The organism is Coraliomargarita algicola (assembly GCF_033878955.1).
In the GTDB taxonomy this organism is placed as follows: Bacteria; Verrucomicrobiota; Verrucomicrobiia; order Opitutales; family Coraliomargaritaceae; genus Thalassobacterium; species Thalassobacterium algicola.
In genome coordinates, this window is record NZ_CP138858.1 from 4,484,147 (window position 1) to 4,599,489 (window position 115,343).

108 protein-coding genes, 3 tRNA genes and 1 pseudogene (1 of these 112 cut by a window edge) are annotated in these 115,343 nt (G+C 53.1%); 62 read left to right on the forward strand and 50 right to left on the reverse strand.

The window, feature by feature from the left end; all coding sequences use genetic code 11:
* Positions 1–89: 89 nt before the first annotated feature.
* Positions 90–494, reverse strand: coding sequence for a hypothetical protein (locus tag SH580_RS18455; RefSeq protein ID WP_319832293.1), 405 nt, complete (start codon positions 492–494; stop codon positions 90–92).
* Positions 491–775 (reverse strand): hypothetical protein, encoded by a 285-nt coding sequence (locus tag SH580_RS18460; RefSeq protein WP_319832294.1) that lies wholly within the window; start codon positions 773–775, stop codon positions 491–493. The genes SH580_RS18455 and SH580_RS18460 overlap by 4 nt, the downstream gene beginning before the upstream one ends.
* 547 nt (positions 776–1,322) lie before the next feature.
* Here SH580_RS18460 and SH580_RS22085 point away from each other — a divergent pair.
* Complete coding sequence (locus SH580_RS22085; protein WP_345786204.1) at positions 1,323–1,589, forward strand: GIY-YIG nuclease family protein; 267 nt, start codon at positions 1,323–1,325, stop codon at positions 1,587–1,589.
* Positions 1,567–1,692 carry a hypothetical protein gene (locus SH580_RS18465; RefSeq protein ID WP_319832295.1) on the forward strand — a complete coding sequence of 42 codons (126 nt, stop codon included), beginning with the start codon at positions 1,567–1,569 and terminating at the stop codon, positions 1,690–1,692. Before SH580_RS22085 ends, SH580_RS18465 begins: the two co-directional genes overlap by 23 nt.
* A gap of 63 nt (positions 1,693–1,755) precedes the next feature.
* Here the strand turns inward: SH580_RS18465 and SH580_RS18470 are convergent, their stop codons facing one another.
* Entirely contained in the window at positions 1,756–1,926 is a 171-nt protein-coding gene (locus SH580_RS18470; protein WP_319832296.1) for a hypothetical protein, read from the reverse strand.
* Between SH580_RS18470 and SH580_RS18475 the strand changes: the two genes are divergently transcribed.
* Positions 1,921–2,073 (forward strand): hypothetical protein, encoded by a 153-nt coding sequence (locus SH580_RS18475; protein WP_319832297.1) that lies wholly within the window; start codon positions 1,921–1,923, stop codon positions 2,071–2,073. The genes SH580_RS18470 and SH580_RS18475 overlap by 6 nt on opposite strands.
* A 235-nt stretch (positions 2,074–2,308) precedes the next feature.
* Here the strand turns inward: SH580_RS18475 and ilvC are convergent, their stop codons facing one another.
* The 3 genes from ilvC to SH580_RS18490 form a co-directional block, all read right to left on the reverse strand.
* Positions 2,309–3,337, reverse strand: a complete 1,029-nt coding sequence (gene ilvC / locus SH580_RS18480) for a ketol-acid reductoisomerase (RefSeq protein ID WP_308984750.1) — start codon at positions 3,335–3,337, stop codon at positions 2,309–2,311.
* A 198-nt stretch (positions 3,338–3,535) separates the two neighbouring features.
* On the reverse strand, positions 3,536–4,009 hold the full coding sequence (ilvN, locus tag SH580_RS18485; RefSeq protein WP_319832298.1) for an acetolactate synthase small subunit: 474 nt from the start codon (positions 4,007–4,009) through the stop codon (positions 3,536–3,538).
* Positions 4,010–4,062: 53 nt separating this feature from the next.
* Positions 4,063–4,139, reverse strand: a tRNA-Val gene (locus SH580_RS18490).
* A gap of 234 nt (positions 4,140–4,373) precedes the next feature.
* Between SH580_RS18490 and SH580_RS18495 the strand changes: the two genes are divergently transcribed.
* From SH580_RS18495 to SH580_RS18515, 5 genes are all read left to right on the forward strand, one after another.
* Entirely contained in the window at positions 4,374–4,547 is a 174-nt protein-coding gene (locus tag SH580_RS18495) for a hypothetical protein (protein WP_319832299.1), read from the forward strand.
* Positions 4,548–4,946: a DUF1318 domain-containing protein gene (locus SH580_RS18500; RefSeq protein ID WP_319832300.1), complete on the forward strand. Its 399-nt coding sequence runs from the start codon at positions 4,548–4,550 to the stop codon at positions 4,944–4,946.
* A 61-nt stretch (positions 4,947–5,007) separates the two neighbouring features.
* Positions 5,008–8,031, forward strand: a complete 3,024-nt coding sequence (locus SH580_RS18505) for an ATP-binding protein (RefSeq protein WP_319832301.1) — start codon at positions 5,008–5,010, stop codon at positions 8,029–8,031.
* A gap of 23 nt (positions 8,032–8,054) precedes the next feature.
* The gene (locus SH580_RS18510; RefSeq protein WP_319832302.1) at positions 8,055–8,759 is read left to right on the forward strand and encodes a 1-acyl-sn-glycerol-3-phosphate acyltransferase; all 705 of its coding nucleotides are present in this window, start codon (positions 8,055–8,057) and stop codon (positions 8,757–8,759) included.
* Positions 8,680–9,924: a bifunctional lysophospholipid acyltransferase family protein/GNAT family N-acetyltransferase gene (locus SH580_RS18515; protein ID WP_319832303.1), complete on the forward strand. Its 1,245-nt coding sequence runs from the start codon at positions 8,680–8,682 to the stop codon at positions 9,922–9,924. The genes SH580_RS18510 and SH580_RS18515 overlap by 80 nt, the downstream gene beginning before the upstream one ends.
* Positions 9,925–9,928: 4 nt before the next feature.
* Here SH580_RS18515 and SH580_RS18520 read toward each other — a convergent pair whose 3' ends face one another.
* From SH580_RS18520 to SH580_RS18565, 10 genes are all read right to left on the reverse strand, one after another.
* A complete protein-coding gene (locus SH580_RS18520; RefSeq protein ID WP_319832304.1) occupies positions 9,929–12,544 on the reverse strand; it encodes a DUF5703 domain-containing protein in 2,616 nt (871 codons plus the stop codon).
* Positions 12,545–12,588: 44 nt separating this feature from the next.
* On the reverse strand, positions 12,589–14,106 hold the full coding sequence (locus SH580_RS18525; protein ID WP_319832305.1) for an efflux RND transporter permease subunit: 1,518 nt from the start codon (positions 14,104–14,106) through the stop codon (positions 12,589–12,591).
* A complete protein-coding gene (locus SH580_RS18530; protein ID WP_319832306.1) occupies positions 14,073–15,773 on the reverse strand; it encodes an efflux RND transporter permease subunit in 1,701 nt (566 codons plus the stop codon). The genes SH580_RS18525 and SH580_RS18530 overlap by 34 nt, the downstream gene beginning before the upstream one ends.
* Positions 15,774–16,001 (reverse strand): hypothetical protein, encoded by a 228-nt coding sequence (locus tag SH580_RS18535; protein ID WP_319832307.1) that lies wholly within the window; start codon positions 15,999–16,001, stop codon positions 15,774–15,776.
* Positions 16,001–17,128: an efflux RND transporter periplasmic adaptor subunit gene (locus SH580_RS18540; RefSeq protein WP_319832308.1), complete on the reverse strand. Its 1,128-nt coding sequence runs from the start codon at positions 17,126–17,128 to the stop codon at positions 16,001–16,003. The genes SH580_RS18535 and SH580_RS18540 overlap by 1 nt, the downstream gene beginning before the upstream one ends.
* On the reverse strand, positions 17,125–18,696 hold the full coding sequence (locus tag SH580_RS18545; RefSeq protein WP_319832309.1) for an efflux transporter outer membrane subunit: 1,572 nt from the start codon (positions 18,694–18,696) through the stop codon (positions 17,125–17,127). Before SH580_RS18545 ends, SH580_RS18540 begins: the two co-directional genes overlap by 4 nt.
* Positions 18,693–19,349: a TetR/AcrR family transcriptional regulator gene (locus tag SH580_RS18550; RefSeq protein WP_319832310.1), complete on the reverse strand. Its 657-nt coding sequence runs from the start codon at positions 19,347–19,349 to the stop codon at positions 18,693–18,695. The genes SH580_RS18545 and SH580_RS18550 overlap by 4 nt, the downstream gene beginning before the upstream one ends.
* Positions 19,350–19,488: 139 nt before the next feature.
* Positions 19,489–19,998, reverse strand: coding sequence for a DUF4143 domain-containing protein (locus tag SH580_RS18555; protein ID WP_319832311.1), 510 nt, complete (start codon positions 19,996–19,998; stop codon positions 19,489–19,491).
* A 310-nt stretch (positions 19,999–20,308) separates the two neighbouring features.
* A complete protein-coding gene (locus SH580_RS18560) occupies positions 20,309–20,815 on the reverse strand; it encodes a DUF4411 family protein (RefSeq protein WP_308952426.1) in 507 nt (168 codons plus the stop codon).
* A 2-nt stretch (positions 20,816–20,817) separates the two neighbouring features.
* Positions 20,818–21,984 carry an ImmA/IrrE family metallo-endopeptidase gene (locus tag SH580_RS18565; RefSeq protein ID WP_319832312.1) on the reverse strand — a complete coding sequence of 389 codons (1,167 nt, stop codon included), beginning with the start codon at positions 21,982–21,984 and terminating at the stop codon, positions 20,818–20,820.
* Positions 21,985–22,115: 131 nt separating this feature from the next.
* On the opposite strand from SH580_RS18565, the gene SH580_RS18570 reads away from it, so the two are divergent.
* From SH580_RS18570 to SH580_RS18580, 3 genes are all read left to right on the forward strand, one after another.
* Entirely contained in the window at positions 22,116–23,042 is a 927-nt protein-coding gene (locus SH580_RS18570) for a Gfo/Idh/MocA family oxidoreductase (protein ID WP_308986347.1), read from the forward strand.
* 132 nt (positions 23,043–23,174) lie between these two features.
* Positions 23,175–24,359, forward strand: coding sequence for a lipid-A-disaccharide synthase (gene lpxB / locus SH580_RS18575; protein ID WP_319832313.1), 1,185 nt, complete (start codon positions 23,175–23,177; stop codon positions 24,357–24,359).
* A gap of 226 nt (positions 24,360–24,585) precedes the next feature.
* Positions 24,586–25,083: a hypothetical protein gene (locus SH580_RS18580; protein ID WP_319832314.1), complete on the forward strand. Its 498-nt coding sequence runs from the start codon at positions 24,586–24,588 to the stop codon at positions 25,081–25,083.
* Between the two features lie 111 nt (positions 25,084–25,194).
* On the opposite strand, the gene SH580_RS18585 is transcribed toward SH580_RS18580, so the two are convergent.
* The 4 genes from SH580_RS18585 to SH580_RS18600 form a co-directional block, all read right to left on the reverse strand.
* Positions 25,195–25,752, reverse strand: coding sequence for a lipocalin family protein (locus SH580_RS18585; protein WP_308952421.1), 558 nt, complete (start codon positions 25,750–25,752; stop codon positions 25,195–25,197).
* Positions 25,753–25,774: 22 nt separating this feature from the next.
* Positions 25,775–26,035 carry a 2Fe-2S iron-sulfur cluster-binding protein gene (locus SH580_RS18590; protein WP_308952420.1) on the reverse strand — a complete coding sequence of 87 codons (261 nt, stop codon included), beginning with the start codon at positions 26,033–26,035 and terminating at the stop codon, positions 25,775–25,777.
* A gap of 85 nt (positions 26,036–26,120) precedes the next feature.
* The gene (locus SH580_RS18595) at positions 26,121–27,104 is read right to left on the reverse strand and encodes a 3'-5' exoribonuclease YhaM family protein (RefSeq protein ID WP_319832315.1); all 984 of its coding nucleotides are present in this window, start codon (positions 27,102–27,104) and stop codon (positions 26,121–26,123) included.
* A 57-nt stretch (positions 27,105–27,161) separates the two neighbouring features.
* Positions 27,162–27,998 (reverse strand): tetratricopeptide repeat protein, encoded by an 837-nt coding sequence (locus SH580_RS18600; protein ID WP_319832316.1) that lies wholly within the window; start codon positions 27,996–27,998, stop codon positions 27,162–27,164.
* 223 nt (positions 27,999–28,221) lie between these two features.
* On the opposite strand from SH580_RS18600, the gene SH580_RS18605 reads away from it, so the two are divergent.
* From SH580_RS18605 to SH580_RS18625, 5 genes are all read left to right on the forward strand, one after another.
* Positions 28,222–29,298 (forward strand): IS4 family transposase, encoded by a 1,077-nt coding sequence (locus SH580_RS18605; protein WP_319832317.1) that lies wholly within the window; start codon positions 28,222–28,224, stop codon positions 29,296–29,298.
* A gap of 439 nt (positions 29,299–29,737) precedes the next feature.
* A complete protein-coding gene (locus SH580_RS18610) occupies positions 29,738–30,406 on the forward strand; it encodes a metal-dependent transcriptional regulator (protein WP_319832318.1) in 669 nt (222 codons plus the stop codon).
* 77 nt (positions 30,407–30,483) lie between these two features.
* Entirely contained in the window at positions 30,484–30,999 is a 516-nt protein-coding gene (locus tag SH580_RS18615) for a response regulator (protein WP_319832319.1), read from the forward strand.
* A 111-nt stretch (positions 31,000–31,110) separates the two neighbouring features.
* Positions 31,111–31,974, forward strand: a complete 864-nt coding sequence (locus SH580_RS18620; RefSeq protein WP_319832320.1) for a mechanosensitive ion channel family protein — start codon at positions 31,111–31,113, stop codon at positions 31,972–31,974.
* 122 nt (positions 31,975–32,096) lie between these two features.
* On the forward strand, positions 32,097–33,233 hold the full coding sequence (locus SH580_RS18625; RefSeq protein ID WP_319832321.1) for an N-acetylmuramoyl-L-alanine amidase: 1,137 nt from the start codon (positions 32,097–32,099) through the stop codon (positions 33,231–33,233).
* A gap of 80 nt (positions 33,234–33,313) precedes the next feature.
* Here SH580_RS18625 and SH580_RS18630 read toward each other — a convergent pair whose 3' ends face one another.
* The 3 genes from SH580_RS18630 to SH580_RS18640 all read right to left on the reverse strand — a co-directional run bounded on the left by SH580_RS18630 (position 33,314) and on the right by SH580_RS18640 (position 37,195).
* A complete protein-coding gene (locus SH580_RS18630; RefSeq protein WP_319832322.1) occupies positions 33,314–34,297 on the reverse strand; it encodes a malate dehydrogenase in 984 nt (327 codons plus the stop codon).
* Positions 34,298–34,410: 113 nt separating this feature from the next.
* On the reverse strand, positions 34,411–35,463 hold the full coding sequence (locus SH580_RS18635; RefSeq protein ID WP_308952479.1) for a 3-deoxy-7-phosphoheptulonate synthase: 1,053 nt from the start codon (positions 35,461–35,463) through the stop codon (positions 34,411–34,413).
* A gap of 115 nt (positions 35,464–35,578) precedes the next feature.
* Positions 35,579–37,195, reverse strand: coding sequence for an aspartate:alanine exchanger family transporter (locus tag SH580_RS18640; protein ID WP_308952478.1), 1,617 nt, complete (start codon positions 37,193–37,195; stop codon positions 35,579–35,581).
* Between the two features lie 285 nt (positions 37,196–37,480).
* Here SH580_RS18640 and SH580_RS18645 point away from each other — a divergent pair, with 285 nt between their 5' ends.
* The 3 genes from SH580_RS18645 (at position 37,481) to SH580_RS18655 (ending at position 39,315) form a co-directional block, all read left to right on the forward strand.
* Complete coding sequence (locus tag SH580_RS18645) at positions 37,481–37,645, forward strand: hypothetical protein (protein WP_319832323.1); 165 nt, start codon at positions 37,481–37,483, stop codon at positions 37,643–37,645.
* Positions 37,630–37,758 carry a type II toxin-antitoxin system RelE/ParE family toxin gene (locus tag SH580_RS18650; RefSeq protein WP_319832324.1) on the forward strand — a complete coding sequence of 43 codons (129 nt, stop codon included), beginning with the start codon at positions 37,630–37,632 and terminating at the stop codon, positions 37,756–37,758. The genes SH580_RS18645 and SH580_RS18650 overlap by 16 nt, the downstream gene beginning before the upstream one ends.
* A gap of 177 nt (positions 37,759–37,935) precedes the next feature.
* Positions 37,936–39,315, forward strand: a complete 1,380-nt coding sequence (locus tag SH580_RS18655; RefSeq protein ID WP_319832325.1) for an IS4 family transposase — start codon at positions 37,936–37,938, stop codon at positions 39,313–39,315.
* A 193-nt stretch (positions 39,316–39,508) separates the two neighbouring features.
* Here SH580_RS18655 and ligA read toward each other — a convergent pair whose 3' ends face one another.
* Complete coding sequence (ligA, locus tag SH580_RS18660; protein WP_319832326.1) at positions 39,509–41,506, reverse strand: NAD-dependent DNA ligase LigA; 1,998 nt, start codon at positions 41,504–41,506, stop codon at positions 39,509–39,511.
* Positions 41,507–41,705: 199 nt separating this feature from the next.
* Between ligA and SH580_RS18665 the strand changes: the two genes are divergently transcribed.
* From SH580_RS18665 to SH580_RS18675, 3 genes are all read left to right on the forward strand, one after another.
* Positions 41,706–42,404, forward strand: coding sequence for a sulfite exporter TauE/SafE family protein (locus SH580_RS18665; RefSeq protein ID WP_308952444.1), 699 nt, complete (start codon positions 41,706–41,708; stop codon positions 42,402–42,404).
* Between the two features lie 80 nt (positions 42,405–42,484).
* A complete protein-coding gene (locus tag SH580_RS18670; RefSeq protein WP_319832327.1) occupies positions 42,485–43,936 on the forward strand; it encodes a Do family serine endopeptidase in 1,452 nt (483 codons plus the stop codon).
* A gap of 110 nt (positions 43,937–44,046) precedes the next feature.
* Complete coding sequence (locus SH580_RS18675) at positions 44,047–45,378, forward strand: homoserine dehydrogenase (RefSeq protein ID WP_319832328.1); 1,332 nt, start codon at positions 44,047–44,049, stop codon at positions 45,376–45,378.
* Between the two features lie 114 nt (positions 45,379–45,492).
* On the opposite strand, the gene SH580_RS18680 is transcribed toward SH580_RS18675, so the two are convergent.
* The 7 genes from SH580_RS18680 to SH580_RS18710 all read right to left on the reverse strand — a co-directional run bounded on the left by SH580_RS18680 (position 45,493) and on the right by SH580_RS18710 (position 54,834).
* Complete coding sequence (locus SH580_RS18680) at positions 45,493–46,875, reverse strand: hypothetical protein (RefSeq protein WP_319832329.1); 1,383 nt, start codon at positions 46,873–46,875, stop codon at positions 45,493–45,495.
* Between the two features lie 9 nt (positions 46,876–46,884).
* The gene (locus SH580_RS18685) at positions 46,885–47,316 is read right to left on the reverse strand and encodes an ExbD/TolR family protein (RefSeq protein ID WP_319832330.1); all 432 of its coding nucleotides are present in this window, start codon (positions 47,314–47,316) and stop codon (positions 46,885–46,887) included.
* 2 nt (positions 47,317–47,318) lie between these two features.
* Positions 47,319–47,723, reverse strand: a complete 405-nt coding sequence (locus SH580_RS18690) for an ExbD/TolR family protein (RefSeq protein ID WP_319832331.1) — start codon at positions 47,721–47,723, stop codon at positions 47,319–47,321.
* Between the two features lie 32 nt (positions 47,724–47,755).
* Positions 47,756–48,550, reverse strand: coding sequence for a MotA/TolQ/ExbB proton channel family protein (locus tag SH580_RS18695; RefSeq protein WP_319832332.1), 795 nt, complete (start codon positions 48,548–48,550; stop codon positions 47,756–47,758).
* Positions 48,551–48,607: 57 nt separating this feature from the next.
* A complete protein-coding gene (locus SH580_RS18700) occupies positions 48,608–49,705 on the reverse strand; it encodes a tetratricopeptide repeat protein (protein WP_319832333.1) in 1,098 nt (365 codons plus the stop codon).
* Between the two features lie 29 nt (positions 49,706–49,734).
* A complete protein-coding gene (locus SH580_RS18705) occupies positions 49,735–52,758 on the reverse strand; it encodes a tetratricopeptide repeat protein (protein WP_319835023.1) in 3,024 nt (1,007 codons plus the stop codon).
* 144 nt (positions 52,759–52,902) lie between these two features.
* Positions 52,903–54,834, reverse strand: a complete 1,932-nt coding sequence (locus SH580_RS18710; RefSeq protein WP_319832334.1) for an ABC-F family ATP-binding cassette domain-containing protein — start codon at positions 54,832–54,834, stop codon at positions 52,903–52,905.
* Positions 54,835–54,898: 64 nt separating this feature from the next.
* On the opposite strand from SH580_RS18710, the gene SH580_RS18715 reads away from it, so the two are divergent.
* The 18 genes from SH580_RS18715 to SH580_RS18800 all read left to right on the forward strand — a co-directional run bounded on the left by SH580_RS18715 (position 54,899) and on the right by SH580_RS18800 (position 76,202).
* Positions 54,899–55,456: a YIP1 family protein gene (locus tag SH580_RS18715; protein WP_319832335.1), complete on the forward strand. Its 558-nt coding sequence runs from the start codon at positions 54,899–54,901 to the stop codon at positions 55,454–55,456.
* A gap of 12 nt (positions 55,457–55,468) precedes the next feature.
* Positions 55,469–57,127 carry a DNA repair protein RecN gene (recN, locus tag SH580_RS18720; protein ID WP_319832336.1) on the forward strand — a complete coding sequence of 553 codons (1,659 nt, stop codon included), beginning with the start codon at positions 55,469–55,471 and terminating at the stop codon, positions 57,125–57,127.
* A gap of 68 nt (positions 57,128–57,195) precedes the next feature.
* Entirely contained in the window at positions 57,196–59,031 is a 1,836-nt protein-coding gene (locus SH580_RS18725) for an RHS repeat protein (protein ID WP_319832337.1), read from the forward strand.
* Positions 59,032–59,643, forward strand: coding sequence for a hypothetical protein (locus tag SH580_RS18730; protein ID WP_319832338.1), 612 nt, complete (start codon positions 59,032–59,034; stop codon positions 59,641–59,643).
* Between the two features lie 189 nt (positions 59,644–59,832).
* A complete protein-coding gene (locus SH580_RS18735) occupies positions 59,833–62,817 on the forward strand; it encodes an RHS repeat-associated core domain-containing protein (protein WP_319832339.1) in 2,985 nt (994 codons plus the stop codon).
* Positions 62,818–63,185: 368 nt separating this feature from the next.
* Complete coding sequence (locus SH580_RS18740; protein ID WP_319832340.1) at positions 63,186–63,620, forward strand: hypothetical protein; 435 nt, start codon at positions 63,186–63,188, stop codon at positions 63,618–63,620.
* Between the two features lie 15 nt (positions 63,621–63,635).
* Entirely contained in the window at positions 63,636–64,613 is a 978-nt protein-coding gene (locus SH580_RS18745; RefSeq protein WP_319832341.1) for a transposase, read from the forward strand.
* Positions 64,614–64,825: 212 nt separating this feature from the next.
* Positions 64,826–64,984: a hypothetical protein gene (locus SH580_RS18750; protein ID WP_319832342.1), complete on the forward strand. Its 159-nt coding sequence runs from the start codon at positions 64,826–64,828 to the stop codon at positions 64,982–64,984.
* A gap of 270 nt (positions 64,985–65,254) precedes the next feature.
* Entirely contained in the window at positions 65,255–65,797 is a 543-nt protein-coding gene (locus SH580_RS18755; protein WP_319832343.1) for a DMP19 family protein, read from the forward strand.
* A 257-nt stretch (positions 65,798–66,054) separates the two neighbouring features.
* Complete coding sequence (locus SH580_RS18760; protein ID WP_319832344.1) at positions 66,055–66,186, forward strand: hypothetical protein; 132 nt, start codon at positions 66,055–66,057, stop codon at positions 66,184–66,186.
* 52 nt (positions 66,187–66,238) lie between these two features.
* Positions 66,239–67,489, forward strand: coding sequence for a DUF6786 family protein (locus SH580_RS18765; protein WP_319832345.1), 1,251 nt, complete (start codon positions 66,239–66,241; stop codon positions 67,487–67,489).
* Between the two features lie 199 nt (positions 67,490–67,688).
* Entirely contained in the window at positions 67,689–68,462 is a 774-nt protein-coding gene (locus tag SH580_RS18770) for a hypothetical protein (RefSeq protein WP_319832346.1), read from the forward strand.
* Between the two features lie 145 nt (positions 68,463–68,607).
* Positions 68,608–69,273 carry a polysaccharide deacetylase family protein gene (locus tag SH580_RS18775; RefSeq protein WP_319832347.1) on the forward strand — a complete coding sequence of 222 codons (666 nt, stop codon included), beginning with the start codon at positions 68,608–68,610 and terminating at the stop codon, positions 69,271–69,273.
* Positions 69,274–69,394: 121 nt separating this feature from the next.
* Positions 69,395–72,025, forward strand: coding sequence for a GH116 family glycosyl-hydrolase (locus SH580_RS18780; RefSeq protein ID WP_319832348.1), 2,631 nt, complete (start codon positions 69,395–69,397; stop codon positions 72,023–72,025).
* A gap of 101 nt (positions 72,026–72,126) precedes the next feature.
* Positions 72,127–73,566: a sulfatase family protein gene (locus SH580_RS18785; protein ID WP_319832349.1), complete on the forward strand. Its 1,440-nt coding sequence runs from the start codon at positions 72,127–72,129 to the stop codon at positions 73,564–73,566.
* Between the two features lie 8 nt (positions 73,567–73,574).
* Entirely contained in the window at positions 73,575–74,990 is a 1,416-nt protein-coding gene (locus SH580_RS18790; protein WP_319832350.1) for a sulfatase family protein, read from the forward strand.
* 287 nt (positions 74,991–75,277) lie between these two features.
* Positions 75,278–76,057: a sulfatase-like hydrolase/transferase gene (locus SH580_RS18795; RefSeq protein WP_319832351.1), complete on the forward strand. Its 780-nt coding sequence runs from the start codon at positions 75,278–75,280 to the stop codon at positions 76,055–76,057.
* A complete protein-coding gene (locus SH580_RS18800) occupies positions 76,041–76,202 on the forward strand; it encodes a hypothetical protein (RefSeq protein WP_319832352.1) in 162 nt (53 codons plus the stop codon). The genes SH580_RS18795 and SH580_RS18800 overlap by 17 nt, the downstream gene beginning before the upstream one ends.
* A gap of 176 nt (positions 76,203–76,378) precedes the next feature.
* Here the strand turns inward: SH580_RS18800 and SH580_RS18805 are convergent, their stop codons facing one another.
* From SH580_RS18805 to SH580_RS18815, 3 genes are all read right to left on the reverse strand, one after another.
* A complete protein-coding gene (locus SH580_RS18805; RefSeq protein WP_319832353.1) occupies positions 76,379–77,041 on the reverse strand; it encodes a response regulator in 663 nt (220 codons plus the stop codon).
* 328 nt (positions 77,042–77,369) lie between these two features.
* Positions 77,370–78,440, reverse strand: a complete 1,071-nt coding sequence (locus tag SH580_RS18810) for a sensor histidine kinase (RefSeq protein WP_319832354.1) — start codon at positions 78,438–78,440, stop codon at positions 77,370–77,372.
* Positions 78,355–79,350 (reverse strand): hypothetical protein, encoded by a 996-nt coding sequence (locus tag SH580_RS18815; protein ID WP_319832355.1) that lies wholly within the window; start codon positions 79,348–79,350, stop codon positions 78,355–78,357. Before SH580_RS18815 ends, SH580_RS18810 begins: the two co-directional genes overlap by 86 nt.
* 271 nt (positions 79,351–79,621) lie before the next feature.
* Between SH580_RS18815 and SH580_RS18820 the strand changes: the two genes are divergently transcribed.
* The 8 genes from SH580_RS18820 to SH580_RS18855 all read left to right on the forward strand — a co-directional run bounded on the left by SH580_RS18820 (position 79,622) and on the right by SH580_RS18855 (position 90,100).
* On the forward strand, positions 79,622–80,350 hold the full coding sequence (locus SH580_RS18820; protein ID WP_319832356.1) for a PEP-CTERM sorting domain-containing protein: 729 nt from the start codon (positions 79,622–79,624) through the stop codon (positions 80,348–80,350).
* Between the two features lie 117 nt (positions 80,351–80,467).
* Complete coding sequence (locus tag SH580_RS18825) at positions 80,468–82,261, forward strand: sulfatase-like hydrolase/transferase (protein ID WP_319832357.1); 1,794 nt, start codon at positions 80,468–80,470, stop codon at positions 82,259–82,261.
* A gap of 31 nt (positions 82,262–82,292) precedes the next feature.
* A complete protein-coding gene (locus tag SH580_RS18830; protein ID WP_345786205.1) occupies positions 82,293–84,461 on the forward strand; it encodes a sulfatase-like hydrolase/transferase in 2,169 nt (722 codons plus the stop codon).
* A gap of 1 nt (position 84,462) precedes the next feature.
* A complete protein-coding gene (locus SH580_RS18835; RefSeq protein ID WP_319832358.1) occupies positions 84,463–87,108 on the forward strand; it encodes a GH116 family glycosyl hydrolase in 2,646 nt (881 codons plus the stop codon).
* Positions 87,109–87,196: 88 nt separating this feature from the next.
* Positions 87,197–87,961 (forward strand): hypothetical protein, encoded by a 765-nt coding sequence (locus SH580_RS18840; RefSeq protein ID WP_319832359.1) that lies wholly within the window; start codon positions 87,197–87,199, stop codon positions 87,959–87,961.
* Positions 87,962–88,341: 380 nt separating this feature from the next.
* A complete protein-coding gene (locus SH580_RS18845) occupies positions 88,342–88,716 on the forward strand; it encodes a hypothetical protein (RefSeq protein WP_319832360.1) in 375 nt (124 codons plus the stop codon).
* A gap of 77 nt (positions 88,717–88,793) precedes the next feature.
* A complete protein-coding gene (locus SH580_RS18850) occupies positions 88,794–89,099 on the forward strand; it encodes a PEP-CTERM sorting domain-containing protein (RefSeq protein WP_319832361.1) in 306 nt (101 codons plus the stop codon).
* Positions 89,100–89,413: 314 nt separating this feature from the next.
* Complete coding sequence (locus SH580_RS18855) at positions 89,414–90,100, forward strand: PEP-CTERM sorting domain-containing protein (protein ID WP_319832362.1); 687 nt, start codon at positions 89,414–89,416, stop codon at positions 90,098–90,100.
* A gap of 90 nt (positions 90,101–90,190) precedes the next feature.
* On the opposite strand, the gene SH580_RS18860 is transcribed toward SH580_RS18855, so the two are convergent.
* Genes SH580_RS18860 through SH580_RS18880 form a run of 5 tightly spaced genes read right to left on the reverse strand, consistent with a single transcriptional unit; the run spans position 90,191 to position 94,148 of the window.
* Positions 90,191–91,009: a hypothetical protein gene (locus tag SH580_RS18860; protein WP_319832363.1), complete on the reverse strand. Its 819-nt coding sequence runs from the start codon at positions 91,007–91,009 to the stop codon at positions 90,191–90,193.
* Between the two features lie 12 nt (positions 91,010–91,021).
* A complete protein-coding gene (locus tag SH580_RS18865; RefSeq protein ID WP_319832364.1) occupies positions 91,022–91,177 on the reverse strand; it encodes a hypothetical protein in 156 nt (51 codons plus the stop codon).
* A complete protein-coding gene (locus SH580_RS18870) occupies positions 91,177–92,046 on the reverse strand; it encodes a C39 family peptidase (protein ID WP_319832365.1) in 870 nt (289 codons plus the stop codon). The genes SH580_RS18865 and SH580_RS18870 overlap by 1 nt, the downstream gene beginning before the upstream one ends.
* A gap of 19 nt (positions 92,047–92,065) precedes the next feature.
* Positions 92,066–92,965: a tetratricopeptide repeat protein gene (locus tag SH580_RS18875; RefSeq protein WP_319832366.1), complete on the reverse strand. Its 900-nt coding sequence runs from the start codon at positions 92,963–92,965 to the stop codon at positions 92,066–92,068.
* A 1-nt stretch (position 92,966) separates the two neighbouring features.
* A complete protein-coding gene (locus tag SH580_RS18880; RefSeq protein ID WP_319832367.1) occupies positions 92,967–94,148 on the reverse strand; it encodes a glycosyltransferase family 4 protein in 1,182 nt (393 codons plus the stop codon).
* 28 nt (positions 94,149–94,176) lie between these two features.
* On the opposite strand from SH580_RS18880, the gene SH580_RS18885 reads away from it, so the two are divergent.
* From SH580_RS18885 to ispF, 5 genes are all read left to right on the forward strand, one after another.
* Positions 94,177–94,899: an MBL fold metallo-hydrolase gene (locus SH580_RS18885; RefSeq protein WP_319832368.1), complete on the forward strand. Its 723-nt coding sequence runs from the start codon at positions 94,177–94,179 to the stop codon at positions 94,897–94,899.
* A complete protein-coding gene (gene ribD / locus SH580_RS18890; protein WP_319832369.1) occupies positions 94,899–96,017 on the forward strand; it encodes a bifunctional diaminohydroxyphosphoribosylaminopyrimidine deaminase/5-amino-6-(5-phosphoribosylamino)uracil reductase RibD in 1,119 nt (372 codons plus the stop codon). Before SH580_RS18885 ends, ribD begins: the two co-directional genes overlap by 1 nt.
* Complete coding sequence (rdgB, locus tag SH580_RS18895; RefSeq protein ID WP_319832370.1) at positions 96,014–96,604, forward strand: RdgB/HAM1 family non-canonical purine NTP pyrophosphatase; 591 nt, start codon at positions 96,014–96,016, stop codon at positions 96,602–96,604. The genes ribD and rdgB overlap by 4 nt, the downstream gene beginning before the upstream one ends.
* A 123-nt stretch (positions 96,605–96,727) precedes the next feature.
* Positions 96,728–97,132, forward strand: coding sequence for a nucleoside-diphosphate kinase (gene ndk, locus SH580_RS18900; RefSeq protein ID WP_319832371.1), 405 nt, complete (start codon positions 96,728–96,730; stop codon positions 97,130–97,132).
* A 3-nt stretch (positions 97,133–97,135) separates the two neighbouring features.
* Positions 97,136–97,630 carry a 2-C-methyl-D-erythritol 2,4-cyclodiphosphate synthase gene (gene ispF, locus SH580_RS18905; protein ID WP_319832372.1) on the forward strand — a complete coding sequence of 165 codons (495 nt, stop codon included), beginning with the start codon at positions 97,136–97,138 and terminating at the stop codon, positions 97,628–97,630.
* A 26-nt stretch (positions 97,631–97,656) separates the two neighbouring features.
* On the opposite strand, the gene SH580_RS18910 is transcribed toward ispF, so the two are convergent.
* Entirely contained in the window at positions 97,657–98,826 is a 1,170-nt protein-coding gene (locus SH580_RS18910; RefSeq protein ID WP_319832373.1) for a Fic family protein, read from the reverse strand.
* Between the two features lie 135 nt (positions 98,827–98,961).
* On the opposite strand from SH580_RS18910, the gene SH580_RS18915 reads away from it, so the two are divergent.
* Entirely contained in the window at positions 98,962–99,939 is a 978-nt protein-coding gene (locus SH580_RS18915; RefSeq protein ID WP_319832374.1) for a formylglycine-generating enzyme family protein, read from the forward strand.
* Positions 99,940–99,942: 3 nt separating this feature from the next.
* Here SH580_RS18915 and SH580_RS18920 read toward each other — a convergent pair whose 3' ends face one another.
* Positions 99,943–100,680, reverse strand: a complete 738-nt coding sequence (locus SH580_RS18920; protein WP_308950697.1) for a 3-methyl-2-oxobutanoate hydroxymethyltransferase — start codon at positions 100,678–100,680, stop codon at positions 99,943–99,945.
* 179 nt (positions 100,681–100,859) lie between these two features.
* On the opposite strand from SH580_RS18920, the gene purH reads away from it, so the two are divergent.
* From purH to putP, 3 genes are all read left to right on the forward strand, one after another.
* Positions 100,860–102,410 (forward strand): bifunctional phosphoribosylaminoimidazolecarboxamide formyltransferase/IMP cyclohydrolase, encoded by a 1,551-nt coding sequence (gene purH, locus SH580_RS18925; RefSeq protein ID WP_319832375.1) that lies wholly within the window; start codon positions 100,860–100,862, stop codon positions 102,408–102,410.
* A 365-nt stretch (positions 102,411–102,775) separates the two neighbouring features.
* The gene (locus tag SH580_RS18930; protein ID WP_319832376.1) at positions 102,776–103,420 is read left to right on the forward strand and encodes a class I SAM-dependent methyltransferase; all 645 of its coding nucleotides are present in this window, start codon (positions 102,776–102,778) and stop codon (positions 103,418–103,420) included.
* A gap of 70 nt (positions 103,421–103,490) precedes the next feature.
* Positions 103,491–104,978 (forward strand): sodium/proline symporter PutP, encoded by a 1,488-nt coding sequence (gene putP, locus SH580_RS18935; protein WP_319832377.1) that lies wholly within the window; start codon positions 103,491–103,493, stop codon positions 104,976–104,978.
* Between the two features lie 225 nt (positions 104,979–105,203).
* On the opposite strand, the gene SH580_RS18940 is transcribed toward putP, so the two are convergent.
* From SH580_RS18940 to SH580_RS18950, 3 genes are all read right to left on the reverse strand, one after another.
* Positions 105,204–105,279, reverse strand: a tRNA-Ala gene (locus tag SH580_RS18940).
* A gap of 64 nt (positions 105,280–105,343) precedes the next feature.
* Positions 105,344–106,183, reverse strand: coding sequence for an RluA family pseudouridine synthase (locus SH580_RS18945; protein WP_319832378.1), 840 nt, complete (start codon positions 106,181–106,183; stop codon positions 105,344–105,346).
* A 136-nt stretch (positions 106,184–106,319) separates the two neighbouring features.
* Positions 106,320–107,144 carry an SDR family NAD(P)-dependent oxidoreductase gene (locus SH580_RS18950; RefSeq protein ID WP_319832379.1) on the reverse strand — a complete coding sequence of 275 codons (825 nt, stop codon included), beginning with the start codon at positions 107,142–107,144 and terminating at the stop codon, positions 106,320–106,322.
* 109 nt (positions 107,145–107,253) lie between these two features.
* Here SH580_RS18950 and hpf point away from each other — a divergent pair, with 109 nt between their 5' ends.
* From hpf to SH580_RS18965, 3 genes are all read left to right on the forward strand, one after another.
* A complete protein-coding gene (gene hpf / locus SH580_RS18955; RefSeq protein WP_319832380.1) occupies positions 107,254–107,619 on the forward strand; it encodes a ribosome hibernation-promoting factor, HPF/YfiA family in 366 nt (121 codons plus the stop codon).
* A 208-nt stretch (positions 107,620–107,827) separates the two neighbouring features.
* Positions 107,828–108,187, forward strand: coding sequence for a hypothetical protein (locus SH580_RS18960; RefSeq protein WP_319832381.1), 360 nt, complete (start codon positions 107,828–107,830; stop codon positions 108,185–108,187).
* Between the two features lie 84 nt (positions 108,188–108,271).
* Positions 108,272–108,348: transfer RNA gene (locus SH580_RS18965), tRNA-Arg, on the forward strand.
* Positions 108,349–108,677: 329 nt separating this feature from the next.
* Here SH580_RS18965 and SH580_RS18970 read toward each other — a convergent pair.
* The gene (locus SH580_RS18970; RefSeq protein ID WP_319832382.1) at positions 108,678–109,382 is read right to left on the reverse strand and encodes a zinc ribbon domain-containing protein; all 705 of its coding nucleotides are present in this window, start codon (positions 109,380–109,382) and stop codon (positions 108,678–108,680) included.
* Between the two features lie 61 nt (positions 109,383–109,443).
* Here SH580_RS18970 and SH580_RS18975 point away from each other — a divergent pair, with 61 nt between their 5' ends.
* Both SH580_RS18975 and SH580_RS18980 read left to right on the forward strand, forming a co-directional pair.
* Positions 109,444–109,800 carry a tetratricopeptide repeat protein gene (locus SH580_RS18975; RefSeq protein WP_319832383.1) on the forward strand — a complete coding sequence of 119 codons (357 nt, stop codon included), beginning with the start codon at positions 109,444–109,446 and terminating at the stop codon, positions 109,798–109,800.
* Positions 109,801–109,845: 45 nt separating this feature from the next.
* Positions 109,846–110,829: an acetyl-CoA carboxylase carboxyltransferase subunit alpha gene (locus tag SH580_RS18980; RefSeq protein ID WP_319832384.1), complete on the forward strand. Its 984-nt coding sequence runs from the start codon at positions 109,846–109,848 to the stop codon at positions 110,827–110,829.
* On the opposite strand, the gene SH580_RS18985 is transcribed toward SH580_RS18980, so the two are convergent.
* The 5 genes and pseudogenes from SH580_RS18985 to ilvD form a co-directional block, all read right to left on the reverse strand.
* Complete coding sequence (locus tag SH580_RS18985; RefSeq protein ID WP_319832385.1) at positions 110,826–111,953, reverse strand: hypothetical protein; 1,128 nt, start codon at positions 111,951–111,953, stop codon at positions 110,826–110,828. The two genes, SH580_RS18980 and SH580_RS18985, sit on opposite strands and share 4 nt — an antisense overlap.
* Positions 111,954–112,067: 114 nt before the next feature.
* Positions 112,068–112,214 carry a hypothetical protein gene (locus tag SH580_RS18990; RefSeq protein ID WP_319832386.1) on the reverse strand — a complete coding sequence of 49 codons (147 nt, stop codon included), beginning with the start codon at positions 112,212–112,214 and terminating at the stop codon, positions 112,068–112,070.
* Between the two features lie 81 nt (positions 112,215–112,295).
* Positions 112,296–113,141, reverse strand: coding sequence for a hypothetical protein (locus SH580_RS18995; protein ID WP_319832387.1), 846 nt, complete (start codon positions 113,139–113,141; stop codon positions 112,296–112,298).
* 27 nt (positions 113,142–113,168) lie between these two features.
* Positions 113,169–114,754, reverse strand: a pseudogene (locus tag SH580_RS19000) (glucose-6-phosphate isomerase).
* 39 nt (positions 114,755–114,793) lie between these two features.
* Positions 114,794–115,343, reverse strand: partial view of a dihydroxy-acid dehydratase gene (ilvD, locus tag SH580_RS19010; protein ID WP_319832389.1) — the end only. 1,166 nt of this gene lie beyond the right edge of the window; only the last 550 of its 1,716 coding nucleotides appear in the window; its start codon lies beyond the right edge, outside the window; its stop codon occupies positions 114,794–114,796.

Genomic DNA, 115,343 nt, shown 5'->3' on the forward strand with positions numbered 1-115,343 from the left:
GCTGCATTTTTGTTTTTTTCTCTGCCTAACGATGAGGCTATGCATGAGTGTAGCGCGGAGCGCGAAACTCATTGTCATATGCCGATTGGTTATGATTTCTTCTGTTCATATCTTTTTTCGATCAGCTCCATATGTTCAACCACATCTTCTGCTGTTGAATTCTGAACCTTTCTTTGATGATGCCCAAAAAATAATGCCAAACATCCGCATACTAATGCACTAACAACGATAAGCCATGATAAGACAATGGGCATCGGTGTCTCTCCGTTTGGAAGCGCTGGAAGGTTAAGTGTTAGAGCTGCAACCAGGGCAGAACCTGAGATACCTAAAAGCACTGAACCTGCAGTATGAAATAAGTTCGCATTGTCGCAGATGCTGTTGATCTTCCCTTTCAAGTGTTCCCATTCTTCGATCAATATAGGATAGGCTCGTTTTTTCAAAGGGCGGACTAGTTCATAGTCCTGCGACATTTTAAAGGTAGGGTCGTCGCTCATACCTCTTCCTCCTTTAGAACTTCTTCTTTTTCCTTTTCAAATAACCCAGCAGAGATTGGATTAACTAATATAGTGTTTCCACAATTCCTGCAGGTCACGGGTGATACCGGGAATACCGCTATACCTTCTATTACTGATGATGAGCCTTCTTCAATGTGTTCTCTTAATTCAAAGATCTTGCTGGTGACGCTCCAGCTCGAAGAATCGCATTGTGAACATTTACGCTTCCCCCATTTTTCTTCGAGGTGAGCTATTACTTTTTTGGAGTCAATGTCAGACATAAATTAGTATTTTTTCATAACAGTGTTATATCATTCACTCAGTGAATGATAACTCGGGTTGGTGTTTTGTTTGATTGTGAGGTGTTTTTCGATGGAACCGTTTGATTTGTATGACTGAGGCTTTAGTTCTGTCGGGGGATTGCGGTTGACTGAATAGTCAGTAGGTAAGTCAAAATTATGTGTAATATCAAGATTTTGTTTCCGGCGATTCGTGCACTCAGCGGTGGTTTTTGAATCTGAGTGAATGATAACACTTTTTGATAAATCCCACAGTAACTGTTTATTCGGATGTATAAGTATCTGATTTATAGCATCTAGTGGATTTATTGTCGAATTTGTGGATAGTTATCAACTCCGGCGATTCGTGCACTCAATTAGTTTTTGCTTGCCATTAAGTGAATATTTGAGCACCAATAGGTTTGTTGTGAAAACCATACATTTTCCCCGTTGGGCTGAGGTATTGGCCGCGTAAAAAGGCTTCGCCTCACCACGTAAAGAGCAGAGCTCACGTGGCAGGCGGCGGTTATTCTTTTAGGGATGATCAGTTATGTTCTATGTTTACGTGCTGCAGTCTCAACTCGATCAGGGGCTTTATATCGGTTACACTGGTAATTTGCGTCGCCGTCTATTTGAGCATAATACTGGTGAAGCCAGAGCGACTTCTTTTCGAAGACCTTGGAAGCTCATTTATTATGTGGCGTATTTGATTGAGGAGGACGCAATGAGACGAGAACGCTTTTTGAAGAGTGGAGCGGGCAGGCGTCATATTGATAAACAACTGCGTCGCTATTTTGAGCGACACCCTCGAGCTTGAACCGCGTGAGGCGCAGCCTTTTACGCGGGAGACGACGCAGATTTACACGCATGTGATGCAGAAGCCTGGAGTCGGGGTGCGCAGTCCACTGGACAGTTTGTGAGTGTCAGCAGTTCAAGCGCCATCAGACGGCAATCTTGTAGCTGCTGTCTTCTAGGATTATGGTTTACTCTGCGATCAAGTGCTGGATGCCGGCTTCGCAGACTTGGGCGGTTTTCTGGGTGACGCGGGTGAAGCCTAAGTGTTTGGCGATCTCTTTGCAGAAGTCTTCTGCGGGGAAGTTTATGTATTTCTCTAGGGTGTCGAGTGCGCTGCTGAGGGTTGTGATTTCTTGCAAGCAATCATGCGACTGCGGGGCGCTGGTGAGGATGGCTTACTCGTGTTTGAAGCTGCGGATGTTTTCAAAGAAGCGGGGGCGGTGGTGGAGTCCCATTTGGCGGCGTCGGCTATGCGGGCGAGACGGATTGGTTTTAAGGGGAACTAGACTTTGAGCGATATGAAGAGACCGCCTTTTGCGAGGGTTGGCTGATCGCGTGTGGCGGTGGCGGGATGGGCACTTGGTCTAGAAGCTTACACGATGCAATGTTTCACATGGAGGCTAAACCACTGCAGATTCTAAGCTCCGTGTCTTTGTGCCTGCGTGTGGCTTAATTCGCAAAAAAAAAAAGCGGTCGTCGGAATTAACCGACGACCGCTTTGAAATTCAAATATGAAATTGCTTAGTTGTAAGAAGCTTGTGTGCCCTTGATGTTGCGCTTCTTGACCCAAGGCATTAGCGCGCGGAGGCGTTGACCCGTCTTCTCGATTTGGTGGTTTTGGCCGTCTTCGATGAACTGCTTGTACTTTGGCAGACCATCCTTGTATTCCTTGACCCAGTTCTTGGTGAACTTGCCAGTTTGGATGTCCTTGAGGATCGCCTTCATGGCCTTCTTGGACTGTGCGTTGATCACGCGAGGGCCTGAGATGTAGTCACCCCATTCAGCTGTTTCGGAGATGGAGAAACGCATGCCAGAGATACCGGACTCAACCATAAGGTCGACGATCAGCTTCAACTCGTGCAAGCACTCGAAGTAAGCCATTTCGGGTTGGTAGCCAGCTTCAACCAATGTTTCGAAGCCAGCCATAACGAGGGCCGATGCACCGCCGCAAAGAACGGCTTGCTCGCCGAAGAGGTCAGTTTCACACTCTTCCTTGAAAGATGTTTCGATCACGCCGGCACGTGTGCCGCCGACGCCTTTGGCCCATGCCAGTGCGACTTTTTTGGCATCCTTAGAGGAGCCCTTGTTGACCGCGATCAATGCAGGAACGCCCTTACCTTCAACATATTGGCTGCGAACCACGTGGCCAGGACCCTTAGGAGCCACCATGATGACGTCGATGCCCTTAGGTGCTTCGATCAATCCGAAGTGGATTGCAAGACCGTGGGTGAATGCGAGTGTCTTGCCTTCTGTCAGGTTGGGAAGAATGTCGTTTTCGTAAACTTCAGCCTGCTTCATGTCGGGCACGGCGATCATGATGACGTCTGCACGTTGAACAGCTTCAGCAGTTTCAAAAACTTCGAAGCCTTGCTTGCGGGCAACGGCAGCAGATTTGCTCTTTTTGTAGAGACCAATGATCACATTCAGACCGCTGTCCTTGAGGTTTTGGGCGTGTGCGTGGCCCTGAGAACCGTAGCCAATGATGGCGAGGGTTTTCTTTTTGATAACTCTTAGGTCGGCGTCTTTATCTGTATAGACTTTTGCAGGCATATTTATCGTTGTTTGTGGAAGTGAATGACTCCCTGGTTAATGAAAAGCTGTAATGTTTTAAACTTGGATCGGAAGGAAAGTACGCTTGGGTCACACGGTAGCAATCACGAAGGGCGAGTGGGCGGATAATATTACGAAGTCAGCGAGTGAAGTTTCGAAATCGGCAGCCATCGGCATTCAGAGGGTCCAGGCGGTCGTTTAGCCGCGTTTGAGGGCTAGGTTGCCTGTGCGTGCCATCTCGACGATCCCATAGGGTTCGATTAGGTTGAGGAAGGCTGTGACCTTGCTGGCATTGCCAGTCATTTCGATATTCACGCTTTCCGCGGAGACGTCGATGATCTTGGCACGAAAGATGTCGCATACTTGTACGACCTCGGCGCGTTGGTTGGCGGTTGCGCTGACTTTGAGCATGACGAGTTCGCGCTCAGTGGCTTGTCCATCCGAAAACTCAGTGACCTCCAGTACGTTGATCAACTTGTTTACTTGTTTGATCGCTTGATCGAGTGCTTCGCTATCACCAATAATTGTCGCTGTAATGCGCGAAAGCTTGTTGTCGATCATTGGGCCCACATTCAGTGTCTCGATATTGAATCCGCGACCGCTGAACATTCCAGCGATGCGAGCGAGAACTCCAAATTTATTTTCGACAAGAATTGAGATGATGTGACGCATAATAGAAGAACGGGGATTAATTGCTTAATCCCCGATTCGACGTTATAAAAAAATGGTAGACGGTGAGGGATTCGAACCCACGACCCCCTCGGTGTAAACGAGGTGCTCTAACCAGCTGAGCTAACCGTCCTCTAGATTTGAGAAAGCGAACAAAGTGCGGCTGAAGATCTTTGAATCAAGCCTATTTTTCACATTTTTGAATTTTTCTCTAGAATTCGATTGGAAGAAGAGTTGCCAATGGGTCATTGGCAGGGTCAAATGCTGACTTGTGAATACTTTATCCTGCCTTCGAAATCAACCACGGCTCAGTGCGTCTACAGTGTCAGTTTCTCTATTGTTGGGAGCTTGCTGTTGGGGGAGTCTGATGTCTGCTGGTTGTGTCTCCGTTAAGACGGAACATCGGATCGAACCGATCCAAATTACAATGGATGTCAATGTGCGCTTGGAACGTGAATTGGAGAAATCATTTGCGGAGCTGGATGCCCGCTCTCGCGAGATCGCTGCCAAGCATAATGATAATGAGAAAGGATCTGAATAGATGAAGAACCATATACTATTAATGAGGTGCCTGTTGATTGCATTGGCCGGCTTACTTTATTCGCAGTTGCCGCTGTCTGCGGATACTTTGAATCCGAATGAGGATGCTTTATTGGAAACGATGGGGGCACGTTTGCCTGAGTTGATGGAGCTGAAATTGAAGGGTTTAGTGGGCGAGACGAATATGGGCCTGCTTGAGGCCAGAGGTACGATTGAGCGTGAGCAAAGGCGCTTGTTGTCGGATGAGAATCGCGATCGTCTTGCCTATTATAAATTAATCTCAGTTCGATTGGGAATACCGGTGGCAGCTGTGCAACGAAAGCGTGCAGAACAAATTCGGGAGAATTCACCCAAGGGAGTTTGGCTTGAATCAAAGTCGGGAGAGTGGCATCGCGAATAATTTTTCTTGCTGATCGTCCTGCTGATTGCCCGATTTGTCCTGTAAGCTTCCGAACTCTTGCATGAAGAATACTGCCCTGCGTTTTACTTTAAAGTTTTTGTTTTCATTGCTTGCAGTGGCTTTTGCTGCGCAGATTACCGTGACGCTGACAGACGCGCGTTTCGGTGACTATATTCGGCAGATCGCGCCAGTATATGGTGTGTCCATTGCGATCATCTTGTTGGGGGGCTATCGCTATCTAGCTGCTATTTTTCTTGGCTGTTTGTTGCCTGCGCTTTTCGAAGATCAACACTATTTGCTTATATTGAGCATTCCTTTCGCCGTCACATTGACGGCGGCCTTGGCGTATCGTTCTCTGATTTATTTGAAGGTTGATTTGAGAATGGAGCGGATTCGGGATGCTCTCTTTGTCATTTTTGTTGGGCTTGTATTGAGGACATTGCTGGGGGCCTTGGTGCAGACTTTGTTTTTTAGTCGGCAGTGGAATTTGCTGTTTTTTAATCAGTTTCTAGAATTGCTCTTCACTAATTGGCTCTCGGCTGCAGTCGGGGCAATTATCGTGACCCCGTTTATTTTAACCTGGGCGCGTCCGGCAGGTTTTCGATTGGTGGGGCGCCAAGGTGTTGAAGTGTGTCTCTGGTTTTTGACCTTGTTGCTCTTTGGGCATATTACTTTTCAGAATTGGGCCCCGACGGATACGCTGTTCTACCCCATGGAACTGGCGATTTTCCCGATTATGGCGTGGTCGGCGATTCGGTTTGGCTTACGGGGGGCATCTGCTGGGGTGCTGGCATTGGCCTTGTTGGCCGGCTGGGAGATCGTTCGGGTGTTATCTGGCCTTGGCTCGGGGATGACGCAAAGTCCCGCGAATGTGTGGATCTTTGTCGGCATCGTTTCCGTGACCTCGATTTGTCTCGCCTCGGTCATGACGGAGCTGCGGATACGGGAGTCACAAATTTTAGAGAATGAAACGCGTTTGAGTGCTTTTACGGAAGCCCTTCCCGATATCGCTTTTGTTTTAACCAGGACTGGGGAGATTCGTGATATTTTTGCCGGGAGCGCTCGCATCGAAGCGAATCACCGTATCGTATCTGCGGAGCGAGCTGTTGGGCGGAACATTGCGGATATCTTTGAGGCCGATGTGTGTCGTGGCTTTTTGGATACGATTGAGAGAACTATTCGAAGTAACGAGATCCGGAAGCATGAATATTCGTTGATGTCGGCTGATGTCGGGGAGCATGTTTTCGAGGCGCGGGTGACTCCGATGAGACGTTCTGTCGGGGGCGCTTCAAGTGTGGTCTGGGTGGCTTATGATATCAGTGAGCGTAAACTCGCGGAAATGGCGATTCAGAGTCGGGATAAAATTTTACGTGCGACTGCGCGTGCGAATAATAATTTGTTGACGACTCAGGATGTGAGTCAAGCGGTGGGCGCGGCGATGCGTGAAGTCGGGCAGGCTTTGAATGTGGAGCGCGGGTTTATTTTTGAGGTTACGGATCGCACACATGAAGCGTTTCAGAATTTTTGTATCAAGCATGAGTGGCGCTTAAACGATCGCTTGCCCAGTTTCTGGGGAGATCCACTCTATCAGGATTCTCCCTTAGAGGAGTTTTGCCCGGATTGGTATCAGCTACTCGCCAGTGGGCGGCATATCGAAATCGATGGTCTGCAGAAGGATCGTCGTTCGATGGATATCCTGCGATACTTTAATAGTCGATCCATGTTGGTGGTGCCGATGTGGATGGAAGGCAAGCTGTATGGATTTTTCGGAGTGGATCATTGTAGTCGTACGCATGAGTGGAGCGATGGCGAGATTTATGCCGTCAGAGTGCTTTCGACCAGTTTGTCCGGCTTGATTCTTATTCGAGAGCAGGAGAGGCTACTGCGTGCTGCCAAGGAAACGGCCGATGCCGCCAGTTCGGCAAAAGGCGAGTTTCTTGCCATCATGAGTCATGAGATTCGCACCCCGATGAATGCGATTATTGGCTATACGGATTTGCTGGCACAGACGGATCTGTCTGAGATCCAGAGTGAGCATGCGGCCATCATTAAGCGTAGTGGGCGTGCCTTATTAGATCTCATCAATAACATACTGGACTATTCCAAAATTGAGTCACGTTCATTGGAGTTGGAAGTTCGGGAATTTGATTTGGAGCAGGTGATTTGCGAGTCACTGGAGAGCATCTTAGTTGCGGCTAAGGAGAAGGGAATCAAAGTTGATTATGACATGGATGATGATCTCCAGGAAGCGTACATCGGCGATGCTCATCGAGTCCGGCAGGTGCTCTTGAATCTCGCAAATAATGCCGTGAAGTTTACGGCCGAGGGAGAGATTTTGATTCGTGTTGAGTTGGAAGCAAACGAGGCTGATTTAGCCTATGATCGTTTGCATTTTATTGTCAGTGATACTGGCTGTGGGATCGCTGAAGATAAATTTGAGCGACTTTTCCGGGCCTTTAGTCAGGTGGATTCGTCGACCACAAGAGTCTTTGGTGGGAGTGGACTGGGCTTGATTATTTCGAAGCGATTGATTGAACGCATGGATGGAGAGATCTGGGTGAAAAGCCAAGTCGGGGAGGGCAGCCAGTTTCATTTTAGAATTCACTTACTACGCACGGATCATGAAGTGCGCACGCACGCTCCCTTCGCTTCGCAAGCCGCAAGCGATGATAGTCTGGAAGTTAGTTTTGCGGCGACGTATCCTCTGCGAATTTTACTTTGTGAAGACGACAAAGACAATCGTTGGGTGATTCGTGAGTTACTGGAAATGTTAGGTTATCGTCCCAATATTGTGGAATCTGGGGAGGACGCTTTGGAGCAACTGAAACATCGTGCGTATGATGCTGTGTTGATGGATGTGCGTTTGCCTGGCTTGAGTGGGATTGAATTGACGCAGGCAATTCGTAGTGGCGCAGAGAAGATCGAAAAGGCGGATCAGGACATCATCGCTGTCACGGCTTACGCGATGAATGAAGATCGTGAAAAATGCCTGAATGCCGGTATGAACGATTATATTCGCAAACCGGTGGAAATTATTGAACTCAAAGATGCGCTTAGGCGTGCCTGTCAGAGTTCCAGAGCATAAACTGCGGAACCTAGGATTTTTTAATGTCAAAAATAGAGCCCAAATTGATTGATTTGCAACGGGTGCTTTCCGGTTCGAATTGTCCGCAGTTGCTGATTCAAGCAATCGCGCCGTTTGTTGAACGTGCGCTGGGGATTGACGGAGTGAATCGCATCTATGCCGATGTGCACGCGCAGTTGGATGATACTGAAAATGACGAAGCGTTTTTCATGAAAACCTTACGTGTGATGGGCGTGCATTTTGAAGTTGATAGTCAGGATTTTGAACGAATCCCGAAAGAGGGCCCATTGATCGTGATTGCTAACCATCCCTTTGGCGGGATTGATGGCGTGGTGTTGGGGGCGCTGATTAAAGGCGTGCGGCAGGACGCTAAGTTGATGGGGAACTATTTACTGGCGGAGATGGAGGGCATTCGAGGCAGTATCATTCGAGTCGATCCCTTTGGGAGTGAGGCTTCGGCACGGGCAAATCTAAGTGGGATGCGTGATGCCATCCGCTTGTTGCGCAGTGGGGGCTGCCTCGGTGCGTTTCCAGCGGGAGAAGTTTCTAGTTTGCGTTTAAAGAGTGGTGCGGTGGTGGACCCTGCGTGGACTGGGCACATTGTGAACCTTGCGCTGAAAACCCGAGCGAAAATACTCCCCGTCTATTTTGAAGGCCGTAATAGGTACCGTTTTTCAGGCGGCTGGCTTGCTGCATCCGCGCTTGCGAACCGCTCTGTTAGCGCGTGAGTTTGCGCGTGCCAGAGGGCGGGAGTTGCGGCTTAAAGTTGGTGAGCTGATCGATCCTAAACGTTTGGAGACGTTTGAGAATAAAGAGGCGGCCACGGAGTTTTTACGTTTGAAAACGTATACGCTCAAAGATTTGAAAAAAAAGCAAAGTCGCATGCGACTACGTTTGCCTTTCCGATCCGCCTCTGCCGAGCAGGCGATTCAGCCCTTGGCTCCTGCGCAGTTGCCACATCGTTTGGAGCAAGAGGTCGAAGCCTTGCCCGCGGAGCTGCGTCTAGTCGAGCACGGTGATTTTGCGGTTTATTATGCGGACTCAGATCAGATTCCGACTGTGTTGAAAGAGATTGGACGATTACGTGAAGAAACTTTCAGAGCGGTGCAGGAGGGCACAGGGCGAGCCACCGATCTCGATGAATTTGATACCTATTACCTGCATTTGTTTATGTGGAACCGTGTTGAACGTGAGATCGTAGGCGCGTACCGCATTGGCTTGGCAGACGAGATTGTGCGAGAATTTGGCAAGCAGGGCTTGTATACTTCGACGCTCTTTCGCTATCGGTCCCAGTTTTTGCAAAGGCTGGGGCCGGCGGTTGAATTAGGACGTTCCTTTATCTGTATCAAATACCAGAAGCGCCATGCGTCGCTCGCGCTTATCTGGCGAGGTATCGGCGAGTTTATCGTCAGGCATCCACAATACCGCACTTTATTTGGGCCTGTGAGTATCACCGATGCCTACAATAGTATTTCGAAAGATTTAATGGTGCACTTCTTTCGTGAGCATAATTTCGACGATGAAATGTCGCAGTTTGTGAAGCCGCGCAAGTCGCCAAAGTCGTTTAAAATGTTGAAGGGCGTATCTTTAAAGCACATCGGTGAATCAATTCGATCGGTCGATTCGGTTTCTGCAATTGTCTCGGGCTTTGAGGCGGATCAGAAGGGTGTGCCGATTTTATTGCGTCATTATTTGAAACTCAATGGTGTCTTGCTCAGTTTTAATGTGGACCCGGCCTTTAGTGATGTGATCGACGGACTGATACTGGTGGATCTGTGTAAGACTGACCCGAAAGTTTTGCAGCGGTATTTGGGCAAGGAGGGCTACGCAACTTTTACTGATTTTCATGCAAAGGAGGGCTCGGCAGAGGTGCCTGTGAGCGCGCCGGGCTGATCCCTTACTGCAATTCGCAGATCACAATATCACGGCGGCGAGATTCGGGGACCACATGCTCGAGTATTACTTCTCCGTTGGTGATATGACCTTGCACGACGGTGTTGCCCGGGGCTTGGAATTTAAATTTACAGTTCCAGTCCTTGGGCCACGCGGGGCAGAGGTAGATGCTGTTTCCTTTCCAGTTCCAAAGCATGTATTGCAGCGTGGATTCTACGATGCCTCCCGACTCCATATTCGGGACGTAGTCAGGCTCCGCACTGTATTGAAACGGCGGAAAGCGGAAGTATACCTTTGTCTGGCCGTTGCGCCCTTCGTTCACCCGGCTCAACACGCCCTGTTTGGCGCGCTCGGCGAGGCCGAGAATTGCTGCGCAATAGTCGGCGTAGTGCCAACCTTCGCTGCCGTTGTCGTCGAGGTGAAGCGTATTGAGCGCGAGTTGATAATCTTGTTCCGATGTGCCTGCTTCCCGGAACATGTAGGCCCGGTAAGGCCAAATCGCATACAGTGTGGCCCGATCGGCACCTTGGGTCTTTGTAGACTCGTTGTCATAGGGATCTGCGTAGGGGAGTAGCCCCTGTTCGTTATTGCGTCGCACACCTGTTGGCATCGAGGGCGCATCGTTGAGCACGCGCTTCCACAATTCAACGGCTTCCTCCTTAACGCCTGGTAGACCGGACAGCGCAATCAGTCGTGGCAGTTGTGTATGCATGAGTGCGACACCTGCAATCGGATTGATCGGCACGTAGCCGTCGTCATAGAATCGTACGTAAACTTCAGACTGCAGGCAGGGCCATAGCACTATTTTGCCGTGGTCGTCGCGGGGATAAAATTGCTCAAAGAAGCGGAATAGACCTTCGGCATACGGCACGAGTGAGTTTGCTAGAAAAAACTCGTCCTTTGTTAGCTCGTAGTAGTCGATCATGTATGGTAAATATTCGTCGGCTACGTCAGTAGTGTAGCGATAAGCGGCGCCTCGTTCGAGCCCCACGGCCTCTGGAACAATGCGGGTGCGCCATTCTTCGCCACGTTGAATAAAGTGTTCTTTACGGGTGGCCTCCCACGATGCGATGCCTGCGATGGTAAAGCAGTTCTCTAGGCTGGTGTATTTTTTCGTTGTTTGTTTCCACGCTTGAGAGGTGATTGCGGGCCACTGATACCAAGCACGCGCCTGGTCGTAGTCGCCGGTTAACAACATTGGATTGTAAGTGTGGCGTGTGTTCTGCGACCGATCCGAGGCGCCCCAGTAGCGGAAGTCTGCCGTCATTCTGAGGGAAGGGTCTTTGGGATAGACGCCAACACCAACCGGATGGTATGCCTCTGGCAATTCCACGTCTTGAAAATCAACGTTGAAGATCCCTCCGTTAAAAGGGATGCGCCAAGTCTCTTCCAGTGTGCCAGTCTGGCAGGCATAGAGAAAGCGTTGATGGAGGTAAAAGCTGGTAATCCTCCAGGCTTCTTCACCCTCGGTGATGAGGAGCTGGCTCCTGTCCCAATAGCCGTGCCACCAATCGAGATGTGCCTTCCAGGCGGTTTCGATCTCTAGCGCTTTGTTTGTCTCGGCCTGCGCTTGGATGAGTGGAAGCCATTTGTCTGGTGTCGCCTTCTTTTCCTGCGAGTATCGCAGCACGTTGATATCTGCCCGGCTACGAGTCACCGGCTGCGAGCGCAAGGTTGTGGCATCGACAGAGGTCAATCCGTCGCCTTCGACCAAGGCACCAAAAGTGACTGTTGTGTAACGTGGGATGGACTCTGCACCAGGAAGGTTCTGCTGGATCAGGTCTCCTTCGGATTCGCCGCGGTATGAGGTGGTCGTTCGCGGATCGTGGTAGCACCAGATGAGTTGATTTGGATGATCCGGAAGAACGATGTCGGCATGGTGTTCGCCTTTGACCTCATGTGTTCTCCATGAGTCGTTCTTGACGGTCATGACGACTTCCCGAGTCGCGAATAATTCAGTATGAATGACTGCGCGATTCTTATCGACCCACACTTTGACTTGGTTCTCTCCGTCCCCGATGTAGATGGCAGCTTCGCTCAGGACCAGCGTTTGTTTGTAGGTGCCCGCGCCAGCGGCCTGCTTGAAAATGGATGGCTCCAAGCTGATGCGTACTTGTCCGATTTTTCTTAGACTGAAACAGCTGTTCGGCCCCTCGCCGTCGCCAGTCTGTGCAAAAGCGTCTAACTTGCCAATGAGGAGACCCACGTCGCCGTTCGGATACGTCCAGACATTTAGGGAGAGATCGCCATTGCCTAGCGGCATGGAGTCGCGGGCATTGACGCCAAGCGTATCGAAGGTGAAATTATATCGATCGACCTCATTGGCCAAATCAATCGGCGAGGTCGGGTCGTTGATTAGCACCTGAGTCTCGACCGAGGTTTCTGAGCCATGTTCGTCGACCGCGACTGCGCGGATGGTATGTCTTCCCCGCCTCGCGGTCGTCCATGCGAAGTGATAAGGCGCTCTGGTACTTGCGATCAAAGATGAGCCGTCATAATAGCGCACGGTTGTGATTGAGCCTTTGTTGGGGGACGGCTGAACGTCCACTTGCAAGGGAATGCAGGCGCCAATATTGTAAGAAGCTTTGAGGGGTAGAAATGATAGGGGTGAATGGGGCATTCGCATTTATATAGTTAAATTATTTTCTGTTCCTGTTTAAGTGATTACTTACTGGGGGAGGTCTCTGCGGGGATAAACTTTTCGCGAAGGTCTTCTAAGATCGAGTAAAATGCGGGGACTAAGAGCAGGGTGATGAAGGTGGCAAAGAGCACGCCGAAGCTGAGGGAGATGGCCATGGGAATGAGGAATTGCGCTTGTAGGCTGGTCTCAAATAGCACTGGCAAGAGGCCGGCGAAGGTGGTGAGTGAAGTGAGGATGATTGGGCGGAAGCGTAAGGCGCCGGCTTCTTCGATGGCTTTGCGCAGAGGCATGCCTTGGGCACGTTCTTGATTGATGAAATCGACCAGCACCAGGCTGTCATTGACCACCACACCGGCAAGTGCGACGAAGCCGAGTACGGACAGGATGCTCATGGGCTGTCCCATGATGATGTGGCCGCCGATGGCTCCGATCAGGCCGAAGGGGATGACGATCATCACGATGACCGGCTGAATATACGATTTGAGTGGGATCGCGAGTAGGGCGTAGATGATGAAGAGCGCGATTAGCGTCATTTGTTGTAGGCTGGCAAAGATGTCGGCTTGTTCGCGGGCTTCTCCCTCGAAGGTCCAGGACACGCCGGGATAGTCTTTCATCAGGCTGCTGAGAAAGCCGTCCAGCTCTTGCTTCCCTTTGAGGTCGGCCTTGATGAGGCCGAGGTCGGCGATGTTTTTGTCGGCGTCGGCGGTGATGTTGATCACGCGTCGGCGGTCGACGCGGGTGATGGAAGAAAAGCCGTCGGTGATTTTGAAATCGGCGACTTCATCGAAGGGGACCTCGTGCCCGTCGAAGGTGCGGATGCGTAGGTCTTCGAGGTTCTCGACGGACTGTCGTTCGTCGAGTGGATAGCGCACCATGACCTTGATGTCGTCACGACCGCGTTGAATGCGTTGGGCTTCGACGCCGTAGAAGGCGGCGCGCACTTGGCGACCTAGATCGGATTGGCGCAGCCCGAGGGGTTCGGCGCTGGGGTGGATGTCGAGTTTGATTTCTCGTTTGCCGCTGCTGTAGTTGTCTTTGATGTCGAAGAGCCCTTCGTAGGTGGCGAGTTTCGCTTTGATCGCTTCGGAGACGGCTTGCAGGCTGTCGAAATCGCGGCCGGAGAGTTGTATGTCGATCGGCATGCCGGCCGCACCGGCTGCATTGGCATTGAAGGAGAGCTCTTTCACGCCGGCTACCGGGCCGATCATATCGCGCCAGCGATTCGCGAGATTGGGCGCGGAGAGTGATTCGATATTGCCGCCGCCGGGCAAGTCTTCGCGTTTGACCAGTTCCACTGCAATCTCGGCGATGTGGGTGCCGGTGCCGCTGCCACTGGCATTTATGGGGTCTCCATTGCCTTCAAAGGGTTGCCCACCGATGGTGATGACGACGTTGTCAAAGGGCTCGCCGTGGCCTTCTTCTTTGACCTCTTCGATCAACTGATTGAGCCCGTCATTCATTTGTTCAATCGCGCGGGTGGTGAGTTCGACTGGGGTGCCTTCGGGCATTACGAGTTTGGCGACGATGTAGTCCGAGGGCACGGGGGAAAGAAGACAAAGGGCAGGTGCTTGCCCGCCAGCATGCCGAACATGATCATAAGTGTGCCGACAAAGGCGGCCACCGTGGCGTAGCGAAACTGTATCGCGCGTTTCATTACCGGTCGATAGCGATGCTCGATGAAGCGTTCCAAGCCGTCGGCTACTTTGCGCTGTTGTCGTTGTAGCCAGTTAATTTCTCCACGACTGCCGCCGCCTACGTTGCACAGCGTGAGGTGGTAGGGGAGCACTAGTTTTGACTCGATTAAGGACCAGATCAAAGTCGCGATCACCACCACTGGGATCGGGTAAAAGAATTTACCTAGAAAACCCGGGATGGTGAGGATGGGCAGAAAAGCCACGATGGTGGTGAGCACCGCAAAGGTGACCGGAATCGAAACGCGCTTGGTGCCGGCGACAGAGGCTTCCACACCGGGGCCGCCGTGTTTTTGAAATTGAGTAAACACACTCTCGCCCACGATGATCGCGTCGTCCACCACGATGCCGAGCACCAGTATGAAGCCGAAGAGCGAGGCCAGATTGATACTGATGCCCAACATCGGCAGGAAGAGCATCGAACCGAGAAAGGAAATCGGGATGCCCAGCATCACGAAGAAAGCGAGTGAGGGACGTAGGAAGAGCGTCAGGATCAGCAGCACCAAGAGCAGGCCGTAGAGGCCGTTCTCGATTAGCATCTGCAGGCGTCCTTTGAGGTAGTAGGTGAAGTCGCGAAAGGCTTCGACTTGAATGCCGGCTGGCAGGTCGGCATCGATCGTTTGGGCGAAACTTTGCACGCGTCCGGATACATCCAGTGCGCTCTCGTCGCCCACGGCATAGATGCGCAGTAGCACCGCGCGTTGACCATTGAATTCAGTGATGAGGGGATCGTCCACGAAGCCGTCCTCCACGCTGGCGAGGTCGCGCACGCGCACGACACTGCCATCGGCGCGAGTGATGACAGGCATATCTTCGAAGCCCGCGCCGGTGTAGGCTTTGCCTGTGGTGCGTAAGAGAATTTCGCCCCCGCGGGATTTGATCGAGCCGCCGGGGATGTCGACGGATGTATTGCGGATGGCTTGCACCACGTCGTCGAAAGTGAGGCCGTATTGGCGTAGTGCGATTTCAGATACGTTGATTGAAATCTCAAATTCAGCGACGCCTTTGATGTCTACTTGTGTGATGCGCTCGCGGACGTTGAGCTCATCGCGAATATACTCGGCCAGTTCTTTGAGCGTTTTGACATCCGCATCGCCATAAACTGCGAGTGAGATCACTTCATTGCGAAGGAGCAGTTCTTCCACCTGCGGTTCTTCCGCTTCTTCCGGGAAGTTATCGATGGCATCGACGCGCACTTTGATTTTGTCGCTGACTTCGGTGGCGTCGTAGCCGCGTTCGACTTCGACCAATACCGAGCCATAGCCTTCGCCGGCGGTGGCAGTTATTTTTTTGACGCCGTCGACGTCTTGGATGCGGTCTTCGATCAGCTCGATAATGCCGCTTTCCACTTCCTCCGGGGCGGCGCCGGGGTAGGGCACGGCAACGCTGACCATGTCGAGGTCTAGCTCAGGAAATAGCTCCAGCTTGATACTCATCGCCGTGAAGAGGCCTGCGACAATGATAATGCCTGCGAGCAGATTGGCGGCGACGCCGTTTTGTGTGAACCAACGAATCATTTATTGATGGGTGATGGCGGATGAATGATGGCGGATGAGTGATTGTGGATGAGTGATGGCGGATGAATGATGGCGGATGAGTGATTGTGGATGAGTGATGGCGGATGAATGATGGCGGATGAGTGATTGTGGATGAGTGATGGCGGATGAATGATGAGTGATGGCGGATGAATGATGAGTGATGGCGGATGAATGATGGTGGATGGGTGATTCGTTATTATTCATCATTAATCCGCTATCACCTCTACGGGCATGCCTTCGACGTAGTAGGCGATCGGGCTGGTGGCGACTCGCTCGCCGGGGGCGAGGCCGGCGGTGATGACGACTTCTTCGGCATCGCTTTGAATGATTTGCACGGTGCGTGTGATGAGGGTGTTTGCCTCTGTGAGGATGTAGACGGTATTGGAGCCACGCAGGGCGTAACGCGGTATTTTGTAGGCATCGCTCAGGCCGCGGCCTTCGATCTCTGCGTGGAGAAAGGTGCCGCGTCGTAGCGCTGGCTGCTCGGGCTTGGAGTCAAAGGGCGCATTGATTCGAGCCACTGCATAGAGCAGGCGGCTGGTCGGATCGACATTGTCTTCGATACGAATGAGGGGCGCTTTCCACTGTAGCTCGTTGCCATTTTTATTTTGCGTGAGCGTGACAAAGCGTTGTCGTTTACTGCGCTGATCGAGCAGGGAGGCTTCTTGTTCGGTGATCGGTAGGCGCACCTCTGCACTTTGAGTTGAGTAGATGCGACCGAGCGGATTGCCGGGGTTGGCGGTGATATATTGTCCCAGGTCGGCTTGTTTCGTCAGCACAATTCCATCGTAGGGCGCGGTGATTTGGGTGCGCTCCAAATCGCGTTGAGCGCGTTTCAGATTTGCTTCGGCGCTGGCGATGCGCGCTTGCGCTTGAGCGAGTTGAGGCTTGCGCAGAGTGAGATCGCTGGCTGCGCCCTCACCGAGAGCTTTCCAATCGGCGGCCGCTTGTTGGGCCTGGGCTTCTTCCTGTGCCAGTGCTAATTGTGCGTTGGCTAAGTCGGCGGCAGCATTGGCGGCTGCGGCCTCGTAGTCGGCGGGATCGATTTTGATGAGCAGCTCGCCTTTGCGAAAGCGATTACCGACATTGAACAGCTCCGCCATTTCGATGATGCGGCCACTGACCTCGGCGATGAGATCGGTTTCGGTGGTCGGTAGCAGCGTGCCTTGGCTCTTGACTGTGAGTTGCACCGATTGAGGCTGCACCGTAATCACTTCGACATTGGTGACCGGGCGCTCAGGTGTGACCTCTGCCGCCTCGGGCTGTAAGATCACCAGTGCTGCCGTGATGCCGCCGGCGGACAGTAGAATGAGTATGGGAAGGAGGACTTTCATAAATAGTAGGGGCGTGACTTGTCACGCCCGCGGTGGGCCAGCTTATTCTCGGCGGGCGTGACAAGTCGCGCCCCTACGTTTTTATCGTAGGTGTGAGCGGAGGGTTGATCCGCAAACTCACCTCCTAGGGCTAGGTAGAGATCGATTCGGTTTTGTAAGAGCAGGTTGGATACGCCCAACTGACGGCTGCGAGCGCTGTCGGCTGTGCGTTGGGCGTCGAGAGCGCTGAGAAAATCACCAGTGCCGTTGCGGTAGCGCTCCCAAGCCAGGGTTTCGGTGGCGGCGGCTTCTTCGGCAGCCAATGCGAGCTTGCTTTGTTCGCGGCGCAGATACTGCTCCGCCGCGAGCGTGCTCTCAACTTCGAAGAAGGCACGTAAGGCGCTGTCGCGATAGTTGGCGGCGGCTTGTTCGCGCAGTGAGGCTGTGCGGTCGATATTGGCCAGTATGCGGCCGCCTTGGAACAGGGGCTGAGTTAAGTTACCCGCGAGCGACCATACGCTGAAATCGCCATCGAGTAAGTTTTCAAATTCCTGTGAGGAGCTCCCGCCGGAAGCGGTCAAACTGATCTGGGGCAAGCGTTCTTTCTGGGCGGCACGTTGCTCGCGCTCGGCAGCAGCGAGTTGGCGTTCGGCAGCAATCAGGTCTGGCCGGCGCTGTAGTAATTCCGCGGGCAGCCCGGCCGGCACCGAGGCCGGCAGTGCTGGAAAGTTCGGGAGTGTTTCAAATTGGCCGGACGGGTAGCGGCCCAGCACGACTTCAAGATTGCGAGTGGCCTGATCCAGCGCGCGTTGGCGGGTGGCACTATCGGCCTCGGCGGAGGCGGCTTGGGTGCGAATACGGCGCAGGTCGAAGCCTTCGGTCAGGCCGCGTTTGAAGCGTGATTCCAGTGCTTCTTGATTGTTGCGATAGGCCTGTGCCGTGCGTTGGGCCAGGGCGAGTTGCTGTTGGGCTTCGATTACATTGAGCCAAGCCTTGGTCGTTTGGGCAGCCAATGAGAGTCGGGCGGCATGCAGTTCGGCTTGACTGCTTTCGGCGCGTGCTCGTGCGGCCGAGCTGCGATCACGCAGGCGGCCCCATAGGTCGAGCTCCCAACTGAGGTTGAGCGCGAGCTCGTAGTTTTCAAAAATAACACCACCGGTCGAACTCGGGCCGAAGGTGCTGATCTGCTGCCGTGTGCCATTGAGTCCGAGTCCCGCCTGGGGCATTCGGTCGGCACCTGCGATGCGAGCCTCGGCGATGGATTGGGCGAAGCGCGCGGCAGTGGCTTCCAGGCCCGGATTGTGGCGCATGGCCTCGGTGACCAGCGCTTCCAGTTGCGGCGAATTAAAGTCTTTTAGCCATGCGGTGGGCGTGGTGTCGGAGACCTTGCGGCCCCATGTGTCTGGGAGGGTGATTTCGGGCGCACGACTGCGTTCCGGCGAGCTGGCACAGGCGGCGAGCAGTAAACAGGGTAAAAGTCGTGCGCTGTATTTTAATAAAGTACGGCCATACCGGGGCCCGTTTGGGGCAGGGCTGTTGGTGGGGGGAGGCCCCAAGCGGTTCTTATACTTAGAAAGTGGAATTTTCATTTTTGTTGGAAGCCTGCGACGACGTAATTCGTCAGTTCCTCCAGTATCCTATCGAGTATCGCACTGTTTAACTGACTGCCTGATATAATTTCTAGCCTAACTTCACCCGCGATGGTGCCGATCATGGTGCTGATGCTTAGAAAAAAGCGGAATTGTATTTGTTCCTGGGAGAGCTCCGGGCATGTGCGTTGAATCTCGCCCATGAAACGCTTAGAGAGCTCGGCGAAAAACTCTTTGTGTAGATGGATCATGAAATCCGCCGGTTCCGTCAGCATGCGACCGATGATTTGGACCAGTGTGGTGTCGCTCACACTGTTGGCTCCGATGCCAGCAAAGAGGGGGCGAAACAGAGCGTCGAAAATAGCCTCAAGGGGAACAGCTGCAGGTGCGTGTTTTTGCACCAATTGATCCAATCCCTTCAGGCGCTGTTGGTTGATCGGCTCGAAGCGCTCATGGATCAGCTCACGCATTAGATTCGACTTAGAGCCGAAGTGATAGTTGACCGAGGCAAGGTTGACACCGGCCTCCTTAGTCACTTCGCGTAGGGTCATCGCACGGTAGCCGCCTTGAGCAAAGATTTTACCAGCCGCTTGGAGTATACGTTGACGTGTTTTATCTGAAACAGAGCCCGTAGGGGTTTGGGAAGGATTCATGTTTGAAACGATCATTTAATACGGCCAGAGGTCAATCTTACGTTCACTTATGGTATGTGATAAGACCCCCCCCATTTTCAGCCTTCGACTATTCGGGCTCGCCTAACAGGAAACTTTCGGCGCGCAGTCTGGGACGAGTTCATTCTCTTTGACCTCTAGGTGCATGTTCGACCGTCTGACCCGATTTGATTTCGATTGGGATGAGTTGCCCGCCACGATCCATCAACACATCGATCTCATGCCCCGTGTTATTGCGCCAGAACGAGAGATTGTTGCGTAGTCCCAGATTGAAGCGGCCTTTCAACAGTTCCAGAATTACCCAATTTTCAAAAAGTGCGCCCCGCAGTGGATGCGTATCCAACTGCTGCGGGCTCTCGATACCAAGTAGGCGAATCGCGAGTCCAACATCGTAGAAATAAATCTTTGGGGTCTTCACCAAGCGCTTGCGATAATTCTTATGGTGCGGTTGTAAACGGAACGCGACATAGGAGGCTTCGAGCACCGATAACCACTTGCCCACTGTGCCGTGATTCAGACCGCAGTCGCTGCCGATGCGGCTCGCGTTGAAGAGCTGTCCAATGTTGCCGGCGCAAAGTGCGAGAAAACGCTGGAAAAGATGGGTATCCTGAACTTGAAGAATTTGGCGCACGTCCCGCTCAACATAAGTCGTGATATAGGCGTCATACCAAAACTGAGGGTCAATTTGCTGGTCAAAGATGGGTGGGTAGCCTCCCTTCCAAAGTGTCTCATTCAGGCTGCTCGGTTGCGTCGCTGCCAGTTCGCGGAGGCCATTCGTCTGAGTATCGGCTCTATTTGGCGATCAATCACAGCCCGTTTTTACAAATTGATAATCTAAATGTCAATTTGTAGGATTGGCAAGTTCGCGCTGCAAGGGTGAGGGCGAAATTCAGGTAATGTCGATGCGCGGCAGACTGATTGGTGGGGTTAGTCGGCTTTCATTAAAGTAACTCTAAACCAGGGCGAAGGACAAACGACGCATACGCAGAGCGGAGCATTTCGAAGGTGCGCACACATGGGACATCAAACACCTGTGCGACTGTCGGGATTTTTACTTTTCGACGTTCGCCTTCGATGTGCACTTCGTGGCTGACGAGTATATATCCATGCGCTTTCGCGTAGGCGATGAGCAGCGGATCTGCTTTGGAAAGAAAATCGCGTTTGGCGGCGTCTTTAAATTCGGATGCTTGCACCCATTGAACGATTCTGCCGAGTTCTATGGTTGTGGCCGCATCGATGGGCAGAAAGAAGCCAGTCGGGCAATCATTCGCCCAGTCAACTAACTCATCTTGTCCATCCCGGATTTCTTCGAGCACGGGTTCGATACTATACAGCGTCCCTTGCTGATGCTTTAACGCGAGCCAGTCCCAGAACCCCGGACACAAATCGAATGCGTAGTATTCGTTCTTCGCCTGAATCAGTGTGTTGGTGTCTAGTAGGTAAGCCATGCCTAGACGTTAAAGTGCAATTGACGGGCGAAGTTGTTAAACGTCTCGGTCTTGCGCACGCCTAACAGGCTGTAAGCCTCGCGATAGGGCGTGCGGCCTTCCAAGGCGCTGCCAATCAGTGCCTGCGCGAAGCGACGACCGACTTGCACATGTTTCGAGGCGTAATAGTTGCCGCCGCCACCTTTTGCCTTCTGCTTGGCTTGAATGGCCGCGAAGCGGTCTTCTTCGTCTTTGTAAAGCTTGCGGAAGGTCGCAGCATCAAGCTCCTCAATGTCGCGCAGGCGACGCAGGATCACCAGCGAGCTGACTTTGAAATGCCGCACGAGGCGACGAATCGGATCGTCGTCCTCTTGCGCGAGTGCCAATTGGGCGCGCAGTGCATCGAGCGGCACCAACACTTCGGCGGCGACTTGATTGCAAAACTGCTCTACACGCGCGCTGGGCGCGTAGGTGCTGACTAGATTCGAGACGCCGGACAGCCCCAACCACAGATGCACCAGTTCATGCACTAAGGTAAACATTTGGGCGGCGTGGCTGTCTTTAGAATTAATAAAGATCAGCGGCGCGTAGGGGTCGCTCAGAGCGAAGCCACGAAACTCTTTCACCAGCAAAGGGCGGTGGGTATTGCTCTTCGCCATGCCGGTGCGGGTGACCAGGATGCCGTGCGCCTCGCACTGCTCAAACATCAGGTTGAGGGCGGCCTTCCAGTCGCTTGCTTCTGCGCGCGTGGCGCTGTCGAAGCCGAAATGATGGCGAATCCGCTCGCCGACTGCAGCGGGCGCGTCTTCCAGCCCGATGCTACCGATGTAGTCGAGCCGAGGCTCGCCCATTTCGATCAAATAATCGCGATACCAAGCCTGCTTGCTCATCGCATCGAAGAGCACATCCAGTAGTTCCGGACTCGGGCGTTTTGGCTCTTCGCTGCCGACGGTGCGGAAATCGCTGATCGGCAATTGCTCTAGTGGTGGCTCTTCCAGAAACAGGTAACCGAAAGGCGTATGCGTTTTCTCAGCCAGCTTTTCGGCGCGTTTATAAGTCAGCGTTCCGTCTTGCTCCCACTGCAGCACTTTCTCCTCGGTCGTGCTCAACTTCTTAGCCAGCGCAGCCGCATCCAGCCCCGCGCGTTCGCGGGCCCATCGCAGGACTATTGGCTGGAGACTAATATTCACTTAAGTAAGAGAACGCGAAACGGTCGCGTATTTCAAGGCTGAGTTTAAGGGACTCAATTTGTCGGGCGAAGGTCTAAATATTCTACGATTCGCGCCTTGTCAGTTTATCTGGCTAAAGTTTTGCTGTGGCCATGACTGAGCAATCAAAAATTCGCTGTGGCGTTGTCGGGACTGGCTATTTGGGGCAGCACCATGCGCGTATCTATGCGGCTCTGGAGAGCTGTGAGCTGGTTGGGATCGTGGAGGCCGACGATGCCCGTGCGGAGGAGATTTGCGGGAAATATAATTGTCAACGCTTTGACACCGCTGCGGCTTTGGCGGCGGCCTGCGACGCGGTGAGCGTGGTGGTGCCGACGGATAAGCACTGTGAGGTGGCGGTGCCGCTTTTGGAAGGAGGCTGTCATTTGCTGATCGAGAAGCCGCTCTGCACCAGCCTGGACGAGGCGGAGCAAATCTTGGCTGCCGCGAAATCGCAGGGCTGCATCGTACAGGTGGGCCACATTGAGCATTATAATCCGGTGATGGGCTATTTGGAAAATGCGGTCACTCAGCCTCAGTTTATCACTGCAGACCGTTTGGCGCCATTTAATCCACGTGGCACCGAAGTGGGCGTGGTCCTGGACCTGATGATCCACGATATCGGTGTGATTTTGGCGCTGGTGCGTTCGCCTGTGAAGCAAGTGGATGCGGTGGGAGTCAATGTGCTCTCGAACTCGGAGGACATCGCGAATGCACGCATTACCTTTGAAAACGGCTGTGTGGCCAATATCAACACCAGCCGTGTCAGCCAAAAGAAGGTGCGCGAGATTCGCGTGTTTCAGCCGCAGAACTATTTATCTATCAACTTCCAGGAGCAGAGCGGTCACTTCCTGCGCAAAGAGGGAGCCGAGCTGGTGCGGGAAGAGATTCCCATCGAAAAAGACGAACCACTCAAGCTGGAGTTGGAATCCTTCGTTCAAGTAGTCCGAAGTGCAGGGAAGCCAAAAGTCGGTGCCGAGCTGGGCAAGTCGGCGCTGGAGCTGGCGATCCAGGTTACGGAGTTGATTCACGCGAAGTAATGACTGCTTGTCGTGATTATAAATGTAGGGGCGTCACTTGTGACGCCCGCCGAGCACTTCGCTTTTCGAGCTGCGCAGGGCACAAGCCCCTACGGTGGTCCATGCGGTGTTATTCCACGAATTTTCTCCAGTATGTCTAATTCACTTCCAGCCACTACGGATTTTCCGGCGCCGATTAATGGGCAGCCTGATCTGCTGATCATCGCGGGCGAACACTCCGGCGATGAGCATGCGGCACAATTGCTGACGGATCTGCGGCGACAACAGCCCGAGCTAAAAGTGGCCTGCTTAGGTGGGGTGGAGCTACAGGCGGCAGGTGCACAACTGCTCTACGACCTGACGGCGGTCTCGATCGTTGGCTTTGTCGAAGTGGTGCGGCATTATAGTTTTTTCAAAGGACTCTTTGATCGCACCTTGGAATGGATCGAGCGCTACCAGCCGAAGCATATTTGCTTTGTTGATTATCCCGGATTCAACTTGCGCTTGGCCGATCAATTGGCGCAGCGCGGACTCAGTTGTAAGGGGGGCGGTTCGATCGGGCTCAGTTATTACATCGGTCCGCAAGTGTGGGCTTGGAAGGCGAAACGTCGTTTTAAAATGGCGGATCTGATTGATCGACTCGGTGTGATTTTTCCCTTCGAAGTGGATTGCTTTGCGGATACCGAACTGCCGACTGAGTTTGTGGGACATCCTTTTGTGCGCGAGGCTTGGCAGGCACCTTTTCGCTATGATGCCAGTGCTCCGGTTCTACTTTTGCCGGGGAGCCGTCCTGCGGCGGTGGGGCGCATTTTTCCATTGTTGTTGGCAGGCTTCCGCCAAGCCCGCGGCTCACATCCTGATTTGCAGGCGACGGTGGTGTATCCGAGTGAGCAAATACGTGCGCAGTTGGAGGCGGTGCTGGCTGCCGAGCCCGATTTGGCTGCGCATATTCAATTGGTGGCCAATTCGCAGCAGAGTCTGCCGGCGAGTGCCGTGTTGATGAGCTCCGGCACCATGTCTTTGGCCTGTGCATTGTCCGCGATTCCCGGGGCGATTGCTTATCGCTTGAACCCGATGAGTTATTGGATCGGGCGCATGTTGGTGAAAGTTAAATATATCGGGATTGCTAATTTGTTGCTGGATCGTCCGCTGCACCCCGAGTTCATTCAAGATGCGGCGAGTGCGTCGCAGTTGAGCCGTCAGTTGATACGTGCGCTCGAAGACCCGGCTGCCGCGGAGCAGGCGGCCGCCGGGGCGCAGGAATTATGCGAGCTCTTACATGCTGGCAGTGACGCCAGTGCCGCGGTTTGGTTGGCCCAAGGTCTGCTTGAATCCTAGCATCTGTCGGTCAGACGGATTAGGTCAGGCTAGAATTGTAGCATTCGTTGTTAGGCGGACAAGACCGGCATTTGCTTGGCCTGGAATTACCAGTGTTTTTGAGGCTTATTATTGGCACTGGTAATGCGACTCGATGTCATGCTTTGCGTTGTATTCATGAGATTCAATCGCATGAGTTGGGGGGCCTTGTTTTCGTCCATTTGTCGTGAACTTATAGTTTAAAAACATGCTCCGTGTTGTATCTTTTTTTCTGTTAGGTGTGTTCTCCTTTTCGCTCGCATTTTGGTGGAGCTGGCGGGCGTCGCATACCCGTAGTCAAGCAATGGAGGCCGTTGCTGCTGAGTCGCCTTCAAGTCCCGCACTGGTTGAAACGGATTCGCAGCAGTTTAAACACGGTCGGAGTCTACACAGTAATTTGTGTCTGACCTGTCATCGTGCGGCCAACACTTATGAGCGGCAACAAGTCAGCTTGGGGCCTGCACTCTGGGAGGTGCGTCATAACTATTTAAAAAAGCACGCGGATCATGAGTCATTTACCACTGCGATGACTGCCTATATGGCGGCACCGGATGCGGAGCGCAGTTTAATGCCGGAGGCGATTCAGCGTTTTGGTGTGATGATGACGCTGAACTTGCCAGAACACGAGCTGTTGGAGGTGGCGTCTTTGATCTATGATGGAAGCTTGCTGAAGAAGCCTGCTTGGTGGGATACGCAACTAGACTGAGCTGCGAGGTTGCCCCGCCAGCCGATCGGCTAGCGGCAGGTTGGACGAAACGCTGAGGTGCTCTATCTGACTACTGTGTGCATCCGTGGACAGAGGGATAATTGAAGCCTTTCAGTGTCCGTTATTGATAATGAGTTCGCTGACCTCGTAACCCAGCGTTTCGGCGTAGGCGATGTAGGCTTGCAATTTGGATGCGGGGATCTCTGGAGTTTTAGCTAGAAGCCAGAGGGTTTTGCGATTGGGCGAGCCGACCAGTGCAATACTGTAGTCGGATTCTAACTTCAAGATCCAGTAGTTACCATAATCGGGAGGGCTCCCAAATATTTGGGCGAAGAAGTTATCAATCGAGACCTTGAGCTTCGCGTTGTTGGAGCCTGCGACTGGCACGGCCGTCCCGGTGACTGAGCGTTGAGAGCCATCGGGTGCGATGGCGGTATTGACTAGGTCGATATTGCCCGCGTCATTCATCACGTATTCGGCCGTCGCCCGTTCGTTATCTTTTTGAAAGAAGACGGGCAGGCGAGCGAGTTCATGCCATAAGCCGGTGTAGCGGTTCAGATCGACCGACTCCACGGTGGCTGGTGGATCTTCGGGCAGTGCGCGGCAGGCCGTGAAAAAACTGAGCCCAAGTAACAGGAGTGCGGGGGCGACTGGTCGTAGTAATCGCATGTGGATGCGTATACGGATGCGTTTAAGCGTCGATCACGACGTCGGCATCGCCCTTTGGCTGGCAGCAGCAGATGAGGACATGATCATCGTCTGGCTCTGCGGTATGGCCCATCGGGTATTCAACTTCGCCGGAGAGGAGTGGTTGCTGACAAGCGGTGCAATTGCCCATGCGGCAGCCGTAGTCCAGATCGAGGTCGTGAACTTCGCCTAGTTCTAAGATGCTCTCTTCGTCGCCGGTCCAAGGTGCGGTGACGCCGGATTTTTGAAAAATGATATTAGCCATGTCGGAGAGACAATTCGGCCCTGTCGAGAATGCAAATCGTTTATCCTGAATCCTACAAAAACAGCGCAAATCCTACATTGAGCACTTAGCTCTTGTCGGGTGGGGTGAGCAGGACACGGGTTTTTAGGCCCATTAAGTATTCGGAAAACTCTTCACCTTCCGGAGCATTGCGAAGGACGCGTTGGACCATGCCCATTTTGGCATCGAGGTTGTCGACCATGGAGACAAATACAGCTTCAGGCGTGGCGGCCATGGCGGCGGCTCCCCATTCTTTCTCGCCTTGGTGACTGAGAATGATGTGTTCGAGGCGCTCGGTCAGGTCCGGGTTGAGCTTGGATTGGATCGCTGCCTTGCGGGCGGTGCGGAAACCGAGCACGACGTGGCCCTGTAAGGTGCCGATGCGGCTGATTTTGGCGGCGTAGTCGCCTTCATATTCTTCTATTTTGCCGATGTCGTGTAGAATAATGCCTGCGATTGCCAGATCGGCATCGACCTGCGGATACAGTGGCAACAGCGCACGGGCGGCACGAACCATATGTGTGGTGTGCTCTAAGAGTCCGTGGCGGTAGGCGTGGTGCATACTAATGGCTGCGGTGCTGGTGCGGAATTGGTCGCCCACTTCATCCATGACTCGTTGCACGGTGTCGTGCAGTTGTGGGTGTTGGATGGCGGCAATCGCTTCTTTGATATGCGCCCACAGGTCGTCTTCAGACTCGGGTGGCACTTCGACCAGTTGGCTGAGCATACTTTGCGCTTCTTCATCGCTGGGGGCGACTTCTTCGGCTGCTTGCAGGCGGGGGGAGAAGCGCTCTTGGTAATATTCAGTCTTTCCCGAAATGCGAACCATGGCACCTTCGGCTACGTTTTCGAGTGCGGCAAATACGGCAGAATCGCCAAAGGCGTTGGCGGTGAAACTGCCACCGGCATCGCCGAGTTCGATACTGAGGAAGGGATTGCCGTTTTTGGCGGTCTTCACCGTCTTGCGGCGCAGTATAAAGATGCTGCGGAAGGGGACGGCGATGGCGGGGTCGAGTTGCTTGAGTTCTTGGACGGTTTTAAATTCGCTCATGGCTATGCTAGTTCTTTAGGTCGGTTGTGTACGGAAGCAGGTGGTGTGGGGGCTTGCTCAATGAACTGCAATTTCATCGAGCACTTGTTGTTTCGATTTTTGTAGCGCAGGGTTGAGCACTTGATCCAGTAGGCTGCGGGCTTCTTGCAGGCGCCCTAATTTACCGAGCACTCGGGCGCGATGGAGGTCGAGGATTTCGAGTTGTAAGTGATTGGCGGCTAGTTTGCTTACTTGCTTCCAGTGCAGGAGGGCGCTTCGCCAATCAGGACTGCTTAGGTCGTAGTAGGCGACACCGAGGCGCAACTGATAGTCGAAGTTATCGGGTGCGAGTTCGGCGGCTTTGCGGAAGGCCTTGAGCATTTCTCGCTCGAGTGCGTCCCGGGTGAAAATCTTTTCTTGAATGAATTCCTGGCGGAAGTCGTAGATTAATTGGCCGAGTGAGAAGTGATATACGGCTGTTTCAGGTTCTAAGTCGACTGCGCGCAAATAAAAAGTGAGGGCGGCTTTGCCTTTACCTTCTTCGGCCAGGTGGTTGCCGATCTGTTGTTTGACCACGGCGATTTCAGGATCCAGCTCGTCCGCTTTGAGAAAGGCTAGAAAGGCTTGTTCGTTTTCCTGCACGCGACGCAGCAGTTTGCCGTAGAGTATGTAAGCGCTGACATCATCGGGTTGGTCGATCAGGTAGCTCCGGTATGCTTGGACCAGATTGTTTATGCGACGATCCAAGTCCTCTTCGCTATAGAATTCCGGGTCTTCGGCGATCTTTTGATAGATCTTGGTTTCTTTTTCCGCGATGCTGAGTAAGCGGTTACTGGCAAGGTCGGAGCCCTGCGAGAGGCATGGGCCACAGAGTATGCAGATGCAAAGAGTGGAAAAGTATCGGAGACGAAGCATGATCGAAGAGGAATGTGAAGCTTTGAAAGGACCACGCCAACAAGAAAGCGTTCCAAGCCACGTTAGCGGGTGTCATTCAAAGTGCGGGGAGCTTGGAGTCCCGGTTTTGTCCGACCGCTCCAGTTCATGATTCGCCTAAAGGCCAATGCCTTTAAGGATTGGATTTTAGTTAGCGCAATCATTTAAGACTCGTACTTTTAGTACGATTGCTTCTTTTGTATGAATGAGCGCATCCACCTCCTTGTGTTTACCGTTGTTTTCTAATTTTCCAGCTGCCTTTGAGGAGCTATTTAGCCGTGAGAGTTGCGCTCTGATTTTCGCGCAGCACGGTCCTCGCGGTGGTGGCCAAGCCAAGTTAAATGGCTGGGAATGGTTGATGTCCAGGGTCTACCATGAGTTGGCACGTTCGGGTACTTTCTCGTCTAATACCAAGGCGGTATCCGGAGTGCGCATCTCGGACAGCGCGCTCAGCCAGCGGGCCTTGTCAATTGGCGAGAAGCTGATCGAAGAGATACTGCCTATCGCGCTGCGTCCGTTAGCCGAGCGTGAGCGAGATGCGCAGGCCTTTTATCATGCATATCGGTTGGTGGCCATCGACGGGACTCGTTTCAATTTACGTAATACCGGAAGCATTAATGAACAGGCTTCAAAAGTGGCTTGCAACCGCGGTAGCGGTGAACCTGCTTTCGCGCATTTGCTGGCAGTTGTCCTGGTGGAATTGGGTATGCACCAACCTTTGGGCACCCGTTTAGGCTGGCAAGGCGAGGGCGAGTTGACACTCGCGCGGCAACTGTTTGCGGCGCAGGATCTGCCCGAGCGCAGTCTGCTTTTAGCCGACCGACTGTTCGGTTATCCTTCGCTGATCTGGGGACTCTGGTCAATGCTCCGGCGCACACACAGTTACGTTCTGGTTCGGATAAAGTCTAATCTCAAAGCCAAGCGCACACGGCAACTCGCGGATGGTTCATGGCTAGTCGAAGTCAAAGCGGTTGATCCATCCACACGCAAGAAGGTGGGGGTACTCGAACTACGTGAGATCTATGGTCGAGTCTGCTATGAAGACCAGAATGGTCACCGTTCGTGTCTTCAAATACGCTTGTGGACGAGTCTGCTCGATGACACCACCAGCCCAGCCACAGAACTGATCGCCCTTTACGCCGCACGCTGGGAGGAAGAGTTATTCTTCCGAGAACTCAAAAGCCACCTGCACGCCCGCAGAGAACTACTTGACGCACTCACTCCGCAAACCGCAGCCCAAGAAGTGCTCGCGATGCTCTTAGCGGCCGCGCTGATCGCCTAGCAGCGCCAAAGCGTCGCTTCTGCCGCAGGCGTTGAGCCCTTGCGCATCAGCTTTGCCAAGGTTTTGCACAAGACAGCCGCACTGTGCGAGCTAAAGCAAGTCGGTGCAGACTTGATCACCCCGCAAGCGCTGGCTCAGTGGATCCAGCGACTCTTAGATGATCTTATATATGATGCCGTTATTAAAAAACGAAGACCTAGAACTTGCCCCAGAACCCTACGACAACCCACAAAAGACTGGCCAAAAACTAAAGTTGCCCAGTCAAAACGAGTTGTTAAAACTATAGAAGTCACCAATCCTTAAAGACATTGGCCTAAAGGCGGGACTCCAACGAATGTGGCACTCATTCTCGAGCAGTGTTAATCGCGGGAATTAAAGAAATACAACGGTTCAAAATAATCTTGGCCTTATACAAGCGAAGGATGATGGTGTGAGCACTATGCCAAGCGCCACAGTCGAAGATTATATTAAGCAGATCTACCTCGTTTCCGAGAAGGTCACATCCTGCGAAGTGCCGATGGGGCAGGTGGCTGAGGCCTTGGGAGTCGTGCCCGGTACGGCAACTACTATGGTGAAGGCGCTTTCGGATGCAGGCTTGGTTCTATACGCGCCGCGCGTTGGGGTGCAGCTGACCGAGCCTGGGCGTAAACTGGCGCTGCATGTGTTGCGGCGTCATCGATTGATCGAGCAGTTTTTGGTGGAGGTGCTAGGCTTTGATTGGTCGGAAGTGCACGAAGAGGCGGAGCAAATGGAGCATGTGGTGTCTGATCTGTTGTTAGAGCGGATTGATCGCTATTTGGGGCATCCTACAGTAGATCCGCATGGTGATCCGATTCCTTCGGCAGAGGGGGAAATGGTGCATGGTGCGGTCGAAACTTTAGTGGAATGTCCGCTGAATACAGTGGTTTCGGTGGCGAGAATTAGTGATCAGGACCCGAATTTTCTCAATTACATTGCTGAGTCTGGCCTCAACCCTGGGGTGCGATTGCAAGTGCGGACACGAAGTATGAGTGCCGAATCCGTGGGCATCGAGCTTTCAGATACTGGGAGCACTCTGGCGCTTGGATTAGGCGCGGCTGCTAAGGTGCAGGTGAGCATGGTGAGCTAAATTTATATATTTTTAACGATTTGAGCGGCGATGAGCGATTGCAATGTGCTTTAGTCCGTTATTAAATCGTTCGCATTATGAATGTATTATTCATCGAAGATGAGAAAGAACTCGCGGCGATGGGGGCGGCTCAGCTTGAAATGAAAGGTTTTACAGTCTTCCTCGCTTCGGATCTGGCGGCGGCTAGAGCGATCTTGGAGGATCGTGCACGCACGGTCCATTTTGTGATTTCTGATCATCGTCTGCCGGATGGTTTCGGGGTCGATTTCATGATTGAGATACATGGTAAATTTTCACAGGGGAAGTGTGCTGTGGTTTCTGGTTGTTTGACTGCCCAAGATATCGAGAGGCTGGAAGCACATGAGATCCCGTATTACCATAAGCCGCTTCTTTATGGTAATTTGATTGATGATCTGCGTCGCAAGCATGCGGCCAGGGCTGCTATTCCTGTGCCAGCTCCTGTGCCGGCTGAACCCACGGCTACAGCTCAAGTGGCCACGCCGGAAGTAGGCCAAGCGTCAGCTGGCGCTGAACTGAATGAGGCTACTAGGCCAGCCACTAAGCGCAAACGCTATAAGATTTGGCCGTTTTAAGTCAGACTATTATTCAATTTTATTTATTTTTTACGTATTGTCAGATGTGTAATATTTTATACCATCTGGGTGATCGTTTAAACTCATAGCCAACATTAACTTATACATACTATGCCACAAGAAGCTTCAGAAATTATTGCCGCTACCGGTCCGGTCGCTGAGCCAACTATCATTGAAAAGGTCATCGATGGTCTTGCCTTATACGGGATGAAAATCATCGCCGCTGTTCTTATACTCGTTGTGGGCCTGTGGGTCGCCAAAAAGGTTCGGAGCTGTTTTGTCAGTACATTGCAGAAAAGAGAAGTCGATCCCACCTTGGTCGGGTTCTTTGCGAGCCTCATTTATGGAGCTTTAGTCATCTTTATCGTGATCGCCGCGATTGGTAAGCTGGGTGTGCAGACGACTTCCTTTGTTGCCGTGATCGGTGCCGCTGGCTTGGCGGTGGGTCTGGCTCTACAAGGTTCGCTTTCTAACTTTGCGGCGGGTGTTTTGTTGATTCTCTTCAAACCCTTCAAGGCTGGTGATTTCGTGAAAGCCGGTGGTGAAGCGGGTGTGATTGTTGAAGTGGGTATTTTGACCACTGAGATGAAGACCCCCGATAATATTCAAATCATCATGCCCAATTCCTCCATCATGGGCGGTTCGATTACCAACGTTTCTGCGCACCCGACACGTCGTGTCGATATGACAGTTGGTGTTGGTTATGGCGACGATTTGAACAAGGCTAAAAAGATTATGGAAGACTTGTTGGCTGCTGATGAGCGTGTGCTCAAAGATCCTGCGGTCACAATTGCGGTGGCTAACTTGGGTGATAGCAGCGTCGACTTTGTGGTTCGTCCATGGGTCAAGTCCGCTGATTACTGGGCTGTCAAATTTGACTTCACTAAGGCAGTCAAAGAGAAGTTCGATGCCGAAGGAATCAGCATTCCATTCCCTCAGCGCGACATCCACGTGTTCCAGGAAAACGCTTCTTAAGCATTTTAAACGAATACAATTTTCAAAACCGCTGGTGCTCACCAGCGGTTTTTTTATTGTCGCAGGGGCAATCCTGTCTGTGTGTAGCTGCTCTTGTTCCTCTATTCTAAGAATTGGTATTCATGCGAACTTTTCGAATCTTACTGGCGCTGTCTGTGTGGCCAATTTTGCTGCTGGCGCAGAGCACGCCTGAGCAAATCGCCTACGCGTTATCGACGCGTTATACGCCATACTTCGATGGCGCTGCGCGCCTCGACCTAGAAGAGGTGGCGGCACAAAAGGTGGAGGCCTGGTGGAGCTCTCCGGCTGAGAGGCGAGTCCTGGGGCAGGAGCTTTCGGCAGCGCCCCTTGCTGGACTGCATCTCGCACTGGACCCTGGGCATGTCGGGGGATTCTGGGCGAAATGGGAATGGCGCAACTTCCGGATCTCTGAGCAGGACTACTGGGTGCGCGAAGGCGAGCTGGTGTTGGAAGTGGCCCAGCGTGTGCGGGCTGAGTTGACTCGCTTGGGCGCGCAAGTGACTCTGCTGCGCGAGTCGTCTCAGCCCATCAATCCTGAGACCTTTGCGGATTATTGGCCTGCTGTGGCGGCTCAGCGAACGCCGCCCAGTGAGGTCAATTTACAGATCCAGCTCCAGCACGCGATGGCAGTGCGAGACGCGGCCATACGGATGGCGATTGTGAGCGGGGAGTTGGCGGAGCGCGCTCGGGTTGTCAACGAGCAGATTCGCCCTGATGCCTTGCTCTCACTGCACATCAATGCAGCCGCATGGCCCGAGGGCGATACACAACAGCTGGTGCAGAGCGACCATACGCACGTATTAGTCTTTGGTTGCTTGAGCGAGGCCGAGCTGCTGAGTTCAGAGCATCAGGCGCAGCTGATCGAGAAGCTGATCAATGGCAGTGGGCCTATTGAGGCTACACTCGGTGCCGCCTTAGGCGCGGCCCTTGGAGAGGCGACGGGACTGCCGGCCTCTGATTACCAAGGGGATAATGCGATCCGAATCGATGCCGAGGTGCCCTATTTGTGGGCGCGTAATTTAATGTTGTTACGCCTAGTCAAATGCCCGACCGTGCTGTTGGAGCCCTATGTGGCCAACAGTGAGCGAGAATATGCTCGCATACAAGCGGCGCTGAACGCTCGTGCGCATCATCAGCCCTTGCCTGCCGATGATATTTTATTGGAATACACCTCTGCTGTAGTGGAGGGTGTGATGCAGGCTTATGGCACGCTGCAGGCAGATGGGGAAGTGCAGTAGGGAGTCAGGTTTTCTCGCTAAAAAAGCCCGCCGAGCAGAGATGCTGGCGGGCTTTGTGAAAGGTCGCTGTGTGCGATTGCTTAGATCAGGTCTTTGACCGCTTCGCGTTCTTCAGCCAATTCTTGCACGGAGGCGTCGAATTTTGCGCGGCTGAATTCGTTGAGCTCGATGTCTTTGACGATCTCGATCTTCTCACCATCGCTGCGGCAAGGGAAGGAGATGATCAAACCTTCGGGTGTGCCGTAGCTGCCATCGGAGCAGAGGCACATGCTGAAGGTGTCACCTTCGGCGGTGGGTGTGGTGAGCGCGCGGACAGAATCCACGATGCCGTTGGCGGCGGAGGCCGCTGAGGATGCACCACGTGCTTTGATGATGGCTGCACCCCGTGTTTGCACGTCGGGGATGAAGGTATCCTTGAGCCAAGCTTCGTCGCCGATGACTTCAGCAGCTGACTTGCCCCCGATCTTTGCAGAGTAGAAATCAGGATACTGGGTGGCCGAGTGGTTGCCCCAGATCGTCATATTGCTGACTTCGGTCACGTCGACACCTGCCTTTTGGGCGAGTTGTGTCTTGGCGCGGTTCTCGTCCAGCATGGTCATGGCGAAGAAACGGTCGTTGGGCACGCCTTCGGCATTGTTCATGGCGATCAAGCAGTTGGTGTTGCATGGGTTGCCCACGACTAGCACGCGCACATCGGGAGCTGCATTGGCGCCGATGGCCTTGCCTTGGCCCGTAAAGACCTTGCCGTTAATACCCAGCAAATCTCCGCGTTCCATGCCCGCTTTACGTGGCACGGAACCGACTAGTAGCGCCCAGTTTACATCTTTGAAGCCTTCGTCCATATCGGTGGTGGCGACGACATCTTTCAACAGCGGAAAGGCGCAGTCGTCCAATTCCATCACGACACCCTTGAGCGCGTCGAGGGCAGGTGGGATTTCGATCAAGTTCAGCGCGACCGGTTGGTCGGGGCCAAACATGGCACCTGAAGCGATTCGGAATAGAAGGGCGTAGCCGATATTACCAGCTGCACCTGTGACGGCGACACGAATGGGTTGTTTGTTCATAATTCTTATTCAGTTGAGGTTTGTGATTAGAGGAATTAATACAGGATGAGTGCCGAGGTCTTCAATGATGGAAGTTTCTGATTTGAATAGCAGAAGTTCCGCTTATGCTGTTCTTAAGTGAAGAGTGGTGCTAAATCCTGGTAGCCTTTGCGTATCATAGCTTCGGTAGTCGCCCAGTCGATGCAGCCATCGGTGATGGAGACGCCGTATTTAAGATCGGCTACGGGTTGAGGGAAAGATTGATTACCAAATTCGAGATTACTTTCGACCATGGCGCCGATGACGCTGGGGTCGATGAGGCTTTGGCGTACGATCTCGTCAAAGACCAATGGCTGGCGGCCGGGGTCTTTATCGCTGTTGGCGTGACTGCAGTCAGTCATGATCGCGGGAGTGAGTCCGGCAGATTCAAGTTTTTCACGGGCTTGCGCGACATCGTCGGCGCCGTAGTTGGGACCGTGGGAACCGCCGCGTAGCACGATGTGGCAGTGTGGGTTGCCCTTTGTGGTGAGTGCGTTGGCCTGGCCTTGGTTATCAATGCCGAGAAAAGTTTGTGGCTGGCTGGCGGCTTTAATCGCGTTGATCGCGACTCCGAGCCCACCATCGGTGCCGTTTTTGAAGCCAAGTGGCATCGAGAGGCCGGAGGCCATTTGGCGGTGCGTCTGACTCTCGGTGGTGCGGGCACCGATCGCGGACCAGCAGACTAAGTCGGCGATGTATTGCGGTGTGATCGGGTCCAGCAGCTCAGTGGCGGTGGGCAGGCCCAGCTCGATGATATCGAGCAGGAAGCGGCGCGCGATGCGTAGACCTTCTGGTATGTCGCTGGTGCCGTCGAGCTTCGGGTCCATGATCAGGCCCTTCCAGCCGACAGTGGTGCGAGGCTTTTCAAAATAGACGCGCATGACAATTAGCATGCGGTCGTCGACTTCTTTGGCGAGTTTAGCAAGTTTTTCGGCGTATTCACGTCCAGCTTTAAGATCATGGATCGAGCAAGGGCCAATGACGACGAGTAGTCGGCGGTCCTTACCAAAAATGATCTCGTTGATCGCTTCGCGGCTCTCGGCCACGAATTTATCCGCTGCGTCCGTTTTAACGATCTCTTCGCACAGGGCGAGTGGAGAAGGAAGCAGTGTTTTGGAAGTGATGTTGATATCGGTGACTTTTTTCACGGGGCGGAGATTTAGAGTAGCTTTGAGGTGGGAACAAGCTCAATCACCCATTGCTGACGCTAGACACCAAAATGTCATAATTCTGTGCATCGCAGCTGTCGTGGGTCTTGTCTGTTTATGCCAGGAGCCCGATCAGCACTTTAGCGATCAGTATCATCACGATGAGAGCTACCGGATAGGCCGATACATAGCTGACCACAGGCACTTGCGAGTCGGTCTTGGCGGTGATGGCACCCAAGGCAGGGGTGGAAGTCATGCCGCCGCAGATGCCGCCGAGAGCTTGTAAGGGATCCAGTTTAAAGAGCTTGCGTGCTAGCGGCCAAGCGACCATGAGCGGCACAATGCTGACTGCGATACCCAGGGCGAAGAGCATGGGGCCATATTCTTGCACGGTAGCGGCCAAGGAGCCACCGCCGCGCACGCCGGCATTGGCGAGGAAAAACACCAGTCCCAGCTCTTGCAGCAACAGGCGGGTGGGGCGGGGAATGTGACCGACGATGCGGCCAACACGACCGAAGTGTCCCAGTAATAAGGCGACAAAGAGTGGTCCGCCAGCGAGCCCCAATGTGATGGGGGTGCTACCGGGCAGGCCGATCGGGATCAATCCGACGATGATGCCCAGTGTGAGACCCGCCGAGAGTGAGAGCAAGTCGGTCGTGTCGATGGCGTTGCTGCGGTGGCCGACTGCTTTGGCAAAGCCTTTTAAGTCATCCGGGCGGCCGACCGAGGTGAGCTGATCGTTGAGCTCAATAACAGTCGAGGCATTGGGCACGAAGGTGAGGCCGAGCCGAGTGATCCGTGTGATCACGATGCCGTAGTTTTTGAGCGGTGCGACGTCCCGCAGGTTCTTGCCTGCCATCTTACGCTCGGTGACCAGTAGTTGCTGGCGCTCATTTTCCACGTCCTTTAGGACATTGCGATGGCTGCGATGGCCGATGTAGTCCACTGCCACGGCGATCTCTTTGCTCCGCCCAACCAGCAATAAGAGTAAGCCTTCTGTAAAAGCGTCGTCATAGCTGAGTGGCACCAGCTGCCCGTCTTTAAAAATGCGCGAGACCTGGCAAGCGTTCAGATTGGCGACGCCCGAGTCCGCGATCCGTTTGCCAATCAGATTTTGGTTGGTGCATTCGACCAGCACATTTTCCACGCGGTCTTCTGCGGCATCGCCCGCATCATGTTCAGCCGCGATTTTTTCCAGGTCGTGCTTTAAGATGCGTGGGAGCACCTGCACAAACAGCACCACGCCGATGACACCGAAAGGATAGGCGATACCATAGCCAATACTGACTCCCGAGGCGGCCTCCTTGAGGCCCTCGGTGGCAGCGGCCAGCGCCGGTGTGCTGGTAAGGGCACCAGCAAAGATACCCGCGGCCAAATCGGCCGGCAGATCCAACAGCTTGGCGCCCGCCCAAGTGACAAGTCCGCCCAGAGCGACGATGACGAGTGCGAGCTTGGCTAAAGTGGCCCCCTCACGTGCCACCGAAGCAAAGAAGCGGCCCCCTGCGCCGATGCCCACGCAGTAGACAAACAGCACCAGCCCCAGCGTGCCAATGCCACCAGGAATGCTATAGCCTAAGTGCCCCGCCAGTAATGCGGAGAACAACACGCCCGAACTTCCAAGGTTGATCCCTTTGATGGTGATGTTACCAAAGAGTAGGCCCACCGCGATGACCGCGAAGAGCGTGACCAATGGTTGGTCGAGTAAGAGCTGGTTGAGTGCCTCTAAATTCATATTACTTATGCTTATGTTATTTTGTTTTTAAATAAGCAAGTGTAATGTTATGAATTATGTTAAATAGTGGCAATGGCAAGTTACAGCAACTTGCGAGCCACTCCGAATCTTAAGCTAAGGCATGGACATCCGACTTTATCGAGTCGAATGCAGCGTCAGCAGCGCGTCGCATGACCGTGTAATTTATCTATGCTCGATAGCTTCTGATTTTCTTAACTCAATTCCAAGGTTGAACTTTTTATAAGGCTGAGTGATATTTACGACGTGAATGACAGACAGCTAGCAATGAGTACGCTTCAAGCGCTGCCTGAAACGGCGAGCTTGCATGATATCCGCGAGGAACTCGAAATTCTTGAAGGGATCAAGTCTGGCCAGCAAACCGCCCGAGAAGGCCACGTGCAGAGCCAAGAAGCTGTAGAAGAGCTTTTTGCTTCATGGAACTCAAAGTAGTCTGGACGGATCCCGCGATCAAGAACCTGCGGGACATTCATAATTACATTGCTGAGGATAATCCTGCTGCTGCCGTCTCCTTTGGATTGGAACTGTTTAAGAGCACGCGGTAACCCCAAGTTTTAGCGTGTTCGACTAGAGCGTTTCTCAAAAGTCTTTGCGCTTATACTACAACATAAGAATTTAGAATATGCTTAACGGCTTAAGCCCAATGCCTTTAAGGATTGGATTTTAGTTAGCGCAATCATTTAAGACTCGTACTTTTTAGTACGATTGCTTCTTTTGTATGAATGAGCGCATCCACCTCCTTGTGTTTACCTTTGTTTTCTAATTTTCCAGCTGCCTTTGAGGAGCTATTTAGCCGTGAGAGTTGCGCTCTGATTTTCGCGCAGCACGGTCCTCGCGGTGGTGGCCAAGCCAAGTTAAATGGCTGGGAATGGTTGATGTCCAGGGTCTACCATGAGTTGGCACGTTCGGGTACTTTCTCGTCTAATACCAAGGCGGTATCCGGAGTGCGCATCTCGGACAGCGCGCTCAGCCAGCGGGCCTTGTCGATTGGCGAGAAGCTGATCGAAGAGATACTGCCTATCGCGCTACGTCCGTTAGCCGACCGTGAGCGAGATGTGCAGGCCTTTTATCATGCATATCGGTTGGTGGCCATCGACGGGACTCGTTTCAATTTACGTAATACCGGAACCATTAATGAACAGGCTTCAAAAGTGGCTTGCAACCGCGGTAGCGGTGAACCTGCTTTCGCGCATTTGCTGGCAGTTGTCCTGGTGGAATTGGGTATGCACCAACCTTTGGGCACCCGTTTAGGCTGGCAAGGCGAGGGCGAGTTGACACTCGCGCGGCAACTGTTTGCGGCTCAGGATCTGCCCGAGCGCAGTCTGCTTTTAGCCGACCGACTGTTCGGTTATCCTTCGCTGATCTGGGGACTCTGGTCAATGCTCCGGCGCACACACAGTCACGTTCTGGTTCGGATAAAGTCTAATCTCAAAGCCAAGCGCACGCGGCAACTCGCGGATGGTTCATGGCTAGTCGAAGTCAAAGCGGTTGATCCATCCACACGCAAGAAGGTGGGGGTACTCGAACTACGTGAGATCTATGGTCGAGTCTGCTATGAAGACCAGAATGGTCACCGTTCGTGTCTTCAAATACGCTTGTGGACGAGTCTGCTCGATGACACCACCAGCCCAGCCACAGAACTGATCGCCCTTTACGCCGCACGCTGGGAGGAAGAGTTATTCTTCCGAGAACTCAAAAGCCACCTGCACGCCCGCGGAGAACTACTTGACGCACTCACTCCGCAAACCGCAGCCCAAGAAGTGCTCGCGATGCTCTTAGCGGCCGCGCTGATCGCCAAGCAGCGCCAAAGCGTCGCTTCTGCCGCAGGCGTTGAGCCCTTGCGCATCAGCTTTGCCAAGGTTTTGCACAAGACAGCCGCACTGTGCGAGCTACTGCAAGTCGGTGCAGACTTGATCACCCCGCAAGCGCTGGCTCAGTGGATACAGCGACTCTTAGATGATCTTATATATGATGCCGTTATTAAAAAACGAAGACCTAGAACTTGCCCCAGAACCCTACGACAACCCACAAAAGACTGGCCAAAAACTAAAGTTGCCCAGTCAAAACGAGTTGTCAAAACTATAGAAGTCACCAATCCTTAAAGACATTGGGCTTAAGCCGTTACTCTTACCTTAGGGAGCGTTTCCTTTGTAAGAGTGAGCGCTTCAGCGCTTTGGGGCATGAGGCGGTTCATTTAGATTTCTTCATTTCATAATACGATTTACGTCATTACTTTTGAGAAACGCTCTAAATGCGTGAAGTGACAATCAACTTGTCTGCGTAGATCTCTCAAATTCAACCGACTAGTTGCTTGAACTCGTCTTCGTCTAGAATCGCGATGCCTAGCTTTTCGGCTTTGGCGTATTTGGAGCCGGCGGCTTCGCCGGCGAGCACATAGTCGGTCTTTTTACTGACACTGGAGCTGGTGCGGCCACCGGCGGCTTCAATCATTTTAGTGGCTTCGTCGCGGGTGAGGGTGGGTAGGGCTCCCGTCAGCACCACTGTTTTGCCTGCGAGCACGCCGTCGGCTTGGGCTTGGCGAGCACTTTCAAAATTGAGCCCGTGGGCTTTGAGTTGTTGGATGAGGCTCTGGTTGTCGCTGTCGGCAAACCAGGCGTGAATGCTCTGCGCCATGATGCTGCCGATGCCGTCGACGGCTTCGAGCTGTTCTTCGGTGGCGCTGGCGATGGCTTCGAGCGAGTCGAAGTTGGCTTCGAGATCCTTGGCGGATTGTTTGCCCACGTGCGGGATGCCGAGCCCGTGGATGAGTTGCCAGAGCTCGCGCTGCTTGCTGGCTTCCAACGCGGCGATGAGATTTTGAGCCGACTTCTCGGCGAACTTATCTAGTTCGAGCAATTGCGCTTCGGTCAGGGTGTAGAGGTCGGCTTGGGTCTGGACCATGCCGCGCTTGACCAACTGTTCGACGACGGCGCTGCCGAGGTTTTCGATGTCCATACAAGCGCGGCTGGCGAAGTGTTCCAGCGCGCGTTGCTGGCGGATCGGGTCGTCCTTGCTCACGATGCGCCATACTGCTTGCGTGGGGTCGCGTTCGGCCTCGATGCCGAGCGCTTTGAGGTGTTCGCCAAAGATGAAAGGCTGGCTGTCGGCGGGGCGTTTCGCGAGATTGACGCTGAGCACTTGTGGGATGATTTCGCCGGCCTTTTGCACCAGCACCGTGTCGCCGGGGCGAATGTCTTTGCGCTGGATCTCGTCCTCGTTGTGCAAGGTGGCTCGTGAGACGGTGGTGCCTGCGAGTTGCACCGGCTCTAAAATGGCGACGGGGGTAACGGCGCCGGTGCGGCCGATCTGGAGGCTGATTTCTTTGAGTAAAGTCTCGGCGCGTTCGGCTTCGAACTTGTAGGCGATCGCCCAGCGGGGTGCTTTGGAGGTGTAGCCAGCTTCTTCTTGTTGTGCGAAGTCGTTGAGTTTGACCACCGCGCCGTCGGTCGGGTAGGCGAAATTTTGCCGCAGTGTATCCAGTTCTTCGATGCACTTCCAGGCGCTTTCTATATCATCGGCGAGCCAATACTTCTCCAGCACCGGGAACTGCCATTCCTTCAGTTTTTGCTGAATCTCGGATTGTGTGCTGAAATAGTTGCCTGGTTCGCAAGCTCCGATGCCGTAGAGCACGATGTCGAGTTGGCGACTGCGGGCCTCGGCAGGGTCGAGTAATTTGATGGTGCCTGCGGCGAGATTACGTGGGTTGGCATAGAGCGCTTGCCCCTCCGCTGCGCGGGCGGCGTTGATGCGCTCGAATTCCTGGTGGCGCATGTAGATTTCGCCGCGCACCTCCAGCACGGTGGGTGCGCCTTGAATCTTGTCCGGTAAGCCGCGGATGCCGCGCACGTTGGAGGTAATGTCGTCACCCTCGATGCCGTTGCCACGGGAGACGGCGCGCACGAGTGCTCCGTCCTCATAGCTGAGGCTGACGGCGACACCGTCGATCTTGGGCTCGACCAAATAGGTGAGCGCTTGCTCCGGAAAGCGCTTGAGCAGTCGTTGGCCAAACTCGATCAGTTCTGCCGAGCTATAGGTATTATCCAGGCTCAGCATCGGTTTGCGGTGACGGTAGCTCTCAAAGGCTTCCAAGCGGTCGTCGCCCACGCTTTGAGTGGGCGAGGGGGCGGCACCGAAGTCAAATTCCGGGTTGGCGGCTTCTAATTGGGCCAGCTCGGCCTTGAGGCGATCGTAGGCCTGATCGTCGATCTTGGGCTGCGCCTCTTTGTAGTAGAGACGGTCGTGCTCTGCGATTTCGGCGCGTAGTCGGGCAATTGTTTTCTGCGGATCAGCCATGGCGCAAGTGAAACTGTGAATGGCTTGGTGTAAAGCTGCGATCTTTGAGTTATATTAAAACTCCGTGTTCAGGCTTTGCTGTTGTTTTTCCTCGGCAGAATCATTGTAGGCAGAATCATTAATCTGATTATACTGATGTGACTTGCTATCAATCTGTATTCGGCAATTCTGTAGTGTTTTATGGGATCTTGTTAAGCAGATGTTTGATTACCAGACAGTTTACAACGCATACACGGCCTTGATTGCGGGGCTCATCACCAGCGTACACTGCGTCGCGATGTGCGGCCCCTTATCGTGCGCCTTTGCGCCGACAAAGGCACAAGATGCCAGCCCGCAGCTGGTCTTGACCTGCTACCATCTGGCCAAGCTGTTTTCGTATGCACTGGTCGGCACGCTGGCGGGGGCCTTTGGCTCAGTGGTGATCCGCTCTGTTGAGAGCTCTTGGCTGAATTATCTGCCGTGGATCTTAGTGCTGTTTTTTTTGATGGTGGCCTTTCGCTTGGATCGCTTTTTACCCAAGCCGATTTGGCTGGGGAAATTGTATCGGCAGGTCACTGCCCGCTTCAGTCGTTTGCAAAAACCGGTGGCCGCAGCTGTGATTGGGCTGGCCAGTCCTCTGCTGCCCTGTGGACCACTTTATATGATCTTCGGGCTCGCTCTGTTTTCCGGCTCTCCGCTGAAAGGCGCAGAGTTCGCGATCGGTTTCGGACTCGGGACCTTGCCCTTGTTGTGGTTGGCCCAGAGCCAGTTTATGCGAGTGCAGCTGAAAGTGACGCCTGTGACGCTGGTGCGCATACAACGGGGCTTGGCTTTGGTGGCTGCCTTGGTGGTGGCTTGGCGCTTGCGTACGACTCTCGGGATTGAAGGTGCGGAGAACTGGGTCTGCCATCCGTTTTGATGCTGTGAGCTAAAATTATTGCGGAACTCCACCGGCCGCTTTCTGTCCATTTTTTTCTCTATCTTATTACGCATCTGATCATGAAATACGCCACTTGCTTCTCTCTGATATCTCTACTCACGATTGCGCCTCTGTTTGCGGAGGAACATCCGCCGTTGAATGCCAAGGTGGATACCCAGCCGATTCAAGCAGAGGCGGGCAAAGCCTTGGTTTCTTATGCGGACGTGCTGGATCAAGCGACGCCTTCGGTGGTGACGGTGTATACATCGCAAATTGTGACGGTGGGCCAGGTTCGAACTTTGCCCGACTTTCTGCGGCAATTTGCTCAACCTGTGCCACAGATGGAGCCCAATACAGGCAGCACACGCGAACGTAAAGAGCCGCTCGGGGTGGGCTCGGGGGTGATTATCTCTACAGATGGCTATATCGTGACCAATCACCACGTGGTGCAGGGGGTGCGCGGGCGTCAGGCCGATGAGATACGGGTGCGCCTGAATGATGATTCCGAGTATGTGGCGACCTTGGTCGGCTCCGATTCGAAGACAGATGTGGCGGTGCTTAAAATTGATGCTGAAGTCTCGTTGCCAGCCATTACGCTGGCGGACAGTGAGCTGATTCGGGTGGGGGACATCGTCTTTGCGATTGGGAATCCGCTTGATGTGGGGTTGACTGCGACACAAGGCATCGTCTCTGCCACGGGACGCAATCGCAAGGGCGAGATCCTGGGGCCAGGCTCCTATGAGAATTTCATTCAAACGGACGCTTCGATTAATTTGGGCAATTCCGGCGGCGCGCTGGTCGATGCCTGGGGCCGCCTGATCGGTATCAATACTGCAATCGTTTCCGGCAGCGGGGGAAGCATCGGGATCGGTTTTGCGATTCCAGTCAATATGGTGCTGAACGTGGCTTCTAATTTGATTGAACGCGGGGAAGTGCCACGTGGCATGTTGGGCCTGTTTCCGGGGGATCTGACCCGTGACATGGCAGATGCCTTTGGGCTGGATAGCACGCGTGGCGCCTTGGTCAATCAAGTGCAAGAAGACTCGCCGGCCGCAAGCGCCGGCGTGCGCCATGGCGACATCATCGTGAAAGTCGATGATGTGGAAATCGACTCGGCGGCGCAGTTGCGCTTAGTCGTCTCTCAGATCCTACCAGGCACCGATGTGGATCTGACTTTGATACGGATGGGCGAGACGCTGGTTCTGCCAGTCACCTTGGGGAGCTTAAATGGTAAAGTTTCGGGTGGGCTGGTCGATACGAGTCCGCTGAAAGGCGTCGTTCTGCGTGCTGTCGACGAAGCTGTGCGTGCCGATTTCTCGATCCCTGCGGAGGTCGAAGGCGTATTCGTCGCGGGTGTTTCGTCCGATTCTCCGTTTGTAGATAAGCTAGAAGCACAGATGGTGATCTTGGAGGTCAACGGTGCTGCGGTTGACAGTGCCGATGCGATTGCCGATCAGCTGGTGGAAGGTTCCCAGAACCGACTCTATGTGTGGGCCAAGGGCACGAGGGGCTTTATCGTCTTTAAGCTCTAGTCCCCGGATTATGGCCTTGAGTATTCCGGCGGCTGCTATTGGCTGCTCCGCTTCGTTGCGTCCACCGTGGGGCGAAATACATTTAGCTTTATCTATAAATTTTGAGAAATATGTCTGAGAAACGCACAATACGCATCGGTTTACTCGGCTTTGGGGTCGTCGGCCAAGGAGTTTGGAAGAATATTGATAAGAACCGTTCGGCTCTTGAATACCGCTTGGGGGCGGAGCTCGCGATCACGCAAGTCGTAGTCAAAGATGCCAGCAAGGCGCGCGAGGTGCAGGTGCCTGCGGAGTGTTATTCGGATGATCCGGCGCGAGTCGTGGACAATCCCGAGATCGACATCGTTTGTGAATTGATGGGCGGCACTGGCAAGGCGCTGGAGCTGACACGCCGTGCGCTGCAGCAGGGCAAGATCGTGGTGACTGCCAACAAGGCGCTCATTTGTGAACACGGCGAAGAACTCTTTGAAATCGCGCGTCAAAATGGCGGCCATTATTTCTTCGAAGCTTCGGTGGCAGGCGGGATTCCGATCATCAAAACCATTCGTGAAGCCTTGGTCGCCAATCGCTTTAAGCTGATTTTTGGTATCTTAAACGGTACCTCCAATTACATTTTGACTCGCATGGAGCGCGAAGGCTTGAGCTTCGATGCGACCTTGGGCGATGCGCGTAAGCTCGGCTATGTCGAAGCGGACGAGGCGCTGGATCTCGATGGCATTGATGCGGCCCACAAGGCAGTGATCTTGGCGTACCTCGCGCATGGGAAATGGGTGGGGCTCGACCAGATTATCTGCGAAGGCATCCGCGACATCACTGGAGAGGATATCGAGATCGCGGGGCAGCTCGGCTATAAGATCAAGCTGCTCGCCGTGATCGCGCGCGACTTCGAAGCCAACCAACTCTCAGTGCGCTTACACCCGGCCTTGATCTCTAAACAAGAAGTGATCGCCGGAGTGGACGAAGTTTATAATGGAGTCAGTGTGACAGGCGACGTGGTCGGCACCACGGTATTGATCGGCCGCGGCGCGGGGCAAGATGCGACATCCAGCTCCGTGATCAGCGATATTGCCGACGCCGTCTTTATGCTGCAAGGCGCACCCGCACCGGCGATTTCGGAGGAGGATGAGGCGACTTACCAAAAGCTCGCCGATGGTTTGGAACTTGCGCCGCAGGATCAACTTGCCGGGCGCTACTACTTACGCATCCATGTGAAGGATGAAGAAGGCGTGCTGGCCAAGATTTCCGATATTTTGGCCAAGGAGCACATCAGCTTTGCGACTGTAAATCAGAAGGAGCTCGAAGATGGCACGGCCAAGTTAATGGTGACGACCCACAAGAGTAACGAAGCTGCCATCGCACGTGCGAAGGCCGTGCTCGCCGCGCAGAGCTCCGTGATTGGAGCTCCGGTGAGTTTCCGGATATTTGATCCTAGTAAAGTATAGCCAGTGTTTTTCGCACGGACGTATCAGTGATACGTCCGTGCTCTGGTAAACGATTCAGTTTTTTTGAATACTCTAAATACGACTTGTCATATTTAGAGTATGCGGCGGTCAGGCTTAATTCTTTGTATCTTTGGAGCTGCGAGCACTTTTGATCTCGTTTTCTCCACGAATCACACGGTTCTTGCCGGAGAAGGAGCGCACGTAACTGTTTAAGGACTTCTCAGCTTCCTTGTTGAAGGCTTCATCGCCTGCGAGGAAGAGAATGACGTTAATCGATGGTTTTGCTGATCCTTTCTCGGTGTAGAGCACATCGACCAGTTCTCGGAAATATTTTTCGACATCACGTTCTTCGATCCAATAGGCGGGTTGCCAGCCCGGATGTCTGGTTTTCCATTCCAGTCCGAGTTCGCCTGCATTGGAGTAAACACCATAGCGTTGAGCCAACACGCGTGGAGGCATGCCTTTGGCTTTTCGTTCTGCATTTTGTCTGGCAAGCTCTGCTTTGACTCTTTGCTCCATTTCCGGGACTTCCAGTTTATGTTCTGCCAATTGTTTTTGGTATTTGCTGGAAGCGGTTGTTCTCGCCCATTGCGCGTTTTCACGCTCGGTTGGCTTGCGGCGTATACGTTCGAAGCCTTTGTGGTAGCCAGTGATGAAGAAGATCGCGTCCACATTTTGCTCCAATGCATATTGAGTCAGGAAAGCAGTTTCATTACCTCGGTCGCCTGAGAACACGATTGTCTGGTGCACGACTTCGTCCGGAAGCGCTGTCAGCTTGGGCTGACGTGCTTCCTTGACGCCTTCTAAACCTGGTTTATCCGGATTGGCGTTTACGGGAGTGATCCATTGGATCAGTTGACTGTGGATTTCGTCTCCTGCTGAAACCAAATGGTCCTTGAAGAGCATTGTTTTGCGACGATCCTGCAGCATCACGTTAAAGAGAGTGCCGGTCGATAGGTTGCCAACCATGTCGGTGATCTCATCTTTAATGACTTTATAACTATTAAGGCCACCTTTGGCATCGGTTACCATGTGACGGTTGGCATCGATTACAAAGAGGATACGCTCTGCACGTGTCTTCAGGCCGAACACACTGACGTCCGACATCCCGATCCCGATGCTGCCACGGGTGCCACCGAGTAGGGAACCTCCACCAAAGCCACCTAGACCAGCACTGACTGTGAAGGACTCTTGCATACTAGGTAATTCCACATCCACCGCAGTGACTGCGATGTTGCCCACTTGCTTCATACGTAGGCTCTGCATGGATTGAGCTTGTGGAGCAGCCTGTTGCTTGATCTCAATTTTAACCTCAGGCGGTGGTTGCTCCTCGACGATGACTGGAGGTTCTTCGAACTGAGCCTCGTCTGGGATGATATATTTATAGACGGTAATTGAACCTAGAATAAAGAGAGCAATTGCATGTACGCCGCCACTGATCAACAAGACGTTGAGCAGCATCGGGTTCATCTTGCGCTTTTTGGGTTTAGTTATCATGGGGTGGGGTTACTCGCCGTAGGCAGCAAAAGAGACTTTAGTTATCTTAGCTCGAGCAGCCGCGTTCAACACATCGATTGAGCGTTGATGGGGAGAATCGGGGTCGGCTTGAATTTTGACCACAGTGTCGATGCCAGCGCGGTCCGATGACAACTTGAGCCGTGTGAGTGTGGTGCTCAGCCGGTTCATATTACGATCATTGATGCCGTCCATCGGGGCACCGTTGAGGAGAATCAGGCCGTTGGGGAAGACCTCGACTATATGTTCACTCGGCAAGTCTAAGCTTTCTGCCGGGGGGGCATTACTGGGCAGTTTGATACCAATGTCTGCTTCTTGTTGTAGAGGCAGGAACATGAAGTAAATGAGAAGTAGGAAGACCACGTCGATCATCGGAGTGATGTCGACTTTATCTTCGGATTCGAGTACGGAGCTGACTTCCATAATTAGTCCTTAGCAGATGCGAAGATGAGGTCGAAGATCCCGGCCTTGGCCGTGGCCTCCATGACACGATTGACGTGACGGTGCGCGGTATGTGCGTCCGCACGTAAAAAGACCTGAATCTGTGGGATCTCCGCTTTCAACGCAGTTAGCTGTGCGGTGAGGGCTTCAGGTGTGATGGGTGTTGCCCCCAAGAACAGTTGCCCTTCGGCATCAACCGAGATGTACTGGCGCTCGCCAGGCTCTTCGGGAATCGTGGCTTGCTCGGCTTCTGGCAATTCCAGCTGCACCAGCTCTGCGCTGATGAAGCTGATCAATGTCATGAAGAACGCGATAAGCAGGAAGACGACGTCGATCATCGGAGTCAGTTCAAACTCCGGATCAACCTCTTCTGGGGTCCACATTGCCATAGTTATTTGGGGGTGTGCGGGAGAGAGAGTGATTAGGCGCGGTTGTTAATCGCCTTATTCAGAGTGAATTGTAGGTCACCAACGACGCGTCCGATACGGGAAGTGATCTTGCCGTAGCGATTCTTGAAAAAGAAGAAGAAGAACATCGCAGGAATACCGACGATCATCCCGGTGGCCGTGGTGATCAGAGCTTCCGAAATGTTACCAGCCAGCGCTTGAGCACTACCTGCACCTTCAGCTTCGATCACGTTGAAGGCTTTCACCATACCGGAAACGGTTCCGAGTAGTCCGACCATGGGAGAGAGTGAACCCACCACGGAGAGATAGTTGATCAAGACGAAGGGGCCTGCCAATTCTTCGGCACTGGATTCTTCGATGGCTTCCTTCACTTGCTCGGAGTCGTAGTTGTTGATGTCTACGCGGTTCATGCCGGAGTCAATAATGTTGGTGACTGGCGATGGGTTTTCCTGGCAAATGCTCTTCGCCTTTTCGATATCGAGGTTTTGCAGTGCTTCATCGATCTGAGTCGTGGCTGCTGAGTTGAGAATCGGCTCTGGGCGCACGGCCATGAAGTTATACACGATCAAGCCAAAGCCTCCGATGGATAGCATTGTGAGGGGATACATTGCCCAACCACCTGCTTTATACATATCGATGAGTGATTTTTCTTGGGGGCCTGCATCCTCGGCAGCAGCTTCAGAATCGGTAGCTTCTGTTTGCGCGGCGTCTTGTGCGCTCAGTGGCTGTGTGAGCACCCACTGTGTGGCAATGGCAAACAGTGCAATGGCAAAGAAGGTGGGGAGGAGGCGTAACTTAGGTGTTTTCATGATTATAGATTAAAATAAGTGATTTGTTTGAAATGTTGGGTTCGGTTGGAAGGAAAATTATTCAGATGGTTGAGGTTTGGGGAGCTTCGCTAAGGAGCCCTCTGCGCTCTGTGCCCAGGGGGATTCTGGGTAAAGGATCACGATTTCTGTCCAAACATTGCGTGCGGCTAGATTATCTTCTGAGCGTGCGTAGCAGTCGCCGATGAGGTAAAGCATTTCCGGCACCCAGACGTATGAAGTTTGGGCACGCACAAAACCACGTGTCAGCAGGTCGAGTGCTCGGCCGTAGTCGCCACTACTGTGGGCGCGTGAGCCTTGCAATAACTTGTAGAGAGAGAATAGACGCTCGTTGGGCTCAGGCTCTTCGAGTGCATCGATCATCGGGGTGGCCTCGTCGACTCGGTCGGCGAGCACTAGGCTGTAGGCGAGCCACATTTGCACGTTCTTCTTTACGTCGTCCGGTACGACTGTCTCGATTTGACGATAGAGTGGAATCACGGCCTCGTATTTGCCAGCTGCTCTAAGTGCATCGGCGGCATCCACGATGGGGCGGATGTTGACGGCATACTGCCCATCCACTGGGATGATTTTTGTCATGTTGGCGGCTGCATCGAAGTCGCCCTCCGCTAGGTAGGCATTCATCAGTGCGATCGCACTTTCGCTGTATTTGAGACCGACCTTATCGAGTTCGATCCGGTTGAGCAGATCGTAGGCTTCGTTGAATTCTTTAGCTTGAATCAGGGTATCAATTAAGGTGCGGACCGGAACATGCAGTTGTGTGAAACTCTCAGGGACTGCATGGAACTTGATCAGCGGGTATGCTTTAGGGCGTAATAGGGTGAGTGCGCCGGTGAAGTTGCCACTATTGATCATGCGGTTGATCTCGGGCATGGCGGAGTTGTCCAGGCGCAGGCTTTGCACCATGGATTCGCTGACGGGCAGAGATACTTCGCCTACGCCGCCTTCGAGCTCTGCGACCAGCATGTCGTCCTTGTAGGCTACAAACTTCAGTGTTTGGCTGGAACCGTTGTTGTTCTGCTGAATTAATACGGGCTCGTTACCGTAATCGATCCAATAGGGATTGATCTCTTGAGCGGTGGCTGCGGTTTGAGCCAAGGCAATTGTGAGCAGTAGGGTGGAAATGCGCTTCATCATGGTGCGTCGGTGTCGGGATGGGGCAAAGATCATACTTGAAGCTCCTTTAGTTTAGCTTTGATCGCTTCCAGGATTTCTTCGGGGGCACTGGCCGGGAGTTCCTTGATCGCTTCTTGTAGAGTATTGATGGCATCTTGCTTTTCTCCCATACCGATCAAGGCATCTGCGTCGGAGAGGTAGGCGCGTGCGCTCCATTCTGGCAAGTGGGGGTAACCTAAAAAGGTGCGCTCAAAGAAACCATGAGCTTCTGGGTAGGCTTTTTCTGCCATGTAGGATTCGCCGATCTGTTGCAAGGCTTGTGCGTGCAGCACACCGCGCCATTCGGGAACACGTAGTATGTATTGATATTTTTCGCGAGCTTGGCTGCCGCGCCCCATTTCACTGAGCAACTCTCCCTGGCGTAACATGACCGCGGGAATCTTGGGCGAGCCGGGGAATTGTGTGACGATTTGCTCCAAATAACCAAGTGCGTCGGATCGATCACCTTTTTCTGCGGTGACATCGGCCAAGCGCATGAAGGCGACAATCGTGGTGTCGTCGGTCGGGTAGTTGATCAAGATTTGATTCCAAGCATCTTCAGCGAAAGAGAGGCGTTTGTTACGCTCATAATCGGCGATGTATAAAATGGCACGAGGCGTGAGGCTTTGGATCAATGCGAGATCGTAGCGTTGGCTTGGGTCGATTTCCACTCCGAGGCGATATAGCCCCATCAGCATACGTGTTTCACTGATAAAATCTTTTTCAGCCTTCGCTTTGATCAATAGCTTCTTGAAGTATTCTTCCGGTTGTTCGCTCGGGTATCGCTCCAGTTGTGTGCGGTATGGAGTTATATAATCTTTAATCGGACTGAGATCTTCGAGCAGGTCGGCGGTGAAGTCGGGATCATTGCGAAGCTTATTATAGAGCGTCTGATCGAGTTCGGGGGTGACGTAGAAGTGCTCAAACAAGAAGCCACGGTCAGTCACGATCTTTTTGCGGAACTCGAGGTCGTTTTCAAGCTGGTCGAAGAAGGCGACCGTGCGCGTGATGACTGTTTTATTTTGGCTATACTTTTCTGCGTAACCTTCGATCAGGGCGTCGACTCCACTGTTGTCGGGCACCTTTGCGTATTTTTCGATGTTTTCGCGATAGAGCGCGAGCATTTCGACTGGACGCATGAGGTATTCGTAGGCGAGTCCTAACTGCAGCACCGCTCGAGTGAGGTCTCCATTCTCGCCGTAACGATCGATGTAGGTTTTGAAATGTGAGGCCATTTCTTCGTAACGCCCGAGCTCTTCGAGTACGCTGCCGATACGAAAGGCGGCTCCATTATGCACATCCTGAAGTGTAGTGATTTCGTCGGCCTTGCGGAAATGTTGTAGCGCAAGTTCTAAATTGGTGGCGAGGTATTCGACCTCGCCGAGGAAGAAGTAAGCTTGGTCCAGTGCATTGCCGCGAGGGTATTTCTCTACGTAGCTGTAGAGTGTGTCGCGGGCTTCTTCGAAGCGTTGCGCATAGAAGAGTGCGGCCCCTTTACGCAATAGGCCGTCTTCGGCGTAGACGCTGCTGGGGTATTGATCTACCAAGCGTGAGAAGCTGCCGACGGCATCCTCGAATTGACTCAATTGGAGTTCGGCTAGACCGCCCCAATAGAAAATTCCGTCTTCGTAGATGCTGTTGCGGTGAGCGTTATACCATTCGGCTGCCTGATTGATCAGTTCGGCGTATTGCTGCTGTTCGATCAGGTAGCTGGCCCATTGAGCAAACAGACTGGGCCCTACGGGATCAAGTGGGCGGCTACCCAAAAAGTTGACGGCCAAGGCCATAAACTCTTCGTTTTGACCTGACTTCTTTAACTCGTTCGCCAGCGCACCCGTGACGTCGGAGTAGTAGTCGCCATTGGGGAATTTGCTGCGATACTCTCGGCCGACTTGAATGGCCGTTTCGACTTTGCCGATTTGTAGTGCATTTGAAAATGTGGCAAAATGGTAAAACTCAGCCTGAGCATCGTTTGGATTTTCGACCATCAAATCGTTAAACATCCAAAAGGCTTCGTAACGGCGGGCTGTTTTTGTGTAGTTGCGCGCGCGGCGTCCTAGAAGTTCATTACGCAGGGTGGGTAACTTGCGCAGGTGGGTTAAGTTGTTTTCCAGAGTTTTGATCTCTTGTTGCAGGCGTTCGACTTCATCGGCACCATTGCCAAATGCGATCCGTTGCTCCATGCGTGCGGTCTTGGTTTCGACTTGTGACTCGTGCCACTCGATCATGATGTCGGTGGTCTTGATCAAGTTTAGCGTGAGCGCTGCATCATTTACGCGTCCTGCGTCCACCAAGCTGTCACTGGCTTTGAGTAGTGCTACGTTGAGGCGCGGGCGGTAGCGAACTTCGGATTCCTTGGCTAGCATCGGCAGTAGCTTGATCGCATCATCCATGCGTTTGGCCTGAAAGAGCGCCTCGAAGCTGGCAGCGGCTGCCAGGGCTTGGTCGTTCGGATCGCGGGCGACATCGAGCAGTTGCCCGAAGTAGGGGAGGCCGGCTTTCAGTTGTCCAGTGCTATAATAAATCTGGGTGAGGTCCTTTAGCATTTTGGTCTGCTCTGAATAACTCAGGCGCACGTTACTATAGCCTCCGGATAGGATCTTTTGCATTAATGTAATGGCATCGTCGTTGCGATTGAGCACGCGATACACATCAATGCGCTTGAGTAGCATGTCTTTAATTTTTGGCGAATTCGGAAATTCGGCTTCCAGCTTATCATACCATTTCAGGGCCTCTTGCAGCTCTCCAGCTTGCCCGGATGATACAAATTCTTGGATGTGTCCTGTGCCGATTAGGAAGATCGGGAAGTCTAGCTTGATCTCCGAATTCTCGGTGGCTTCAACGCGTTTGACCAACTCCTTGAGCAGAGGCATTGCCTGTACCAGTTTGCCGTCTTCGACGAGGGCATTGGCTTGGGCCTGTAAACCGCTAAAACCGAGTTGACTGGCATCTTCTTCTTGAGCGGTCGCAAAATGGACCGTTCCTAGAATGAGGACAGCGGAAGTTAAACTTTTTAAAGTAAATCGAAACAGCATCACAGATGGACGGGGGGGATAAATGGTCGAAAGGGCATAAGGTTCGCTTTTCGACGTAGCTTGTAAAGCGAAAATACGTAAATACATCATGTCCGATGTTTCGGGACTTAGTTACGTAAATGCTTTGTGGACGGATCACATCACTTAGTTTATTTGACTGAGCTCCTCTGAGGCGAGTTCCCATTCATAATTTTTCTCTTCAAGATATTTGGCGATTCGAGCCGCTTTGATGTTTAATTCTTTGGCGGCAGCGGGGTCGGCGTAGGCCGTTGGATCTTCCAATTGCTTGGATAGTTCGGCTTGTTCGGCCTCGAGTTGAATGATGTCGGCTTCTACTTTGGCTACGCGAGCTTCCGCTTGTTTGCGTGCTTTGCCCGCCGCTTTACGTTCTTCGGCAGCAATGCGCCGGCGCTCTTTCGCGCTGATAGTCAGGTGGTTGCCTTCAGTCGTGGGTGCGCCGTCTGGGCGGGCATTTTTCAAGCCTGCGATGAGTCCGCTCTGTTCCGACTCGGCTCCGGACTTACGTAGGTAGTAGTCGTAGTTGCCCGCATAGTGAGTGACCTGTCCGGCTTGTATTTGAATGGTGGTCTCGGCGATGGCGCGGATGAAGTGTACGTCGTGGCTGACGAAGAGTAGCGTGCCCGAATAGTCTTTGAGTGCGCCGATTAGTGCATCGATACTTGGCATGTCCAAGTGAGTGGTCGGCTCGTCAAGTAGTAGAAAGTTTGGTGGGGCCAGTAGTAATTTTACTAGGGCTAAGCGGCTTTTTTCACCACCGCTGAGTACTTTGACCTTCTTGAAGACATCGTCGCCGCGAAATAAAAAGGCCCCCAGAATGCTGCGCACGTTTTGCTCACTGGTGCCGGAGGTGCGGTCCATCGCCTCGTCCAACACGCTGCGCTCCATGTCGAGCACTTCCACTCGTTGCTGCGAAAAGTAGCCCACCGTCACATTGTGTCCGAGTTCACGGGAGCCGGCTTGGATCGGGACCAGTTCCGCGAGGATCTTCAGCAGGGTGGATTTTCCTGCGCCATTGGGGCCGACCAGCACGGTGCGCTGGCCTTTTTCGATTTCCAAGCTGAGGTCTTCGTAAACGACATGCTCGCCGTAGGCTTGCTTGACTTGATCGAGTTGCGCGATGCGTTGGCCGCTGCGCTGTGGTTGTGGGAATTTAAAATGGATGGTATCGGCGGCACTTTCGGGCGGTGCGATGCGTTCCATCTTTTCCAGTTGTTTCATCCGTGCCTGCGCTTGGCTGGCCTTACTGGCCTTGGCGCGAAAGCGACGCACAAAGTCTTCCAAATGTGCGATTTCTCGTTGCTGATTATTATAGGCGGCCAGGTGCTGGGCTTCGCGCTCGGCTTTTTCTTTGAGATACTTTTCGTAGTTGCCGACGTAGCGATGTAATTTGCTGTGGGCGATCTCCACGATGCCATCGCAGATTGCGTTTAGAAATTCGCGGTCGTGCGAAATGGTTAGAATCGCGCCCGAGTAGCGCTTTAGCTGGTTTTGAAACCAGCCCAGAGTTTCGAGGTCCAGGTGATTGGTTGGCTCGTCCAGCATTAGCAGGTCCGGCTCCATGACCAGCAGGCGAGCCAGGTGGGCGCGCATGATCCAGCCGCCACTCAAGGTCCTGGCGGGCATGTCGTAGTCCTCATGGCGGAAGGCCAGGCCCGCAAGTATGCGTTTGGCCTTGGCCTCCAGGTTGTAGCCGTCGAGCTCAACAAAGCGTTCGATCGCAGCGAGGCGTTCCGGCGCATCGGGGTCGGACACTTCGCGCAGGGTCTTGTAAATCTGGGTCATTTCCGGACTGATCGAGGTGGCCAATTCGGCGACCGTCTCATCGCCGGCGGGCGCACTTTCCTGGGGGAGAAAGCCGATCCGGGTGTCGCGTTCCAGCTCGATCTCGCCGCTGTCCGCTTCCAGTTCGCCCATAATAATGGAAAACAGAGTGGTTTTACCGGCCCCATTGGGGCCGACTAGGCCGATCCGTTCGCCGCGTAGTAGGCGTAGAGAGATGTCGGTGAAGAGAGTTTTCTGGCCGAAGCCTTTGCTGATCTGTGAAACGGTAAGCATATGTCGATAGTGCATACACAGACTTGCCTGATTCGTTTCTTCGGTCTTCCTTGCTGGCAGACTCATGACTGAACAAACCAATCCATTCTATGTGCTTACGTTCTGGTATAAGCCGGGGCAAACGATGCAAGGCCTAATTAAATCAGGCGCGGGCCACCGACTCGCTCTAGTGCTGGCGATGCTCTTCGGTTTAGTGCAAGCGGACCGTTTTTACCTGACCAATCCGGACGCGGGTATTACTTATTACGTGATCGGCGCGTTGGCCGGTCTACTGGGGCTCTATCTGTTTGCCTGGCTCTTGCGCAATTTCGGTCGCTGGTTCGGTGGGCAGGCTGCGCAGCGTGAAGTGCGGGTCGCGATCGGGCTTGGACTCTTGCCCTGGCTCTTATTGTTTACCGCTCTCATCTTCGTGTTAGGCAGTCAGCAGGATGCCGCAGCTCTAGCCAATTATTACTGGCTCTTCTTTCTGGGGTTTTTGTATGGCTATGTAATTCTACTACTTTCACTGGCTGCTGCATTACGCTTGTCTGTGTTGAAAACTTTTCTCTGTCTCATTGTTACTTTTCTGGTCAGTCTCTTTCCGCTAACATTATTTATTCAACTTGTCGCTTCAGCTCTCTAGGAACCGTCACCAATGCTTCAACATATTCGCATCAAGAATCTCGCGCTACTCGAAGAAGTTACCCTTGAGTTTGAGTCTGGCTTTACGTCTGTTACTGGCGAGACCGGCGCAGGTAAAAGCGTGCTCCTGGGAGCCTTGGGCCTGCTTTCCGGCGCGCGCACCGATAAGGGCATGATTCGCCAAGGCCAAGACTTGCTCGAAGTCGAAGCGGCGCTTTATTTCGCGGATGCCGAGGTGATTGATGGCTTGCTTGAGAGTGTCGGCTTGCCCGTCTGTGAGGACGGTGTATTGCTTTTGCAGCGTAGCGTACATCGCAAAAAGATTCCGCGCATTCAAGTCAATGGCAGCATGGCTACCTTGGCGCAGCTGCAAGTGCTCGGCGAATCGTGGATCGACTTCCACGGCCCCGGGGAGCCGCAAAAACTCTTCCAAGAAAAGCGCCAACTCGAAATGCTCGATACTTACGCGGGCAATACCAAGGCACTCATCACCTTTGCCGAAGAATACGCCAACTGGCGTAGTGCCCTGCGTGAGATCGAAGCCCTCGAAACAGGGGACCGTCTCGATGCCGATGAGCTGGAGTTTGTACGCCAACAAATTAAAAAAATCGATGCCGTCGATGTCAGCGAAGAGTCTATCGAGGAACTCGAGCGTGACTATACCCGCATGTCCAGCGCTCAGGAACTGGTCGGCCTCGCTTCCGCTTGTTCCGAAGGACTGATCGGGGAGCAAAGTATCAACGATCAGTTGGGCGCTGTGCTCTTGCGACTCGAAGAGTTGGTCGAATTGGACGAAGGCTCACAGCCGCTACTTGAGCGCGCGCGCAGCCTACAACTCGAACTCCAGGATCTCGGTGAAGAGGTCGGCCAGCTGGCTGGAGATTTCGACTTTGATCAAGAGGCGATCGAGGCGGCCACCGAGCGCATGAGCCTCTGGCAAGAACTGCGCCGAAAATACGGCGGCAGTGTCGAAGCCGTCCTATCCAAGCGTGAGGAGCTCGCACAAAAAATAGCCATCCAGGGAGACCTCGATGGCGTGCTGACCCAAAAACGCAAAGCCGCCGCCGCACTCGAAGCCGAGCTGCGCAAGCAAGCCGCCAAGTTGACCATTGGACGCAAGCAAGCCGCCAAGACCCTCGCCCAAAAAGCGGCCGATTTATTGCAAGCCCTCGGCTTTAAAAAAGCGCGGCTAGAGATCAAGCTCATCGCCGATACCAAACTGCACGAACACGGCGACAGTCATTGCCAATTCCTCTTTGCCCCCAACGCTGGGCAGGACCTACAGCCGCTCAATAAAATCGCCTCCAGCGGTGAGACCGCCCGGGTCATGCTCGCACTCAAAACCGTGCTGGCCGAGGCCGATGCCACGCCGCTGCTCGTCTTCGACGAAGTCGATGCCAACGTCGGCGGCGAAGTCGGCCGCGCCGTCGGGGCTGAGCTCGCCCGTCTGGCTAAGAAACACCAGGTCCTCTGCGTCACCCACCTGCCGCAAGTGGCTTCGCTGGCACACAATCATTACGTCGTCACCAAATCGCAGGACGAAAATTCAACCGCCGTCACCATTGCCCCGCTCGGGGACAGTCGCGAGGCTCGCCTCGAAGAGCTCGCTCGCATGCTAGGCGACCGCAAGTCCGCCTCCGCCAGAGCGCACGCCGAAGAGTTGCTCGGGTGAGTGTCAGATTCTTGAGTAATGTAAGTGTGCTTAGTTGTGTCGGGGTTTGAAGGAGTCATCATTTTTCTTTGCTTAACGGCAATCTAGCGAGCCTGAGCTACAGCAACGGAGTCATCCACAACTGGAGTTACGATAGTCAAAATCGTTTAAAAGACCTGACTGTTCGTAATGCAGCCTTCACAACGCTCAATTCCTATGCCTATACTCTGCAAGCATCCGGCCATCGCACAGAAGTGGTTGAGAATACCGGCAGAACCGTGGGCTACACACTAGACAATCAATACCGCTTAACGCAGGAGACCATCTCCGGCGACAGCAACCCGCGACTCAACGGCACCAGCGATTGGGCATACGACCTAGTCGGCAACCGGCTCACACAACAGAGCGATCTCGACAATGTCTTCAACGCCGCCGAAACCTACAGCGACAACAACTGGCTCGACAGCGACGTTTACGACTCGAATGGGAATACTACATCCTCCGAAGCCTTTGGCGAAGGGGGACAGCAAGCGTCCGTTATCCTCAACGACCACTACGACTGGCGCAACCGCCTGATCCGCCGTGACGAAGCGCGACAGCGCGTAGATGGTAGAACCGGAGGTTCTGTCCGAAGGACGCCGCAAGCGGGTGCCCTTTGGGCGGCTCAGGCGCAAAAATCCGACGGCACCATCATCGAGATCGTCTACGACGGTTTCGGCGACCGAGTCAAGAAGACCGTTTCAGGTCTCAGCTCTCAGCCCTCAGCCTTCGAAACCACCTGGTTCCTAGTAGATCGAAATAACCTCACCGGCTACGCACAAGTCGTCGAAGAGATCGGGCAGGGCGATGAGCTCCAAGTCATCTACAGCTACGGCCTCGACCTGATCAGCCAAGATCGTCGCCAGAATGCCCTGAGCGGAGTCGAAGGGGACGACGATGGCAGCGGAAACTTCACCCAAAGCTTCTATCTCTACGATGGCCTCGGCACTGTCCGCGCCCTCGCCGATATCAATGGCGCGATCACCGATACCTACACCTACGACGCTTGGGGTGTGATCCTCTCCACTTCCCACTCTTCACTCCCCACTGTAAACAGCTACCTGTTTACTGGCGAGCAATGGGACGCTGACTTGGAGATGATGTTCCTACGCGCCCGCTATTTGAACTTGAGCACGGGGCGTTTTCACACCATGGACACGTTCGAAGGTGTCACGACGGATCCGGTTACGCTGCATAAATACCTATATGCCAATGCTGCGCCGCATCAGTTTACTGATCCGAGTGGGAAAATGACACTTGCTGAAATTGGTATAGCAGCTGGAATCGGCGGAATCATTAACGCATCATTAGGTGCCGTATTCAATTTTGCAGCAGGCAAAGAACAAACGCTGATCAAAGATTTCTTTGTTGGTGCAGCACTCGCTCCTGTCGGTGGGCCAATGGCCAAACTACTCGGAAAGATCGGGTTACCACTGATCAAGAGATTCTTGGGGATGGTTGGACGAGTGCCTAACTTGACGTTAGTTAGTGGCTCAAGTGCTCAGAAGTTGCTGGTTGGAGCTAGTCGTAACTTTTTTAGCACGATAAAATCTTATCCAAAGGTTGATTCGACTTTGCTAGGAAAAATGCTTAAAGCTGTATTCCCTAAAGTTAAGTGGGAACAACATCACGTTTGGATCCAGCAGGCATGGTCTAGAACAGGAGGTCCCGGGCGAATCTTTGCCGATGATGCAATCAATGAAGGGTTAAGACGAATGGGAAATAGCTATCTGAACCTTCTTCCGATTCCACGTGGACTCAACGGTGCTTTGGGGCGAAACGCTGCACGTGGCGGAGCCTACACTGAGTATTTTGCTACGGCTTTCTATTCTTTCTTAGTGTATGGAAATGGCCAAACAGCACTCTACCTAAACTCTGTGTTTTAAATGAACGGAAACTACAGACAGCTAAAGCCTTCGGAACTTAAAGAGCTTAGCTCTTTCGTGTCTCCTGCTACTAATTTAATTCGTTGGATTTTATTTTTGATCCTTTTTCTTCCAGGTGCATTTTTATTATTTAAGCTGAATGTCTCGATTGCTAGTGGTGTCGCAAGTTATGCTTGGCTTGTTGTTACAGCATTTTTTGGCTTGTGGCTGTTGAAGAAGTTTAATCGTTGGTCTGGTGGAAGTGAGTTTAGATCTGCCGTTAAAAAAGATATTGCTGGATCCCAAGCGTTTGAAGAGCAGCATTTTATGAATCGTTGTGTAATGTTCGAGGAAGTTGAGGACGAAGGGCGCTCTTATCTCGTTGAAAATAGTGCAGGGATCGTCTTTTTCTTCTCCGGCCAGGAATTACCAAAGAATTTTCCTAAATTTGAGGTAACAGTGGTTAAAGCTCCGTATTCCAATCATTTGTTCAAAATTTATGCTAAAGGTGATGTGGTAGAAACTAAGATTGCGACAGCCAGTGTGTGGGACCAGCTGCCTAAAGCGATAACGGGTGAAACTTATGTGAAAACTAGTTTCAGGTTTGATGATATACTTCAGCAGATAACCTGATAGTTCCCGCTCCGGGCTAAGGGCTGAAAAACGGGTCAAATGTTTAAATTAAAGGACTGAAAAAGATGACATGGGAGGAGTTGCCAGTGGTGATTAATCACTAAACTGACACTTCAGCCATGAAGAATACAAAAACACTCACTTCCATATCAGATAAACAGACTGAAGCGAAAGCCGAAGTCCTCAAGCTTGGAATCGACATTCACGGCAAACGACGGGGTCAGTCCACGTTTTCTTGATTTTACTGTTTTGGACATTAGTGAGTCGCGACCCTATTTCCAGCCGTTCGACCAAGAAGGCAAACGCACCGAATTCAGTTACGACGCCCTAGGCCGCCTGATCGAAGTCCGCCAAGAACACCCAACTGACGACTGGTCAACTGGTAACTGGACAAGCACGTCTTACACTTACGACGAGGCGGGCAATCGCCTCTCCGAGACCGATGCCGAAGGGCACACAACCCGCTTCGAGTACGACAACATGGGGCGTCGCACTAAGCGCGTCCTCCCAGAGGGCGAAGAAGAGAGCTATCTCTACAACGCATGGGGCGAGCTCGAAACACGCATCGATTTTAACGGGCACGTCACCTCTTACACCTACGACGTCATGAGCCGTCTCCTCACCGAGCGCGCCGATGCCACTGCCTACCCATCTGAGGTCGGCATCACCTACACTTATGATGCCCTCGGCCGCATCCAGACCATGACCGATGCTTCCGGGCTCACGGCAAACGACGGGGTCAGTCCACGTTTTCTTGATTTTACTGTTTTGGACATTAGTGAGTCGCGACCCTATTTCCAGCCGTTCGACCAAGAAGGCAAACGCACCGAATTCAGTTACGACGCCCTAGGCCGCCTGATCGAAGTCCGCCAAGAACACCCAACTGACGACTGGTCAACTGGTAACTGGACAAGCACGTCTTACACTTACGACGAGGCGGGCAATCGTCTCTCCGAGACCGACGCCGAAAGTAATACCACCCGCTTCGAATACGACAACATGGGCCGTCGCACCAAGCGCATCCTGCCTGAAGGCGAAGAAGAGACCTACCTCTACAACGCATGGGGCGAGCTCGAAACACGCATCGATTTTAACGGGCACGTCACCTCTTACACCTACGACGTCATGAGCCGTCTCCTCACCGAGCGCGCCGATGCTACTGCCTACCCATCTGAGGTCGGCATCACCTACACTTATGATGCCCTCGGCCGCATCCAGACCATGACCGATGCTTCCGGGCTCACCACCATGGCCTACGACGAGCGCGGCAACCTCCTCAGCAAGAGCAACGTCGCCGGCACGCTCACCTACACCTACGATGCCGCCAACAACCTCAAGTCGACCGTGTCCGACAGCACCGGCGGTCTCGATCTCGCCTACGATTACGACCGCCTCAACCGCCTCGCAACCGTCTACGACAGTGGAGCCGCGCAGCCGCCACAAGAGCACCGCTATACTTATGATGCCAACGGCAATCTAGAGAGCCTGAGCTACAGCAACGGAGTCATCCACACCTGGAGTTACGATAGTCAAAATCGTTTAAAAGACCTGACTGTTCGTAATGCAGCCTTCACAACGCTCAATTCCTATGCCTATACTCTGCAAGCATCCGGCCATCGCACAGAAGTGGTTGAGAATACCGGCAGAACCGTGGGCTACACACTCGACAACCAATATCGCTTAACGCAGGAGACCATCTCCGGCGACAGCAACCCGCGACTCAACGGCACCAGCGATTGGGCATACGACCTAGTCGGCAACCGCCTCACACAACAGAGCGATCTCGACAATGTCTTCAACGCCGCCGAAACCTACAGCGACAACAACTGGCTCGACAGCGACGTTTACGACTCGAATGGGAATACTACATCCTCCGAAGCCTTTGGCGAAGGGGGACAGCAAGCGTCCGTTATCCTCAACGACCACTACGACTGGCGCAACCGTCTGATCCGTCGCGAAAAGTCCGACGGCAGCATCATCGAGATCGTCTACGACGGTTTCGGCGACCGAGTCAAAAAGACCGTTTCAGGTCTCAGCTCTCAGCCCTCAGCCTTCGAAACCACCTGGTTCCTAGTAGATCGAAATAATCTCACCGGTTACGCACAAGTCGTCGAAGAGGTCGGGCAGGGCAATGAGCTCCAAGTCATCTACAGCTACGGCCTCGACCTCATCAGCCAAGATCGTCGCCAGAATGCCCTGAGCGGAGTCGAAGGGGACGACGATGGCAGCGGAAACTTCACCCAAAGCTTCTATCTCTACGATGGCCTCGGCACCGTCCGCGCCCTCGCCGATAGCAATGGCGCGATCACCGATACCTACACCTACGACGCTTGGGGTGTGATCCTCTCCACTTCCCACTCTTCACTCCCCACTGTAAACAGCTACCTGTTTACTGGCGAGCAGTGGGATGAAGATCTAGGGATGTATTTCCTCCGTGCTCGTTATCTGAATGTGGCGACAGGGAGGTTCCACACGATGGACACCTTCGAGGGTGTTTCAACTGATCCGGTCACGCTGCACAAATACCTATATGCGAATGCCGCGCCGACTAGGTTCATAGATCCGAGTGGGAACTTTAGTCTTGGTGAAGTTTTAAAAGTCCAATGGGTTCAAAGTCTCCTTATTAATTCTGCTATTGGTGCTAGTATAAACGTTGCCTTTACGGTTTTTAGTGGAGATTTGAAAGGGAAGACACTGCTTCAAATTGGTCGTGATCTAGGCGTTAGCGGTTTAAGTGGTGCTGCACTCGGATTGGTAGGTGGCGCATCGAGTAAATTGTTCTTAAAAGCGTTTCCTCGGATATCTAATTTGTTTGTTCAAGGAGTAGTAGCTGGTGGCACTGGTGCAGGAAGTGCTCAGTCTGCCAAAGAATTGTTTGAAATATTAGTGTTGAAAAAACCAATTAGTTTCCTTGATCGAAGTGGCAGAGTAATTAGTGCCGTCGCAGTGGGTTCTTTCCTTGGTGGCTTTACATTCAACATAAAGACAGTTGCTACAAAAACTTACTCTGTTCTCGAAAGTAGAGTAGGAAGTTCTGGCGCCTATTTTGTTCCTAAAGCCTTCATTGAAGAAGCTTTCATTGATCCGCGAGGTGTAATCGCAGCGAGTGGGACAAAAGCGGTGCAAACAACCTTCAAGAATCTCCTAAATGATCTCTTTGGGTTTGAGGATTAGTGTATGAGGAAAATCGCACAATTATTAATTATAGGTTTATTTTTAGCTGCAGGCTTTCAAGGGGTAGCACACGGATTAAAAGGTGTTACATGGCTCACTCGTAATGGACTTAATGCGAATGACAGTAGCTCAGTGATTTTTCTTACTGGATTGTTTTCACTCGGAGGTATTTTTGCGTTCATTGCATCCATATACCTGATTAGGAACCGTGGCTGAAGGACAAAATGACTTTCGTATCCGCTTATAAACTACGAAGCGGGCATTCATTCGCCTCGCGGCTCTCCTCTGGTAACTCCCCCCCCATGTCATCTTTTTTGTTGGTTCTTCGTAGATTCTTGTGAAACATTATGAACTGAAAGGAGGTCCGTATGACCCTTTTGAGTTCCTACGGTGCCGCCAACAACCTCAAGTCGACCGTGTCCGGCAGCACCGGCGGTCTCGATCTCGCCTACGATTACGACCGCCTCAACCGCCTCGCAACCGTCTACGACAGTGGAGCCGCGCAGCCGCCACAAGAGCACCGCTATACTTATGATGCCAACGGCAATCTAGAGAGCCTGAGCTACAGCAACGGAGTCATCCACACCTGGAGTTACGATAGTCAAAATCGTTTAAAAGACCTGACTGTTCGTAATGCAGCCTTCACAACGCTCAATTCCTATGCCTATACTCTGCAAGCATCCGGCCATCGCACAGAAGTGGTTGAGAATACCGGCAGAACCGTGGGCTACACACTCGACGGGGCAACGACGGGGTCAGTCCACGTTTTCTTGATTTTACTGTTGATGGTTCCATGTTGTTAGTTTATGGTATTGAGAATGGCACGCAAAGTCCGGATCGAATATGCAGGCGCATTTTATCATGTGATCAACCGCGGGAACTATCGTAGTTGGATTTTCGAACCCGCCGGAGCTCGTGTGAGTTTCCTAGAATGCTTAAGTATGTGTTGTCGGGCGATGGGTTGGCGGCTTCACAGTTGGTGCTTAATGAGTAATCATTATCATCTACTGATTGAGACACCCGAACCGAATCTAGTCGAAGGGATGAAGTGGCTACAGAGCACTTTCGCGAACCGTTTCAATCGTTTTCGTAAAGCCCATGGGCATGTTTTCCAGGGGCGTTATCAGGCAATTCTTTTGGATGCTGATGCGGTAGGCCCGGTGGCTCATTACATTCATCTGAATCCGGTTCGAGCCGGTTTGGTGGATGTTGCAGATTTACAAAAATACGAGGCATCTAGTTTTAGCCAGCTTTGGCATATGAAGAAACGCTGGAGCTTTAGCGACTTTGAATGCTGCCTGGACGCCGCCGGTGGGTTGGCGGATACGCCGCGTGGTCGTCGATTGTATCGCGACTACCTCGGCTGGTTGTGTAGTGATGACTCGGAGCAAACGCGAATGGGCTTTGAAGAGATGTGCCGTGGTTGGGCTAAAGGAAGTGTCGAATTTAAGAAATCGATTCTCAAAGACCATGCCGAGGAATCGTTCAAGCGGGTGGTGGAATCGGAAGCGAAGGGAATGCGTGAGCCATTTTGGGAGAGTCTCGTCAAAAAGAATTTGAAGCATTTGGGGAAGACTCCGAAGGATCTGATTTCGGACAAAAAAGGAGCTCTTTGGAAAGTCGCTCTCGCACGCTATCTGAGAGAGCAACATTTAGTACCGAATGGATGGTTGAGTGAGAACCTGTCTATGGGCACTCCCAACTCATTGAGTAGTCAAATCAGTCGCCACCGAAAGCAGACTCATCAGGCAGAAACGCCTTGGAGGATTCTTGTTAATCAAGAAAACGTGGACTGACCCTGTGGCATTGTCGACCGTCAAATCAGTCGCCACCGAAAGCAGACTCATCAGGCAGAAACGCCTTGGAGGATTCTTGTTAATCAAGAAAACGTGGACTGACCCTGTGGCATTGTCGACCCTGTGGCATTGTCGCCAACGCAGTCAGAATACAGATTTGGACAGCACTGATCGCTATTTTGCTGATCAAATACCTCCAGTTCAAAAGCCGCATGTCCTGGGCGCTCTCAAATCTGGTCGCCCTGTTACGCTGGAACCTCTTTACGCACAGGAATCTATGGAAGTGGATCGATGATCCGTTCATGCATAGCCACCCGCCGCCAGAGGATGAGTCATACCAGACCGTTTTGGACGGCATCGCTGCAACTTAACCCAAGCATCCTAGGCATACTTCTGAAAAATCACCTCAGTCACTTCTCAACACGCTAAAAATCAAGGCATCTTGCCGAGAAATCCTCTGTTTTGGACAGCAGTGTTGTCAATCAAGAAAACGTGGACTGACCCTGTGGCATTGTCTGTTTTGGACACTAGTGTTGTCCTCTGGCATTGTCGACCCTGTGGCATTGTCTGGACTGACCCTGTGGCATTCTGCTAGAGGATTTAACTCTGGATGTAAGTAGTAGCTGATATGATCATTTGAAATGGTAGATATTGAAAAAGTATTACAAGAACGGGGGCGTGAAGAACTGTTTGGGGCGGTCGTCCGCGACTTGTTTGAGAACGTTTGCCGAGACCATGAACCGTTCGCTTTTTATTCAAAAAGAATGTCCGAAGGTGAGAGGATGGTGATCTTAATCTGGTCCCTCAGTTGTGAGGCGGCGAATGGTGGAATTCGCCAATTCTTAAGCAATGACTCAGGGAATGATTTCGATGAGACCTACGTTCACTTAGTGAGAATTGGAGCTGACGAACAAGTTGCTGCTCTAGACCGAGTTTCGAATCGAGTGTTTGGTGGTGCAGTTCCCAGTGACAGAGAAAGCCGACGTCAACTATTATGGAACTTTTGTGGTGAGGACGATAGTGATCCTGACTGGGAACGGAAGGAGAATGAAGCCGAAGTGTTTTTTGATGAGGTCGATGAGGTTTTCGGCTGGTGTGAAGCAGTCAAAGAAATGGCCACCGATTTTATCATTCAAAATCAGAAAGATTTCCACAGGAATTACCCTGATGCACCGGCTAGTTAGCGGGTGTCGACGTGTATGGATCGGTAAGTGCAACGAATTGACAGCCTCTCGCCTGGGACGGGTCTCATAGAGGAGACATTAGGTGAATCGTAGTGTTTCACTCGCGCCTGGCAACTCCTCCCATGTCATCTTTTTTCGCACAAGTGTTGAATGCCCCCATTTTTTTAGATCGATCACGTATCTGCGTAATATTCGGTTTGCGAGCGCTGTGTTAGTATGCACTATTAGGTCTAATAGAATCTACCCCTGATTATCTTATGCCCCTTCTCTATCAAGTGAGTTCATATAGTTTACGGATGCTTTGGCTCTGGAGTTTTTTCTGGGGGGAGCAAGCTTCTGCCGACGATGTGCCAGCGCATTTATATTTTGAAGACCCGGGACATACCTAATGTCAGTGATAGACTCACCATACAGACTTTGATACTATCTAAGATAATAATTATGAGAAAATTAAACACATTTATCATCAGCACGTTGGGAGTCGCTGGCTTATTCACTGTGGGCTGTAATACCACATCTATGAGTGGTGACGGGGCCTTTGCGGATGATTTGGCATTTATGAAGGAACATACTTCTATTGTGACTTTGAGCCAGGGAGATGCTGCTGTTGCGGTTGCGCCGGAGTATCAGGGCCGTGTGATGACTAGTACGTATGATTTCAAGTCTGGGCCCAGCTTCGGATGGATCAATCGCCCTGTGATTGAGCGGGGCTTGATGTCTGAAGCAGAAGCGAAGGGGAAATTGGAGCAACATATTTATATTTTCGGTGGAGAGGAACGTTTTTGGTTGGGGCCGGAAGGGGGACAGTATGCCTTGTATTTTAAGCCTGGAGATCGGTTTGAATTTGCAGATTGGAAAACGCCTGCGGTGATCGATACGGAGCCTTTCGAATTGGTCGAGCGGACCGAGACCAGCGCCCGCTTTCGCAAGGACACAGAGCTAATGAATTTCAGTGGAACTGTGTTTAAGATGGCTATCGAGCGCACAGTCAGCTTGATCGATGCCTCGGAAGCGGGGGAGCTACTGGGAGTTGATTTACCCGAGGGGGTTAGGCTGGTCGCTTATGAGACGGATAACCGGATTACCAATACCGGGGAGCAGGCTTGGCAGGCGGAAACTGGCTTGCCCTCTATTTGGATTTTGGGCATGTATAATCCCTCTCCTGAGACTACGGTCGTGATCCCGTTTAAGCAGGGAGGCGAGCAAGCGCTGGGACCACGGGTGAATGATAGTTATTTTGGCAAGGTGCCCGAAGATTATTTACGTGTTGAACGTCAAAAACTCTTTTTTAAAGGGGATGGAACACGCCGCGGCAAGATTGGTATCAGCCCTCTGCGTTCTAAGGGAATCGCTGGTAGTTATGATGCTGCGGGGCAGGTCTTGAATCTTGTCACCTATAACGTGCAGGATGCGCCTAATGGCTATGTTAATTCTATGTGGGAAATTCAAGATGAGCCTTATGCTGGCGATGTTATTAATTCTTATAACGATGGTTCGCCTGAACCGGGTGTTGCACCATTAGGTCCATTCTATGAATTGGAGACTTCTTCGCCCGCGGCGGCTCTGAAACCGGGTGAAACGATGCGTCATGTGCAACGCACCTTTCATATCCAAGGCGCGGAAGCAGATTTGGATCCACTCGCCGCGCGTTTGCTAGGGGCGAAGTTAGATGCTATTAAGCAGGCTTTTTAGGCGTTAGTTATATCTGTAATTACTGCTTTTGGCATGAGAATCATGTGTATGCATCATTCTCATGCCATTTCTTTAATGGTAAGTTGTTGTTCGAGTTTCGACTCGTCCACTCTCTAAGTCCTGAGACTTAGTCGCCCTTAAATTTACCCCGCATTCATAGAAATCATCGTTAGGTGTTTTGATTGAATGTTTACTAGTTATGAAGCAGTTGACTGTTATTTTTTGTTATATTCTTACCTTTGTCAGTTTGACTGGAGGGGAGTTGGTTGAGTTAAGCAGCAAGGATGGGCGTACTATGCAGGCGTCAATTGATGGCTATCGGCCTGACGAAAAAGAGGTGGCTGTGCGTGTGAATGGCACGGGCAGTGTGATTCGCTTTAGTACGGACCTATTGGATGCGGCATCGGTCAAGAAGGTCCAAGACTGGTATCGTTCCTATGCGGTCGCTCGTTTATTGCGTTTTGATATTGAGCGCGTCCCTGGTGACGGAGATACCTGCTATTACACTATTGAAATTTCAAATCCGACGAATGCTCCCATTGCCGGTTTGAGGGCAGAGTATTTGATTCCGGTTAAAGAAAGGCATCAAGTGGTCAAGAAGCAGCCGCAGAACTCTGGTGGCAAGGGTAAGAATAAGAACAAAAACAAGAATAAGAATCAAAAAGTGCAGTATGATACTGTAGAAACTCGTTCGGTTAAATCAGGGAAAATTGATCTTTCGAATATCCCAGCGCGTGGTGAGTTAGTCGTAGAATCCGAGCGGATTGTGATTGAGACCACACAGACGGCGGCTAGCACTGGTAGTCAAGGGAGGGGCAAGGGGAATCAGAACCAGGGGGCTAATAAGCCGTTAAGGAATCGTCATTCGGTTGAGGGAATACTTTTGAAAATCTATTCGGGAAATAGCTTACTACAAGAGGTCGAATCAAAGCACGGTCTTAGCCAAATGATTGAGCGCTACCGTGGCGGATGAAGTTGAACTGGAGCGCTGTCGCGATCTCCAAGTTTTGTGCCAACTGTAGTTAGCCATTTTTTGCTTTTTCCACTAAGTGGGTCCGTGAATGAAATATGGTAAATATATAATTTACTGATTCATATTGGCGCGTATAGTAACTCGAATGTCTATTCGAGTTGTGCAATGCTGGGACGATGGTGTGGTTGACGACATTCGTTTAACCGAACTCTTACGCAAGCATGGAGCCAAGGCTAGCTTTAACCTTAATTTCGGGCATCATACGGCTATGCGACGCACGGGGTGGAAGTATGAGGGTGTTAAAGAAGTCTGGTGTTTGGCGCGTTCGGAACTGATCTCAGTCTATGAGGGCTTCACGATCGCCAATCATGGCTATAGGCATGTGCCGCCTGCACGTTCGACGCTGGAAGAGGCGCGTGAAGACATACGAAAGGGGCGAGACTCTTTGGAACAGCACTTTGGCTGTCCGGTATTGGGGTATGCCTATCCGGGCGGTAGCTTTGACGAAGCGACAATGGCACTGGTCCGGGAAGCCGGTCACATTTACGGTCGAGTGGGCCGTTGGGTCGACCAAGTCTTTCCTCCTAAGGACCCGATGTCGTTCTTTCCCAGTTGCGATTTCAAAGACGATGATTTTTTAACTAAATTTGAGAGCGTTCAGCAGCGAGGCGGTGTCTTTTATTTCATGGGGCATAGCTATCAATTTATGAATGAAGCAGATTGGGAGGAATTTGAAAGAAGACTGGAATATTTAAACGCCGCTGGGGTCGAGTGGGTGGAGCTTCCTGATTTGTTTGCCAGTCGGGCATAGTGGGCCCAGTTTGACGGGAGAATATTTGTATACCCTGACTAACGAGGACAGCTTTACTCGAATATTTTCACTGATATAAGTGATAGTCGCTCTTCACGAATTGCTCTATAATGGCTGGTAAATGGATACACTTAATACCCCTTCGGTCGCCCAGAGTAGTCGACGTGATTTTATTAAAGCCTCTGGTTTAACTGCCGCCATGTTAATGGTCGGACGGATGAATGTGATGGCCGGTCCTTTTGAGGCGAAGGACTTCGACAAAATTATACCGGCGGATAAGAAGCTGAGTGCTGACTGGATCAAGAGCCTCTACGCACGTGGACAAGCCACCACAGTGAAGGCGGGCAAGGTGGATTATATCGGCATGCCGATCAATGGTATGGGCACCGGGCAGGTCTATCTGAGTGGCGACGGCGAGCTGTGGTGCTGGAATCTGACCGCGGAGAAAGACAAGAAGCACACTCCCAAGGGGCTCCGTTATATGAAACCCGATATGGCTCAGGCGCCTTCTGGGCAGGGCTTCGCGGTGAAAGTTAATGGCAAAGTGCACACGCTGGATTCGGCGGGCTTTCGCGATGTGACTTTTACCAATCAATACCCGATGGCGCAGGTGGACTATGCGGACGAGGCGATTCCGGTGGGGGTGCAGTTGGAGGCCTATACACCTTTCATTCCTTTGAACCGTGACGAGTCCAGCTATCCGGTCATTGTCATGCGTTATACGGTGACAAATCATTCCGCCAAGACGCAGGAAGTCGGCATCGCGGGCTGGATCGAAAATCTCTGGGCCGGCAAGGGGGCCACGCAGAGTGTCTATCGTCCGCTTGAGGACATTGCGACAGTCGAGTGCTCGAGCGCGGGCAAGAATGGCAATGCCGTCGCACTTGGCGTTTTTGGTCAAGCGGCCGCAGACTTTGTTGAGGTCAATCAAGCGAAACCGGGGGCCGAAGCGGCCTTTACGGTGGGGAACTCTGACACCGAAGGGACGAGCCGCGCAGCCTCGATCGGTCGTCAGCTCAGCTTGAAGCCCGGCGAATCGCAGACGGTCTCTTTTGCCGTTTCCTGGCGGATTCCTCAGGTAAACTACGGCGTCGGTTTTGGTAAAAAGACCGCCCCCGGAAGCTATCACTATGCGACGCAGTGGCCGACTGCGGCGGATGCGGCGGCGCAAGTCGCGAGTCGTGAAACGGAGCTCTATGGCACCACCAAGCAATGGACCGATACCTGGTATGATTCCAGCCTGCCGTATTGGTTCTTGGAGCGCGCCTTTATCCCAATCGACTGCATGCAGACTCAGATGGTGCAGCGTGTCTATGCCAAGGGAGAGACAGAGGATATTTACAACATGGAAGAGGGGGTGCGCTGTTGTCCGGGCAACTGTACCCACGTGTGGAATTACGCGCAAGGGCTCGCGCGAATCTTTCCCGAGATCGAGCGCGAATGCCGCGATCGCATCGAGTATGGCCGAGGCTTCGATCCGAAGAATGGTATGATCTTTTTCCGCTATTCCATGAAGGATGGCGCGAGAGGGCGCGACGACGCGCTCGATGGCACCTGCGGCACCATTATTCGTGTGCTGCGTGAGAGTCAAATGACGACTGACTACAGCTTCCTCGCCAGCATTTGGGATCGGGTGAAGCTTTCGATGGACTTTGTCATTAAGGAATGGGATGCCGATGAAGACGGGATTCTCTCTGGCGCCCAGCACAATACACTGGACGAACCTTGGTACGGCAAGGTGCCTTGGTTGATCAACGTCTACCACGCCGCGCTCAAGGCTTCGGCGGTGATGGCGCGTCAGATGGATCAGCCGGCAGTCGCGGAGCGCTATGAGCGAATCGTCGCCAAGGGCGCACCGAAGATGGTGAAAGAGCTGTGGAATGAGGAATTCGGCTACTTCGTGCATATTCCGCCACAGGATGAGACTCAAATGCACGGCTCGACTAACGGTTGCCACATCGACCAAGTGCTCGGGGACAGCTGGTTGTATGAAATCGGACTCGATCCGATCTTGCCACGGGAGAAGACACGCAAGGCCTTACAGGCACTCTGGAAGTATAACTTTACGCCCGATGTTGGAGCCTTTCGCAAAGTGATGACGAACGGCCGTTGGTATGCCGGACCCGGTGATGCGGGCTTGGTCATGACTAGTTTTCCACATGGCAAAATTGAGCCAAAGAGCGGTAACGAAAATTACGCCGGCTACCTGAACGAATGTATGACAGGCTTCGAGTGGCAGGTCGCCGCGCACATGTTGCGGGAAGATATGATCGAAGAGGCCATGGCGATTGGTAAAGCGATCTACGACCGCTACTCGGCGGATAAGCGCAATCCCTACAACGAAATCGAATGCTCGGATCACTACTCACGTGCCATGGCCAGTTATGGCACTTACTTGGCTGCCTGTGGATATCGCTACGATGGTCCCGAAGCGAAGTTGGGCTTTGGGCCGAAATTGAGTCCGGAAGATTTCAAGGCCGCCTTCACGACCGCCGAAGGCTGGGGCCGCTTCACGCAGAAGGTGGAGGGAGGCCAGCAGAACGCTGTGCTCGAAGTCGGCTACGGTCGTTTGCACTTGAAGGAGTTTAGCTTGGATCAAGTCAAGGGCACGAAGGCGCAGAGTGCGACGGTTGCTGTAAACGGTCAGCCCGTGGAGGCGCGTTTTCAGATGGTGGACGGTTGCTACGTTTTGAAATTTGAATCAGGCATCACCATCCAGAAGGGAGAAAGCTTACAGGTCTCGCTGGTTTAAGAGATTTGTATTCTTTAATGATGCAGTGCTTTGTCCATGCTCGAACGGCTGGCGGGACAGGAGTGTCCCGTCTCCTTTTTGGGGCTGATTGGAAACGGATCATGAACAAATTTATCAAATTCAATCTGCTAGTATGGGGGCTATTGCTGGCCACGGTTTGCAGTGCGGCAACGAAGCCAAATGTCGTGATCATTCTGACCGATGATCAGGGCTACGCCGACCTCGGCTGCTTTGGTGGGGATCATGTGCAGACGCCGCGCATCGATCGCATGGCAGAGGAGGGGGCCAAGCTGACTAGTTTCTATGTGGCGGGCTCGGTGTGCACGCCTTCGCGGGCGGCATTGATGACGGGGAGCTATCCCAGACGGATCGGTTTGGCGGGTGGCGTTTTTCTTGCCGCCGACCACCATGGCTTGCACCCGGATGAAATCACCCTCGCCGAACTGATGAAGTCTGCGGGCTACGCTACGGGGATGTTTGGTAAGTGGCATCTCGGGGATCAACCAGAGTTTTTACCGACGCGTCAGGGCTTTGATGAATTCTTTGGCCTGCCTTACAGTCATGATATTCATCCCTATCATACCAATCCCAAGCACCATTTCCCGCCGCTGCCTTTGATGGAAATGGAGACCGTGCTCGAAGCGGAGCCTGATGCGGATTACTTGACCCAACGGATCACCCAGCGTGCGGTCGACTTCATCGGGCGTCATAAAGACGAGGCCTTTTTCCTCTATGTGCCGCATCCGGCACCGCATCGCCCGATCCATATGTCACCGGCATTTATGCAACAGGCGCCGGAGGCCATTCTCGCGAAGCTGAAAAATGAAACCGGCGTCGATTACAAGACCCGCGATAAGCTTTACAATTATGCGATTCGCGAGATCGACTGGTCGGTGGGGCAGATTCTCGATGCCTTGAAAGCGAATGGTGTCGATGAAAACACCGTGGTGATTTTCACCTCGGACAACGGACCTTCGGTCGGACATGCCGAGCCCTACAGTGGCAAGAAGGGGAGTAGTTTCGAAGGCGGGCAACGTGTGCCGACAGTGATTCGCTGGCCGGGGACGATTCCGGCCGCGCAGACAAATGACGAGCTAATGACAGCCATGGATTTGCTGCCGACCTTCGCCAAGCTGGCAGGGGCGGAACTGCCGGACGATCGCGTGATTGATGGAAAAGACATTCTACCCGTGCTGACTGAAAATGCCCGCAGCCCACACGACGTTTTTTTCTATTACAAGGGCGACGATCTCAAGGCCGTCCGCTCGGGACCGTGGAAATTACATCTCGGTAAAGTGAATGGAAAAGACAAGGCCCGTCGTGGCAAAGGATCGAGCTCACCGATTATGGCTTTGTATCGTCTCGATGAAGATCCGGCCGAGCGTCATAACTTATTCAACGCACAGCCCGAAATCGCTGAGCAACTCCAGGCACATGCCGAAGCCTTCGAGCTCGAACTTAAACAGAACAGTCGACCCGTTGGATGGGTGGACGAGGCTCATCCGCTGACCCTGCTAAAGTCATCAACCTCTATCGAATGAATTTTATTATGAGAACCCGATCATTCATCGTCTTAGCGAGTGCCCTCTGCTTGGCACCCCTTTTGGCTGTCGCAGCGAAACAGTCCGCTGTGGCTAGTCAGTCGAAGCCCAATATCATCCTGATCTTTGCTGACGACCTCGGTTACGGAGATTTGGGATGCTATGGCGGATCTGTGGCGACGCCGACCCTCGATCGTCTGGCGGCCGAGGGCTTGCGTGCCACGGATTGCCTGGTGGCTGCCAATGTCTGTGGGCCTTCGCGCGCGGCACTGATGACCGGGCGCTATCCCATGCGGGCGGGACATCCCATATCAAGGCATGATACACCGAAGTATGCGGCATATGGCATTGCCCCAGAGGAAGTGACGATGGCGGAACTGCTCAAATCGGCGGGCTATTACACTAAGATTGTGGGGAAGTGGCACCTAGGCTTTCATGTCGAAGGTTCGCATCCGCTCGATGCCGGCTTCGATGACTACCTCGGCCTGCACAGTAACTTCGTGCCGCAGATCGATGACGCCACCACGCTGTATCATAATCACGACGTCGTGGAAAAGGACATCGCCTTTGAAAAAGTCACCCAACGCTACACAGACGAGGTCGTTGACTTTATTCAGGGCGAGCATGAGGCACCGTTCTTCATCTACTTCGCGCATCATATTGCACATAGCCCCATCTTGCCCAGTCAGCCGTTTAAAGGCAGTTCCGGGATCAAAGGACGCGAGGGGAATTACGCTGATTTCGTTCTGGAATTAGATGCGAGCGTCGGGCGCGTGCGTGAGGCCGTGGAGGCCGCTGGCCTGGCCGAGAACACACTGATCGTGTTTCTCTCCGACAACGGGCCGGCGCGGGACGGTTCAGCCAAGCCCTTGCTCGGGGGTAAATACGTCACGATGGAAGGGGGCCACCGTGTGCCCGCCATTTTCAATTGGCCGGGGCAGATCCCTGCGGGACAGGTATCCGATGCGATGATTAGCAGCATGGATTTGCTGCCCACCTTTGCCGGGCTGGCGGGGGCGGCACTCCCACAGAATGTCACACTCGACGGAACGAATATTTTCGATCTGTTGAGCGGAAAAACAGAGCAAAGCCCGCGGGATTATTTTTACTATTACAACGGCGTGCACCTGCAGGCGGTGCGTAATGAGAAGTGGAAACTGCACTTCCCGAGGACCGCGAAGGAGCAACCGTATTGGGCCAAGAAAGATAGTGGCCAGCGGGTGTATACGACCTTGAAACAGCCGCTCCTGTTTCGGATGGATTCGGACGCTGGTGAAAAAAAGAACGTCTATGCGCAGCATCCGGAAATCGTCGCAGAGTTGAGCAAAGTGGCCGATCGCGCTCGCGCGGAACTCGGGGATATTGATCGTAACGGCTCCGACCAACGGCCGCATGGACTCGAGAATCCGCAGGATAAAAAATAATTGCTGGCATGGGGGCGGGACAAAAGTGTTCCGACTCATGTGCGAAGTTATCACAATGGGAGCATGGACAGAATGGCACGGACTTGAGTCGCTTCATCGAGAATATCAGCAAGTGACGATGCATGTAAAACGTAGGGCTGCCACTTGTGGCACGCCGCATAGAATATAGCTGCCGAGCCACTTCTCAGACGCGGTCTTCACAAGTGAAGCCCCTACAATTTTAGCATCAAAGCGCTTAAGTCCGTGCCATTCGAGCATGGACACTTGTCCATTAACTAAAAACGAATATGAACTTACTATTTAAAATTAAGCTATTTCTTTTTGGGTTTTTGTTGGCCGCCGTCTGCATTGCGCGTGCCGATCAGCCCCTTCGGCAGGCTCAGGACAGGCCCAACGTGATCTTCATTCTCATGGATGATATGGGCTACAGCGATGTGAGTTGCTATGGTGCGACGAAGGTGAGCACACCCCATATTGACCGCATGGCAGCGGAGGGGATGCAGTTTACCGATTTTCATACGGGCGCCTCGATTTGTTCGCCCGCACGTGCAGCTTTTATGACGGGCGCGTATCCGCAACGGAACGGTCTTTATATGGGGATCAACCCCAAGCGTGAAGCACACTGGTTCCTCGGTCTGAACCCCGATGAGATCACGATCGCCGAGCAATTCAAGCAACAGGGCTACACCACCGCAATAGTGGGCAAGTGGCACCTCGGTATGCAGGAGCCCTTCCTCTACTGGCACCAAGGCTTAGATCACTACTACGGTGCGCCTGAAAACATGGGGCATGACAAGCGCTTTTATGATGAGCGGGAAGTCATCTACAAAAACACGCCGCTGGCCAAGCTGACCGAGCTCTACACCGCGCGCATGGTGAAGTATATCGAAGACTTCACCCGTTCGGCTCGCTCAGGGCAGGGGGCTTCGCCTTTCTTCATTTATTTCGCGCACAACTATCCGCACACGCCGTATCAAGCCGGTCCTAAATTCCGAGGCTCTTCCAAAGATGGCATGCGCCGAGCAAACCCGCGAGAAGCTGGGCGAATACATGAAGCGTGGCAGTGAACAACGTGCGACCGGAACTCTGTTCCCCGAAGTGCCCATCTTAAGCAACCATACGACGGACTGGGCGAACTTGTCCGATGCGGAAAAAGGTCGCGCCAAAACGGAGTATAAAGGTAGTCATCGCGCCAAGAAGAAAAAGAAATAGGCGTCAGTGAGCCGCCTTAGCAGCAGGGTGTTTGCGGTTGTTGCGTGTGACGAAGGTCTGCCGGAGATGGCGTAGCAAATGCCCTTTGGGTGCTTTAGACGCAGTTTGGATTGGAAGTTGCGGTGTTGAGCTGAACGCGGGCTGAAGCACCGCGCCACGTTGGGGGCGTTCGCAGACTATTCGTTCGGTTTGAATATACCGCTCTGGTAGGCTTTGGCGACGGCAGCCGGTGCGTTGTTCGCATTGAGTTTCTTATAGATGTGTCCGACGTGGAAATCCACGGTCTTGGGACTGATGTTTAGTTCGCCGGCGATTTGTTTCTGAGGTAGACCGTCTGCCATCAGGGTAAGGATTTCCATTTCGCGGCGCGACAGGATGGATTGTTGCTTCGTCAGGCTCTTGGCGAGTTTCTGGCTGTCCAAAATATAGCGAGCCATGACAGGGTCGAGTGAGGCCCCGCCATCCATGACTGTCCGGATGCCTTGGGTGATTTGATCTAGGGAGGACTCTTTTAGAAGGTAGCCGACCGCGCCGGACTGTATGGCTGAGAGAATATCGCTTTCTTTCTCGGATTCAGTTAAGACGATGATCTCCGTCTCTGGGGCATAAGCTTTGAACCGAGGAATGGCTTCCAAGCCAGTAATGCCTGGCATGTTCAGGTCGAGTAAGAGCAGGTCGGGCAGTTCTGACTCAGATAAACCTTTGAGCGAACGTAAGGCGGCGTCTGCCGTCGTGAAGCGACCTGCGATTTCGATATCCGGTTCATCGCTCAGTCCGAACGCGACCACGTCCTGATAGGCTGGACTGTCTTCGACCAAGAGTATTCTGATTTGTGTCATTAAGGAGCAGGGTGGAAATGAATTCGTGCACTCGTTCGGTAGGGGCGCGGTATTTTTAGCTAACGGGCAGCTTTTACTTTACAGAGTCGCATATGAATAACCAGCGTTTTTAGGGAAACTAGGAAAATTCCTAGCTGCTAGCATCTCTCTGGGCCCGATTTTCTGTTCAAGGGATATTCAGGGGCGGGAGTTCCGCCGTATCGTTTCGTGCGGCTCAATGCCCTTGCGCATTTTATCATGAGCGATTCACTTCCCAATCTGCCCCTTGAGCGGCACTGATCTCAAATTTTACTTTCGTCGCATTGTTCTAAAGCGCATTCTCCATTGCCTAGCTGGCGATTGATGAGTGCCTCTTTCTTAAAAATGAGAGCTGCCGGATTCGTTGTCTCCAGCCTATTTTCAGTTTCAATGTAATACGGGTGCCGCCATTTTCGGGGCGCTCACATTGGAGCTGCGCTCTCAGGAATCGTGCTCGCCGTTTCAGTGAGGCTGGGGTGTCTTTGGTGCCTAGGCCGTCGTCGGTCACGGTCAGTTGGATTCGACTCGCAGAAGCGATTAGGCAGGTGTGGCACTCTTCGGCTTCCGCATGCCGGGCAATGTTAGTTAGGCATTCTTTGTAGAATAGAAACAGGTCATTACGCGTGCGCTGAGGGAGTTGTTGCAGATGGTCCTGTCCTTCGAAGCTTAACTGGTGTCGAATATTGACCAGTAGCCGGTCGGCGATGTAGCGCATTTCTTTGGGCAGGTCTTCACCAATTGTGTTTGCCTTAAGCATGTTGGTGCAGTGCCGGGTCGCGTTGCGACTGCTCTTCGTCAGATTCTGAATACGTTCTACAATCTCTTCGAGTTTGCTGGGTGTCCGTATGTTGTTCTTTGCCATCTCGCCGAGTAGTGCCAAGGCGTGGAGATTGGCGGATAGTTCGTCGTGCAGGTTAGCGGCGATGCGCTCGCGGGTCTTGAGCACAGCGCGCATTTGTAGTAGTCGACCGATCAAAAGGGCGAAGGCGATGCCTGCGGTCAGTAGTATCGTTAACCACGACATGCGGGTAAGGTTTGCTTTTTGGCGGGCATACTTCCGGTTGAGCTCTGCAGCAACGAATGGGCGTTCGACTTGAAGGTCATGTCGACGGGCCAATTGCTCCATCCAATCGCGGGTCGGCAAGATGGTCCCAAAATGATTCAGGCCATCCGTTAGTGATAGCTTATTGAAGTTCCGTATCCGCTTGTTCGGATATATGGTGACCGCTTTGCCTTTAGCGACATTACGTCCTTCGGAAATGATTTCGATTTCGGCTAAACTGATGTATCGCTGATTATTGCCTGCATCGAGTGGCCAGGCATCCTTCGGGACCGATATACGAATATAACGGCAGTCGATGTCGGAGACGGGCCATTCCAAGATATTGCCGGCTTGGTAAATGGAGTCGCGGGTGTATTGTAGTAGGTACTATGGGCTGTGCGAAGTTTCTTTGATTGGATGCCTCCACTAGGAAACGTGTTGGCATGCCGAAATCGGTCGGGTTAATTTGAGGTATGTATTCATTCACATCCGCACCATGTATGCGGATGCCTTCGACCGTCTGGTTTTCCATTAAGTCGATGATGACCGAGAAGGGGACACTCGCCTTGCTGGGTGAGACCATATAGGGGTTACTCTTTTCGCTGCCAGAGGCGTCCATCAAGTAGGGAGTCAATCCATCCACCAAGGCTTCTTCGTAAATGGCTGCTGCGCCCCAGCCTTTGACAGTGGAAGACGCTCGGACAGGTCTTCGTAGCGCAACATTGCGTGCGCCTGAAAAGATCATAATTTCGGACAATTTACATCGAAGATGCCCATCTTCGCGAGCGTGCGGAGACAGCTGTGTGGCCTCGACTCTTAGCCATGATGCGAATGTTTGGGGAAGTTTAATCACCAGTGGAGCCACACGCGGAAGGAAGTGATCCTCAGGTCCTAGTCGGGCGATTTCCTGCCCTGCGGAATCTCCAGCTTTCCCGGCGAGTATTCTAAAGGCCTCCGGGAAACCATCAGCCTGTGGGCCATAGACTGCGTCGTTCCAGAGGACTGGTGCCAATACGACTTGATCGATCTTGGTCTCCTCCAGCAGTTGGATCTCGACCCATTCAGTCTGAGGCGTGGCACTCTTAGGTGTTGAAAACCATCCGACGTTACCGACGCCGCTGCGTAGGGTCAGCTGGGCTGTGCTGGAAAGTTCGGTGTCGATCGTCGACAGTCGTTGCTCCAGTTCATTGGTCGTTGCCTGCGAAAGATCGGGGTCCGCCAGTCCAATCGTCGGTAACAGACAGCTCACTGATAGGACGAGAGAGAATACGTATAAGAACTGAGTAGGCTGGATCACTACGGTAGATTTAATCGGGCGTGAAAGAGGTGGTTCGATTTTTTGGGTTATAGAAATTTCTGGGGCTGTGAGTGATTTAGAACATTATCTATTGAGCGCTATTTAACCAGTATTTTTAAGAAAACTAGGAAAATACCTAGCTTATGCATTTCTCAAAATAGTGTAATATTGAAGAGACAATAATTATTTCTGCCACCTTTAACCAGAATAACCTAATAGTCCTATGAAAAAACAAACCCTAATACTTAATTCCCTCCTTCTCGCAGGTGTCGCTGCCAGTGTGAACGCAGCCATCGTCGAAGGCGATATCATCGGCATCGATTTCTCGAACGATGCTGGTGTCGCGACCAATTGGATTACAAAATCTAGTCTCGGTACTCAAACATTCACAGATATTAACGATCTGGACAACGACACGTTGACGGGAGTTAATTTCACTTTCACCACTGCGACTGGCACCGGTTCGAATTCGGATGCTTCGATTTCTTCGAATTTTTCTGCGTTTCCCAATAATGTTCAGAATGACGGCTTCTTTGAGGGTAATGCGGGTCAATGGGTTTTGACCTTTACCGGTCTGGATGACAGTTTGACCTATGATTTGACGATTGGTTCTTACTGGACTGGTGGCACTGCTGCTCAGCAGGAAAATCGTAATACTGGCTGGCAAGTTACGTATGATGGTGATGGGAGCCCCACTCAACTGAACACTGTCGCAGGTGCTGTGGCTGGTTCTGAAGTTTCGGAGGCAGTCGATTCGGCAGGTGCATACGTCACATTTGAGGATATCACAATCTCAGGTGGCACGCTAACGATCTCCACTTGGGACTATAACGGAAACCAAATCAGCACATTGTCAGCGCTCACATTGACAGCGATCCCAGAGCCATCCAGTTACGCGCTGATCGGCGGTTTGCTGGCGCTCACATCAGTTATGCTCCGTCGCCGAGCATAATTTATCTGGGCTCAATACTTCGGGCAATATTCACCTGATTTTCAAATAGTCGCAGTCGATTTATTCCAAGCCCAGCGAGTATATCGCTGGGCTTTCTAGTTTTCTTACCCCTGAATCATGAGTATTACAAAATTATTTTTAGCTATTCTTTTTGTCGTGATGAGTCTGAGTAGCAGTCTGCTGGCAGCCATCACTGCGGGCGATGTCGTCGGCATCGATTTTGGTGGCGATGCCAGTCCCGATCCGAGTAATTGGAATGTATTGGCCGCAATCAACAGTGAGATTACAGCGGGCAGTTTAATCAACACCAGTGGTGCGACGCTTGCCGGAGTTGGCTTCAATACGTCGGGTGCCTCGGGGAATAATCCGGATTCGACTGCTGGTGCATCCTATGCTGCGATTCCGACGAATGCGCAGCAAGACTGGTGGTTTAAGAATAGTGCCAGTGGCGTGTTTACTTTCGAATTCACTGGGTTGGATGATGCTCTGAGCTATGAGTTGACGATTGGTGCCTATCGCTCCGATGCCACGGGGGTACAAATCGAAAACGGCAGCACCGCATGGACGGTCGCTGGTACGACGCTCACTACGGCTGTGAACGATGCGGATGACAGCTATGTCACCTTTGCTGGACTCAGTTCGAGTGGGGGCGTGCTGATGATCTCGTCTGCGAATAACAGCGGCAATACGATCGGTGCGGTCTCCGCGCTGCTGTTGACGGCATCATCTGGAAACGTTGAACCTACAGAAAAGGATTCCATACGAATTGATTTTGGTGCGACGTATCCGGTATCGGCGAATTGGAACCAGTTTTCCATGGCCGCGAGCACGACCACAGTCTCAAATCTCGTGCGCAGTTCAGATGGTGCGGAAACGACAGTGGGCATTACCGTGAGTGGGATCAGTGGCAACGGCAGCAACCATCTAGCCGGCTCTGGCAGCGCGGATGCCTCGATTTACGTCGATCATATTTTCGCACAGAATGAAAGCCCCGACGATACGCTGACGATTACCATCTTTGGTTTGGATGATGCGCAGACTTACGATTTGTTCGGCGGCTTTTTGCGGGATAGTGCCTCTTTTGAGCATGTTTGGACCGTGGGAGCCGAAGTGAGAACGAATTCGGCTTCAGGTGGCGTTGTCGATGGCTATGAAACCTTCACCGGGCTTTCGCCATTGGGGGGTGAGATTAGCTTTACCATCTCGGATCTGAACATCAGTGACAACTGGGCCTCCATTGCCGAGCTGACGATTCGTAGTGAATCTTTCGATACGGCACCACCCGTTGCCTATGCTCAAAGCCTACGCAGCCAGCCGAATGTTGACTTGGATATCACACTGAGTGGCAGTGCGGCGGGTTTATACTATACGGTGGAAACGCTGCCAACGAATGGTGATCTAACTGGCACGGCACCAGAGCTGACCTACACCCCGGCTCCCGGCTTTACGGGAAGCGATCATTTTATTTTTACGACCAGCGATGGCGAAACGACCAGTGATCCAGCCACCATCTTGATCACTGTAGCCGAGAACGGTCCGAACTTTATCATCTTCCTGACTGATGACCAAGGATATAACGACCTCGGGGTGCAAGGTTCGCCCCACATTCTAACGCCTCGCATCGACACTTTGGCGGCTGAGGGGATTCGCTTTACCAACGGCTATGTGCCGTCGCCCGTCTGCGGGCCTTGCCGGGCGGGACTTTTGACGGGGTCGTATCCGATTCGGATCGGTGAATATAATAATCAAAAATTCCATCACACCGAGCCACATCCAGACGAGATTACGATACCCGAGCTACTTAAAACAGTCGGCTATCGATCTGCCTTAATCGGCAAGTGGCACAACGGGGGAGGGTACACAGTCGAGCACTTTAAAGGCAGACCGCGGGCCGATCGGGCAGGGCTTTGATTATTTCTACGGCACGCCTTCGCATAATGGCGTGCATGCGGTCGATACTGGAACGAATGTAAAGACCTCAATCCTGCGGGCCGATGTTTCCGGAGTCACTGTAGCGGATCCTAATCTGACGCAGGCCGACGCGAATCAGATGATCTACAACTATACGCAGGAGGCGATCAGTTTCATGACCGATGCGCACAACGCGAATCAGCCCTTCTTCATAAAGCTTGCTCACAACATGCCACACGTCTCGCTGGCTGCGCGGCAAAGCTTCCGCGACAGTGCAGCGGCACGTGGCTTGGATGTGTATACGGCTGTTGTGGAAGAACTCGACTGGAGCATGGGAGCGATCCTCGACCAGCTCGATGAGCTGGGCATTACCGACAATACCTTTGTCATCTTCAGTTCTGATAATGGACCATGGCAACAAGCCAGCTTGGAAGGTTACTATGGCAGCGCCTTTCCGCTACGCGGTTCCAAAATGCGTCCCTTGGAGGGTGGCCATCGGGTGCCTTATATTGTTCGCTGGCCGGGCACAGTGACTCCGGGTGTGGTTTCCGATGAGCTCGTGACGCTGATGGATCTGTTTCCAACATTCATGGACTATGCCGGCATCGAGATTCCAACGGGCCTTGAAATCGATGGCAAAAGCATTCGCGCCCTGATTGAGGGCACCAATACAGAAAGCCCGCACGAATATTATTACTATTACTGCTACACTTATTTGTTTGCGATCCGGGATGCGCGCTGGAAGTTGGTTCTGCCGCGCAGAAATAGTCCCTATGGCATGTCCTGGTGGGGCAAGTGGATTGATCGCGTGGACGAAGTGCAACTGTTTGATTTGGATCAGGACCCCGAAGAAACCACCAATCTGGCGGCCTATTATCCAGAAGTCGTGAAACGCTTGTTGGATCAAGTTGAGGTGGCGCGTTCAGAGCTCGGCGATAAGGACCGCATCGGCTCGGGCGCACGCTTTCATGCGGACCCGATGACCCAGCGTCCGGACGTGGCGGACTACCTCAGCAATGCACCTGCGCCCTATGTGGAGGACCCGCTGAGCGGGCTGCCAAGTGCAGTCAAAAACGACATGGACAGCGCCTATGTGAGTTATGGCGAAACGGGTACTTTCACTTCAGTTCAATTGGTCTGGGCCTATGAGGATCAAGGACAAGAAGTAGCAACTGTCTGGGAAGCCGCCGAGGGTGGGGGCAGTGCCGATTTAGGAGCCAAGGGTGCCAGCGATTCCATCGAGCACGAACTCACGGGCTTGAATCCGTTTCGTGAATACATTTACCGATTTATACTGACCGATGGCAGCGGCACAAAATGGTCGATTCCTGCGCCCATCCATCCGCAGGTGCGTGAGCGAGTCGCTTACGAAATCGGCATCGATTTCAGCGATGGCGGTAACACGCCCGGTAGTGGCTCCGAGCCCAACTGGAATGTCGTCAATGGCAGTGGCACGGCCTCTGCCATCTACGATATCCGCACGGGCAATGCAATTGCAGGTCTTTCCATACAGGCCTCAGGTTTGTCACTTGAGTTAACGGATGACGACCTCGGCTTCGGGCATGCCGATTACGGCAATTATCTAGACACACCCTTTTCAGATCTTTCTGCGGACGACGGCGTGCTGGCGAACTCGGGCGCAACGATCATGATCTCGGGCTTGGATGACAGCTATTGTTACGATCTGCAAGTGATCGCGATGCCGTCTGCCTACACCAGCTTGACGGATCTCACCATCGAGGCGGACGGCCTTTCCCAAGTGCGCACCTACGCATCGTTCCGCCCTTATATCAATAATGACCCCGCGCCCTATACCAACAGTGACCGCGTCTTGAGCAGTCCGTTTTATTCACGACCCATTCTAGTGCCAGCGATTTTTCAAAACCTAACCACGGATGGTTCGGGCAACTTGACGATTACGTTTACGGACAACGAAAGCATGGCGCTCAACGCGATTCACATCACCGCCAAGGCGATGCAGTCGATGGGGGCAGTCGATGAGAATCGGGACTTCCAATTCTGGGTCGATCCGGTTCCGGAAGGGCACAGCTTCCACCTTCGGAGTTCAGTCGATTTGGAGACTTTTAGCCCGATGACTCCAGGGCAGGTGATCACCAGTTCCACTCAACAACCCGTCCGGTTACCGATTAATCTGGAAGAACCGAAGAGGTTCTACCGTGTGGAGGAGGGCGTAAACTAATATGAAAAAGAATTTAATATCCCAACTTCTGTGTGTCACTGTATTCACCGCGACTGCGTCCGCGATCGATCCCGGCACTTTATACCGTAATACCATTCCAGAGGATAAGAACCTAGACCCGGCATGGGTGCAATCGCTGAGCGAGCGTGGGCACGCCCTGGATGCCGGCATCTCTGGATCAAAGGCGGAAGACACGCTCAAATACATCGGCATGCCAGTGAGTGGCATCGCCACAGGCACCGTTTATCTGAATGGCGATGGGCGTCTCTTTGTTTGGGACATCTGGAGTGCGGGGCACCAAGGGGTGCTGCCGAATCTGGTGCCACCCCCAAAAGGGTATTCCGGATTTCGAAAGCAAAAGGGACAGCTGACGCCTGTGTCGGGATCGACCTATATCAACCCACTCACACCCGAGGCCTTTCCGCCGTCATTCTCACAAGGCTTTGGGCTTCGTTGGGCGGATGGCAATATCCAGCAATTTGCCGCGGCCGATTGGGAATCGGTGGAGTTTACCGGGACTTGGCCAGTCGCCACGGTTGACTATGCAGACAGCAAGAGTCCGCTGCAAGTGGAGCTGAAAGCATATTCGCCCTTCGTGCCGTTGAACCTGCAGGACTCTTCAATTCCGGTGACGGTAATGAGTTATACGCTGACCAACACCTCCTCAGATACAGTCCAAGCCGAGTTGGTCGGATGGTTGGAAAACATGAGCAATACGGCCAATGCCGATACTGCGGGCGCATTTTCGATCCAGCCTGAATGGACGAGTCTGAGTCATGCCTGCGCGATGTTTATGCCTAGTGAAAAACGTGGGAAGCGTCAGTCCGCTCCTTTCCACGCCAAGGGTTCGATGACTTTGTCCTATCTGGGGACAGGGGAGCGAACGGCTGTCAATGAGGTGCCCGGCATCGCGACTGTCATCGAACTGAAACCCGGCGAAAGCCGCGAATATACATTCCTCATTTCTTGGCACTTTGCAGACTTGCGAATTAAGATGGCTTATGGGCCAGAATGGATACTGGAGAAGAACGCCTATGCGGAGCGATTTGAGGACGCCGATGCCGTCGCGGAGCATGTTGCGGCCAATTTCGACAGCCTCTCCTCGCAAACTCGGGCCTGGGTCCAGACTTGGAACGATTCCACCTTGCCGCAGTGGTTGCTGGACCGGACGGTGGTGACTTTGAACACGCTGCAGACCGCGAACTGTAATCTCTTGGCGGACGGCGACGGCGGTCGCTTTTGGGCTTGGGAAGGCGTCCGTGTCTGTCATGGCACCTGCACCCACGTCTGGCACTATGCGCAGGCGATGGCTCGCTTGTTTCCTTCCTTAGAGCGCAACTTGCGTGAAAAGACCGACTATGGCACGGCGCAACTCGAGAACGGTGTGGTGCCGTATCGCGGCACGATCAAAGCCGGTGAGGGCGGTGGTATCGCCATCGACGGACAATGCGGCACGGTGCTGCGCTCCTATCGGGAGCACTTGATCAGCAAGGACGACACATTCCTGAAAAACAACTGGGCGGACATCAAACGCGCGCTCGAATACTTGATCGACTTCGACCGCAATGACGGCGACTTCGACGGACTGCTCCACGGCAAACAGCACAACACCCTGGATGCGTCGTGGTATGGCAAAGTTCACGCCATCAGCTCGCTCTACATTGCCGCCCTGCGAGCCGGTGAAGAGATGGCCCGGCGCATGGACGACCGCGAGTTTGAAGTCCTCTGCCGTGAGCTTTACGAAAAGGGGAGCCAAGGCATTGAGAAGCTCTACAATGGCGAATACTATGTGCAGGAGGAAGACCCCGCTCATTCGACCGCGATCGGCGTCGGAGAGGGCGTCTATATTGATCAAGTGATCGGACAGTTCTGGGCCAACCAATTGGGCTTGGGGCGCCTCTATAACGAGGCACACATTCAGTCCGCACTCAATGCCCTGTGGAGATACAACTTCGTGCCTGATGTGAAGGCCTTTCGCGAAACCTTCCGCAAAGGGCGCTACTACGCCTGGGACGGGGATGCCGGACTGATCATGAGTTCCTGGCCCAATGGCGGATTGAAGGACGACTTCATGAACCACTGGCAGTATGACTATTTCAATGAGTGCATGAGCGGTTTTGAGTATCAAGCCGCGGCGCACATGGTCGCCGAAGGCACGCCCGAGCTAGTGGAGCGAGGGCTCGCCATCACCCGCGCGATCCACGACCGTTACCGTCCGCAAGCGCGCAATCCCTACAACGAGATCGAATGTTCGGATCACTATGCCCGCGCCATGTCCTCCTATGCAGTCTTTCTCGCCGTCTGCGGCTTCAATTACGACGGCCCAGCCGGCGTGATCGGCTTCGATCCCGCGATCCAGGCCGACGACTTCAGAGCCCCCTTCACAGCCGCAGCAGGCTGGGGGACTTATAGCCAGAAGATCACTCCGCAGCAGATGCAGGCAGAGTTGAAAATCAACTGGGGGCAAGTGCGCTTAAGTCGCATTAAGTTGAACCCCGGAGAGCGACCATTCCAGCAGGTCAGCGTAAGCTTGAATGGTAAGAAAGTCGCAGCGGAACTTCTGGAGCGCGAGTCAGGCGTTGTCATCGCGTTGGCCGAAATGATCCAGATCGCCCAAGGCCAGCAACTGACTGTCGTGCTACGCTGATTTAGGGTATGTAGTGTATATACGTAATAGACGGTTTTCTCGGACTAGGCTACTCTGAGTGTCTTCATTGACCTAACCTCCTACGCACATGATACACAAAAAATACTCTCTCATCGGTCTCGCCTTTCTGGCGGCGACTTTAAATTCACAAGCAGCGACTTTGGTCGGCTGGGATTTCGGAACACCCGACGCGGAAGCTGCAAACTCTGTGAACCCCGCTCCGACGACTATTGCCAGCGGTTTGTCGATCACATCGGCTCTGGATGGCGTAGGTGGTTGGAATGGATCAGCCACGCAGTATACGATTGGCGATAACACAGGTGTGGCCGCCAGCGGCACCACATTTGGATCCACTGAAGCCGGGAATTTTGGCACCACGACCAACAATGCCAATGGCGGCAATTTGGGAGCAGCGATCACAGGTAATGATTATATCTCCTTTGCCATTACTGCGGATACCGCGGGGGCACTCGATATTACTGGGTTCTCGGTGTCTGGCGCCATCGCAAGTAGTAAGGCGGCAAATAAATGGAATATTCTGGCTCAGGTAGATGGTGGTTCTACTTGGGAAGTCGCTGGTGCGCTGACGACGGATCAGACAATAACGGCTACTCAAGGTCTCACAGACTTTACTGATATTTTTATTGATCTCTCCGGAAATGCAACGTTTCAGGGCATCGACTCGGTTGAGTTTCGTATCTACTCTTGGGGGGGCAATGGCACTACGAGCTCTTCAAGAGCTCAAATTGATAACTTGCTGGTCGAAGGTGTTATCCCCGAACCAAGCACCTATGCCTTGCTGGCTGGTTGCTTCGCGCTGAGTTCGGTGATGCTACGCCGTCGCCGCGCTTAGTTTGTTCGACCTCATCGCTTTCAATCAAGCCTCCATGTGCCTCTGGCCTTGGAGGCTTTTTTATGGGCAGATCACGAAGAGTTGTTGAAATTCAATCGGGTAGCAGGTCCGTCGGGGAATGATACTAACTGAAGGGAAGACTCGGAGAGTTCGTTATACGGTGTGGCTGTTTTGCCAAAACCGCCGTTCGCCATGTGGGAACGCCTGCCGTGACGATCCATTCCTAATTGATCAAACTATTCTAGAATCGGTATCAGAATCTTTCTTATTGAATGAATGAGCATCATGTGTTTACCTTATAGGAGGCTTCATGCCATTATATCAAGGGTATGAAACAAACTCTCCACCCTGATTTTCAACCCCTAATCAGATCGATAACTATGACTGCTAAAACCTATACACTTTGCGGCCTCGCCATTTGGGCGGTGACTGCCAGCTCGCAAGCCGCCACTCTCGTTGGTTATGACTTCGGGACGAATACCACACCGACGACCTCAGCGTCGACTGTAGGTGCGGGGATTGCCAGTGCAACCGCCGTTACAGGATTCGGGACGGGGGGGATTCAAGTTGGGGCACGGCTGATACCATTGGCGACACCACGGGGGGCGCGGCCAGTGGAACCTCCTTTGGTTCGACCACGACATCATCCTTTGGCAGCACCAACAATGGTCTCCAAACAGGCAGTCTTGCAGCTTCCATCACAGCTGGCGACTACATCGCGTTCAGCTTCACCGCGACTACGCCGGGAACGCTGAATATTAGTGGGTTCTCGGTCGATACGGCTATTGCAGGGGCTAGCAAGGCTGCGAATGAGTTCAACATCCTGGCTCAGGTGAATGGCGGTTCTACGTGGTTGGCTGCAAATGCATTGACGACAGACCAGACCTCCACGGCCTCTCAAGGCGACACTACCTGGCAGAGCCTCTTTCTTAACACCTCCGAGGATTCAATGTTTCAAGGTCTCGACTCGGTCGAGTTTCGAATCTACGTGTGGGGCGGCAGCGGCACCACGAGTAATTCGAGAATGAACTTTGACCAAATTGTGGTCGAAGGCACGGTTCCCGAGCCAGGCACTTACGCCTTGCTGGCCGGCTGCTTCGCACTGGGTTCGGTGATGCTGCGTCGTCGCCGCGCCTAGTTCATACTAGCTAAACTTTTTCCTAAAAGTCTCCTTGTGCCAATTGGCCTTGGAGACTTTTTTGTGTTATTGGGGGCATCTGCCCTTTGGTGCTGTATCGAAACTGCTGGAATCGAGCAGAAGCTATTGCATCGCCTATACAATTGTCATGCGGTCGTTTCGGGTTATTCGATCCACGACGCACAGTCGTGTGCTTTGATATGCATGCGCATCACGTATTCACATGATGTCATATCATGTGTTCGCGCAATAGATCTTTATCTCAATTATAGCTTATACTGTTTGAGCTTATTAATCAAAGAACCCCTATGACTATGCTTCACAAAAATTACACCCTCTTAAGTGTCGCCTTTGTGGCCGCAACTTTAAGCTCTCAAGCTGCAACGACGATTGTTGGCTACAGTATCGATGACACCGCATTGCTGACTGCGGACACATTGGCTACTGATGTATTTGCGACTGACTTGACAAGTCCGGCGTGGACACTTTCTGGGAATATAGCAAATGATGACTTCATTAATATTGCTGAATCTGCCGGTATGGCTGGCGGTATGGGGGATGATATGGCTGGGGCTTTTACTGCGGGCCAGTTTATTGAGTTCACGATCAGCACCACGTCCGCCGATTCATTTGAGCTGGATTCACTTCTGTTGACCTTACAGCGTTCCACGAGGGGACCTCAGGATTTCGGCGTGCGAATCGATGATGATGGATTCAGTGGCGGCAATGGAGACACCGGTATTTTTGAAGATCTCTACACGGCTCAACCTGTTGGAACGAATGCTGAGTTATTTACTATTTCACTCGCAGGCTTAGTTTTAGATTCGAGCACATCTTATACTTTCCGGATTGCTTACGATGACCGAGCCAACACTGGAAGTAGCAGTTCAGCTGGGCGTTTCTATGACATTGCAGTCACAGTCCCCGAGCCTGGCACCTACGCGTTGTTGGCTGGTTGCCTCGCATTAGGCTCGGTGATGCTGCGTCGTCGCCGCGACTAGTTCGTATCGGCTTATCTTTTTCCTAAAAGTCTCCAAGTGCCAATGGCCTTGGAGACTTTTTTTGTGAACAACTCACGGAGTGGGGAAGCCTTAATTTGAATTGCTATGCTTCTCGCGACAGATGTTGCATAGGCAAACCATGTCTTTGGCGACCGATTTATAGCGGAAGTCGCGGTCGGGGTGGCTCTTGTCGCTGGCGCCACATTCTTCGCAAATATGTAGTGCGGCATCGGCGCTTTGGATTCGCTCGGCTGCAAATTTGCTTCGACGTTGTCGATTTTCTAAGGATTGTCGTAGCATACCTTTGAAGAAGAGTAGGTAGCCGAAATAGGGGGCGACGAAGGCGATGCGATGGCCGATACTGGGCATTGCGAGCACCGCGATAAAGCCGAAGCCGACGATGATCCATGCTAGCCACTTTACCTTCACCGGAATGAGGAACATCATCAGGAATTGTATGTTTGGATTCAAGGTAGCGAAGGCTAGGAAGAGGCTATAATAGAGGAATCGAGGCGCGACGTAGAGGGTGGCTGCGGGGGAAATGAGCTGGCCTATGAAGGCTCCGGCGATCGCGAATAGGATGCTCGTGAGTAAGAACACATTTAGACGAAATGTGCCCCATTGGGCTTCGAGGTTTTGGCTCATCATCCAGAGAATATACCAGAAGAAGGCGAGAAATATTGCCTGGAAGGCTGTCGCTGGCACGTAGGGGGGCGTGAGGACGAAGGAAAGTAGGCGCCACCATTCGCCCGCAAATACCGCTTTGGGCACTAACAATAGTCCTTCAAACTCCAGGCGCCCAGTTAGCATTCCTGCGTAAATTACCAGTTGCGCGATGATCAATGTCATCACTACATTCGGTACCGCAAGGAATCCTAGGCGCTTTTCCAGCTTATCCAACATCTTCATAGACGGCTACCCTTACAAGCTCGGCACGGGATGCAACTCGATCATGGGTAATTCCCAAATTTTTTCCGCGTGGCCTGCAGATGTGAACGCGGTAGCCCAGTTGCGGGTGAGGCTGCCGAGTGTGATCAGCTCGGCGGTTTGCCAGCCTTGGGGGCCGATTTTGCGCACTAGAAAACGTGCGCCCCCTCGGGCGGGCGAGTGACGAATAGATATGCCTGCGTTTCGCCATCTTGACTGAGGGGGATGAAGACTGCGGGGGCTCGTTCGAAGGCGAGTTCGAGAATTGTGCGTCCGTCGTCGCGAGCGGTATCGCGGGCAAAACGTGAGTCCGTGCGGGCATCACGACGGCTGCACCAAACTAAGTCATGCGGCTGGCCTGCTTGAGTCAGACGCTGGTGAAGCATGAGGAAATCGCCGTGGAATTTCGGCACGATGCTCTGTATCTTCTCGATGAAGCCATCGGTGGCGATGGGGGCTGTAGCGGGCGCTTCAATGAAAACAATGCCATAGCCTTCGCGGGCGACCTCTTGATAGGATTTTTCAAATTGATTCCCCCAGGGGTTATTAAAGAGCAGTTCTTCTTTGCGATCATTGTAGCCGACGATGACGCAACCGTGACCCATTGGGCCAAAGACATTGGGGCGAAAGGAGATGTAAATGGGGCCGGTTTCAAATAGTGCTTGCCGAATTTGCGGCAGAGCGGTTCGAACAAAGTCTTCTTCGCTTTTCCAATGCAGCGCGTGGCCCTTGAAACCGAGTTTTTCCATGGCGAGCAGCATGTCGCTGGGATAGGTGCCCTGGTTATTGGCAGACATGGCGGAAGAGAGTTCGGCGACTTGGTCTTGATCGGTTTTGATTCCGTGAAACTGAGCAATCATGGCGGCGGATGCCGGTACGCAGTAGTTGCCCTTTTGCCGGATCATGGGGACTTTCTTGAGCTCGACCTTGTCGGGTAGCTCCTCGCTGCTGGTCTGTGCTGTCAGCATTAGGCCGCTGAGTAGCCATGCCAGTAAAATGCTGTTGTATATGCGATTCACGCGCTGGAAGTGTGGTGGCTCAAGGAGCCAGGAGTGCCACACTGTTTTGGATGTTGAGCGCGCGTGCGAGTGTGTATTCAAACACGCGGGTGTCGCCATGGCGAGCGACCCAATTGAAATGTCGCTTGGCCGCTTCGTTTTGATGATTGGCCCGTAGTTTGAGGCCGATGTAGGTGTGCGCTTCGGTCTCCTGTGCGCTGTCGGTCACGTAGCTGATGAGTTCGGCGGCGTCGATACTGTCGCTCAGGTAATCAATGACAGGCGAGGGCCATTGGTTGAGTGGCTTATTATGTTGTGCATATTTGAGTGCCACTTGCGCGTTTTGTAGGTCGCCGGTTTCTAAGTAGGCAAAGTAAGCGATCAGCTGCGGGTAGACGGAGCTCTCGTTCTTCCTGTTATACATCAAGGTGGCCGTCTTGGCAGAGATTGCTGCCTGCGAGAAATCGCCACGGCACATTTGTGTCCATGCGAGCGTTTCGTAAAAGAAGCCATTGATGGGCTGCTCGGCAGTGGCCTGCTGGAAAGAGCTGAGAGCGGTGTCGAAGTCTTCCATGTTAAACGCGGCAAGTCCGCGCCCGTTCCAAGCAAACGCATGGCGTGGGTGTGTTTGCACGATTGCGTCGTAGCTGGCAAAGGCTTCGTCGTAGCGTTGCAGTTCGGCGTAGGTCATGGCCTGGCCTAGCAGTGCGGATAGGTCTTGTTGATCCTCGCTGAGAACTTCTTGGAAATGCTCCAGCGCGCCGTCAGAATCTCCGGATTCTAAGAGTTGATAGGCTTCAGTCAGCAATGGATTGCGGCTGAGTTGTGGGGCGCTGCTAATGTGCTCCTGCGCGGATAGGTTGAGTGTCCATATACTGGCCAGCAGGAGTAGAATTGGCTGTATTCTTGAGAGACGGTTGTTTCTGGTAGTTGCCATCATGCTACAGCGTAGACTGTTCGCTGTTAGACACAATGTCAATTTGAGGCGTAGTTTGTTCCGTTTTTGCGGCTTTTTGCAGTAAGTGGTTGAAGCGGTCGATGGTGGCGGACCAAGGGTAATTGATGGCTGTGGCGCGAGCGGCGGCGCGGATGGGGGGCATCTTGGACTGTTCTTGGATCACGGATTCGGTGCATTGAATAAAGGCCTGGCGGTCGGCTAATGACACTAAATGTCCATTGGACCCGGACTGGATGAACTGTTTGCCGGCAGCGTAATCATAGGTGATGACCGCGAGTCCGCTGGCCATGGCTTCGATCACGACGTTGCCGAAGGTTTCGCTGGTGCTGGCAAAAATAAAGATGTCGGCGGAGGCGTAATGGCGTGCGAGGTCCTCATCGTAACGCATGCCTGCAAAGTGCACCTCGGGCCACTGGCGTTCCAACTTCTTGCGCACGGGTCCATCGCCCACGACCACCATCTTGAGCTCGGGGCAATGCTTGCGCGCGGCTGCCCATGCTTCGAGTGTGAGCGGAATGTCCTTTTCGGCGGCGACTCGGCCCACATAGAGCGCAACCGGGCTGTGGGCTGCGGCGCCCCAGCTGCGACGCAGTTCGGGGTCGCGCTTGTCGGGGCTAAACAGCACGGTGTCCGCGCCACGGCCTAGCATCTGCAGGCGTTGGACGCCGTCTTTTTCCAGGCGTTGGATGAGACTGGGGTCGGGCACGGTGGTGAGGGCACACTGATTGTGAAACCAGCGCAGGTAGGCCATCATCCAGCGCGCAGCAAAGGCGGCTCCGTAATCGGCGCAGTAATCCTGGAAGTTGGTATGAAAGGTCGAGCTGACGGGGATGCGTAACTTGCGGGCCGAGCGCAGCGAGGAGAAGCCCAGCGGCCCTTCGGTGGCGACGTGCACGATGTCAGGTTTGTCTGCTTCAAATAGGCGTTCGAGCTCGCCTGGGCGAGGCAGGCCTAGTTTGAGGCCCGCGTAGTTGGGAATCGGGATGCCAAAGACTTCGTGCACCTGTAAGGAGGCGTGCTCGGCGGGTGGGGCCTCTTGATGGCGCGGCTTGATCAGTGTGATGCGATGCCCTTTGGCGAGTAGACCACGCACGAGACGCTGATTCGTCATTGCCACGCCGTTGACCTCCGGCGGGTAGGTTTCCGTAACAAGTGCAATATGCATAGGGCGCGCAACCTAGAGGCCCAGAATCATGGCGCAAGTGCGGCATTGTGACAATCTGGTGACCGCTCAATACTTACGGATTGAAACCGGCGGCGTGGCCTGCATCGTCAGCCGCATCATGATTATCGAATTTCAAGAACTCCCTCCGATTGGCACCAATGCCTTTGCCCTGATTGAGCCATCGCTGCAGCAATGTGTGATTGTCGATGCGCCTGCCGATGCATATGCGTGGGCGCAGCAAGTGGCGGATAAGCATGGCTGCAAAATTGTGGCCCTCATTTTGACGCATGGGCACTGGGATCATATTTTGGATGGGCATCAGTTCGCCGCGGCGGGCGTGCCTACCTATGGACATGCGGACGATCGCGAGATGTTTGCTGCGCCGTCCAAAATGGCCAGCTACGCGATCCCTGGGCTGGAGTTGAAGGAAGTGCCGATTGACCATTGGATTCAAGGCGGCGATCAGCTCGAGCTGCTAGGCACACAGATGGAGATTCGTCATGTGCCGGGGCACTGCCCTGGCAATGTCTTGGTCTACATCGCCAGCGAAAAAGCCGCCATCGTGGGGGATGTCATCTTTGCAGGCAGCGTGGGACGCTATGACCTGCCGGGCGGGGATTTCTCGGTATTGGAAAAATCGATTAAGACTCAGGTCTATACTTTGCCAGATGAGACCACGCTCTATCCGGGCCACGGTCCGGCGACTTCGGTGATTCAGGAGAAGGCGAGTAACCCATACGTGAAAGGGTAATGTCGGATCCGCTCAAAGATGAACGCTTTATGCGGCGCGCGCTGGAATTGGCGCAGCGAGCATGGGGACAGACGCACCCGAACCCGATGGTGGGCGCTGTCATCGTCGAAGACGGCGAGATCGTGGCCGAAGGTTGGCACCATGCGGCCGGGCAAGCGCATGCCGAGATTGAGGCGATCCGGGCCTTGGGGCGCAAACCTGCGGGCGGGGCGACGATCTATGTGACACTTGAGCCCTGCAGCACTTGCGGGCGCACGGGCGCGTGCACGGATGCGATTGTCGCGGCCGGATTCGCAGCTGTGGTGGTGGGCGCGCAGGACCCGAATCCAGCTCATGCCGGGCGTGGCTTGGCGATTCTTCGCGAGGCCGGCATCACTGTGACTTCGGGCGTATTGGCGCAGGAGTGCGCCGACTTGAATCTTATTTTCAATCATTGGATCACGCAGAATACGCCGCTGCTTGCGGCCAAAATGGCGCTTACCTTAGATGGCAAATTTGCGGCCGCTTCCGGGCATTCGCGTTGGGTGACTGGTGAGTTGGCACGGGCGGACGTCATGCGTTGGCGTCGTTACTTCCCCGCGATCGCGGTGGGAGCGAATACCGTGTTGCACGACAACCCGAGCCTGACCTCGCGCATCGGCGAGCAAGTCTGGTGTCCGCAGCGCTTTGTTTTTGATCGTAGTCTTAAGACTTTGGCGTTGGAAAGCTTGCCAAAGCTGTATTCAGACGCCCATGCTGCGCGCACGGTGGTGCTTTGTGCGGAGTCGGCCCCCCAGGAGTTGCAGCGACGGGCCGCGAATGCAGGCATCCCGCTTTGGGTCTTGCCGGTAGTCGAGGGGCATCTCGATTGGCAGGCCTTTCGTGCTCGATGCATCGAAGCAGAGATCTACGGTGTCTATGTGGAAGTGGGGCCGACGCTGGCCACCCGCGTGCTTGAAGCTGAGCTGGTGGATTACCTGTTTGTTTATCAAGCTCCCAAGTTAATCTCCGATGCGGCCTCTGTGGGGATTGGATCGCTACGAAATACACAAACGATGGAGCAAGTCTGGACGCTGAGTGACTTGCGCCGTGCCAACTTAGGCAATGATCATTTAATCCGAGGATTTCTTACAACATGAAGCAATTAATAGTCGCAACGGGCAATGCCCATAAAGTCGAAGAGTTTGACGGTCTACTGGCAGACTGTGGTTTTGAAGTGTGCTCCGCCAAGGTCTGCGGCGGCATGCCGGAGGCCGTGGAGGACGGGGATAGTTTTGCCGCGAATGCGCGCATCAAAGCGCTGGCACTGCGCGCGCAAGCGCCCGCGGATGCTTGGGTCCTGTCCGACGATTCGGGGCTGGAAGTCGACGCGCTCCAGGGGGCGCCCGGCATCTATTCTGCGCGCTATGCAGGGGAGGGGGCCAATGATTTGGATAACTTGAATAAGTTGCTGAGCGAGTTAGCTAAGCACGCAGAAGCCACGCGCAGTGCACGCTTCCGTTGTGTGCTTTGCTTGATCGATCCCGAGGGGCGTGAGCAATACTTCGACGGCGCCTGCGAGGGGCACATTGCGAGCGAGCCGAGCGGTGAGCAAGGCTTTGGCTATGATCCCGTGTTCGTGCCGCAAGGTTTCACTGAGTCCTTTGCTGAGCTCGGGGAAGCGACCAAGAGTCAACTCAGTCACCGAGCACTCGCTGTTCAAGCGCTCAAGGAAAGTGTGCAATGATGAATGATTGATTCCGGGATCAGAAGCTTCACGACTTTGGCTATATTACTGTAAAACTCACAGGGTTTTGTCTTGTCAAAGAGTGCAGTCTGTTGCATCCCAATTCCCCCACTACAAAACCTTATGGAAGAAACACTTATCATTCTCAAACCTGACTGCATGAAAAAGCGTGTCGCAGGTGAAGTTATCTCACGCTTTGAAAAGGCCGGTTTCGAAATCGTTGCCTCGAAAGTTATGCAATTGGATGGTCCCATCTTGCGCGAGCACTATGCACACGTGGCCGACAAGCCTTTCTTTCCTGAGATCGAAGAATTCATGAGCAGCCGCCCGGTCATGCCTATGATTCTTCGTGGCGAAGACGTGATTGCAAAGGTCCGTGATTTGCTCGGTCCTACAAACTCTCAAGAAGCGGCTAAGGGCACCATTCGCGGGGATCTTGGCACTGACATGATGCAAAACGTCGTTCACGCATCGGACAGTCCCGAAGCGGCTGCAGATGAGAAAAAACGCTTTTTCCCAGAGCTATAAACAGTGAAGGTTAAAACAGGGATCGGTCTCGACAGCCATCGATTCGTCGAAGGCGAGTCGGACCGTCCCTTTATTTTAGGAGGGCTCCAGTTTGAGGATGCCCCGGCACTGGCTGGCAATAGCGATGCCGATGTCATTTTACACGCGGTGACCGATGCGATTAGCGGAGTCACCGGGCGCACGGTGATTGGTGCCGTGGCCGACGCCATGTGCAAGCAGGGCATTACCGACAGCAAGGCTTACCTCGCAGTGGCCCTGGAAGACCTCGCAAAGATGGGGGGCGGTGCTTGGCAGATTAGTCATCTGTCTGTGGCTGTGGAATGTTTGCGCCCCAAGATTGACCCCAAAGTGCCCGCTTTGCGTGCCTCTTTGGCCAGTCTGCTGGCAATCGAAGTCGAGGATGTATGTCTCACCGCGACCACTGGCGAGGGCCTCAACGACTGCGGTCGTGGCCTCGGCATGCATGTGTCTGCAGTGCTGACAGTCGTGCGAGACTGATCTTTTGCACTGTGCGTTAGTTTGCGTTAGGGGTGCCCTTGCCAAGCTGCAAATTCTCGCGGACGTAGGCGGTAGCGTGCGATATTACCTTCGTGTAGACTGTTTAATTCGACCTGGATGACTTGTATGAATTGTGCTCGAGCATCTGGAGCCAGCTCGTGTGCAAAGGCCTCGATACTTGAGCTGGCCTCTGCTTGGGAGTGATTTTGCTGCACGATTTCGCGCACGCAGGCGTGGATGATGTGCCGATGCTGTAGGCGAAAAGGGTCTGGCTCGCCGAGCGTTTCGCGCACGGCCGAATAGCGCATTGCCGAGCGTTTGTAGGCCCACACAAAAACCTCGCGCAGGTATTCGATCCGATTGAGCTCGTAGACTCCGAGAATCGCATGCACGTAATCACTTTGTGGCACATCCACGAAAGAGAGTGGACACAGATTGTGCCGGACGAGTGGGATGTTGGCTGCCAGGCGCGAGACTCGTTTGTTGACGTCTTCAAAGGCCTGCAAATACGGTAGATGCACCATCGCAAAGAAGGCCTGTTCGAAGGGGTTCTCGATCGCTTCAGCTTTTTCTAAAAACACATCGAAGCGCTCCTTGATGCGGAGATGACCTTCAGGCGGGTAATACACCGAGGCAGCAATGCCGACCGAGCGCTCGCGAATACGACCACAGCTATCAGGATCTGGCATCAGATTATCGGCGAGCAGTGCATGGAGGTTGCAAATGGTGTAGTGGTTGAAGCCGATTTCGTCGGCTTGATCTGCCAAGAGTTCGATCGCTGCTTTGTGATTGAGTAGCATTTGTGCTTCCACCGTCGCCTTGCCATCGGAGGCTTCACCCAGTTCCAATAGACGCTGTGTCTCTAGGATTGAGTAGGTGTTGCCCTCAAGCCGGCTGGAGTTCCAAGACAGGTCGATCAACAAACGATCAAGAACTTTGCGCACATAGGTGCCCGCAGGTAATTGACTGGCGCCAACGTGGCCTTCCTGCGCGAGATCTTGGCGGATGGATTCACTCAAGTAAGCGCTTTGATTCGGCTGGTAATCGTCTAAAAAAGCGTCCTTGTAGCCGACGGGGTCCCTTTGCCGCTGCGGGCGCGTGACCTGTGCGCGAATTTGTTTTGCCACCGCAGAGAGCGAAATGCCTGCGTCTTCTGCCAGCTGTGTCTGCCATTTGCCGATCTCGCTGGCGGCCACTTGGTAGCGACGGCTGCGACGGCTGCGACCTTCGCTTTTAGGTGACCGGATTCGAGTAGGCCATCTTTTTGGCGCGATTATGAAAGTCGACGGTTTGGCTTGATCTCAGTTGCAGCAGTTCTGTTAATTGTGACTATGAGTGAAGCTAAACAGGGATGCTGTGCGCCTCAGCGCAGTGCGGGTGCCGCGGCCCCCGTGATTGATTTACGATCGGCGGAGGGCGCTGCCAAGTTAGGATCGACTCAGGGCATGGTACGTGTTCAAGGCGGTCAATTTAAGATTGGTTACGAAGGTCCTGGTGCGTGGGTGGCTGATGGCGAAGGCCCCGTGCGAACGATTACACTCGATACTTATTGGCTGGATCAAACTGCCGTCACCAATGCTCAGTTTGCGGAATTTGTAGCCGCAACCGGCTATGTCACCGAGTCGGAGAAATTTGGCTGGGCCTATGTCTTTATCGGGCAGCTTTCGAACTCAAAGCAACGCAAGCTTCGCGAAACAAAGACCGTGCAGGGCTTGCAGTGGTGGTATGCCATCGACGGGGCCTATTGGCGTAAGCCTGAGGGGCCTGGCTCCAATATTAAGAAACGCATGGATCATCCCGTAGTGAGTGTCTCTTGGAATGACGCGCTGGCTTATGCGCATTGGGCGGGCAAACGTCTGCCCTCCGAGGCCGAGTGGGAAGTGGCCGCACGTGGTCCCGATAACGTACAAACGATGTATCCATGGGGCAGCGAACTGGAACCAGGCGGGAAGCATCGTTGCAACGTGTGGCAGGGTGACTTCCCACATGTCAATTCAGAGGCAGATGGCTATGCGTGGACGGCTCCGGTCACCGCATATCGTAAATATGAGAGCGGATTTTATAACCTGCTCGGCAATGTTTGGGAGTGGTGTGCCGATTGGTTTCATCCCAGCTGGCATGCGAAAGAAAGCGAGGCCACTCGTATCAATCCCACGGGGCCCAGTAGCGGCGAGAGCCGCGTGATGAAAGGCGGCTCCTTCTTGTGTCACGAGAGTTATTGCAATCGCTATCGTCTTGGGGCCCGCACCGCCAATACGCCTGATTCCGCCACTACGAATTTAGGCTTTCGCTGTGCCCGGGATGCGTAAGTGCTAGTCCGCAATTAAGCGGATGTAGGCCTTGACCGCTTCGGTCTGGGCAGCGTGTGCATCGCATTGGCGAAACGCGTGCTTATAGACTCGTGTTTCAAGGCCGATTAGATCGTGCCAAACTTGCACTTGTCCGTCGCAGTGGAGGCCAGCTCCGATACCGATGACTGGGATCTTGAGTGCTTGGCTGACGCGCTGGGCCACTAGGCCCGGTACTAGCTCCAAAATCACACCGACCGCCCCGGCGGCTTCCAGTTTCAAGCATTCGTCCACGAGTCGTTCGGCAGATTCGTCGTCTTTGGCTTGCATCGATGGCTTTTCAATCAGCTGCGGGGTAAAGCCCAAATGCGCCCAACCATCCACTTCAGATTGTGCCAGCGCCTCAAAGACCTCCGGTTTGAAGCCTTCCACTTTCACGCCATCGACGCCGTCTTGTCGCAATTGATCGGCGGCGTCCATGATGCTGGCGAGGCTGCTGGAAGCCGCAAAAGGAATGTCGGCCAACAAATACGAACGCTCGACTCCGCGTGCGACAGCACGCACATGGTGGCGCATCTCTTCCAGACTCAGGTCGTTCTGGTGGGCGTACCCCAGCACATTGGTCGCCAAGCTGTCGCCTACGAAGATCACGTCGATGCCGCAGGCGTCTTGTATCTTGGCTGACGGGTAATCGTAGCACGTTAGCATCGATATTTTGATGCCGTCATGTTTGAGTTGGCTAAATGTGGATGCCTGCTTCATGTTATTGGGATACCTTTTATCGCTTAAGAGATCAAGCCACGCAGAATATTTTGTGAGCGGATGGCAATTTAAAATCAACTGCGGCCTCAGCATTATTTTTTCTAAAACGCTTGGCGAATCTCGCATAGGCCCTTTAATCCGCTGCTTCACTTTCTATTTTCTAATCAACTCGTCATATTATGCAAAAAAACGCACTCCTCTCCGTCAGCGATAAATCAGGCCTTGTGCCCTTCGCTAAAGCTCTGGTTGAGCAACACGGCTACCGCCTGCTTTCCACTGGTGGCACCGCAAAGTTGCTTGAGCAAGAGGGCATCCCTGTCACCGAGGTCAGTGACTACACTGGCTTCCCGGAAATGATGGAAGGGCGTGTCAAGACACTGCACCCTAAGATCCACGGTGGACTATTGGCGCGCCGCGACAAAGAGGAGCACATGGCCGCAGCTGCAGAGCACGGCATTGAAATGATCGATCTCGTAGTGGTGAATCTTTACCCCTTCGAAGAGACTGTTGCCAAGCCCGACGTCACTTTCGAGCTCGCAATCGAGAACATCGACATCGGTGGTCCCTCCATGCTGCGTTCCGCGGCTAAGAACCACGCCTCCGTCTCTGTGGTGGTCGATGCCGCTGATTACGATCGCGTGCTTGCAGCCATGAGCGACGAAGCCGCGCTGCTCAAACTACGCCGCGAGCTAGCGCTCAAGGTCTTCCAGCGCACCTCCTCTTACGATGGTGCCATTGCCGCCTATCTCGAAGCGCAGGTCGCGGAAGCCCCCGATCTCGGTGAAATTTCCGGCATCCCTGCCAAGTTGGATTTGCGACTACCACAGGTGCAAAGCCTACGCTACGGTGAAAACCCACACCAAAAGGCTGCACTTTACGGCAACTTCTTTGATTGCTTCGAGCAGCTACAAGGCAAGGAGCTCAGCTTTAACAATATCATCGATATCACCGCCGCCACATACCTGATCGGCGAATTCCAAAAGCCTACCGTTGCCATCCTCAAGCACACGAATCCATGTGGTGTCGCCTCGGCCGAGACACTTGTGGAAGCCTGGGAGCAAGCCTTTGTGACCGATCAACAAGCTCCTTTCGGCGGCATCATCGTAGTTAATCAGACCATGGATGCCGACCTCGCTGCGATCATTAGTAAGATCTTCTGTGAAGTCATCATCGCGCCTGACTTTACGCCCGCCGCCCGCGAAATCTTTGCTAAGAAGAAGAATCTGCGCCTGATGACTGTTAAGGGCAGCCTGCCCGCAGCCTCCCTGCAAGAGATGCGCTCGGTGGTCGGTGGTGTTCTGATGCAAGACCGCGACACCATGCCCGACCGCCCCAGCGACTGGAAGATCGTGTCCAAGCGTCAGCCTAGCGACGAAGAGATGCGCGCCATGATCTTCGGTTGGAACGTCGTCAAGCATGTCAAGTCCAACGCCATCGTTTACGCAGGTTGCGAACGCACCCTAGGCGTCGGCGCGGGGCAAATGTCGCGTGTCGATAGCTCTAAGATCGCCGTTTGGAAAGCGGGCGAAGCCGGGCTACCACTCGAAGGTTCCATCGTGGCCTCCGACGCCTTCTTCCCCTTTGCCGACGGCCTAATCGCCGCAGCCGAAGCTGGTGCCGTGGCTGCGATCCAGCCCGGTGGCTCCGTGCGCGACGACGAAGTGATCGCTGCCGCTGACGAGCGTAATATGGTGATGGTCTTCACCGGCAAGCGCCACTTTAAGCACTAGAAATCAGGCATAGAGTAGGCCGGTTGCAGGTCCTCATTAGCACTTTTCAAGACCGAGTGGCGACACTCGGTCTTTTGCTGTACCTGTCTTTGGGTTTATCAGTGGATTTGTTTATCCACGCGCATACGAATGCTTATGTCCATTCCCTAGCGCTGTAAAACACTTGCCACTTGTTAGCAAGTTTACTTATTCTGCTTTGGATCGCTTGAAGTTTTACTTATGGTGGCGGTGTTTTAATATATCATTCTCCGTTTATCTCACAGTTATAGTGAGAGCAGTCCGTGTGTGGTATGGCAGCTCGTATCTGCGTAAAATGCCCCTCAAAAGCCGGATGGCGTAGCCTAGCCCTAACAACAAATACACTCATGGATCCCAAGACTATTGAAGCTTACGATACACACGCCTCTGTTTTTGCCGCACGTTACCGATCGGGAGATCGTGTCCCTGTCGAACGTCTTAAATTAGCCTTTGGGCATCGTGCGCATATTTTAGATATTGGTGTGGGCAGTGGGGTGGATATGGCGCGTTTTCTGGAAGCAGGTTATGATGTGCGCGGCTTGGAGCCCTCTCAGGTGTTGATGGAGACGGCGCTAGAGCATTTCCCTCGTTTGCAGGGGCGTCTGAGTCAAGGGGCGATCCCACTGCAGGAGGACGAATTGCTGCAGCGTTGGCAGTCGCGTTTCGATGGTATATTTTGTAGTGCGGTCTTGATGCATATCGCGCCCGATCGTCAGCAACTGGCACTTGAAGAGATGTATCGTATGTTAAAGCCCGAGGGGCGACTTCTGCTCACAGTTTCCTCCAATCGCTCAGGCTTGGATGAGCAAGGCCGCGATGAATATCAACGATACTATGCTGAGCTTTCCGAAGAGCAGGTGCTGGAGCTCAGCCAGAACGCTGGTTTTGTGCAGCAACAAACATGGCACGACGCTGATAAGTGGCACCGTGTCGGTTTGGTTTGGGCCAGCTATCTGTTTGAGAAGCCTAAGCGTAAGCTATCAGCTGGTTGAGCCTTGTCTCTCACTTGGCGGCTCTGCATTTTCGCTACGCACTCACAGCCCTTACACAACCACTCGACTCATGGCACTTGGTATTTGGATTAGTTTATTTTTGTATTTCGCTTTAATGATCGCGATCGGATTTTACGCCGCGAAGGAATCCACCGCTAATTCGGAAGAGTACATGTTGGGAGGTCGGGACTTGCACCCTGCCGTGGCCGCGCTATCCGCTGGGGCGTCCGACATGTCAGGCTGGTTACTGCTCGGCTTGCCAGGCGCGCTCTACCTCAGCGGAATGAGTGAGGCTTGGATCGGTATCGGCCTCTTGGCGGGAGCTTGGCTCAATTGGATCGTTGTGGCGCCACGCTTGCGCGTGCAGACCGAGCATTACGGCAACGCGCTGACCATTCCCGAGTTTTTGGCAAATCGCTTTCCTAGTAAAGCCATGGCCCTGCGCACACTGTCTGCAATTATCGTGGTGGTCTTTTTTATTGTCTACACGGCTTCAGGCTTGGTGGCAGGAGGTAAATTATTTGCTAGTGCCTTTGGTGAATTAGTTAATTTCGCTTGGATGAGTGACTATGCCTTCGGCGTCTGGTTTACCCTTGGCATCGTATTAACATACACCGTCGTGGGTGGTTTCCTCGCGGTCAGCCTGACTGACTTTGTGCAAGGCTGCATCATGATGCTGGCATTGATCATCATGCCGCTGGTGATTCTCAACACCGGGCAGGGCGCTGGCTTCGGCGTCGCCAGTGAGCGACTGCAAGTGATCGACCCAAACTATCTATCCCTGTGGGATGGGCTCACGTTTTTTGGTTTTCTCTCCGCCGTCGGCTGGGGGCTCGGTTATTTTGGGCAACCTCACATTATTGTCCGCTTTATGGCCGTTCGTTCCGTCAAAGATATTGGTAAAGCGCGCAATATCGGGATGAGTTGGATGGCAGTTTCCCTGCTCGGCGCGATCGGACTCGGCCTCTTCGGGCGCGCCTACGCCGCACGTAACGGCATGGTGATCGACGACCCCGAAACCATTTTTATCCTACTGGCCGATTTACTCTTCCACCCCTTAGTGACCGGGTTTCTCTACGCCGCACTGCTAGCCGCGATTATGTCGACCATTTCCAGTCAATTACTCGTGTCTTCTTCCTCCTTGGCCGAAGACTTCTACCGTCTGTTTTTCAATACCAAGGCCAGTGAACCGCAAGTCGTCACAGTCAGCCGTATCAGCGTCGTCATCGTCGGTGTGCTGGCCGCTTGGATGGCCAACGACCCTGATTCGCAGATCTTAAAACTCGTGTCCAACGCCTGGGCAGGCTTTGGTGCCGCCTTTGGTCCCTTGATCATCCTCTCTCTGACGTGGAAAAGAATGTCCGGCACCGGCGCGGTCGCCGGCATGCTCACCGGTGCCGTCACCGTGATCGCATGGATTCAACTCGGCTGGAGCAGCTCCTTTCTTGGAGGTCCCGGCATTTACGAAATTATTCCCGGCTTTATCCTCGCCTGGTGCGCTATCGTCATTGTCAGCCGCCTCACGCCCAGCCAAGGCGAATTCCGCGAGTTTTCGTAAGCGGGGGGGCTTATGCTTTAGCGCGTGCAAGTTGCACTATGACCCGCGTCCGCGGACACACTACGATAATTGCTTCGCCCCTGATCTCTGGTGTAATCCAAGTTTGACTTGCAAATTCCTTGCTCTGGCTTGCCCGGGCGTAGTTTTCGAGACGGTGTGAAGTCCGGCTTCTCTTCGATACGCCGGGACAGGCTTCGTTCGCCGAAACAAGTTTCGGACGAAGCCTGGTGGAGCATAGGAGAGTCGAACTCCTGACCTCTTGCATGCCATGCAAGCGCTCTACCAACTGAGCTAATGCCCCTTTCAGGAAAGATTGGAAAAATGGCGGGACTTGTTCCTGCGTCAATAGTTTTTCAAACTATTTTTTATTCGCACGCAGAGTCTTCTGACTGCTCTTTCATTGTTGAGCCATGTCCCATGGCTGCTGAGACTTCTGCCGCGCTGAGGTCCATGTGGTTTTCACTGAACGCTAGCATGTCTGCCTGTAGGGGGGCGGTGAAGCTCACGGTGCCTTCGGGGAATTGGAAGTCGTAGCGGTGGCAGTGGAGTGCTTGTCGCTGAATGGGGAGGGCGGCCGCGAGGCGCTCGGTCCAGCCGTTTTCGATGAACTCGATGTAGAGCGTTTCATCGGGGCCGTAGATTTTGTCACCGACGATGCGATGTTTTATTTCTTCGGCGTGCACGCGAATCTGATGCTTGCGGCCGGTCTCTGGTTGGACTCGACACAGGGTATAGCCCTTTTGGGAGAGCAGGGGGATGAAGTCGGTGACGGCGTCCTGTGAGCTGCGGTCGTAGCTGACTTCGGATTTGACGATGACGGGCCCTCCGCCTTTGCGACGGCGGGCAATGGGCAGATCAATGTGCTGGGGCTCGTTGAATTCCCCTTCCATCAGTGCGATGTAGGCTTTCTTGACGATGCGATTTTGGATCGCCATTTGGAATTTGCGCGCCACGGCTGGGCGCTTGGCAAAAACTATCAGGCCGCTGGTCTCGCGGTCGAGCCGGGCGATTAGGTGTAATTTGTCGGCTCCGGTGTATTCGCGCACGACGCCGACGAGACTGGACATCGGGCCGTTCTTGGAGGGATGGCAGACTAGCCAGCCGGGTTTATTGACGATGAGCAGATTGTCGTCTTCCTGGACAATCCAGTTTGTGAAATCGGTCATGTCGACCAGGGGGGCTTCTTCGCCGTAGGGATTGTTCATAATTTCAGAGGACAGGAGTCGGAGGACGGAGGACGGAGGACGGAGGACGGAGGACGGAGGACAGAGGACAGAGATCGGAGGACAGAGGACAGAGATCGGAGGACAGAGGTCAGGGGATAGAAGGGAATGCCGGGTATTATTGGGCTCGATGTTGTTCGAGGCGCATTTTACGTAGGATGAGGCCTCCGATACGAGTGACGGCGACGAGTGGCATTTTACTGCCGAAGAAGGTGATGCAATGATTCATCCAGCCAGTTACGACGAGTGCCTGGCCTTTGGCAATGGCTTTGAGTGTGCGTGCGGCGACTTCTTCAGAAGTCATGTCGAGGCCTTTGTTGCCGCTTTTCTTCATGGGGGGCGTGGCAAAGCCGGCAGCTTTAAAGAAATTGGACTGAGTCGGGCCAGGGCAGACGGTGAGGGTGCGCAGCTTGGTGCCGCGTAGATCTTCGTTGAGTGCCAGCGACCAGTTGCGGACAAAGGCCTTTGTGGCGCCATAGGTGGCGAGGAAGGGGGTGGGCTGAAAGGCCGCAGTGGAGGCGATATTGACGATGACACCGCCTCGTTCTAGCATGGGAGGGAGTAGCCGCGCGGTGAGATCCACCACTGCACGCACATTTAAGTCGATCATCGACAGCTGTTTGTCGATGTCGAGCTCTGGCATGCGTCCGTAGTCGCCGAAGCCGCTATTATTAATCAGTAATACTTCTCCGGCAGGTGCTGCGTCGATTTGATTTAGGAGGCCTGCTGCGGTGTGGGCCACTTGGTTCGCGTCGCATAAATCGACTGGGAAATGTTGACCGTTTTTGCCCAAAAAAATGTCAGGTTTTGAACGAGAAAGGTTGCACAATGTAATATCTGGTGCTACGGTTTGAATTGCTTTGATAATTGAGCAGCCAATTCCAGATGAACCGCCCGTAATGATTATTACGGAGAACCGATTGAAGTATGTAAGATGCTTCATGTATGTGTTAGGTTTTGAATGGATTGGCTTTTTTTATGCTCAGTTGGGTCATTGCGGCGGTGTCAGTCGACGCCGTTAAATCGAACCAATAAACAAAAGGAAAATACATATGAAGCAACATGACGTAATCATCTCAGGTTTGAACATGGAACTGACGGATGCGATCAAATATATGGTTCATGAAAAAGCAGAAAAACTCTTTGAGCATGAGGATAAGATTATTCGCATGCGTGTGGAGCTTGAATACGACCCCCACCAGTCTACCCACCAAAAGGAATTTATAGCGAAAGGACAGCTTGAAGTCCGAGGTAACGACCACTTTGCATCTGCAGCTACGGATGATCTGTATAAGTCGATCGATGATATGGTTCACAAACTTGACCGAATGTTACGGCGTCGTTCGCGTCTGAAGAAAGTGAAGCGTAAGGATACACATTTGGTCGATATTCCGGCTGATATTCCAAAAGCAGTCTAGCGATTTGATTTCACTACCTAATATACCCCGCTCTAAGCCCGGCAGTTTTCTGCCGGGCTTTTTTTAGGAGGAATCCGACTGTTGAATCTAAAATCGGCAGTTTAAATATCCATGAGGTTCTTAAACCGTTAATGTTCATCGCTGAGGTGGGGCGTAAGATCTGTTTTTGGTCTTTGCAGTTGGATGCTTTTCAGTTTCTGTAGGCGCTATGAATCCTAATATTTATCAAGTTCTTCATATTGTCGGCATTGCAATGGTCTTTTTAGGCTATGGCGCTCTACTTGCGCGTAGCATGGCTGCACCGGATAATGTTTCTGTGCGCAAGCTTGGCTCAATTACCAGTGGTATCGGTTTGCTGCTTATATTGGTCGCTGGCTTTGGCTTGATTTCGAAAATGGGGCATAGCTTTGCTTCTCCATGGTTGATTGTGAAGATGGTCATCTGGTTGGCGCTGGGGGGACTGATCGTTTTGATCAATCGTAAGCCGCAATTGGCCGTCATGCTGTGGTGGCTATTGATTGTGCTCGGTGCGATCGCTGCGAGCATGGTCTATATTGTTAGATTTTAAGTGCTTTCAAAAAAAAATCACTTTTTGTGAAAGTTCTTCTTGATCTCTGCTAAAAGCTTTGTCTTTATCCCGCACTTCTCAAACGCACCTGTAGCTCAATTGGATAGAGCGCCTGACTACGAATCAGGAGGTTAGGGGTTCAAGTCCCTTCAGGTGTACCACTTTTTTTTAAGCGCTTCGATTCGTCGGAGCGCTTTTTTTTTATTCAGGAGAGAGGTCAGAAGACAGATGCCAGAGGGCTTGCCTGTTCAACCCCAGTTCCAAGAACCGAGACTACAAGGAAATGATCGCTAAGGATCAAATATTCTTAGTGGTATGAGGACGGAAGCCTTAGGACTGATGCGAATATCAATCAGTTATCGTGCTTTCTATCTCGCCGAAAGGAGCCATGGCGCGATTCTTATAACTAACTGATTTACAGTGGCTGGCTTCAGTTTTCAGTCCTCAGTCCTCAGTCCTCAGTCCTCAGTCCTCAGTCCTCTGAGTGGGTCTATGCGTAGACAATGCGTGCGCATTGGTCGCAGAAGTGTGGTTCACCTGCGAGTAGGGCGCCACTGGAGACTTCGTTGGAGACGCGTAGGTGGCAGCCTCCGCATTTATGTGCTTCGATTTGTGCGACGTAGGGGGGGCGCTTGCAGAGTGTTTTGACGCGGTCGTAGTGGCCGAGGTAGTTCTCGTCGGCTGCACTGCGGGCGGCCTCTACATTGGCTTTGGCTTCGTCGACGGAGGCTTTTAAATTGTTTTCACGCTCACCGAGTTGGGCGATTTGCTTTGTTTGTTCTTGGATACGGGCTTCAATGATGGCTTTTTCGGCTTCAAAGGCTTCGCGAGTGGTGTCGATTTCCAGCATGAGCTCGATCTCGCGCTCTTCGAGTTCGGCAATTTCTTGTTGGCTCTGCTCGATTTGGTGGGTGAGGGCGCGATACTCGTCGTTCTTTTTGACTTCGAGTTGCTGGGTGAGGAAGCGGGCGATTGCGCTCTCTTTGGCTTTGACCTCGGTGTCGATCTCGCTGCGCTCGACTTCTTTTTCTTTAAGCGCCTGGCGGGCCGCTTCGATATTTGCCTGCTCGGCGGTGATGTTCGCCTCTAGAGCGTTGCGCTCTTGTGGGATGCGTGCGAGTTCTTGCTCGATTTTTTGGAGCGCGACGTCGCGATCTTGAACAATTAGAAGTTTTTCGATTTGCGGGTCAGACATAAGTGAGTTATCTCTACTCGACTCAAAACAGGCTCGGTACTAGAGCAACACAAAAGCGACTATGAGCGACACTTCTCTTCAGGATCAGATCGACGATGCCACCCTTGACTTCACTTTAGGTGATAGTGAGGCAGCAACGGCTAAATTATTACGGCTCTCCGAGGCACATGCAGAAAGTTTTGGGGTGTGGCATGCTCTGACTGAGATTTATTTTGCGGAAGGCGACTATGATGCGGCTTTGGCGGCGGGGGAGCGGGCGCATGCGCTTTGTCCGGATGATATTCACATTAATACCAGTCTGTCTCGCATCTGGGTCGAGCGAGGCGACAAAGACCAGGCGGAGCACTTTGGTGCGCAAGCGCGCATGCTTGGCTGGAAAGACGAACTTAAGTCACCGCCTGAGCAGGATGATATTTAGTGGCATTGACAGCTCCGAATCTTAACACCTAAATCCCTAATACACATGGAAGACGTTACTTATACGCTGGAATTTGAAAAGCCGCTACGCGAGCTTGAGAAACAATTGATCACACTGAACCAAGTCTCGAAGGAGTCTAAGGTCGATGTGACGAGTGAGATTGAGGCGATTGAGGCCAAGATCGAGAAGACTAAGATGGAGATCTACTCCAATTTAACGCCTTGGCAGCGAGTGCAGCTTTCGCGCCATCCGAAGCGCCCTTATTCGCTGGATTATATTGAGGCGATTTTTACTGATTTTGAAGAATTACACGGCGACCGGCGTTTTCGTGAGGATGCGGCTATTGTCGGCGGACCTGCTTTTCTCGACGGTGAGCCTGTAATGGTGTTGGGGCAGCAAAAAGGACGTAATACGCGTGATAATTTGAAGCGCAATTTCGGTTGTCCGCACCCGGAGGGCTACCGTAAAGCGATGCGCCTAATGGAAATGGCTGAAAAATTCGGTATGCCGGTGGTGACTTTTGTAGATACACCAGGCGCCTATCCTGGAATCGGCGCGGAGGAGCGTCACGTGGCCGAGGCGATTGCGGTGAATATCCGTGATATGAGTGCCTTAAAGGTGCCTATCGTGACGATTGTGATCGGTGAAGGGGGCAGTGGTGGTGCCTTGGGTATGGCTGTGGCCGATGAGGTGATGATTCTTGAGAATGGTTATTATTCGGTGATTTCACCGGAGGGCTGTGCGGCGATTCTATGGAAAGACCGTGCTGCAGCGCCACAAGCGGCAGATGCTTTGAAATTCAGTCCTGAGTATTTGGCGAAATTTGGAGTCGTGGATCGTGTGATATCCGAACCTACAGGTGGAGCGCATCGTGATTATGAGAGTGCTGCAAATAGCTTGAAAGAGGCGATTGTTGATTCCCTGACTCGACTCAAGAAGAAGAGTCTCAAGAAATTGCTGGAGGATCGCTATACCAGATTCCGTAATTTGGGGGAATTTGCTGATTCTGCCGCTACAGCTAAGGCTTAGTGACTGCCTGAGCTCTGGGTGCCTGCTTGGGGCGCGTCAAGTTCTGTAGTGGATGCTTCGTTCGCTGTGGATGTGCGCTCGAGTGCGATCAGGGTAATGAAGTCATCCTTTATGCCCTGGAAGGCGAATCGGTAGGTCCACCCATCTTCATCGTGATGTTCCCAGGTGTCACCATTTTGTAGGCCAATGCCTTGAATGAAGATGGTGGCGCGTTCGGAATCTTCGGATGCGGCAAACAAGGCATCGATTTTTATCGAATTTGCGACTGCGCGCCATTTGGCAGTGGTCGTGCCCTGGGGAATGAGCACGATGGATTGCTCAGTTACGATGGGGTGTAGCTCTTGGGGGGCAAAGAACTTCTTTGCGGGCGTTTGCTGGAGAGGGAGCTCTGTTGTGACTGGTGGAAGCTGTAATTCAACCGCTGGATTGCTGTAGCTTGGGGCGGCTGTCGGGTCTTGTGCGACAGGCCTGTTGGTATTTGTGGGGGCGTTCTCGAATACGAGGGTGGTGAGCGGTTGATCGTTGATGTTGGATGTGGCGACTTGACTCGGTGCGCTTTTTTTGGGGAGGTCTTTGGTGAGGCTTGCCGTAGATGGTTCGGAGTTTATGAAGGACTGAAATGTGTGAATTAGCATTTGCGCGGTGCCGCCTGCTTGCGTTCTGAATGCGTTGGCATTGGTGAGTAGAGATTTCGTGCGTTTGTTGGCCAAGCCTGTGTATTCTGCGAAGCGTTGACCTTCTGGCATCAGGTGTAGTGACAGTTGGGGTACATAGCTTGCCAGCGAAAGTTGCACGCAAACGATGGCAGCCGCACTTAGGGCGGTGCCCAGCGCGGGGATTGTGATTAGCTTATAAACTAGAATGAAAGTAGCTAGGTAGAGTCCTGCGATGACTATTATTTCCTGTGTGTGTGCACTGACGCTGGGTAGTATTTGGCCGATGGTGTTGAGTAGAATGACACGTAGGCAGACCAATAGTGTGGCGATTTTGAGTCCAGTTAAGAGCTTGGCATCAACGTGGCCTCTGGAAAGCAGTTTGCAGGCTAAAATTATCAAGCCAGCGAAGACCACAATGGCGCCGATGTGTAAGAGTGCATCGAGAGTGGTGACTAAGGATTCGTTCATTTAGAGACTATTGATTTTGTGTGCATCTTTCGTGGCTTGGGCTGTCTCGCAAGTGAAAATAAAAAAACTCCATCCGTTGTGGATGGAGTTTTTGTGACAAATATCCGTAGCGGATTAGCCGCCGAAGCCAGGAGCTCCGCGTTCCCAGTCTGCGGGGCGGCTCCAGGGCACAGATTGATCGTCTGGGTTGCTGTCGAAGCAGCCAGTCATGAAGAGAGCCATCAAGGCGAGTGCGGCAAGGAGTGCAATTCGGCGATACATTGGATGTGTTTGTAGGATGTTTATAGTGCGTGTCAGCGGTTTCAGAGCAAGTTCTATGACTATTCCGAAAGTTACGAAATCTTAATGAAGAATTTTAACCGCGCTACCAACTGAGATTTTGCTGGTTTGAACACCTGGAAGTAGGTTGGCGACCACTAAGTCATCTGTGACTTGGACGACTTGGATTTTTCCGAGTGCTTTCATGTCTTTGATCACGGTGACTTGGGCGCCTGGAGCGAGGCCGAGTTCCGGGCTGTTGGTGAATACGACGATGCCGTCCTTCTTACTCAGTGATTGCACCGTGGTTTCAGCCCCGATTGAGGCGGTCGGCAGTGGCTGTGAGGGCGTCGGGCTGAAGCTGCTGCTATAGCTGCCACCTGCAGTCATAATGCCGGTTTGGCCCGCTTTGGCACCCGTGGCTAGGCTGTTGGCTATGCGTTCTTTAGCGCTTTCAAGAGACTCGCTCAATTCGGCATTGGATTTTTCCAATTCGGCAATGCGCTCGTTGAGTTGTGCGAGCTCTCCTTCTTTACTTGCGGCAGTCAGGTTTCGCTCAGATTCCAGAAGGTCTGCCCGCAGGCGTTTTGAGGTGTTTTCTAGTTCCTGTATCGATCGCTTCGCTTCACTCAGTTGTTGCTGTGTGCGGCTGACTTCTTGCTTGGCCGTATACATTTCGGAGCGAACACTTTCAAGTTTACGCTTTTCGTCGGCGAGGGCTTCGCGCTCGTTCTTGAGGCTGTTCTCGATTTTACTGATTTGCTCATTTGCGGTGCTTAATTCCGCCTGAACGGCAGCAGTGGCTTGCTCGGCTTGGACGCGAGCGGCGTTTTGCTCGGCGAGTTTGCCTTTGCCCACAAAAAAGAGGGCAGCAGCAGCGAGTGCTGCAACGATTGCGAGGATACGGAGTATCATGGATAGACTATTCATGTATTTATTTGGGGGGTTCTAGCTAAATTATTCAGAATAAAAAAGTGACTGATAGATGGGGGCCTTGGTCTCGACTGAGAGTCCGCGTTGGTTGGCGGCAAGGCGATTGAGTAGTTTAAAGATTAATTCAGTCTGTGCATCAAGGTTCAAGTTTTGCGCAATTGTGACTGCATCGAATTTGTTACCAGCATGTTCTTTTAGGTAAGCGATGACCTGTTGCTCAATCTCGAGCACGGTGGCGGCAGCTTTCTTGCCCGCTTCGACACCGGGTTGGTGGTATGCGTTGATATTGATCAGGCTGGCGTAGAGCCCGACTGCACGTTCAAACAGGGCGATCAATTGACCGACGGCTTCGGGGGTGACTTCGCGAATGGTGATGGTGATCGATTGGCGACCATTGTCATAGAGCGCATCACGAGTGCCGAGGAAAAAGCCTTGTAGGAAGTCGCCCGATGTCGTGCCGGATTCGACTTCGATGGAATCGCCATCGCGATCTTTGAGCACTTCGATGAAAGTGGCGAAGAAGTTATGCACGCCCTCACGCAGTTGCTGTACATAGGCGTGTTGGTCGGTGGAACCTTTGTTGCCATAAACGGCGATGCCCTGGTGCACGACTTTGCCATCGAGGTCGAGTTCTTTGCCGAGCGACTCCATGACAAGTTGCTGCAAATATTTCGAAAATAGCATCAGGCGATCTTTGTAAGGAAGCACGACCATATCCTTGGCACCTTTGGCGTCGGTGGCAAAATACCACATCAGCGCGAGTAGGGCGGCGGGGTTGCTAGCGGTGTCGGTGGAGCGTGTGACTTCATCCATGGCCTTGGCACCTGCGAGCATACGGTCGATGTCGAGGCCTTGAATCGCCGCGGGGAAGAGTCCCACGGCGGCGAGCTCCGAAGTGCGCCCGCCGACCCAGTCCCACATGGGCAGGAAGTCGAGCCAGTTATTGTCTTTGGAAACTTGGTGTAGCTTGCTACCTTCACCGGTGATGGCGATGGCGTGTCGGCCGAAATCCAGTCCGGCTGCTGTGTAGGCGGCGGTGGCTTCGAGCATGCCGTTACGTGTCTCGGGAGTGCCGCCGGACTTGGAGATGACGACGGAGAGGGTTTCGCCAAGTTGGCCCTCTAGCGCGTCGAGTGTGCGATCCAAGCCATTGGGATCGGTGTTGTCGAAGAAGTAGAGTTTGATCTTATCAGTCTTCGGGCCTCCAAGAGCGTCGGCTACAAATTGTGGGCCGAGCGCGGAGCCGCCGATCCGATGACCAGTAGATTTTTGAATGCACCTGAGGCGCCTTGAATCGCACCGCTGTGCACGTCGGCTGCGATCTTCTTAATTTTGCTAATGCAGGCTTCAATCTCGGCCGTTAATTCCGCTTGCGGGGCCAGTGCCGGGTTGCGTAGCCAGTAGTGCCCCACCATGCGACCTTCGTCGGGGTTTGCGATCGCACCGGCTTCCAGCTCTTGCATGGCGGTGAAAGCCGCTTGCATGCGTGGCTCCATCTCCGTGAGAAAGTTGTCGCCGAAATCGATGCGGCTAATATCGATCGCAAAATCGAGCTCGTTGATGTTTAGATAGTGTTGTGTGAATCGATCCCAGGACATGGCTTTGTTAATTTTGAATTTTGAATTAGAAATTAAGAGTTCTGCGGGTGCTTACAAATCTTTATCGGTGACAGCACCATCGGATGCGGTGGCAACGGTGGCGGCATATTTACCGAGGACGCCGCGCTTCGAGCCTGCACCAGTGGGCTTGAAGGCCGCCATGCGAGCTTCGTATTCAGCGTCGTCAATCAGCAGATCCATTGTATTCTTAACGGCGTCGATTTCGATGAGGTCACCACTCTTGACGATACCGATGGGGCCGCCCTTTGCGGCTTCGGGGGTGATGTGACCGACGTCAAAGCCATGACTGCCTCCGGAGAAGCGACCATCGGTGATGAGCGCGACTTCCTTGATCAGGCCGCGCCCTGCGACAGCGCTTGTGGGCGAGAGCATCTCGCGCATGCCGGGGCCACCGACGGGGCCTTCGTTGCGAATGACAACGACATCGCCCGCGACTACATCGCCGCGTAAGATGCCGATGAGAGCCTCTTCTTCACCTTCATACACTTTGGCAACACCCTTGAAGTAGAGGCCTTCCTTACCAGTAATTTTGCCGACGGCACCTCCGGGGGCGAGGTTGCCGCGCAGGATGCGCAGGTGC

Excerpts from the sequence above, each read along its gene's own strand:
- SH580_RS18785 (WP_319832349.1), top strand. The coding sequence starts at position 72,127 with ATGAACAAATTTATCAAATTCAATCTGCTAGTATGGGGGCTATTGCTG.
- SH580_RS18820 (WP_319832356.1), top strand. The coding sequence starts at position 79,622 with ATGAAAAAACAAACCCTAATACTTAATTCCCTCCTTCTCGCAGGTGTC.
- SH580_RS18655 (WP_319832325.1), top strand. The coding sequence starts at position 37,936 with ATGAGCGCATCCACCTCCTTGTGTTTACCTTTGTTTTCTAATTTTCCA.
- SH580_RS18920 (WP_308950697.1), bottom strand. The coding sequence starts at position 100,680 with ATGAAGCAGGCATCCACATTTAGCCAACTCAAACATGACGGCATCAAA.
- ndk (WP_319832371.1), top strand. The coding sequence starts at position 96,728 with ATGGAAGAAACACTTATCATTCTCAAACCTGACTGCATGAAAAAGCGT.
- SH580_RS18605 (WP_319832317.1), top strand. The coding sequence starts at position 28,222 with ATGAGCGCATCCACCTCCTTGTGTTTACCGTTGTTTTCTAATTTTCCA.
- ligA (WP_319832326.1), bottom strand. The coding sequence starts at position 41,506 with ATGGCTGATCCGCAGAAAACAATTGCCCGACTACGCGCCGAAATCGCA.
- SH580_RS18510 (WP_319832302.1), top strand. The coding sequence starts at position 8,055 with ATGTCAAAAATAGAGCCCAAATTGATTGATTTGCAACGGGTGCTTTCC.
- SH580_RS18710 (WP_319832334.1), bottom strand. The coding sequence starts at position 54,834 with ATGCTTACCGTTTCACAGATCAGCAAAGGCTTCGGCCAGAAAACTCTC.
- SH580_RS18750 (WP_319832342.1), top strand. The coding sequence starts at position 64,826 with ATGTCCTGGGCGCTCTCAAATCTGGTCGCCCTGTTACGCTGGAACCTC.
- SH580_RS18770 (WP_319832346.1), top strand. The coding sequence starts at position 67,689 with ATGAAGCAGTTGACTGTTATTTTTTGTTATATTCTTACCTTTGTCAGT.
- ilvC (WP_308984750.1), bottom strand. The coding sequence starts at position 3,337 with ATGCCTGCAAAAGTCTATACAGATAAAGACGCCGACCTAAGAGTTATC.
- SH580_RS18950 (WP_319832379.1), bottom strand. The coding sequence starts at position 107,144 with ATGAAGCATCTTACATACTTCAATCGGTTCTCCGTAATAATCATTACG.
- SH580_RS18975 (WP_319832383.1), top strand. The coding sequence starts at position 109,444 with ATGAGCGACACTTCTCTTCAGGATCAGATCGACGATGCCACCCTTGAC.
- SH580_RS18740 (WP_319832340.1), top strand. The coding sequence starts at position 63,186 with ATGACCCTTTTGAGTTCCTACGGTGCCGCCAACAACCTCAAGTCGACC.
- SH580_RS18670 (WP_319832327.1), top strand. The coding sequence starts at position 42,485 with ATGAAATACGCCACTTGCTTCTCTCTGATATCTCTACTCACGATTGCG.
- SH580_RS18875 (WP_319832366.1), bottom strand. The coding sequence starts at position 92,965 with ATGATGGCAACTACCAGAAACAACCGTCTCTCAAGAATACAGCCAATT.
- SH580_RS18880 (WP_319832367.1), bottom strand. The coding sequence starts at position 94,148 with ATGCATATTGCACTTGTTACGGAAACCTACCCGCCGGAGGTCAACGGC.
- SH580_RS18825 (WP_319832357.1), top strand. The coding sequence starts at position 80,468 with ATGAGTATTACAAAATTATTTTTAGCTATTCTTTTTGTCGTGATGAGT.
- SH580_RS18715 (WP_319832335.1), top strand. The coding sequence starts at position 54,899 with ATGACTGAACAAACCAATCCATTCTATGTGCTTACGTTCTGGTATAAG.
- SH580_RS18700 (WP_319832333.1), bottom strand. The coding sequence starts at position 49,705 with ATGATGAAGCGCATTTCCACCCTACTGCTCACAATTGCCTTGGCTCAA.
- SH580_RS18625 (WP_319832321.1), top strand. The coding sequence starts at position 32,097 with ATGCGAACTTTTCGAATCTTACTGGCGCTGTCTGTGTGGCCAATTTTG.
- purH (WP_319832375.1), top strand. The coding sequence starts at position 100,860 with ATGCAAAAAAACGCACTCCTCTCCGTCAGCGATAAATCAGGCCTTGTG.
- SH580_RS18560 (WP_308952426.1), bottom strand. The coding sequence starts at position 20,815 with ATGGCTTACCTACTAGACACCAACACACTGATTCAGGCGAAGAACGAA.
- SH580_RS18995 (WP_319832387.1), bottom strand. The coding sequence starts at position 113,141 with ATGAATAGTCTATCCATGATACTCCGTATCCTCGCAATCGTTGCAGCA.
- rdgB (WP_319832370.1), top strand. The coding sequence starts at position 96,014 with ATGAAGCAATTAATAGTCGCAACGGGCAATGCCCATAAAGTCGAAGAG.
- SH580_RS18915 (WP_319832374.1), top strand. The coding sequence starts at position 98,962 with ATGAGTGAAGCTAAACAGGGATGCTGTGCGCCTCAGCGCAGTGCGGGT.
- SH580_RS18505 (WP_319832301.1), top strand. The coding sequence starts at position 5,008 with ATGAAGAATACTGCCCTGCGTTTTACTTTAAAGTTTTTGTTTTCATTG.
- SH580_RS18610 (WP_319832318.1), top strand. The coding sequence starts at position 29,738 with ATGCCAAGCGCCACAGTCGAAGATTATATTAAGCAGATCTACCTCGTT.
- SH580_RS18665 (WP_308952444.1), top strand. The coding sequence starts at position 41,706 with ATGTTTGATTACCAGACAGTTTACAACGCATACACGGCCTTGATTGCG.
- SH580_RS18795 (WP_319832351.1), top strand. The coding sequence starts at position 75,278 with ATGAACTTACTATTTAAAATTAAGCTATTTCTTTTTGGGTTTTTGTTG.
- SH580_RS18745 (WP_319832341.1), top strand. The coding sequence starts at position 63,636 with ATGGCACGCAAAGTCCGGATCGAATATGCAGGCGCATTTTATCATGTG.
- SH580_RS18835 (WP_319832358.1), top strand. The coding sequence starts at position 84,463 with ATGAAAAAGAATTTAATATCCCAACTTCTGTGTGTCACTGTATTCACC.
- hpf (WP_319832380.1), top strand. The coding sequence starts at position 107,254 with ATGAAGCAACATGACGTAATCATCTCAGGTTTGAACATGGAACTGACG.
- SH580_RS18930 (WP_319832376.1), top strand. The coding sequence starts at position 102,776 with ATGGATCCCAAGACTATTGAAGCTTACGATACACACGCCTCTGTTTTT.
- SH580_RS18500 (WP_319832300.1), top strand. The coding sequence starts at position 4,548 with ATGAAGAACCATATACTATTAATGAGGTGCCTGTTGATTGCATTGGCC.
- SH580_RS18945 (WP_319832378.1), bottom strand. The coding sequence starts at position 106,183 with ATGAACAATCCCTACGGCGAAGAAGCCCCCCTGGTCGACATGACCGAT.
- ribD (WP_319832369.1), top strand. The coding sequence starts at position 94,899 with ATGTCGGATCCGCTCAAAGATGAACGCTTTATGCGGCGCGCGCTGGAA.
- SH580_RS18650 (WP_319832324.1), top strand. The coding sequence starts at position 37,630 with ATGGAACTCAAAGTAGTCTGGACGGATCCCGCGATCAAGAACCTGCGG.
- SH580_RS18800 (WP_319832352.1), top strand. The coding sequence starts at position 76,041 with ATGAAGCGTGGCAGTGAACAACGTGCGACCGGAACTCTGTTCCCCGAA.
- SH580_RS18600 (WP_319832316.1), bottom strand. The coding sequence starts at position 27,998 with ATGCTTCGTCTCCGATACTTTTCCACTCTTTGCATCTGCATACTCTGT.
- SH580_RS18545 (WP_319832309.1), bottom strand. The coding sequence starts at position 18,696 with ATGAAAATTCCACTTTCTAAGTATAAGAACCGCTTGGGGCCTCCCCCC.
- SH580_RS18455 (WP_319832293.1), bottom strand. The coding sequence starts at position 494 with ATGAGCGACGACCCTACCTTTAAAATGTCGCAGGACTATGAACTAGTC.
- SH580_RS18690 (WP_319832331.1), bottom strand. The coding sequence starts at position 47,723 with ATGGCAATGTGGACCCCAGAAGAGGTTGATCCGGAGTTTGAACTGACT.
- SH580_RS18645 (WP_319832323.1), top strand. The coding sequence starts at position 37,481 with ATGAGTACGCTTCAAGCGCTGCCTGAAACGGCGAGCTTGCATGATATC.
- SH580_RS22085 (WP_345786204.1), top strand. The coding sequence starts at position 1,323 with ATGTTCTATGTTTACGTGCTGCAGTCTCAACTCGATCAGGGGCTTTAT.
- SH580_RS18640 (WP_308952478.1), bottom strand. The coding sequence starts at position 37,195 with ATGAATTTAGAGGCACTCAACCAGCTCTTACTCGACCAACCATTGGTC.
- SH580_RS18840 (WP_319832359.1), top strand. The coding sequence starts at position 87,197 with ATGATACACAAAAAATACTCTCTCATCGGTCTCGCCTTTCTGGCGGCG.
- SH580_RS18695 (WP_319832332.1), bottom strand. The coding sequence starts at position 48,550 with ATGAAAACACCTAAGTTACGCCTCCTCCCCACCTTCTTTGCCATTGCA.
- SH580_RS18980 (WP_319832384.1), top strand. The coding sequence starts at position 109,846 with ATGGAAGACGTTACTTATACGCTGGAATTTGAAAAGCCGCTACGCGAG.
- SH580_RS18960 (WP_319832381.1), top strand. The coding sequence starts at position 107,828 with ATGAATCCTAATATTTATCAAGTTCTTCATATTGTCGGCATTGCAATG.
- SH580_RS18860 (WP_319832363.1), bottom strand. The coding sequence starts at position 91,009 with ATGAAGATGTTGGATAAGCTGGAAAAGCGCCTAGGATTCCTTGCGGTA.
- SH580_RS18885 (WP_319832368.1), top strand. The coding sequence starts at position 94,177 with ATGGCGCAAGTGCGGCATTGTGACAATCTGGTGACCGCTCAATACTTA.
- SH580_RS18495 (WP_319832299.1), top strand. The coding sequence starts at position 4,374 with ATGTCTGCTGGTTGTGTCTCCGTTAAGACGGAACATCGGATCGAACCG.
- SH580_RS18760 (WP_319832344.1), top strand. The coding sequence starts at position 66,055 with ATGCCCCTTCTCTATCAAGTGAGTTCATATAGTTTACGGATGCTTTGG.
- SH580_RS18530 (WP_319832306.1), bottom strand. The coding sequence starts at position 15,773 with ATGATTCGTTGGTTCACACAAAACGGCGTCGCCGCCAATCTGCTCGCA.
- lpxB (WP_319832313.1), top strand. The coding sequence starts at position 23,175 with ATGTCTAATTCACTTCCAGCCACTACGGATTTTCCGGCGCCGATTAAT.
- SH580_RS18535 (WP_319832307.1), bottom strand. The coding sequence starts at position 16,001 with ATGATGAATAATAACGAATCACCCATCCACCATCATTCATCCGCCATC.
- ilvN (WP_319832298.1), bottom strand. The coding sequence starts at position 4,009 with ATGCGTCACATCATCTCAATTCTTGTCGAAAATAAATTTGGAGTTCTC.
- SH580_RS18805 (WP_319832353.1), bottom strand. The coding sequence starts at position 77,041 with ATGACACAAATCAGAATACTCTTGGTCGAAGACAGTCCAGCCTATCAG.
- SH580_RS18630 (WP_319832322.1), bottom strand. The coding sequence starts at position 34,297 with ATGAACAAACAACCCATTCGTGTCGCCGTCACAGGTGCAGCTGGTAAT.
- SH580_RS18755 (WP_319832343.1), top strand. The coding sequence starts at position 65,255 with ATGGTAGATATTGAAAAAGTATTACAAGAACGGGGGCGTGAAGAACTG.
- putP (WP_319832377.1), top strand. The coding sequence starts at position 103,491 with ATGGCACTTGGTATTTGGATTAGTTTATTTTTGTATTTCGCTTTAATG.
- SH580_RS18685 (WP_319832330.1), bottom strand. The coding sequence starts at position 47,316 with ATGGAAGTCAGCTCCGTACTCGAATCCGAAGATAAAGTCGACATCACT.
- SH580_RS18845 (WP_319832360.1), top strand. The coding sequence starts at position 88,342 with ATGACTGCTAAAACCTATACACTTTGCGGCCTCGCCATTTGGGCGGTG.
- SH580_RS18590 (WP_308952420.1), bottom strand. The coding sequence starts at position 26,035 with ATGGCTAATATCATTTTTCAAAAATCCGGCGTCACCGCACCTTGGACC.
- SH580_RS18790 (WP_319832350.1), top strand. The coding sequence starts at position 73,575 with ATGAGAACCCGATCATTCATCGTCTTAGCGAGTGCCCTCTGCTTGGCA.
- SH580_RS18520 (WP_319832304.1), bottom strand. The coding sequence starts at position 12,544 with ATGCCCCATTCACCCCTATCATTTCTACCCCTCAAAGCTTCTTACAAT.
- SH580_RS18705 (WP_319835023.1), bottom strand. The coding sequence starts at position 52,758 with ATGCTGTTTCGATTTACTTTAAAAAGTTTAACTTCCGCTGTCCTCATT.
- SH580_RS18580 (WP_319832314.1), top strand. The coding sequence starts at position 24,586 with ATGCTCCGTGTTGTATCTTTTTTTCTGTTAGGTGTGTTCTCCTTTTCG.
- SH580_RS18780 (WP_319832348.1), top strand. The coding sequence starts at position 69,395 with ATGGATACACTTAATACCCCTTCGGTCGCCCAGAGTAGTCGACGTGAT.
- SH580_RS18675 (WP_319832328.1), top strand. The coding sequence starts at position 44,047 with ATGTCTGAGAAACGCACAATACGCATCGGTTTACTCGGCTTTGGGGTC.
- SH580_RS18620 (WP_319832320.1), top strand. The coding sequence starts at position 31,111 with ATGCCACAAGAAGCTTCAGAAATTATTGCCGCTACCGGTCCGGTCGCT.
- SH580_RS18680 (WP_319832329.1), bottom strand. The coding sequence starts at position 46,875 with ATGATAACTAAACCCAAAAAGCGCAAGATGAACCCGATGCTGCTCAAC.
- SH580_RS18970 (WP_319832382.1), bottom strand. The coding sequence starts at position 109,382 with ATGTCTGACCCGCAAATCGAAAAACTTCTAATTGTTCAAGATCGCGAC.
- SH580_RS18775 (WP_319832347.1), top strand. The coding sequence starts at position 68,608 with ATGTCTATTCGAGTTGTGCAATGCTGGGACGATGGTGTGGTTGACGAC.
- SH580_RS18550 (WP_319832310.1), bottom strand. The coding sequence starts at position 19,349 with ATGAATCCTTCCCAAACCCCTACGGGCTCTGTTTCAGATAAAACACGT.
- SH580_RS18985 (WP_319832385.1), bottom strand. The coding sequence starts at position 111,953 with ATGAACGAATCCTTAGTCACCACTCTCGATGCACTCTTACACATCGGC.
- SH580_RS18615 (WP_319832319.1), top strand. The coding sequence starts at position 30,484 with ATGAATGTATTATTCATCGAAGATGAGAAAGAACTCGCGGCGATGGGG.
- SH580_RS18765 (WP_319832345.1), top strand. The coding sequence starts at position 66,239 with ATGAGAAAATTAAACACATTTATCATCAGCACGTTGGGAGTCGCTGGC.
- SH580_RS18570 (WP_308986347.1), top strand. The coding sequence starts at position 22,116 with ATGACTGAGCAATCAAAAATTCGCTGTGGCGTTGTCGGGACTGGCTAT.
- SH580_RS18730 (WP_319832338.1), top strand. The coding sequence starts at position 59,032 with ATGAACGGAAACTACAGACAGCTAAAGCCTTCGGAACTTAAAGAGCTT.
- recN (WP_319832336.1), top strand. The coding sequence starts at position 55,469 with ATGCTTCAACATATTCGCATCAAGAATCTCGCGCTACTCGAAGAAGTT.
- SH580_RS18585 (WP_308952421.1), bottom strand. The coding sequence starts at position 25,752 with ATGCGATTACTACGACCAGTCGCCCCCGCACTCCTGTTACTTGGGCTC.
- SH580_RS18595 (WP_319832315.1), bottom strand. The coding sequence starts at position 27,104 with ATGAGCGAATTTAAAACCGTCCAAGAACTCAAGCAACTCGACCCCGCC.
- SH580_RS18460 (WP_319832294.1), bottom strand. The coding sequence starts at position 775 with ATGTCTGACATTGACTCCAAAAAAGTAATAGCTCACCTCGAAGAAAAA.
- SH580_RS18990 (WP_319832386.1), bottom strand. The coding sequence starts at position 112,214 with ATGTATCGCCGAATTGCACTCCTTGCCGCACTCGCCTTGATGGCTCTC.
- SH580_RS18855 (WP_319832362.1), top strand. The coding sequence starts at position 89,414 with ATGCTTCACAAAAATTACACCCTCTTAAGTGTCGCCTTTGTGGCCGCA.
- SH580_RS18540 (WP_319832308.1), bottom strand. The coding sequence starts at position 17,128 with ATGAAAGTCCTCCTTCCCATACTCATTCTACTGTCCGCCGGCGGCATC.